This is a genomic window from Fodinibius sp. GM21 (genome assembly GCF_058386955.1).
Window position 1 is genome coordinate 288,358 of sequence record NZ_JBYEIQ010000001.1, and the last position, 115,343, is coordinate 403,700.

89 protein-coding genes, 2 tRNA genes, 1 pseudogene and 2 riboswitches (2 of these 94 only partly in view) are annotated in these 115,343 nt (G+C 41.5%); of the genes and pseudogenes, 53 read left to right on the plus strand and 39 right to left on the minus strand.

From position 1 onward, the window contains the following. The 3 genes from ACT3IB_RS01140 to ACT3IB_RS01150 form a co-directional block, all read right to left on the minus strand. A protein-coding gene (locus tag ACT3IB_RS01140) for a flavin monoamine oxidase family protein (protein ID WP_491537180.1) crosses the window boundary here: on the minus strand, positions 1–252 show its start. Its footprint begins 813 nt before the window's first position; only the first 252 of its 1,065 coding nucleotides appear in the window; its start codon is at positions 250–252; the stop codon falls past the left edge of the window. 195 nt (positions 253–447) lie between these two features. Further along, positions 448–1,260, minus strand: coding sequence for a transporter family protein (locus ACT3IB_RS01145; RefSeq protein ID WP_491537181.1), 813 nt, complete (start codon positions 1,258–1,260; stop codon positions 448–450). 167 nt (positions 1,261–1,427) lie between these two features. Next, on the minus strand, positions 1,428–1,925 hold the full coding sequence (locus ACT3IB_RS01150) for a hypothetical protein (protein ID WP_491537182.1): 498 nt from the start codon (positions 1,923–1,925) through the stop codon (positions 1,428–1,430). Positions 1,926–2,228: 303 nt separating this feature from the next. Here ACT3IB_RS01150 and ACT3IB_RS01155 point away from each other — a divergent pair, with 303 nt between their 5' ends. After that, the gene (locus ACT3IB_RS01155) at positions 2,229–3,386 is read left to right on the plus strand and encodes a hypothetical protein (RefSeq protein ID WP_491537183.1); all 1,158 of its coding nucleotides are present in this window, start codon (positions 2,229–2,231) and stop codon (positions 3,384–3,386) included. Between the two features lie 133 nt (positions 3,387–3,519). Next, positions 3,520–4,254 (plus strand): hypothetical protein, encoded by a 735-nt coding sequence (locus tag ACT3IB_RS01160; protein ID WP_491537184.1) that lies wholly within the window; start codon positions 3,520–3,522, stop codon positions 4,252–4,254. Between the two features lie 122 nt (positions 4,255–4,376). Here the strand turns inward: ACT3IB_RS01160 and ACT3IB_RS01165 are convergent, their stop codons facing one another. Both ACT3IB_RS01165 and ACT3IB_RS01170 read right to left on the minus strand, forming a co-directional pair. After that, positions 4,377–4,718, minus strand: a complete 342-nt coding sequence (locus ACT3IB_RS01165) for a cupin domain-containing protein (protein WP_491537185.1) — start codon at positions 4,716–4,718, stop codon at positions 4,377–4,379. A gap of 110 nt (positions 4,719–4,828) precedes the next feature. Continuing rightward, positions 4,829–5,473 (minus strand): class I SAM-dependent methyltransferase, encoded by a 645-nt coding sequence (locus ACT3IB_RS01170; RefSeq protein WP_491537186.1) that lies wholly within the window; start codon positions 5,471–5,473, stop codon positions 4,829–4,831. Between the two features lie 179 nt (positions 5,474–5,652). Here ACT3IB_RS01170 and ACT3IB_RS01175 point away from each other — a divergent pair, with 179 nt between their 5' ends. Then, positions 5,653–7,392, plus strand: coding sequence for a Na/Pi cotransporter family protein (locus ACT3IB_RS01175; protein ID WP_491537187.1), 1,740 nt, complete (start codon positions 5,653–5,655; stop codon positions 7,390–7,392). A gap of 91 nt (positions 7,393–7,483) precedes the next feature. Here the strand turns inward: ACT3IB_RS01175 and ACT3IB_RS01180 are convergent, their stop codons facing one another. Further along, complete coding sequence (locus tag ACT3IB_RS01180) at positions 7,484–8,518, minus strand: matrixin family metalloprotease (RefSeq protein WP_491537188.1); 1,035 nt, start codon at positions 8,516–8,518, stop codon at positions 7,484–7,486. A gap of 339 nt (positions 8,519–8,857) precedes the next feature. Here ACT3IB_RS01180 and leuS point away from each other — a divergent pair, with 339 nt between their 5' ends. Further along, the gene (leuS, locus tag ACT3IB_RS01185) at positions 8,858–11,458 is read left to right on the plus strand and encodes a leucine--tRNA ligase (RefSeq protein WP_491537189.1); all 2,601 of its coding nucleotides are present in this window, start codon (positions 8,858–8,860) and stop codon (positions 11,456–11,458) included. Positions 11,459–11,599: 141 nt separating this feature from the next. Here leuS and ACT3IB_RS01190 read toward each other — a convergent pair whose 3' ends face one another. The 6 genes from ACT3IB_RS01190 to ACT3IB_RS01215 all read right to left on the minus strand — a co-directional run bounded on the left by ACT3IB_RS01190 (position 11,600) and on the right by ACT3IB_RS01215 (position 19,162). Then, a complete protein-coding gene (locus ACT3IB_RS01190; protein WP_491537190.1) occupies positions 11,600–13,027 on the minus strand; it encodes a GH3 family acyl-acid amido synthetase in 1,428 nt (475 codons plus the stop codon). A gap of 93 nt (positions 13,028–13,120) precedes the next feature. Beyond that, positions 13,121–14,284, minus strand: a complete 1,164-nt coding sequence (locus tag ACT3IB_RS01195) for a citrate/2-methylcitrate synthase (RefSeq protein ID WP_491537191.1) — start codon at positions 14,282–14,284, stop codon at positions 13,121–13,123. Positions 14,285–14,489: 205 nt separating this feature from the next. Further along, entirely contained in the window at positions 14,490–15,266 is a 777-nt protein-coding gene (mazG, locus tag ACT3IB_RS01200; RefSeq protein ID WP_491537192.1) for a nucleoside triphosphate pyrophosphohydrolase, read from the minus strand. 63 nt (positions 15,267–15,329) lie between these two features. Beyond that, positions 15,330–16,601 (minus strand): asparagine synthetase B, encoded by a 1,272-nt coding sequence (locus tag ACT3IB_RS01205; RefSeq protein ID WP_491537193.1) that lies wholly within the window; start codon positions 16,599–16,601, stop codon positions 15,330–15,332. 1 nt (position 16,602) lies between these two features. After that, positions 16,603–18,510: a tetratricopeptide repeat protein gene (locus tag ACT3IB_RS01210; protein WP_491537194.1), complete on the minus strand. Its 1,908-nt coding sequence runs from the start codon at positions 18,508–18,510 to the stop codon at positions 16,603–16,605. A gap of 25 nt (positions 18,511–18,535) precedes the next feature. Then, a complete protein-coding gene (locus tag ACT3IB_RS01215) occupies positions 18,536–19,162 on the minus strand; it encodes a Maf family protein (RefSeq protein WP_491537195.1) in 627 nt (208 codons plus the stop codon). Between the two features lie 266 nt (positions 19,163–19,428). On the opposite strand from ACT3IB_RS01215, the gene ACT3IB_RS01220 reads away from it, so the two are divergent. From ACT3IB_RS01220 to ACT3IB_RS01250, 7 genes are all read left to right on the plus strand, one after another. Further along, positions 19,429–19,671 (plus strand): hypothetical protein, encoded by a 243-nt coding sequence (locus tag ACT3IB_RS01220; protein ID WP_491537196.1) that lies wholly within the window; start codon positions 19,429–19,431, stop codon positions 19,669–19,671. 20 nt (positions 19,672–19,691) lie between these two features. Continuing rightward, the gene (locus ACT3IB_RS01225; RefSeq protein ID WP_491537197.1) at positions 19,692–20,501 is read left to right on the plus strand and encodes a DUF92 domain-containing protein; all 810 of its coding nucleotides are present in this window, start codon (positions 19,692–19,694) and stop codon (positions 20,499–20,501) included. Next, positions 20,498–21,808 carry a dicarboxylate/amino acid:cation symporter gene (locus ACT3IB_RS01230; RefSeq protein ID WP_491537198.1) on the plus strand — a complete coding sequence of 437 codons (1,311 nt, stop codon included), beginning with the start codon at positions 20,498–20,500 and terminating at the stop codon, positions 21,806–21,808. Before ACT3IB_RS01225 ends, ACT3IB_RS01230 begins: the two co-directional genes overlap by 4 nt. Positions 21,809–21,922: 114 nt before the next feature. Next, positions 21,923–22,822, plus strand: a complete 900-nt coding sequence (locus tag ACT3IB_RS01235) for a tetratricopeptide repeat protein (RefSeq protein WP_491537199.1) — start codon at positions 21,923–21,925, stop codon at positions 22,820–22,822. Positions 22,823–22,943: 121 nt separating this feature from the next. After that, positions 22,944–25,949, plus strand: coding sequence for a lamin tail domain-containing protein (locus ACT3IB_RS01240; protein WP_491537200.1), 3,006 nt, complete (start codon positions 22,944–22,946; stop codon positions 25,947–25,949). 12 nt (positions 25,950–25,961) lie between these two features. Then, positions 25,962–26,168 carry a PID-CTERM protein-sorting domain-containing protein gene (locus ACT3IB_RS01245; RefSeq protein WP_491537201.1) on the plus strand — a complete coding sequence of 69 codons (207 nt, stop codon included), beginning with the start codon at positions 25,962–25,964 and terminating at the stop codon, positions 26,166–26,168. A gap of 110 nt (positions 26,169–26,278) precedes the next feature. Continuing rightward, positions 26,279–27,097: an aldo/keto reductase gene (locus ACT3IB_RS01250; RefSeq protein WP_491537202.1), complete on the plus strand. Its 819-nt coding sequence runs from the start codon at positions 26,279–26,281 to the stop codon at positions 27,095–27,097. 92 nt (positions 27,098–27,189) lie between these two features. On the opposite strand, the gene ACT3IB_RS01255 is transcribed toward ACT3IB_RS01250, so the two are convergent. The 6 genes from ACT3IB_RS01255 to ACT3IB_RS01280 all read right to left on the minus strand — a co-directional run bounded on the left by ACT3IB_RS01255 (position 27,190) and on the right by ACT3IB_RS01280 (position 38,219). Beyond that, on the minus strand, positions 27,190–27,927 hold the full coding sequence (locus ACT3IB_RS01255; RefSeq protein ID WP_491537203.1) for an acyl-[acyl-carrier-protein] thioesterase: 738 nt from the start codon (positions 27,925–27,927) through the stop codon (positions 27,190–27,192). Between the two features lie 125 nt (positions 27,928–28,052). Continuing rightward, positions 28,053–31,085 carry an efflux RND transporter permease subunit gene (locus tag ACT3IB_RS01260; RefSeq protein ID WP_491537204.1) on the minus strand — a complete coding sequence of 1,011 codons (3,033 nt, stop codon included), beginning with the start codon at positions 31,083–31,085 and terminating at the stop codon, positions 28,053–28,055. Positions 31,086–31,103: 18 nt separating this feature from the next. After that, positions 31,104–34,391 (minus strand): efflux RND transporter permease subunit, encoded by a 3,288-nt coding sequence (locus tag ACT3IB_RS01265; RefSeq protein WP_491537205.1) that lies wholly within the window; start codon positions 34,389–34,391, stop codon positions 31,104–31,106. Between the two features lie 37 nt (positions 34,392–34,428). Beyond that, entirely contained in the window at positions 34,429–35,484 is a 1,056-nt protein-coding gene (locus tag ACT3IB_RS01270) for an efflux RND transporter periplasmic adaptor subunit (protein WP_491537206.1), read from the minus strand. Positions 35,485–35,667: 183 nt separating this feature from the next. After that, the gene (locus tag ACT3IB_RS01275; RefSeq protein ID WP_491537207.1) at positions 35,668–37,332 is read right to left on the minus strand and encodes an amidase; all 1,665 of its coding nucleotides are present in this window, start codon (positions 37,330–37,332) and stop codon (positions 35,668–35,670) included. Between the two features lie 482 nt (positions 37,333–37,814). Continuing rightward, positions 37,815–38,219, minus strand: coding sequence for a DUF4332 domain-containing protein (locus ACT3IB_RS01280; RefSeq protein WP_491537208.1), 405 nt, complete (start codon positions 38,217–38,219; stop codon positions 37,815–37,817). 228 nt (positions 38,220–38,447) lie between these two features. Beyond that, a riboswitch (cobalamin riboswitch) is annotated at positions 38,448–38,664 on the plus strand. A gap of 27 nt (positions 38,665–38,691) precedes the next feature. Between ACT3IB_RS01280 and ACT3IB_RS01285 the strand changes: the two genes are divergently transcribed. From ACT3IB_RS01285 to ACT3IB_RS01305, 5 genes are all read left to right on the plus strand, one after another. Continuing rightward, positions 38,692–39,882 (plus strand): ABC transporter substrate-binding protein, encoded by a 1,191-nt coding sequence (locus tag ACT3IB_RS01285; RefSeq protein WP_491537209.1) that lies wholly within the window; start codon positions 38,692–38,694, stop codon positions 39,880–39,882. Next, positions 39,882–40,958 carry an iron chelate uptake ABC transporter family permease subunit gene (locus tag ACT3IB_RS01290; RefSeq protein WP_491537210.1) on the plus strand — a complete coding sequence of 359 codons (1,077 nt, stop codon included), beginning with the start codon at positions 39,882–39,884 and terminating at the stop codon, positions 40,956–40,958. Before ACT3IB_RS01285 ends, ACT3IB_RS01290 begins: the two co-directional genes overlap by 1 nt. Continuing rightward, entirely contained in the window at positions 40,958–41,995 is a 1,038-nt protein-coding gene (locus ACT3IB_RS01295) for an ABC transporter ATP-binding protein (protein ID WP_491537211.1), read from the plus strand. The genes ACT3IB_RS01290 and ACT3IB_RS01295 overlap by 1 nt, the downstream gene beginning before the upstream one ends. 26 nt (positions 41,996–42,021) lie before the next feature. Continuing rightward, positions 42,022–42,256, plus strand: a riboswitch (cobalamin riboswitch). A gap of 127 nt (positions 42,257–42,383) precedes the next feature. Next, positions 42,384–44,585 carry a TonB-dependent receptor plug domain-containing protein gene (locus tag ACT3IB_RS01300; protein ID WP_491537212.1) on the plus strand — a complete coding sequence of 734 codons (2,202 nt, stop codon included), beginning with the start codon at positions 42,384–42,386 and terminating at the stop codon, positions 44,583–44,585. A 383-nt stretch (positions 44,586–44,968) separates the two neighbouring features. Further along, entirely contained in the window at positions 44,969–48,598 is a 3,630-nt protein-coding gene (locus tag ACT3IB_RS01305; RefSeq protein ID WP_491537213.1) for a vitamin B12-dependent ribonucleotide reductase, read from the plus strand. Positions 48,599–48,897: 299 nt separating this feature from the next. Here the strand turns inward: ACT3IB_RS01305 and ACT3IB_RS01310 are convergent, their stop codons facing one another. From ACT3IB_RS01310 to ACT3IB_RS01325, 4 genes are read right to left on the minus strand one after another with little or no spacing between them, the layout of a single operon-like run. Beyond that, positions 48,898–49,731 (minus strand): 1,4-dihydroxy-2-naphthoyl-CoA synthase, encoded by an 834-nt coding sequence (locus tag ACT3IB_RS01310; protein ID WP_491537214.1) that lies wholly within the window; start codon positions 49,729–49,731, stop codon positions 48,898–48,900. Positions 49,732–49,735: 4 nt separating this feature from the next. After that, positions 49,736–50,551, minus strand: a complete 816-nt coding sequence (locus ACT3IB_RS01315) for an alpha/beta fold hydrolase (RefSeq protein WP_491537215.1) — start codon at positions 50,549–50,551, stop codon at positions 49,736–49,738. 2 nt (positions 50,552–50,553) lie between these two features. Next, the gene (menD, locus tag ACT3IB_RS01320) at positions 50,554–52,251 is read right to left on the minus strand and encodes a 2-succinyl-5-enolpyruvyl-6-hydroxy-3-cyclohexene-1-carboxylic-acid synthase (RefSeq protein ID WP_491537216.1); all 1,698 of its coding nucleotides are present in this window, start codon (positions 52,249–52,251) and stop codon (positions 50,554–50,556) included. Beyond that, positions 52,244–53,701, minus strand: coding sequence for an isochorismate synthase (locus ACT3IB_RS01325; protein WP_491537217.1), 1,458 nt, complete (start codon positions 53,699–53,701; stop codon positions 52,244–52,246). The genes menD and ACT3IB_RS01325 overlap by 8 nt, the downstream gene beginning before the upstream one ends. A 215-nt stretch (positions 53,702–53,916) precedes the next feature. Between ACT3IB_RS01325 and ACT3IB_RS01330 the strand changes: the two genes are divergently transcribed. Then, positions 53,917–54,465 (plus strand): GNAT family N-acetyltransferase, encoded by a 549-nt coding sequence (locus tag ACT3IB_RS01330; RefSeq protein WP_491537218.1) that lies wholly within the window; start codon positions 53,917–53,919, stop codon positions 54,463–54,465. A gap of 12 nt (positions 54,466–54,477) precedes the next feature. Here ACT3IB_RS01330 and ACT3IB_RS01335 read toward each other — a convergent pair whose 3' ends face one another. After that, positions 54,478–54,753: a DUF4290 domain-containing protein gene (locus tag ACT3IB_RS01335; RefSeq protein WP_491537219.1), complete on the minus strand. Its 276-nt coding sequence runs from the start codon at positions 54,751–54,753 to the stop codon at positions 54,478–54,480. A gap of 195 nt (positions 54,754–54,948) precedes the next feature. Between ACT3IB_RS01335 and ACT3IB_RS01340 the strand changes: the two are divergent. The 16 genes and pseudogenes from ACT3IB_RS01340 to ACT3IB_RS01415 all read left to right on the plus strand — a co-directional run. Next, positions 54,949–55,929, plus strand: a pseudogene (locus tag ACT3IB_RS01340) (PLP-dependent cysteine synthase family protein); the annotation flags it as partial. A gap of 45 nt (positions 55,930–55,974) precedes the next feature. Next, a complete protein-coding gene (locus ACT3IB_RS01345) occupies positions 55,975–56,298 on the plus strand; it encodes a DUF3467 domain-containing protein (RefSeq protein WP_491537220.1) in 324 nt (107 codons plus the stop codon). 12 nt (positions 56,299–56,310) lie between these two features. Beyond that, the gene (locus ACT3IB_RS01350; RefSeq protein WP_491537221.1) at positions 56,311–57,165 is read left to right on the plus strand and encodes a murein hydrolase activator EnvC family protein; all 855 of its coding nucleotides are present in this window, start codon (positions 56,311–56,313) and stop codon (positions 57,163–57,165) included. A 40-nt stretch (positions 57,166–57,205) separates the two neighbouring features. Further along, positions 57,206–57,679, plus strand: a complete 474-nt coding sequence (locus ACT3IB_RS01355) for a bactofilin family protein (protein WP_491537222.1) — start codon at positions 57,206–57,208, stop codon at positions 57,677–57,679. After that, positions 57,676–57,882, plus strand: coding sequence for an AtpZ/AtpI family protein (locus tag ACT3IB_RS01360; protein ID WP_491537223.1), 207 nt, complete (start codon positions 57,676–57,678; stop codon positions 57,880–57,882). The genes ACT3IB_RS01355 and ACT3IB_RS01360 overlap by 4 nt, the downstream gene beginning before the upstream one ends. A 411-nt stretch (positions 57,883–58,293) precedes the next feature. Next, entirely contained in the window at positions 58,294–59,328 is a 1,035-nt protein-coding gene (atpB, locus tag ACT3IB_RS01365; RefSeq protein WP_491537224.1) for a F0F1 ATP synthase subunit A, read from the plus strand. A 59-nt stretch (positions 59,329–59,387) separates the two neighbouring features. After that, the gene (gene atpE / locus ACT3IB_RS01370; RefSeq protein WP_491537225.1) at positions 59,388–59,612 is read left to right on the plus strand and encodes an ATP synthase F0 subunit C; all 225 of its coding nucleotides are present in this window, start codon (positions 59,388–59,390) and stop codon (positions 59,610–59,612) included. Positions 59,613–59,657: 45 nt separating this feature from the next. Further along, positions 59,658–60,173: a F0F1 ATP synthase subunit B gene (gene atpF / locus ACT3IB_RS01375; RefSeq protein WP_491537226.1), complete on the plus strand. Its 516-nt coding sequence runs from the start codon at positions 59,658–59,660 to the stop codon at positions 60,171–60,173. Between the two features lie 5 nt (positions 60,174–60,178). Continuing rightward, positions 60,179–60,727: an ATP synthase F1 subunit delta gene (atpH, locus tag ACT3IB_RS01380; RefSeq protein WP_491537227.1), complete on the plus strand. Its 549-nt coding sequence runs from the start codon at positions 60,179–60,181 to the stop codon at positions 60,725–60,727. Between the two features lie 33 nt (positions 60,728–60,760). Next, positions 60,761–62,383, plus strand: a complete 1,623-nt coding sequence (gene atpA, locus ACT3IB_RS01385) for a F0F1 ATP synthase subunit alpha (RefSeq protein ID WP_491537228.1) — start codon at positions 60,761–60,763, stop codon at positions 62,381–62,383. A 3-nt stretch (positions 62,384–62,386) separates the two neighbouring features. Continuing rightward, on the plus strand, positions 62,387–63,274 hold the full coding sequence (atpG, locus tag ACT3IB_RS01390) for an ATP synthase F1 subunit gamma (protein WP_491537229.1): 888 nt from the start codon (positions 62,387–62,389) through the stop codon (positions 63,272–63,274). 14 nt (positions 63,275–63,288) lie between these two features. Further along, positions 63,289–63,375 (plus strand) — tRNA-Ser (locus ACT3IB_RS01395). Positions 63,376–63,477: 102 nt separating this feature from the next. Then, complete coding sequence (locus tag ACT3IB_RS01400) at positions 63,478–64,860, plus strand: TolC family protein (protein ID WP_491537230.1); 1,383 nt, start codon at positions 63,478–63,480, stop codon at positions 64,858–64,860. Positions 64,861–64,864: 4 nt separating this feature from the next. Then, on the plus strand, positions 64,865–65,476 hold the full coding sequence (locus tag ACT3IB_RS01405) for an MlaC/ttg2D family ABC transporter substrate-binding protein (RefSeq protein WP_491537231.1): 612 nt from the start codon (positions 64,865–64,867) through the stop codon (positions 65,474–65,476). 54 nt (positions 65,477–65,530) lie between these two features. Continuing rightward, on the plus strand, positions 65,531–66,553 hold the full coding sequence (locus ACT3IB_RS01410; protein WP_491537232.1) for a hypothetical protein: 1,023 nt from the start codon (positions 65,531–65,533) through the stop codon (positions 66,551–66,553). A gap of 215 nt (positions 66,554–66,768) precedes the next feature. Next, the gene (locus tag ACT3IB_RS01415) at positions 66,769–67,731 is read left to right on the plus strand and encodes a hypothetical protein (RefSeq protein ID WP_491537233.1); all 963 of its coding nucleotides are present in this window, start codon (positions 66,769–66,771) and stop codon (positions 67,729–67,731) included. Between the two features lie 10 nt (positions 67,732–67,741). Here the strand turns inward: ACT3IB_RS01415 and ACT3IB_RS01420 are convergent, their stop codons facing one another. The 4 genes from ACT3IB_RS01420 to ACT3IB_RS01435 form a co-directional block, all read right to left on the minus strand. Beyond that, positions 67,742–68,590, minus strand: coding sequence for a sulfotransferase family protein (locus ACT3IB_RS01420; protein WP_491537234.1), 849 nt, complete (start codon positions 68,588–68,590; stop codon positions 67,742–67,744). 4 nt (positions 68,591–68,594) lie between these two features. Then, positions 68,595–69,398, minus strand: coding sequence for a glycosyltransferase family 2 protein (locus ACT3IB_RS01425; RefSeq protein ID WP_491537235.1), 804 nt, complete (start codon positions 69,396–69,398; stop codon positions 68,595–68,597). Positions 69,399–69,508: 110 nt separating this feature from the next. Further along, positions 69,509–70,408: a hypothetical protein gene (locus tag ACT3IB_RS01430; protein ID WP_491537236.1), complete on the minus strand. Its 900-nt coding sequence runs from the start codon at positions 70,406–70,408 to the stop codon at positions 69,509–69,511. 8 nt (positions 70,409–70,416) lie between these two features. After that, positions 70,417–70,887 (minus strand): hypothetical protein, encoded by a 471-nt coding sequence (locus tag ACT3IB_RS01435; protein ID WP_491537237.1) that lies wholly within the window; start codon positions 70,885–70,887, stop codon positions 70,417–70,419. A 232-nt stretch (positions 70,888–71,119) separates the two neighbouring features. Here ACT3IB_RS01435 and ACT3IB_RS01440 point away from each other — a divergent pair, with 232 nt between their 5' ends. Then, positions 71,120–71,869: a DUF3047 domain-containing protein gene (locus ACT3IB_RS01440; RefSeq protein ID WP_491537238.1), complete on the plus strand. Its 750-nt coding sequence runs from the start codon at positions 71,120–71,122 to the stop codon at positions 71,867–71,869. A gap of 75 nt (positions 71,870–71,944) precedes the next feature. Further along, positions 71,945–74,443, plus strand: coding sequence for an efflux RND transporter permease subunit (locus tag ACT3IB_RS01445; RefSeq protein WP_491537239.1), 2,499 nt, complete (start codon positions 71,945–71,947; stop codon positions 74,441–74,443). Positions 74,444–74,550: 107 nt separating this feature from the next. On the opposite strand, the gene ACT3IB_RS01450 is transcribed toward ACT3IB_RS01445, so the two are convergent. Continuing rightward, on the minus strand, positions 74,551–74,862 hold the full coding sequence (locus ACT3IB_RS01450; RefSeq protein ID WP_491537240.1) for a potassium transporter TrkG: 312 nt from the start codon (positions 74,860–74,862) through the stop codon (positions 74,551–74,553). A gap of 410 nt (positions 74,863–75,272) precedes the next feature. Here ACT3IB_RS01450 and ACT3IB_RS01455 point away from each other — a divergent pair, with 410 nt between their 5' ends. From ACT3IB_RS01455 to ACT3IB_RS01475, 5 genes are all read left to right on the plus strand, one after another. Continuing rightward, on the plus strand, positions 75,273–76,634 hold the full coding sequence (locus ACT3IB_RS01455; protein ID WP_491537241.1) for an acyclic terpene utilization AtuA family protein: 1,362 nt from the start codon (positions 75,273–75,275) through the stop codon (positions 76,632–76,634). Positions 76,635–76,723: 89 nt separating this feature from the next. After that, the gene (locus ACT3IB_RS01460) at positions 76,724–77,758 is read left to right on the plus strand and encodes an NAD(P)/FAD-dependent oxidoreductase (RefSeq protein ID WP_491537242.1); all 1,035 of its coding nucleotides are present in this window, start codon (positions 76,724–76,726) and stop codon (positions 77,756–77,758) included. Positions 77,759–77,810: 52 nt separating this feature from the next. Continuing rightward, a complete protein-coding gene (locus ACT3IB_RS01465) occupies positions 77,811–79,613 on the plus strand; it encodes an ABC transporter ATP-binding protein (protein WP_491537243.1) in 1,803 nt (600 codons plus the stop codon). 87 nt (positions 79,614–79,700) lie between these two features. Beyond that, positions 79,701–80,972: a ribonuclease Z gene (rnz, locus tag ACT3IB_RS01470; protein WP_491537244.1), complete on the plus strand. Its 1,272-nt coding sequence runs from the start codon at positions 79,701–79,703 to the stop codon at positions 80,970–80,972. A gap of 12 nt (positions 80,973–80,984) precedes the next feature. Then, on the plus strand, positions 80,985–82,769 hold the full coding sequence (locus ACT3IB_RS01475) for an ABC transporter ATP-binding protein (RefSeq protein ID WP_491537245.1): 1,785 nt from the start codon (positions 80,985–80,987) through the stop codon (positions 82,767–82,769). A 3-nt stretch (positions 82,770–82,772) separates the two neighbouring features. Here the strand turns inward: ACT3IB_RS01475 and ACT3IB_RS01480 are convergent, their stop codons facing one another. The 4 genes from ACT3IB_RS01480 to ACT3IB_RS01495 form a co-directional block, all read right to left on the minus strand. Further along, a complete protein-coding gene (locus ACT3IB_RS01480; protein WP_491537246.1) occupies positions 82,773–83,945 on the minus strand; it encodes an aminotransferase class V-fold PLP-dependent enzyme in 1,173 nt (390 codons plus the stop codon). A 155-nt stretch (positions 83,946–84,100) separates the two neighbouring features. Further along, positions 84,101–85,786 (minus strand): DUF5343 domain-containing protein, encoded by a 1,686-nt coding sequence (locus ACT3IB_RS01485; RefSeq protein ID WP_491537247.1) that lies wholly within the window; start codon positions 85,784–85,786, stop codon positions 84,101–84,103. A 119-nt stretch (positions 85,787–85,905) separates the two neighbouring features. Further along, positions 85,906–86,304 (minus strand): response regulator, encoded by a 399-nt coding sequence (locus tag ACT3IB_RS01490; RefSeq protein WP_491537248.1) that lies wholly within the window; start codon positions 86,302–86,304, stop codon positions 85,906–85,908. 236 nt (positions 86,305–86,540) lie between these two features. Further along, a complete protein-coding gene (locus tag ACT3IB_RS01495; RefSeq protein ID WP_491537249.1) occupies positions 86,541–88,016 on the minus strand; it encodes a tetratricopeptide repeat protein in 1,476 nt (491 codons plus the stop codon). Between the two features lie 280 nt (positions 88,017–88,296). On the opposite strand from ACT3IB_RS01495, the gene ACT3IB_RS01500 reads away from it, so the two are divergent. The 4 genes from ACT3IB_RS01500 to ACT3IB_RS01515 all read left to right on the plus strand — a co-directional run bounded on the left by ACT3IB_RS01500 (position 88,297) and on the right by ACT3IB_RS01515 (position 90,173). After that, positions 88,297–88,698 carry a response regulator gene (locus ACT3IB_RS01500; RefSeq protein ID WP_491537250.1) on the plus strand — a complete coding sequence of 134 codons (402 nt, stop codon included), beginning with the start codon at positions 88,297–88,299 and terminating at the stop codon, positions 88,696–88,698. Between the two features lie 284 nt (positions 88,699–88,982). Then, positions 88,983–89,067: transfer RNA gene (locus ACT3IB_RS01505), tRNA-Leu, on the plus strand. A gap of 33 nt (positions 89,068–89,100) precedes the next feature. Beyond that, on the plus strand, positions 89,101–89,577 hold the full coding sequence (locus tag ACT3IB_RS01510) for a DUF411 domain-containing protein (RefSeq protein WP_491537251.1): 477 nt from the start codon (positions 89,101–89,103) through the stop codon (positions 89,575–89,577). A 17-nt stretch (positions 89,578–89,594) separates the two neighbouring features. Further along, positions 89,595–90,173 carry a TlpA disulfide reductase family protein gene (locus tag ACT3IB_RS01515; RefSeq protein WP_491537252.1) on the plus strand — a complete coding sequence of 193 codons (579 nt, stop codon included), beginning with the start codon at positions 89,595–89,597 and terminating at the stop codon, positions 90,171–90,173. A gap of 73 nt (positions 90,174–90,246) precedes the next feature. On the opposite strand, the gene ACT3IB_RS01520 is transcribed toward ACT3IB_RS01515, so the two are convergent. The 3 genes from ACT3IB_RS01520 to purE are packed head-to-tail and all read right to left on the minus strand — an operon-like array spanning position 90,247 to position 91,564. Next, entirely contained in the window at positions 90,247–90,606 is a 360-nt protein-coding gene (locus ACT3IB_RS01520) for a hypothetical protein (protein ID WP_491537253.1), read from the minus strand. A 10-nt stretch (positions 90,607–90,616) separates the two neighbouring features. After that, positions 90,617–91,039, minus strand: a complete 423-nt coding sequence (locus ACT3IB_RS01525) for a hypothetical protein (protein WP_491537254.1) — start codon at positions 91,037–91,039, stop codon at positions 90,617–90,619. A gap of 33 nt (positions 91,040–91,072) precedes the next feature. After that, positions 91,073–91,564: a 5-(carboxyamino)imidazole ribonucleotide mutase gene (gene purE / locus ACT3IB_RS01530; RefSeq protein WP_491537255.1), complete on the minus strand. Its 492-nt coding sequence runs from the start codon at positions 91,562–91,564 to the stop codon at positions 91,073–91,075. A gap of 284 nt (positions 91,565–91,848) precedes the next feature. Here purE and ACT3IB_RS01535 point away from each other — a divergent pair, with 284 nt between their 5' ends. Genes ACT3IB_RS01535 through ACT3IB_RS01560 form a run of 6 tightly spaced genes read left to right on the plus strand, consistent with a single transcriptional unit; the run spans position 91,849 to position 99,396 of the window. Then, positions 91,849–93,900, plus strand: coding sequence for a hypothetical protein (locus ACT3IB_RS01535; protein ID WP_491537256.1), 2,052 nt, complete (start codon positions 91,849–91,851; stop codon positions 93,898–93,900). Between the two features lie 8 nt (positions 93,901–93,908). Then, the gene (locus ACT3IB_RS01540; RefSeq protein WP_491537257.1) at positions 93,909–94,979 is read left to right on the plus strand and encodes an HlyD family secretion protein; all 1,071 of its coding nucleotides are present in this window, start codon (positions 93,909–93,911) and stop codon (positions 94,977–94,979) included. A 14-nt stretch (positions 94,980–94,993) separates the two neighbouring features. After that, on the plus strand, positions 94,994–95,323 hold the full coding sequence (locus tag ACT3IB_RS01545) for a hypothetical protein (protein WP_491537258.1): 330 nt from the start codon (positions 94,994–94,996) through the stop codon (positions 95,321–95,323). Between the two features lie 18 nt (positions 95,324–95,341). After that, entirely contained in the window at positions 95,342–96,799 is a 1,458-nt protein-coding gene (locus ACT3IB_RS01550) for a TackOD1 domain-containing metal-binding protein (RefSeq protein WP_491537259.1), read from the plus strand. Between the two features lie 3 nt (positions 96,800–96,802). Beyond that, positions 96,803–98,110 carry a glycosyltransferase family 2 protein gene (locus ACT3IB_RS01555; protein ID WP_491537260.1) on the plus strand — a complete coding sequence of 436 codons (1,308 nt, stop codon included), beginning with the start codon at positions 96,803–96,805 and terminating at the stop codon, positions 98,108–98,110. A gap of 56 nt (positions 98,111–98,166) precedes the next feature. Beyond that, positions 98,167–99,396, plus strand: a complete 1,230-nt coding sequence (locus ACT3IB_RS01560) for a hypothetical protein (protein WP_491537261.1) — start codon at positions 98,167–98,169, stop codon at positions 99,394–99,396. A gap of 51 nt (positions 99,397–99,447) precedes the next feature. Here ACT3IB_RS01560 and ACT3IB_RS01565 read toward each other — a convergent pair whose 3' ends face one another. Further along, positions 99,448–100,608: a 5-(carboxyamino)imidazole ribonucleotide synthase gene (locus ACT3IB_RS01565; RefSeq protein WP_491537262.1), complete on the minus strand. Its 1,161-nt coding sequence runs from the start codon at positions 100,606–100,608 to the stop codon at positions 99,448–99,450. A gap of 176 nt (positions 100,609–100,784) precedes the next feature. Here ACT3IB_RS01565 and prfA point away from each other — a divergent pair, with 176 nt between their 5' ends. Next, the gene (gene prfA / locus ACT3IB_RS01570) at positions 100,785–101,867 is read left to right on the plus strand and encodes a peptide chain release factor 1 (protein ID WP_491537263.1); all 1,083 of its coding nucleotides are present in this window, start codon (positions 100,785–100,787) and stop codon (positions 101,865–101,867) included. Positions 101,868–101,936: 69 nt separating this feature from the next. On the opposite strand, the gene pckA is transcribed toward prfA, so the two are convergent. The 3 genes from pckA to ACT3IB_RS01585 form a co-directional block, all read right to left on the minus strand. Continuing rightward, the gene (gene pckA / locus ACT3IB_RS01575; protein ID WP_491537264.1) at positions 101,937–103,535 is read right to left on the minus strand and encodes a phosphoenolpyruvate carboxykinase (ATP); all 1,599 of its coding nucleotides are present in this window, start codon (positions 103,533–103,535) and stop codon (positions 101,937–101,939) included. Between the two features lie 332 nt (positions 103,536–103,867). After that, on the minus strand, positions 103,868–106,378 hold the full coding sequence (locus ACT3IB_RS01580; protein ID WP_491537265.1) for a protein kinase domain-containing protein: 2,511 nt from the start codon (positions 106,376–106,378) through the stop codon (positions 103,868–103,870). Between the two features lie 98 nt (positions 106,379–106,476). Next, the gene (locus ACT3IB_RS01585) at positions 106,477–107,055 is read right to left on the minus strand and encodes a sigma-70 family RNA polymerase sigma factor (RefSeq protein WP_491537266.1); all 579 of its coding nucleotides are present in this window, start codon (positions 107,053–107,055) and stop codon (positions 106,477–106,479) included. Between the two features lie 348 nt (positions 107,056–107,403). Between ACT3IB_RS01585 and ACT3IB_RS01590 the strand changes: the two genes are divergently transcribed. Both ACT3IB_RS01590 and ACT3IB_RS01595 read left to right on the plus strand, forming a co-directional pair. Further along, positions 107,404–109,086 carry a hypothetical protein gene (locus tag ACT3IB_RS01590; protein ID WP_491537267.1) on the plus strand — a complete coding sequence of 561 codons (1,683 nt, stop codon included), beginning with the start codon at positions 107,404–107,406 and terminating at the stop codon, positions 109,084–109,086. 27 nt (positions 109,087–109,113) lie between these two features. Next, positions 109,114–115,343 carry the 5' portion of a translocation/assembly module TamB domain-containing protein gene (locus tag ACT3IB_RS01595; protein ID WP_491537268.1) on the plus strand. 6,022 nt of this gene lie beyond the right edge of the window, so 6,230 of the gene's 12,252 nt are visible here — the first part of the coding sequence; its start codon is at positions 109,114–109,116; its stop codon lies beyond the right edge, outside the window.

Consider the following 115,343-nt stretch of genomic DNA (forward strand, 5'->3'; position numbering starts at 1 on the left):
ACCCATAAATTGTTGAATAATATCGATATCCAACTCCTCTAATAATTTAACCAAATGGCTATGTTTTTTGCCCAGCCATGTGGCGCCCATTTCCACAGGTCCACCATCTTTGGTGGATAGGGTATGAATGCGTCCGCCTAATCGATTACGGGCTTCTAAAATGGTTGATGAAATTCCTTCTTGCTTAAGCAGATAGGCTATGGTCAGACCCGATAAACCTCCGCCGAGAATGATGATGTCTGAAGTTTTCATAAATAGTCATGCTTATAAATTAAAATACTTAAACTCCTTGAGTCGCAAAAAGTTCTAAAGCAAATATTGAGGGAGAATAATAAGATTTACGTTACGAAGGGATTTGTAAATGGAAGAAAATAAAAAATTAAAAAAGGAAAGAAGATAGGAAACGTTCCGCGGCGACGCGATTAAGTAGTTTTTGTAGTTATCGGTTTATAGCTTAATGCTCCATCCAAATCCGGCAGAAAAATCCGCGGAAGATTCAGCAAGTCCAACAGAGAACGAACTATTCAATGAAAGCCAATCCGTTGCAAAATAGCCCACTCCCAAACCTACATTCATTGGCGGATCATAATTGTCAATAATTTCAGTATATCCGTCGAAAGAGCCATTCACCAACCAGTCACCGCCACCGAATGTTTTGCCAATACCCAAGCTGTAGCTAAATGGATTTTGAAGCTCTAACTCAGGCAGGTTGCCGAACCACCACTTCATAACGTCAGCAATGAAGAAAAATCCCGCAAAATGCTGTGATGCAGATATGCCGATACCGTAATCCCATTCTCCTGTACCGAATCCATTGTTGGCATCTGCAAAGGGAAATTTAATACCGGTATTTAGCCAGAGAGCTGTTTCTCCTGTATCAGAAAAATATAATCTAACATTTGTATACAGGTTTGGATCCCCGAAACTTGATTGGGTATATGAGTTGGTGTCAGCCATAATAACATCCTCTTCTTGCAACTGATAGGGATTGTTAGTTGATGACCAGGCACTCATCATATTTTGCTTTCCACCCTGACCTTTAGATCCCCGGCTGGCCGATGAATCACGTACGGTTTTATGTTCCGGTCCGCCGGTTGGCAAAGATCCAGCAATACCGTAGGATATCCACGGAGAATTTTGAACAATGAACGGCACATTTACAGAAACAGTAAGATAATCTTCTGACCATCCCAATCCGTTAACAAGTGAAAAGCTTTCGGTTGATTCTGCAAAAAAATAAGTGCCGGTTGAATATTGCATATTACCTGTATAATTCAGGTTTTGTGCGTGTAAACAACCGGCATTTAAAGTCCCAAACAGGATTGAATTAAATATGATGAATATTATTAGTTTAAAATCTGGCATGGGACGGTTTCTCAAGGTTAATGTTAAGAACCAACTGTGTTAACCGACTATTTCTTATTCAATCAATTGGTTGCTTGAGATTGTCGGTCTCGCAGGCGTTCGGTTAATCGTTCCAAAGTTTTTACCGCGTCTTCGGCCTGACCAGTCATATCATTCAGGTGCTGATGGAGTTGGTCCATGTCACGTTGCATATCTCGATCGCGTTGCATATCTCGATCTTGTAACATCAAGTCACACCGTTCTGCAGCATTTTTGAGATTACCTAACGTAAGCCCAAGCTGTTCGCTGAATCGGTACATATTGCGATACTGATTCTGCATTTGCTCGTTTTGAACCTGTTGCATGTTACGGTTCATCTGTTGGTTCATCTCTTTATTGATGTTATGAGTACGTTCCATGAGATGATTCATTTTTTGAATCATCTTTTGGGTTTGTTCCATCTGCTGCTGCATTTTTTGCTGCATTTGCTGTTGTTGTTGGCCGGTCTGCTGGGCAATAACACCGCTAATGGTTATAAAGCACATTAGCATAGCAGACGTTATAATTTTCAGTGTTTTCATAATACTCTCCTAAGTTATTCCCTTGTAAGGGGTTTTAGCATTAAACTGCATTTGTATTATCGTAACTCTGTTTCTGGTTAAATGAGCAAGTTCCCCTTAATCAGATGTGCATAAATGCTACAAGTCTTTGTGGGGGAAATAATTATGAGATTTAAAAAAGCGCTGTTTAATCCTACTTAGTTAAAGAGTAAACACTACAAGGTGGGTGGGAAATAGACTAAATGCTTGGGGGGCAATTCCTCTGAGGGGTGGGACATCGAATAAGGTAGGTTTAAATGTGAACTTAAATTCACAGGCATAAAGATGAAAAAACTCATGATTCGGGATGAGTTCAATAATAATCATTCAAATAATAGAGGCGATAAAATGAAAATCTTTAAAATTTATGTTTTTATAACGCTATTGGCACTTCTGTTCGTATGGTCATGCGATAATCCAACTGATATAGCAAATGAGGATTCTGCATTATCATCTACAGAATTGGTTGAAATAACAAATATGGGAGAAGATATATCTCTTAAGGCAAACCAAGGTAAAGGCAATGGTAATGGAGGAGGTATAGGAAATGGCGGTGGCAACGGCAACGGTAGTGGTGGTAACAAAGGTGTTGGTGGTGGAAAAAAGGGAGATCTTTACGGCGACATGTATGTCATTCTCCGCGATGATAATGGTGTTCCTATTTTAACAGAAGAAGGTTATCAACAACCGGTGGATGCTGATGGAAATCCTTTACCCTTGGATGAAGAAGGACATCTCATTAATGAAGAAGATGCCATCGAGGTTGAACTAGGTCGAATGAATGTTGTTCGATCCCCCAGTCCTGTTATTGAACGCGGGCTAGGTGAGGTGAGTTACCTTGAACAGGCCGATAAAATAACTATTGATGCGGCTGGGCGTTTAGTTACCATTACTGACGGTATATCTAAAACGACTGATGCTCCCAGAGAAAATCTAGCGCTTTACAAAGAATTGATGAACAACGGAAGTCTGAATGTTAGCCTCAAACCAGGAGTAACTGTTGAGCATGGACTAGAATCAATGTTTGACGATGATACTGCTCCGGATGGTGCTGATATGTTGATTGCGAAAAGTTTTGTCGCTGGTGCAACAGACAAAACCGTTCCGATGACCATAGACAAAATCATTTATACCCATGTTATATTGCAAATAGAGGGAACAATCGAAGATAATGGCATTGAATATATCGATTTTAGTTCCTTTTCCTATGATCGTTCAGATACTTTTGAAGAGACATATGTAACTGTATTGGTAGAAATTACCCCGGGCGTTTATGAATTACAGATAGTTAATGTCTATGAAAAAGTTTTTAACAGAATAGATTATAGCGGAAGTGGAAGTATAGCTGTGTATACCCAAGCGAGTGAGGATTCACGAAAAGTAATTAACTATATCCATGATAATGAAGCGCCCTCGTTATTGAATGCTAGCAATACTCGTTAAAAAAGCAGGTATATATTAATTGTACTGTATTAAGTTATTTAAAAAGAATCTTTATTCTGGGTTCGCCGGCTGTTTTTATTATAAAAAATAAGGATGGCCGGTACTTTAATTAAAATATGCAAGAGGCAAAACAATGATAAGAATTTATGTATTTGGGTTAATGGTTATGATTATTGGATTATTAGTTGGATGTGAAGATCCAGCGGGAAATACAACAATCCAAGATGAGGTAAGATTTATAGAAATTAAAAATCCGAAAATTGTTTTAGGAAATCCATGGAATGGCAGAAAAGCTACCGGCGAATTTTCTGCCCTCTGGGAAGGATGTCAAGACGGTGGGAATCACGGTGAAAATAGTAATGACGGTGGTCACGATGACGGAGACTGTGGTGGGGACCATGAAACTAATAATGACATCTGGGGTGAGGCGGATGATGGCAATTGTGGCGATGACCATGATGAAGGTGGCCATGACGGTGGTCATGATGGCCGAGATTATAGCGAAAATCGACCGGCCCGTGATTTTTATTTGCAATTTGATGCACAAGCAAAAAAATGGGTAAAAGGCTCTGTCAGTTTTGCAGGATTAGGTGTATATGAAGGCATACACTTTAAAGGGGGAGTCACCTGGATAGAGAAAGGCCGAGAAGGTAATGAACTATTCTTTGGTGGTGAAGTTACGGATGGAACAGTAACCCAAGATTGTTTTCTATTCTCACTACAAGACAACGGTCAAGGCAAAAAAACTGAAGCTGACCGATTGCAGTACCGCCTTTTTAATTCTTCAGTGTCTCCTTGTGACGAGCCAGACCACTTGCCAAGAGGATATGCTATAGCGGTCTATCAAGGGAATTTGAATGTTCATTAAATTGCATCTTTTATGGCCCGCAGCGATGTGGTGCATTATTGCAGATTTGGCTAAGGCTTTGTAAAAATCCCAAAAATAAACTGGGTAACCTTAATTATATTGTTTAAGCTTAAAAAAGAGTCTTAACGAGACTGTTTCTTTTTGAACACAATGGTAACCAACAAAATAGTTTCCTCTTTAACGCTGTAAGAATATGGTTGGCCGGCATTTAAGTAAAGCCAATCGTCAGGTGTTAGGGTTTGTGCTTCATGATCTATATCAAAATATATTTTCCCTTTCAGGCATAAGACCGATATTTCACTATCAACCGAATGCTCTTCAACCGTTTTGCCTTCGGGCAGTGCCATGCGAATGACCTCCATGCGATCGGTTTTTACCAACGCATATGAAGTATCCACATTTAACTCTTCGCGCAGTGTTTGCAGGTTGATCGGATCTCCTGGTTTTACATGTCCGTAACTCATCGTCAACCTCCGTTCGTTTGGTGGGCATTTATACATGCAATCTAATTAGAAAAACCGAACGGGAAAAGAAATATAGGAAGCATTGAGGAATTTTATTTTAAAATAAAACCTCAGGAGTTGCCTGTCGGTTTTTCCAATACCACGTAGATATCTCTTCCGGATCCCTCTTTTGAACTCATGAGAGAAAAACCTGCTTGTGTGAGCTCTTTGGTGACTGTTTCTATTGTTACCCCATGTTGGTTGCCGGATGCTCGTCCACCCGGATCAGCTTCGGATCCACGCGGCATAAAGTCAATAATAGCCAATCGGCCACCAGGTTTAAGAGATGTCAACAGGCTGCTGTTAAAGGCTTTGGGATTGGTGATATGGTGGTAGACGTGTCGCAAAAAGATGGCCTCACAACATTGCTCGGGGAGGTTTGTCCGATCAGGATGTCCCTTGAGTACCGTTATATTGTTGAAGTCGGTATTTGCAACGGATTGTCTTAATTGCTTAACTGATTCTGCTCCCAGTTCGGTGCTGAAAATAGTACCTTCAGAACCGATATGTTGGGCGATGGGCACCGTCTGGTCACCGTCGCCTGCTCCTATATCAGCGACAATTGATCCACTTTGGATATCAAGAACATCAATCAGCCAATCGACGTCGGATTGATTTCCAGGGGCTTGGGCACAGGAAAGAGAGGCTGTTGCCAAAAGCACCAGAATAATGAAGTATCCGTGTTTTATAAACTTATTAAAATTGAATGCTGTCATTATTCGTGAAATTTAATTCCGCTTAAAAAACAGTATAAAGCAATGTGTTGTTTAATACCAACAGTAATGACCTAAATCAGATTATTTCTGTTAAAAAATATTGATCTCCCTTATATTCACCCGCACCTTTTTTAAGAGAGCAGCTATAGAAATTAGATCAGCACTTAAACAGACGAATAATGACTTATACGTTTTGGGATTTCCTGCAGCTTATTGGGGCATTGGGAATTTTCATTTATGGGATGAAAGTGTTCAGCGATGGACTCCAAAAAGTTGCAGGCAATAAGCTTCGGGCTATACTCAAAGGGATGACCAGCACGCGGTTCAGAGGCATCCTGACAGGCTTTGCAACAACATCAATTACCCAATCATCATCTACTACAACCGTAATGGTGGTTAGCTTTGTGAATGCGGGATTAATCACATTTATGGAGTCAACAGGGGTAGTAATGGGGGCCAATATTGGGACTACCGTTACCGCCTGGATGATCTCCATTTTTGGGTTCAAGATGCAGATTACTTCGGTCGCCATGATGTTAATCGGTGTCTTTTTCCCTTTTATCTTTTTCGGCCGCGAGAAGCTGCGTAATCTTGCCGAAGCGATGATTGGATTTGGTATTTTATTTATCGGTCTCGATTTCATTAAAAACGGGGTCCCTAATATTCAGGAGAACCCGGAAATGTTTATGTTTCTGGATCAATTTACAGAGTTTGGTTTTGCCTCTATTGTTATTTTTGTCATTGCTGGTACCATACTAACCCTGGTTACGCAGTCATCCTCGGCAGCCATGGCAATTACCTTGGTTATGTTATTCGAAGGATGGATTGATTTCCCTATAGCAGCCGCGATGGTGTTAGGTGAAAACATTGGAACGACCGTTACGGCGAATATTGCCGCGGTGGTGGGTAATGTATATGCTAAACGGGCCGCTCGGTTCCACTTTGTATTTAATATGTTCGGGGTAATATGGATGATGATTTTGATTGATCCGTTTCTAATGGGCATTGATTCGTTGATGAGCTATTTTGTGCCTGATTCAGGGTCTATTCTACACGCAACAAGCCAAATCGGGCGGGCTAATGCCACGCTGGCCCTTTCGCTGTTTCATTCGGTATTTAACGTGCTCAATGTGTTGTTACTCGTTGGATTTGTGCCCTATATCGTACGTCTGGTGGAAAGGTATCAGAAGGAAGAAGAGGATACACAGCACCGATTGCAGTACATTTCTTCAGGAATGATGTCTTCTCCTGAATTATCAATGTCACAAGCACACAAAGAGATTCAGCTTTTTGCTAAGCTGATTGAAAAGATGCACTTCAGCATGCAGGGATTATTATTTAATAAGCAGAACCGTCAGGATCAGTTCCTGGAAAAAATTGAAAAACGGGAGGGGATCACTGATAATATTGAGCTGGAGATTGCAGAATATCTCACTAAAATTTCTAGTTACAATCTCACTGAAGATGCTACGCGCCGTATTCGTGGGATGCACAGTATGATTAACGATCTCGAACGAGTGGCGGATATCTATTTCCAGATGTCGAAAACCTTTGAACGAATGCAAAATGAGGGACGGGAACTTCCTGAATCCGCAATGGATAAATTAAATGAGTTGCTTGATTTAATTCATGATGCCATTCGAAATGTTCGGGAAAATCTGGACAAAGAAATTGGGGAGCTTGATCTAGACAAATCAATAGCTATTGAAGATGCGATTGATGATTGCCGTGATGATTTGCTGGAATTTCATTATTCTCAGCTCGAAAAAAATACCTACTCTAATGAGGTGGGATTTGTTTTCCTTGACTATCTGAATCGATTAGAAAAGATTGGTGATCATCTCTTTAATGTGAACGAAGCTCTTGCCGGCGTAAAGGTAAAAGCCGCATACGAAAGAGTAATCGAGGAGAGAGGGTAATACACTCTTTAAAGCAGTCAAAATTCAGCTTGTTACTGATTAAAAAAAGGCTCTTCGTTTAGTTGAAGAGCCTTTATTCATTCATATCACATTAGTCGGTAGGCCAATTGCCATAAATGCTTTTGTAAGAAGCTTTGTCAGTTCCTAACAATGTCCGCTGTGTTCCCAGAATAATAGCATTCATCACCGAACGAGGAGAGACATGTAGTTTATTTTTATTCGTAACAGATATTTTACCAAAGTGCCCAAAACCTAGTGCATGACCGTTTTCATGCAATGCTACTGTTTCTAAATCAATTTCTGTAGCCGTATTTCCCGAATCGGTCCAGACAAAGTCATCATTGTACCAAACTTCTTTAATGGATACATCGGAGAAACCATCATTGTTGATATCGGTAGGATTTCCTTCGCCGTCAATAAAAACAAAGGTGAAAGTTACCCCTAATACATTATCACTGGATCCTGATCCTAAAACAGCATCAAACAAGAAACCGGGCAGAAAACCGACTTGCGCAATGTCTGCCATGGAAGGATCGCCCGGTATGCCTCCCAGTGACAATAAAGCACTTGGATTAGATGGAGTGTTTGGTCGCTTAATGATATTCAGCTTTGCTTTGTCTTTAATGGTATTCCAGGTATCAAATGAAGTATCAATGGCCGGTGTACCGTCAAATTGATTGGGAAACCCAAAATTTGCCGGAGCAAAAACATCCCAAACTACATAAGTAAGGTTATTACCATCAGCATTGCGACGGCTGTCGTTGGGTACCCACTGGGCCGTCAATTGCTTGGTGCGATCGTTGGCGAAGATTGTCTGCCCTGAGGCATGGCTGCTATTATCTAGTTTGGTTACGGTTTCGGCATAGGCAAGCCTGATATTTGCTCCCTTATCTTTTAACATGACGTTTATACCGTCAAAACTATTGACCCCGTTCAAATCAATTTGATTTCGGTCTTTTACATTTGCCAAACTTGAATTATCGATACGGTTCATCAATATCGATTCGATATCAGATGAAATATCTTTTTCAGGACTGGGGGCATTAACGGATGAATCGCTGCATGAGGTAATTAGAAAAATACCAATTATGAACACGCAGTAAATTTTTCTTTTGAAATGTATCATTGGACTCTCGATTTTATTATTAATTTTTATGAGTTGCATCTCCCTTAAATGTTTAGATGCAAATAAGATTATAGTTAAAAATATTATTCTATAGAAGTTATTTATTTTTTTATCAAATTTTATGGGATACAAAAATAGTCTTTTCATATCTAAGATATTGCGCTCTTCAAACCAGTATAAATTTTACTTATCTTTGGCGACTGGTAACAGAATTATTGAATACAGATAATGCGGCTCTGAAAAATAGTCCCATGCACTTAATTCGTGAAAATCGGGTCTCTCTTTTTATTTGTATTCGATAACACAAACAATTAATTCCAAAGATTAAGAAACGACTGAATGAGCTCGTATAAGCCGGAAGATATTGAATCCAAGTGGCAGCAGTATTGGCAGGAAAACAAGACCTTTAAAACGCCGGAAGATCACGATAAGCCCAAATACTATGTGCTGGATATGTTTCCCTATCCCAGTGGGTCGGGCTTGCACGTGGGACATCCGGAAGGATATACCGCAACCGATATTCTGGCGCGTTACAAACGGATGAACGGCTTTAACGTCTTACATCCCATCGGATGGGATGCGTTTGGACTACCTGCAGAGCAGTATGCAGTGAAAACCGGAACCCATCCCCGGGAAACGACCCAGAAAAATGTAGACCGCTTTCGCGAGCAATTGCAGGATCTGGGATTTAGTTATGACTGGGATCGCGAAGTCAATACTACGGATCCGGATTATTACAAGTGGACGCAGTGGATCTTTTTGAAGCTCTATGAGAAGGGATTAGCATATGAAGATGATGTGCCCGTAAATTGGTGCCCGGAATTAGGTACAGTGCTTGCTAATGAAGAAGTGATTGATGGCAAAAGCGAAGTTGGGGGCTTCCCGGTTGTTAAAAAACCGATGCGCCAGTGGGTTTTAAAGATAACAGAATATGCCGATCGCCTGCTTGAAGGACTTGAAGATCTGGACTGGCCGGAATCCACCAAAAAGATGCAGCGCGACTGGATCGGTAAATCTATCGGGGCGAATATTGATTTTGAAATTGCGGGATATGACGAAGAGATTCGCGTTTTTACTACGCGTCCCGATACTATTTTTGGAGCCACCTACATGGTGCTGGCCCCGGAGCACGATTTGGTTGATAAAATTACGACCAAAGAACAGAAAAAAGCAGTCGAAGACTATCAAGAGGAGGCGGCGCGTAAGTCTGATCTGGAGCGTACCGAACTGAGTGATGAGAAAACGGGCGTCTTTACCGGGGCTAAGGCTGTTAATCCGGCTACGGGAGAAGAAATTCCTATTCTGGTTGCCGATTATGTACTGGTAACCTATGGCACCGGAGCGATTATGGCGGTACCCGGGCATGATGACCGTGACTGGGAATTTGCCCAAAAATTTGATCTGGATATTGTCGAAGTTGTCAAAGGTGGAGATGTTTCTGAAGGCGCTTACACTGACACGGAAGAGGGGACGATGGTCAACTCTGAGAACGATGATATTTCGTTGAATGGGTTGCCCGTTGATGAAGCCATTGAAGAAATTACAGATTGGCTTGAGAAGATCGGCCAGGGAGAAAGGGCTGTCAATTATAAGCTTCGCGATTGGCTGTTTTCACGGCAGCGCTACTGGGGTGAACCATTTCCCATCATTCATGTAGATGGCGAACCTAAACCGGTTGGTAAAGATAATCTACCGGTGACGTTGCCCGAAATGGATGATTTTGAACCGACGGAGGATGGCGAACCGCCGTTAGCTAAAGCAACTGATTGGGTTAACACCGAAGATCCGGAAACAGGGAAGCCGGCCAAACGTGAAACGAATACGATGCCGCAGTGGGCGGGATCCTGCTGGTACTATCTTCGTTATTGCAGCCCTGAATTTGAGGGTGGACCCGTAGATCCGGATGAAGAAAATTACTGGATGCCGGTGGATATGTACGTAGGCGGTGCCGAACACAGCGTGTTGCACTTGTTGTATGCACGGTTCTGGCACAAAGTATTATATGACTGCGGGGTGGTTTCCACAAAAGAGCCATTCCAGCGTCTGGTACACCAAGGCATGATTCTAGGAGAGATGGAGTTTACTGGCTTCAAAAAAGATGGTAACTGGATCTCTTCCAATGCGGCCGACGAAGTCGAGGATGTGGAGCGTGTAAAGCTGAGTGAAGATCAGGTTGAGAAAAAAGGTGATGATTTTGTGATCAAAGACACCGAGATTATTGTGGATGCTAAAGCCCACAAGATGTCGAAATCGCGCGGTAACGTCGTGAATCCTGATGATATCGTCGAACAGTATGGTGCGGATTCCATGCGATTGTATGAGATGTTTATGGGGCCGCTGGAGCAAGTTAAACCCTGGAGCACCAAAGATGTTGACGGTGTCTATCGCTTCTTGGGAAGGGTATGGCGATTAATCGTCGATGAAGAAAGTGGAGATTTGAATGAATCGGTTACAGATACAGATCCTTCTAAAGAACAGTTAAAGGTGCTCCACGAATGCATACAAAAAGTGACCGGAGATATTGAAGATCTCTCATTTAACACAGCGATATCAGCAATGATGATTTTCATTAACGAGGCGAATAAGTGGGATACCCATCCAAAGTCAATTCTGGAAACCTTTATCAAATTACTGTCACCTTTTGCCCCGCATATTGCTGAAGAGCTTTGGCAGAAACTTGGTCATGATGAAAGTATTACATACGTCGACTGGCCGGAGTTTAACAAGGAATACTTGATTTCCGATACTCAGCTGTATCCTATACAGGTGAATGGGAAAGTGCGCGGAGAGATTAACGTTCCTCGTGATAAAGCCAAGGATAAAGCGTTTGTGCTTTCTGAGGCGAAATCTGAGGAGAATGTAAAAAAGTATCTCGAAGATGGGGATCTTGTGAAAGAGATTTTTGTCCCCGAGCGTATAGTGAACCTTGTAGTGAAGTAAAAGGCTGCAGATTTGTATCGATTATAACAATTAATTCTGATACTTAGCACCGTGGCTCTTTGCTACGGTGCTTTTTTATCGGAATTCTATCTGATTTAGAACAGAAATAAAGTCCAAAATTACAGAGGGGTGGGTTTAAGGCTATTTGAAAAAGTCAATATCTTCTTCATCACGCAAAATAGCTGGTAGCTTTCCCTGTGCCTTATCTTTTCCTTTACTGGCCAGCCAGTTGTTTATCTGTTGCTGAGAGATTGAATACACCTTAGGAAGGCCAAGCGCATCACTTTCTCTGCGAATAGCATAGTGCCGATTGATTTCACGTACCGCTTGATCAATTTGCTGGGCAAGCCGGTCTAGCGTATTGCGATGAAGTTGTTCTTCGGTACGGAGAAACCAAAAGTGTTGTGGGGCAGAGGCACCCTCTTGAAGAGTGGCACCGATTGTGAAGTTACCAATTTCGATATCCATTTCTTTCGAAATATGTTGTAGGGCTTCTTCCGCTTCATAGGCATACAGTGCTTCACCGTAATCATCGAGCATTTCACTCACTCTTCCCATTACTTTAATTCGGGGTGGATCAGTCTGCGTAAACTCCACAATATCGTTCAGGGCATATCGCCACAAGCCCGAATTAGTGGTCACGAGCATTGCATAAGGAATGTTAGGTTCGACCTCCCAGAGTGGTACCGTCTCCTGTATAGCCATGGACTCCTGATCGGGTAGGGGATTAGGGACGAATTCGTAGAAGATGCCGTTATCAACTACGAGTTTCATGTCTGTTTTAGTCAGTTTATCGGTAAAAGAGAAATAGCCTTCGGACGCCCCATATGTTTCAATAAAATCAACACCCGGATTGTTTAGTAGATTTTCGATGTGTGGTTTATAATTGGCCAATTTTACGCCCCCGCATACTAAAAGGGAAAGATTAGGCCAGACTTCTTTAATGCTCTTGGCCCCGGTCTTGTCAAGAACACGTTTAAACATGGTCAGAATCCAGCTGGGTACCGCTGTGATCACGCGAACATCGCTACTGATAGCCTCATCTACAGTTTGGGTTACTTTTTCATTAAATGGAAGCTGGCTAAGTTTTGTCGGGGAAATGATTTGGAACGGCGATAACCACCAGGGAGCATTTTGTGCAGTATAGGCACTAATTTCACCGATTTGGTAATGTTCTTTCTGTTCGAGAGTACCGGGGATACTAATATGTTTACCCCACAGATCTAAAATATTAGGTCGCTGAACTATATAGCCGCGGACCACTTTGCGCATAAAAGACCGATCAGATTCCAGCCGTTCTTTGGTCAATGGTAGGTGCTTACCTTCGCCGGAGGTACCTGCAGAGACGGCAAACTTATCAACTTTGCCTGGCCAGAATATATCTTGTTTTCCCCGTTTTAGTTCCTCGATCTGGGCTTGAATATTATCATAGAAGGAAATTGGGAGTCGATCGGTAAAATCCTGGAATCCTTTTATCGATTTAAAGTTATGCTTTTTACCATAATCAGTATGTTTTGCAGATGTTATTAGCTGCGACAGCTGCTCTTGTTGGATTTCTTTCAATTTCAAAGTAATAGTGGGTTAGCTAAAACAGTTTTGTGTAAAATAAAAAAAGCCCCGGAATGTCGGGGCTTTTTTTATTTTTAATGGGTCAATCAGCATTTATCGATTTTCAACGGGAATCCATTCTTTATTCTTTTCACCAACATAAAGAGCACGCGGACGAACAAGGCGATTGTTTTCGGCTTGTTCTATGTAGTGACCTGTCCAGCCGGACACACGACTCATAGCGAAAATACATGTGTAAAGATCGGGCTTAATTCCCATTGAGTAATATACTGTAGCTGAGAAAAAGTCAACGTTGGGATCGATATCCTTTTCATCCTTCATGGTTTTGAGAATAGCCTCAGACCATTCATAAAGGTTTTCGTGACCTGTTTCTTCAGAAAGTTCCTTAGACATCCCACGCAAAATTCGAGCCCGCGGATCCATTGTCTTGTAAACACGGTGACCGAATCCCATAATTTTTTCTTTACGCTCCAGTCGTCCATGTACATAATCAACGGGATCAGCATCTTTCTCCTCAATATCCATCAGCATGTTCATAACCTGCTGATTGGCTCCACCGTGCAAGGGGCCTTTTAACGCTCCGATAGCACCTGTTACCGAAGAATACATATCTGATTCGGTTGAACAGATAGCTCGGTTGGTAAAGGTAGAAGCATTCATCCCGTGCTCAGCATGTAAAATAAGGCAGAGGTTCATCGTTTGCTCAGCCTTTTCGCCCGGTTCCTCATCATTGAGCATGTAAAGGAAGTTATAAGCCGTACTCTTCTCATCAAGAGGGGCTACGATATTTTTGCCATTTCGAGCGCGATCAAAAGCGGCGATGATTGTCGGTATTTTTGCCGTTATTGAAATAGCCTGATTTTGACGAAATTCGTCTACATCATCGGTTTGCACTTTATGGAAATCTCCGAGCATTGAAACGGCTGTACGAAGCACGGCCATGGGTTCAGCGTTTTTAGACGTGCTTTTAATGTAATTTAAAACCGGTTCGGGGAGCTCTCGTTTATGCTGCAACTTGGTATTCAGATCATTTAGTTCTTCCTGATTTGGAAGTCGATCATTCCATAACAGAAAGCACACCTCTTCAAAACTTGCATTTTCAGCCAACGTGTCGATGTCGTACCCGGCATAAATAAGTTCACCTTTTTCTCCGTCGATAAAACTTTTGGTACTGCTAAAGGCGACGATGCCCGCAAGTCCTTTGTTTATGTGCGGATACTGACTTAAATCAATTTCTGTATTTGTACTCTCAGCCATTCTATACTCCGGAATTTAAAATTGAATATATACTTTTTGTTTCGGTTAAAGGTAATAAAAACAGATCAAAAAATCAGGGATAAGTTGAACGCTATCAACCATTAAAGTCAATGATCTAACTGTCTAACGAAAGTTTGGTTAACAGCGTTTACCTGTGAGGTTTAATTTAATACTTTTTAGTCTTAAATTAAAAAGTTGATTGGCGCTATTTTGATTTTTTGGCCTGATTCCAATGCTTGTCCATATCTTCCAGTGAAGCATCTGAAAGTGCCTTGTTCTCTTGATCAAGTTGGTCTTCAATATACTGGAATCGCCGCATGAATTTTTTGTTCGTTGATCGCAGGCTATCTTCAGCATTAAGATCAAAAAAGCGTCCGGCATTTACCAAAGAGAAAAGCAGGTCGCCAAACTCTTCGCGACTTTTTTGTGAATCTCCTTCTTCCAATACTTCTTTAAATTCCTGGAGTTCTTCTTCCAGCTTATCCCAAACCTGTGAAAATTCCGGCCAGTCGAATCCCACATTCGCTGCTTTTTCCTGCATGCGCTGGGCGCGGATGAGGGCAGGAAGCTGTTTGGGAATTCCATCCAACACAGATTCTTTACCTTCTTCCATCTTGATGGCTTCCCAATTTTCGGCTACTTGTTCTTCATCCTCAGCCACTTCATCCCCAAAAACATGTGGGTGACGACGGATAAGTTTTGCCTGTATGGAATAAATAACATCTTCAATTGAAAAGGTATCGCTTTGTTCGGCCATTCGGCTGTGAAATACGACATGCAGCAGCACATCCCCCAGCTCTTTTTCGAGCTCTTCAAAGTCTGATTTATCAATTGCTTCCACCGCTTCGTAGGCTTCTTCGATGAGATTGTCTTTAATACTTTGGTGGGTTTGTTTTCGATCCCACGGACATTCGTCGCGGAGAATTTTTACAATTTCGACAAGATCATCAAAGTTTTGGGAAGGTTCTCTGTTGTCTGCCATTGGGAATTGAAATAAAGAATTAGGAATTGAAAATTACTTTAAACTGATAAGAGTCAACTGAATTTAAGTTTTTCGCTTTTTCTTTTTAGCAGCGGGGAATAGGATGTTATTCAAAATTAACCGGTAGCCGGGACTGCTGGTATGTAGGCTTAGGTCGGTGGGGGGATCGTTGACACGATGTGTGTAATCCTCGGGGTCATGTCCGGCATAAAAGGTAAAGGTGCCCTGTCCGTAATTTCCATGGATATATTTAACCATATTTCGGCCGGGACTTTCGCCTAATACAACAACCGATTCTTTTATTTTGTCTTTTTGAAATGCCGTTGTTTGTCCATAAAACCCACGGATGCTGCTAACGTGGTTTTGGGTAAGCATAGTGGGCACAGGATCCCACTTGGCCGAAAATTCAAAAAGGGTAAAAAAGTCAATTGATTGGTCTACTTCATCTAATTGGACTGGAAAATCAATGTTGGCATGTTCATATTCGGCGGGATCAGTACTCAACACAAAATCAGTAAATGCCAGGGTATTCTCAAAGTTAAGTTTTTGTTGGGCTTTGGGATCCATGGGATCACCGTCAAATTGGGTGGGAACGATATCAACACCCTGCGCTGCCAGTGCAATGTCGAAGGTATCGGTGCCCGAGCACATGGCAAACATAAATCCTCCGTTGCCCACATATTCCTTGATTTTAGCAGCTACCGCTTTCTTCTCGTTGCTTACTTTGTTGAATCCTAACTCTTTGGCCATCGCTTCCATTTCTCGTACCTGCTTGATGTACCACGGCTGATTACGTGATGAGACCCAGAATTTGCCGTATTGTCCGGTAAAATCTTCGTGATGCAGATGCAGCCAATCATAGTCCGAAAGCTTGCCATTCAATACTTCGGGATCCCAGACTTTGTCGAATTCAACTTCTGCATAAGTAAGTGCCAAAGTAACGGCGTCATCCCAGGGTAGTGCTTGCTTGGGGGTATAAACGGCAATTTTGGGAGCTTTATCGAGTTGTATAACAGAGGTATTAGCATCGGGCTGTTCTACCTGACTGATAATTTGAGCAGCCTCTGAATTTGAAATTACTTCGATCTTTACATTTCTAAGACGTGATTTTTTGACCAGCTCCTCAGAATAGTTCGTCATAAAACTGCCGCCCTTGTAATTGAGCAGCCATTGTGATGAGTTACCATCTTGCAGGTTGTTGAAAATAATTCCATAGGCTTTAAGATGGTTGGATTGAGTAGCATCCATCGGGATAAATAGCTTATCCTGAGCCAATCCCGGAAAGCTTGTCAAAAGGAAAAATATCAGTGATATCAAAAGAGAACGTAGCATCATCTTAGACCTGTATTTCTTCAAGTTCCTGAATGCGGTCGCGTGCATATGTTGCATAAAATCCATTGGGAAATTGCAGTAAAAGTTCTTCGTAAAGAGCTATTAATTGATCTACTGTTTGTGGAATGGTAATATTTTTATCACCAAAAAATGCTGTTTGGTTTGCTGTTGATTGTAACCGTCCTACATTTATTTCAGCATTGATTACCAGCTGATCGGCCATACGTGTTTTGGCCCACATCAGTTGTTCTTGAAGGGCAGAATAGTTGCCCTGTGTTTCTAAGTAGGTGGTTAAGGCACGGTATATAAAAACGGCATTCTGTTTATTCTTAGCAGTCGTTAATTCAAGCAGAGCGTATCCGAGTAGTGGATTATACCGCTCTTTTTGGAGTAGGTTTTTTAGCATCACAATGCTTTGCTTCTGTTCACCTCGCGCAAGATGTTCAACGAGCTTAGCGAAGGGTTCAATTTTTGCTCCTGTGCTGTCTGCCTGTAAACCTTTTTGAATCCACAGTCGAAGCTGAACCGCATCGTTGGCATAATTTGAAGTGGTCTGTCGTTCCAGTGCGTTTAACTGAATTTTGGCAAACTCGTAGTCACCGGCAAAAAAGTCCGTTAAAGCAAGATAATAGCGGTTTTTTTCGGCCAGATCACCAATGCGTTCCTGTTTATTGCTTTTTGAAAACGATAGCCTGGCGCGGGTATATTCTTTGTTATAAAGATGTAGGCGTCCGTTTATATATTCCTGTTGGGCCTTTTTGCGTTCTCCGCCGGATACCCTTTGAAGCTCAGCAAGGTACTGTTCTGCTTTATCTGGAGCATGGAGAACATCCAGTGACAATTCGCTCAGGGTGGTCAATACCTGATCAATGCGATGATAATTAAGGCTGTTATTCCGAAGATGATTTAGGGTGGAAAAAGCTTTTTGATAAAGAGAAGAAGGTTTAGCGCTGAGATCCAGGTTGTTATTTTTAAGATATTTTGCCCATTGTATATAAACATTAGCCAGCTCCTCGCGACTTCGGTTTGCCAGGGAGGCTACGTTATTATTTATATAGTAGGAGTATGCTTGTTCAGCCAGCTCAAATTTTTGCTCAGCCAGTAATTTGGATGCAATATTATACAAGTTATAGGTAAGCGTAGATGATTCCTGTTCAATATTCTTTGCGGTAGCTACTGCTCGTTTAAAAAGCTTACGTTCCATCAACAGCCAAATCTCCAATTGTTGAAGATTGTTATAGCTGGGGTGGGAGGGAGACAAATCATCCAAAAAGTCTGAAATTTCAAGGATCGCTAGGTCATAAATATAATCATCCCGAAAGCGCATCAGCCGACGCTGCACATATGTTAACCGATTGGGGTTTTGCTGTACTAATCCCAAAAATTCGCGCATTGCCAATTCATAGTTACCCGCCTGCATATAGGTTTCTCCCAGCTCCGAGGAGAGTATATTTGATCGTCCGGACCACGATTTTAACTCCTCATATATTTCAATTGCTTTGTCATACTCTTTCCGATCAGCGGCCGTACGGGCTACTCGTAAATATACCTGTCGGTTGTCAGGGTATTCTTTAAGGATGTCATTCCAGATCTTTATTGCATGCTGAGTGTCACCGCTTATGTGATATAGTTCCCCTAATCGGATTTTTGCTTGAGGCCGGTGCCTGCCATCCCGTACAGCTTCTTCTGTTATTGCAATTGCTTTCTCATACTCCTTTAGATTAATGAGACTCTCGGTAAGTTTACTTAAATACAGGTAGCGGCTTGGCTCTCTGTTATACAGCTGTTCGAACTGTTTAGCTGCCTCCTCGAATTTTTGTTCACTGAGTAGTTGGTCGGCCTTAAAATAACTTTCATTTTGCTGGGCATGCACTGCTTGATGGCATAGCATCAGGGCCAGAATAAAAATCAAGAGCAAGGTTCTTTTGAAAAGAAATTTAAGAGTCATCGGAATAGTGATAAGAATTTTGCTGGGAAAGGAACTCCGGCGCAAATGATGTCATCATATTATAAAAGCTATGGAGCGGAAATCCCACTACATTGTAATAATCTCCTTCAATTGCGCTCACAAATAGGGCGCCGTGGGAATCCTGAATACCATATGCTCCCGCTTTATCCATAGGGCTTGCAGTTGCTATGTATGAATCAATAAGTTTTGGGTTGATATTCCCGAATATAACAGTTGTTCTTTCAATAAACGTCGTGCTATCCATTATGTTACCTGATGCGTCAGTTTTTAACAATGATACCCCTGTTAGCACTTCGTGTGAATGCCCGCTCAATTGCTGCAACATTTGTTTGGCTTCGGAGCCAGTGGCAGGTTTTTCAAGGATTTGATCATTAAATGTGACAATAGTATCAGCACCAATAATAAGTGCACTGCTGTGATAGGGAGCTATGGTCCTGGCTTTTCGTTCGGCAAGCGTTTGTGCAATTTTTTTAGCTGACCAGTGAGTCTCGTAGTCTTCGGCCGCATCGCTGGCATGGACCTCAAAAGTAAGACCAATTTTTTTCAGGAGCTTTTTTCGTCGCGGACTTCCGGATGCAAGGATGATGGTTTTCAAAATGGGAGGGGTATAATCGTTAAAAATTTAAATCAGTACTTCTGTACTCTAAACACATACATTTGTAAGTCAGCAATATAAAATAATAACTATCCGTAAAAATCAGATTCCAAAATAGCAGGGAGTAATTTTTTATCTGAGGCAGTATTTTTGTAGCTCAATAAATCAATCGTTACTTTAGCCGCTTAATAATGATGAAAGAAAGAAGATATTCTTTCGTTACATTGTTCATTCATTGTCAACGTATTTTAAAATGAGTAAGCATAATGGGATCACAAAAACACGGACGCAGTAGTTCTAAGCAGCCGATGATTTTTGATGCATGGAATTATAAAGTTCTGGCATTGGGATTGTTCTTGGTTATTATCGGCTTTTCTGCAATGTTTATAGAAAATGAAGTTGAAGGATTCATATCACTTTATATTTCTCCGATTGTGATTATGAGTGGCTATACAGCCGTTATTGTTGCTATCCTTAAACATGATCGCGGCTCCTCAAAAACATCCTGACAATATTTTGACTTGGGCTGATGGATCGCAAACTGAACGCCTTATTTTTATTTTTAGCGGTTGTCGTATTCATTACGACTGCCAACACAGCACAGCAGTGGGACATGCTGCTTGGAGTATTATTATCCGCCCTTTTTTCTTTAGTTGCTTTTGCTTTCCGTGGCTTATCACTTGACGGAATGTTTTCAGCGATTGTTATTGGAACGTTTGCATTTGGCCTTGGAGGATGGAAGCTCGCCGCAGTATTACTGTTATTTTTTATAAGCAGTGTTGCTATTTCTGATCGATCGAAATGGCGCGCAGAACATATTTCAGAAAGTGTACGAAGAGGTGGATTGCAAGTATGGGCGAATGGCTTTTGGCTGGTTATTTTTCTGGTATGTGCCACCGTTTTTAAAGCTCCCATATTTTTGGTTGGCGCCATAGCTGTCATTGCTACAGCTATGGCTGATACATGGGCTACTGAGTTGGGCAGCAGAAATCCCGACAGTACCTATCTGATTACAACTTTTGAACGAGTGAAGCCAGGGACGGATGGAGGAATAAGTATAAAGGGAACAACAGCGGCTTTTTTTGCCGCAATCATAATTTCAGGGGTGAGTGTTTACGTTTTTTCACTTCATTTTTCCATTTTTATACTCATTTTTGTAGCTGCTATTTTGGGATGTTTTATTGATTCTTATCTTGGTGCTCTTTTTCAACAGAATAAACGTTCGGTAATGCTACCGGTTATCAATGAAGAAATTACTTTTTCTAATAATTTGGTAAATACCATTTCGACGGGGATCGGCGGCTTACTGGCAATAATTTCAAAACTGTTTTTTGCATGAAAGAAGTATGGTATAAGCGACTGCATTGGCAAATAATCATTGGACTTGTATTGGGGCTAATATGGGGATTGGTAGCCAGTCTTGCCGGCCTTTCGGATTTTACGGTTGACTATATACAACCCATTGGCACCATATTTATAAATCTGTTGAAACTAATTGCAGTACCACTGATTTTAGCTTCGCTGATTGTAGGAGTTACAAGTTTGAACGACATTGCCAAACTTTCTCGAATGGGGGGTAAGACCATTGGCATCTATATTGTAACTACTATTCTGGCAATTACCATTGGATTGACCGTCGTAAATGTTATTCAGCCCGGAAACTTTCTTCCTGCTGAGACACAAGAGCAATTAATGGCCGGATATCAGGACAACATTGAGGGAGCTGATCAATCTGCCCAAGAAGTAATGGATCGAAGTCCTATGACCTTTTTGGTAGATATTGTTCCCGAAAACTTTTTTAAGGCCGCTGGTGACAATGGCAATATGCTCCAGGTTGTTTTTGTGGCTCTACTTATGGGGATTGGGCTCATGCAGATCCCAACCGAGAAAAGTAAGTCACTGGTTAACTTTTTTGATTCCTTGAATGAAGTCATTATAAAAATTGTCGATTTGATCATGAAAGTTGCCCCGTATGGGGTTTTTGCCCTTATGGCGGGGGTTATTGTAGATCTTGCGGGGGATGATATTGGTCAGGCTCTCGATTTGCTGGGGGCGTTGTTCTGGTATACCTTTGTAGTGGTATTGGGATTATTCTTGCACCTCATGATCGTGTATTCCGGACTGTTTAAGATCTTTAGCAAGATGAAGCTGCGCGACTTTTTCAAAGCTATTCGACCCGCTATGCTTCTAGGATTCAGTACCAGCTCCAGTGCTGCTACACTACCGGTAACAATGGAACGCGTCGAAAAAAATGTAGGTGTGGATGAAGAAGTTGCCAGCTTTGTACTGCCTATAGGTGCAACCATTAACATGGATGGAACCAGCCTCTATCAAGCAGTAGCTGCGGTATTTATTGCGCAGGCATTAGGTATGGATTTAGGAATTGCTCAGCAGATAACGATCGTACTTACGGCTACTTTGGCCTCTATAGGTTCTGCAGGAGTACCCGGTGCGGGAATTATCATGCTTGTCATCGTTTTACAGGCTATTCAAGTCCCTGTTGAAGGTATCGCCCTTATCTTGGGAGTGGACAGAATTCTAGATATGTGTAGAACAGCGGTTAATATCACCGGGGATGCAGCCGTTTCAGTTGCTGTTGCGCATACCGAAGGCTTGTTGGGTGAAATGCACCTTGATGATGATTAACTGATCGTCTGAACGGCTGTCACTCGAAAAACTGTTTAAGCTCCTTGGATTCGGAAACATCCCGATTTTGAGTTTTATCTAATGTTGTGATAAGAAAACAGAAGCCCCAAACATATGAGAATAACCTGCCTAGCATGGCTATTCATTTTTTGTAGTATTATCCCGGATAATTTATTAGCCGTACCCAGCGAAATTCAGGCCGATTCTTCATCCTATGAAAAAAAGCTGGAGGATGGGATTGAAGCTTTTTATCGGGCGGACTGGCCAGAAGCCAAGATGGTATTTGAAGAACTTCAGCAGAAAAATCCCGAAGATTCGCGAGCTTATTTCTTTGAGTCGATGATTCCATTCTGGAAGTATTATTTTGGCGGCCGATCCAAACAATCAGCTGAACAGTTTTTATCTAAATCCCAGTATGCGATAGAGATCAGCCAGAATCAGCTTAGTAAAAATTCCAGCGACACCACCATGGTATTAATGCTCAGTGGTTTGTATGGATACCGAAGTTTGGTGGCCGCTGCCGAAAAAAATTACAAAGAGGCTCTTCAAAGTGGAATGACCGGCTTCAAATATACACGTCAACTTTTGGCCTTGGATGCCGATGACCCTAAAGCATTGATTGGCAAGGGTATCTTTTATTATATGGTAGGCAGTGTACCCGATGGGTTAAAATGGGCTACCAATATTATAGGGATGTCGGCCGATATGCAGAAAGGGTTTGATGTGCTGGAGCAAGCGGCAAAGTCGAAGAGCTACGTCAGAAACGATGCCCAAATGATTTTGGCATATTTATATGAACGGGAGCAAAAATTTAACAAGGCGCTGAAGCATTTAGAAGCACTATCTGCTCGTTATCCAGGAAATATCATATTTCAATATAACCGGGCACGTCTTTTGGAAAAAACCAATCAGCTTGATCAGGCGCGCGAAAAATATCAGTTGGTTGCAACAATGGATACCAATGCACTGGAAATTTTAAAACAGAAAAGTAGAGACCGCTTACAAAAGCTGTAATTTATTTAATTAAAAAAGTTTAACCATCAAGAATACGCTCTAAATTTTTGATAATGAGTCCGAAAAATACTTAATTAGTTAATGACTAATAATATAATTATTCATTTCCAATGTAGAGTGTATGGGCATAGGGCTACCGAATAATTTTTTTAATAAGATTATTTTCTTCTTCGCACTTCTTTTGTGTGGTGCTCTTCAAGAGGGGTATGGTCAATCCACTGGAGACATTGGATTTGTAGGATTTAATTCTGACGGACCAGGTGATGGCTTTTCAGTTGTATTATTTACCAGTTATTCAGGCGGCGACAAATTACACTTTACGAGTGAAGAATGGGATGGTAGTTCGTTCGCAGGTGCTGGCGGATCAATAACCTGGGAAGCACCGGCCGGAGGCACCTCTCCTGGTACAGTATTGGTATTTAGTGATGTTGAGGGAGTACCTTCGGTGAATACGGGGGCGATAACAGATGATACAAATATGGATTTGTCGGGTTCGGGCGATATAATTTATGCCTTTTTAGGGACAGATAAAGATACCCCCAATACATTCTTAGGTGCTATAGCCTCAGATGCTGAATTATATAACCAACCAGATGGGACAGGGGGGACATTGGCCAATACAGGACTCTCTGAAGCTGGTAATGAGACGATATTGTTGACTGATAATATTGATGTAGCAGTATTTACCGGAGATCGAAGTGGAAATACGGCGGCAGGCTATCGTTCTGAGTTGAATGATGTTGCAAATAACTGGCAGGAAGATAACGGAAGTGGGGACCAATCTGATCTTATTCTTCCATTTGATGCAACTTCGTTCACTATTATTTCACCGCCAACAATAGCATTTTCTTCAGCAGAGGTATCTGATAGTGAAGGCAATTCTGTTAATTTAACTGTTGAGTTGCTGCAAGCTAATAATGTAGATGTAGATATTGATGTTGTATTTCTGAGTAGCTCAAGCACTGCATCCAGTAGCGATATCAATAATTTTTCAAGCCAAACGGTATCTTTTACAGGAGCTTCAACAGGAGCAAGTCAAGACATTTCTATAACGTTAACCAATAACGATGGTTTTGAGGGTTCAGAAAAGGCGGTATTTGTACTTCAGAATAATAATACCGGTTCGATTATCAATCCGAGCGAATTAACATTGTCGATTATTGACGATGAAACTCCAGATATTTTTATTAATGAAATTCATGCCGATCCTGCAAGTGGACTTGATGGAGATGCTGATGGGAATGGCACCAGAGATGGTAGTGATGATGAATTTGTCGAGATTGTTAACAACCAAGATACTGCTATTGACATCAGTAACTGGGAGTTTTACAATGAAGCCGATTTAAAACATGTATTTCCTTCCGGCACAGTTTTGCCTGCAAATAGCGCGCTAGTACTTTTTGCCGATGAGGAGGTAACACCACAAGGAAATTTTGGTGGTGCAATTGTACAAAGTAGTAATGAATCTCCAACTCTTAGTTTAGTAAATGGTGGGGATATAATTTCTCTCCAAGACTCTAATGGTAATGTAATTGTTTCAGTTGATTATCCAGAGGCTAGTAACAATCAATCAATTGTAAGGGCGGGAGATGTAAGTAGCAGTTCATTTATAGATCATTCTGATGCTACAGGTTCTGCTGGTGATTTATATTCCCCGGGAACAAAAATTGATGGCACTGCTTTTGGTTCGAAATATGCTATTGGCATTCGTGGCACAGAAGGTTGGCGTATGATTTCATCTCCCGTACAAAACGCTACCTTCAATGACTTTTTCGGTGAATTTTGGATGCAGGGGATTCCAGGCTCGGACGATCCCGGGGGATCGGGAACGCTATTTGCATGGACTGAACCTGGAGGAGGGAGTTTTAATGCCCCCTCCGGTATGAGCAGTAATCTTACACCTGGCCAAGGTTATATCATTTATGTTTTCGAGGATGACGAATTTGCTAGTCCCGGTATTCAGGGGGGATTTCCTAAGGTGGTTAACACAAACGGGACAGAAAATGGCAGTTCGATTAATGTATCAGTATCGGCGAATGATACAGGTGGATCTACTGGAATTGATGGCAACGAAGGTTGGAATCTATTGGGCAATCCCTTTGCAACGGATCTTTCCGTTGGATCATTGATTAGTGCTCTTGAAGATGTGGATCCTGCAGTAAATGCGAACATATATGTTTGGGACCATGAAGCAAATGGTGGAAATGGTGAATATATTGTGTTGTCGGATGGTGATCGTGTAGCACCGTTCCAGGCGTTCTTTGTTCGATTTACGAATGAATTTAATGATGGGACCGTTACATTTGATAAAACTCAGTTAGAAGCTAATGCCGGTGCTCAATTTTATAAAAATGACGTTGAGGATTCTTTTGCATTTGATTTGGAGTTACATGGGGAAGAGTATTTTGATTCCTATTCTCTCGAGTTTAGTGGTAATGGCACAATAGAATTAGACCGTTATGATGCTTACAAGCTGTTCTCTTTAAATGCAAATTCGATTAACCTATTTAGTACGCACGGTGATAATCGGCTGCAAAAAAATATGCTTCCCAAAGATTTAGAATCTAATTTGAAGATCCCGCTTTCATTTGATGCAAATGGTCGTACCAATCTGACCTTCCGTTGGGGAAATATGGATGGTATTCCCAATGATTGGGATGTGATGCTTATTGACAAAGAAGAAAATCGAGAGATTGATTTACGGGTTGCCGAAGAATATCAATTTACGGTTTTATCAGCGGTGAATGAACAAACTGCTGATAAACGGAAACTTTTGAACAAAGGAAAAGGAAGTGAGGAGAGTTCTCGTTTTGAGCTTTCCTTGATCCCGAATATTGATACATCAAGCGGACGTGATATCCCCGAATCGGTTAAGCTGAATCCGAACTATCCTAACCCATTTAATCCTACGACCACGATTCCATACGAAATTGCAGAAGATGCAGAAGTAAAACTAACCGTCTGGAACATGATTGGACAAAAAGTAGCTACATTGGTTGATGGCATGGTGGAAGCAGGAACTCACCAAGAAACCTGGAATGCCAATAACATGCCGAGTGGTATTTATATCGCACGTTTTGAAGTGGGCAATGAGGTATTTACCCGGAAAATGACGTTGATTAAGTAAATGGTATATAGTATGGAAGAGTCAAAGAAGATAACATCGCTTGTTTTGATAGTATTTATTGTTTTTACAATAGGGGTATTACTTTCGATGCCTGATTATATTTTAGCACAGCCTGGATTACCCTCAGATCCAGAACAAACACCTATTGACGGTGGGCTGGGGATTTTGGCAGCTTTGGGTGGGGCATATGCTATAAAAAAACTGCGCGATAAAGAATAGATTTTTTGATCTAAGTTACTTTCTCTATTTTCAGTGAATCATACAGTATTTTAAACTGTTGAAACAGTGATTTTAATCCTAACAATAACGGAGTACTCCTTTTAATACAAATGCAATACAAAAATATTCAGGGTCTCGAAGTACCCGAAATTGGTCTTGGAACGTATAAACTTCACGACAGAGAGTGTTCACAAATAGTACGGAAAGCACTTGATATAGGTTATCGCCATATTGATACGGCTCAAATGTATAAAAACGAGCAGGCTATAGCTGAGGCGCTGAATGTTTCGAATGTGCCTCGCGAGGATATCTTTTTAAGTACAAAAATTTGGCATACGAATCTCGAAGCTGATGATGTACTTCAATCTACCGAGGAGACCCTGAGACAGTTGGATACTCCATATGTGGATTTGCTAATGATTCATTGGCCCAACGATCAGTATGATCTGCGTGCAACCATCGAATCTATGCTTGTCTTGCGCGATCAGGGAAAAGCAATGAATATTGGTGTCAGTAATTTTCCTTTGCACTTGCTTACAAAAGTAAAAGAAGAAATTCGTGCGCCAATATTTTGTAATCAGGTCGAATTTCATCCTTTTATCGATCAGCTCGATCTGCTGGATTATGCAATCGAAAATGATATCATGATCACTGCTTATAGCCCACTGGCGCAGGGTAAAGTGATGGAGAATGAAGACTTGCAAGAAATTGCTGAAAAGTATGGTAAATCCCCTGCCCAAATTTCTCTGCGCTGGTTGATTGAGCAAGAAAATGTGGTAGCTATACCTAAAGCTTCAAGTGAGGAGCATTTGCGTGAAAACTTTGATGTATTCGACTTCTATCTCGAAGACGAGGATTTTGAACGTATTGACCAGCTTGAGAAATCGATGCGTCTCGTGAACCCAAGTTTTGCGCCCGATTGGGGATAAGCTTTTTCTGAGAGCTTTATAAGATCATTCTACATGCCCGGTACCTAAAAAGTGTCGGGCATTTTCAATTTAAAATAGAATAGTTGCGATTTCTATCTATAGCGAGAAATAGCCTTGGCTAAAATTTTGTTGTCAGAGGCTCTTCGAATTTGATGATCAAAAGCGTGGCCATTTTGATCAGCAGATTGTTCTTTTGCTTCCGCAACATCGGTATCTCCCATAATGGATTCGGCCATAAACTGTATATCGATTTCACTTACGGCAGCCTCATCCGGTAAACAGGAAAGCACCCATTCGATGAATCGAACGTTGTTCACATGCCGATTGAGATCAAGATCTGTTTTTCGAACTTTAAATTCCTGAGCGTAGTCCACTTGATCTAAATCAGAAAAACGATCATTCGCAATTGGAAGGACGTGCTCGGTATCATCAGGGGCCACCTCGAGAATATCTTTAGGGATCCGTGCTGGACGTCGACTTTTGATATTCATGATGAGCCAATAACTTAGCGATCTGCCGATAACATCTCCGTTCTCACTCATAATCAAAAAATCGCGGTACGCACGCAGGCCATCACCGCTGGAGGGCCAGGTTTTTATCGTAATTGTTTCTCTCCAGTCGGGAAAGCGATCCATTTTAACATGAAGTCGATGCAATACCCAGGTAAGTTCATCTTTTTGGAGATCCGTAATGTCGAACTCGAGCTCGCGGGCGTGATTTCCGGCTACTTCCTGTAGTAAATTACAGATGGCAGGTAGCGTGGCCTTTTGATTAAAGTCTATCTCTGATGCCCGGATTTTGAAGGTCTCCTGAAAAGTTATCTTACTCACTGTATTGCTATTAATTCAAAAAAAGGGAAAGTAAATAATCTGTTGGGTATCTGAAATAAAACAAATCCCCCATACTTCCAAAGTATCGAGGATATTATCTATAACTCAAGGTATGGTTACCGGAATTATTTATTGCGTCCCATATGCCAAACTCTGGTGCCCCATAATTTCACATCATCGAGAATAAGGTAGATGGCTGGTAAAATAACAAGAGTAACAACGGTAGAAAAAGTGAGTCCGCCGACGATAGCTCGCGCCATGGGGAAATAGGGAGGGCCGTCACCGCCAATTTGTGTGGTGCCAAAGCAGAGTGGAACCAGACCAAGTACGGTTGTTCCGGCAGTCATTAAAATGGGGCGCATACGATCTTTACACCCCTTAATGATAGCTTCAAATCTGGGTAGTCCCATTTCTCGAAGCTGATGAATATGATCTATTAAGACAATCCCGTTGTTGACCACGATACCCATTAGAATGAGAATGCCTATCATTGCCATAAAGGAGAAGGTTGTACCGGTAATTAAGAAGAACCAGAAAACCCCGACAATTCCAAAAAATATGGAAGTGATAATACTTGAAGGAAATAGAACAGATTCAAAGAGCGAAGCCATCACCAGATAGATTAAGAACATCGCTAACAAAATATTAACCATCATTTCATCCATTGCTTGCTGATCCTGCTCAAAGCTTCTGCCTTTACTCCATCCGTAGCCGGAAGGATAATTAATTTGATTCAGCACCGGGAAGATCCGCTCTTGTGCCTTGTCCATCGTTATACCGTCGAGGTTAATCGTGATTCCAAGTGATGTTTGACGATTTTCACGTTGTATCGTTCTAGGTCCTCGGTCCATTTTATAATCTGCCAGTGATGCCAGTTGAACCGACTTGCCATTTCCAACACTAACCGGCAATTGCATAAGATCCTCAATGGTCTCTCGGTTAGATTCCTGAATCGCAAGCACCACCTCAGTTTCTCCGTGCTCGCCACGAACCCGACGTAAATTCATTCCACGCATTGAGTTTGAAACCAAATTGGCAACCTGTTGTGAGGAAACACCCATAGCGCGAGCTCGTTCACGATTTACTTGAACCTGAACTTCTTCGGTGCCGGTTTCTGCCTCGGATCGAACATCGGCAAGTCCCGGAACATCCTGCAGCCTTCGCTCAACTTCTTCAGCAAGATCTGCTAGTACTTCACTAGATTCTCCAATTACAAAAACACGCAGTTGTTCACCGCCGGTACGATCCTGGTATTCAAAAGAGGGTTCACCGATAGCCAGCTTTGGCATTTGCTCTTCGATTTCTTCTTTGATGAGGGTAACATCTTTTTGAGCATCATCCTCATCCGTTAAAAGAATGGTTGAAGTTGCGGAACCGGTTTCGAAATACGAGTATACAGCGTCAATTTCGAGCTCTTCTTTATTGGCATACAAAAATTCTTCAATACGGGTTACGGATTCTTCGACTGTTTCAAGGGTATAGGTATCATTGAGATGGTAATGTAATCGAAGTTCTCGTGATTCTGAGCCTCCGAACATTTCCACATTAACGGCATTCATCGGTATAGCGACACTTAAAAGGGTCCCCACTATAAGTGCAACAGAGAGATATCTGCGTTTTAGTAACCAGCTGAGCATACCGCCATACCAATTCTGCAAACTGTCAACCCAATCATTCTGTTCTTTCTTTTTCGGAGGGGCTATTTTTGAGGTCAATAGGGGAATAACTGTTAGTGAAATCAAAAGGGATGCTGTAAGCTCCAAAATAATAGTGATAGCAACGTGATAAAGCTGAATAGCAATCATTGAATCTTCACTAATGATATTAGGTAAGAATACAATAATTGTTGTCAATGTACCTGCAGTAACGGCCATCCCAACTTGTGTGACACCACGTTTTACAGCCTCAATTTTATTATCCATCATATTTTGGTTTCGATGGATGTTTTCAGTCACTACTACCGCATTATCAACCAGCATGCCCACTGCCAGCATCAATCCCATCATGGAAAGGATATTGAGCGAAAGCTCCATGAAGTAGAGCAGGCCAAGAGTAACAATCAACGAAAAGGGAACAGCTAGTGCTACAATTAGCGTCGTACTGATGCGCCGTAAGAACAAATAGAGAATGATGATAGAGAATAAAGCGCCGAGCAGTCCGGCCTTAAACAATTCGGTAAGCGAACTGATAATCCCGGTAGCCTGATTATGCATCTCAAAAATCTTGATGCCTCGCATTTCGGGCAGCTTGTTTACTTCGTCAATTTCTGCTATTACGCGATCGCCAACCTCTACAGTGTTGGCCCCTGATTCTTTAAACACGTCCAGCCCAATGGCATATTTTTGATCGAGATGGCGACCGTAATCGCGTTCGGGGCTTCCATAACCAACAGTGGCAATATCTCTTAATTTTAGATTATCGGGTCCGACAACAAGATCGGCGAATTCTGCCGGTTCAGTAATTTCTCCCGTTGGACGTACGAGATAGCGTTTTCCGGCATCCTCTATTTTTCCAGCTGTTACCGAAAAGTTGCTTTGCCGCAATGTTTGCGCCAGCTCATTAAGATTGATGTTGTGGGATTTGAGTCGCTCTGGGATCAATTCAATTCTGATCTGTCTTTTCTCCACCCCATACAGATCTACCTTTGCTACACCCTGTATTCGCTCAATACGCTGTTTGAGATTACGATTAAGTAGTTCATAGGCGTTAGATAGATCTCGCTCACTAGAAATCCGCAGGTTCATCATCGGATTATCCTGAGCAGAGAATTTATTGATGGTAAAACGTTCTAAATCATCCGGCAATTGATTGCGAATGCCGTCAATTTTCTCTTTCAACTCCATTGCTTTCAGGCTGATGTCTGACCCCATCTTAAACTGTACGAAAATTCCGGCCTGGTTTTCACTGGAGTTTGAGCTTATTCGTTCGATACCGCTAATGGTAGCAATGGCCTCTTCAATCGGACGCGTAATATTACGCTCGACTTCTTCGGGTGTCGAATTTTGATAGGGAACACTAATGTATGCTCCGGGAAAGGAGATATCCGGAAAATATTCCAGCGGCACCATGCGACTGGCAATGATTCCAATGATCACAAAGCTGATGAAAATCATCATTGTAGTTACCGGCCGTCTTAACGAAAGATCAGTAAATTTCATAGTAGCAGTTCCTCCGTTTTAGTTGTTTGATTGTTCAATTGCCGGTTGCTTGTTGTACACTTTGCGATCCATAATTGCGTACATTGTGGGTATAACAATAAGGGTAAGCAGGGTCGAGATGATAAGTCCCGCTATAACCGTGATTGCCATCGGTGCTCGTAATTCGGCGCCATCACCAAATCCGATCGCTAGTGGTAATAGTCCGAGCGTGGTTGTCAGGGTTGTCATAATGATAGGACGAAGCCGTGATTTACCTCCCTCAAGGATGGCCTTTATTTTATTCATTCCTCGCTCGCGATATTGATTAATCAGATCTATAAGCACGATCGCATTATTTACTACAATTCCGGCCAGCAGAATTAACCCGATAAAAACGACAACGCTTATCGTGGATCCTGTAATCCACAAACCAAGGATCGCACCAACCAACGCAAGCGGAATAGTAAACAGGATAATAAAGGGATGAAGCAGTGACTCAAACTGCGATGCCATCACAAGATAGACCAAGAATACAGCCAGTGAAAGGGCAAAAAGGAGTGATCGGAATGAATCTGCCATCTCCTCGTTTTGGCCGGTTATTTGTGCCTGTATGCCCGTTGGAATTGTGGTTTCATTGATAATAGAACGAATTTGATCCGCAGCAGTAGCAAGGTCGCCGTAATTTAAATTTGCTGATACGATTGCAACGCGCTGTTGTGCTGCCCTTCGAATTTCGCTCGGTCCGGTGTCAACTTGTACGTTGGCAATACTTGATAATGGAACCGGGGATTTACTGTTGGGATTGATGATAATATTTTGAATATCCTCTATTGATGAGCGATCCTGTTTTTTAGCACGGACAAGAACATCAATTTTTTGATCTCTCCATGAATACCGGGTAGCGACATCTCCTCGTACTTTACTGACAATGAGGTCAGCCACTTCGTGTACTTGCAAGCCAAGGGATGCTGCCTTGGGGCGATCAAAAGTAATTTGAATTTCGGGACTTCCTTGCTCCATGGTCGATTTTACGTCTGCAAAGCGTCCATCGGAGGACATTTTCTCAAGAATATTGTCACTAACCTTTTTCAATTTATCCAAGTTATAACCGGATATTTCGACCTCAACCGGAGTTTTAAACGTAAACAGGGCCGGCCGCGAGAACTTGTAGTTTAAGCCGGGGATACGCTGTAAGTCATTACGTAGCTCATCCATAGCACTTTCTTCCAAAGCTCGTCCGGCACCGCTGGCTAAGGTAACATTCAATTCGCCCCAGTTTTCACCGCCTTGATTGGGATTAGCATCCATCTGGTTACCGGTCCCCGCGACGGCAAAGGTAGTTCGAATAGGATCAATATCACCAGCTGCCTGCTGAACATTTTGCAGGGCTCTGTCGGTTTGCTCGATAGGTGTACCCGGGGGAAGATTAAACTCTACGTTAAACTCCCCTTGTGAAAGAGAGGGGATTAGTTCCATCCCCAGCTGCGGTACCAACATCAATGAGCCCATAAGACTCAAAAATGCAAAGGCAATTACTGCAAAACGGTGTCGCAATGACCAACGTAATACAGCAGGGTATTTATCTTCCATTGAATCAAACCATTTTTCAAAAGCATTTAACATGGGGTTCAAAACAAACATGGCTCCCTTGCTGATAACGTTGACAACTTTAGATCCGCCTTTAATGATGTAGCTTGGGATGGTTTCAAAAATGAAAATCCGGGCGGTCCGCATCCAGTGGCCTACTTTTGTTTTAGGTTCTTTCAGCTCTGGCTTTTCAATTTTTGATTTCTCTCGCCCCGCCAACGATGAAAGCATTGGGATCAAAGTAATCGCTACGACCAAGGAGGCAAGCAGAGAGAAGGTTACTGTCAGCGCCTGATCGCGGAAAAGTTGTCCGGCTATGCCGTGCACAAAGACAAGCGGAAAGAATACAGCGATAGTTGTAAGGGTGGAAGCAACTACGGCCATGCCTACTTCTCCTGCGCCGTCGCTGGCCGCTTTTAAAGGATTTTTGCCCATTTCGCGGTGACGGGCAATATTTTCAAGCACGACAATAGAGTTGTCAACAAGTAAACCGATACCCAGTGCAATACCGCCTAACGACATAATGTTCAGGGTAATGTCATTGCCGTACATCAGATTAAAAGTGGCGATAACCGATACGGGTATCGACAGGGAAATAATAACGGTTGCCCACAGGTTTCGAAGAAACAGATACAGAATAATGATGGCTAAAATACCACCAATAATTCCCGCATCAACGACCTCACTCACCGCAGAGGAAATAAATGTGGATTGATCAAAAACCTTTGTCATTGCCATGCCATCAGGCAGTCGCTCGGAGAGGTTGCCCATCTGCGCTTCTACATTACTGGCCACATTCACCGTATTGGCATCACCCTCTTTGTAAATAGCTATTTCTACGGCTTCCTGACCATTAAGTCGGGTAATGGCTTCCCGTTCTTTATAACCCTGAGTGATTTCAGCAAGATCTTTTAAATAAACGGGATTACCACCCTGACTACTAACGACTACATTTTTAATGTTATCTACAGATTGAAACTGGTTGAGTGTGCGCACTAGATATTGCTGCGTGCCTTCCTCCAAACGACCGCCCGAGAGATTTACATTCTCAGCTCCAAGTACCTGCGTAATTTGATCGATTGAAAGTCCAAGGTGTGATAACCGATCCTGATTGACAGCCACCTCGATTTCTTCCTCCAAGCCACCACTTATTTTAATAGAGGCAACTCCCAATGCGGATTGCAGATCCTTTTTTATCTGTTCATCAGCGTATCGCCGCAGTTGCTTAAGCTTACTGATTTGTGAACTTGATGCCTTTCCCTGATAACTGGCATAATCAACGTTTTTAGGCTGATCTGGGTTTTTATCTTCTATGTAAAAAGCATAGCGCATAATGGGATCCAGGGAAGGATCGAAACGAAGGATTACCGGACGATCTACTTCCAGCGGAAGCTGTAGGGCATCCAGCTTTTCGCGAACATCAATACTGGCAAAATCCATATCGGTTCCCCAGGCAAATTCCAGCGTAACATCAGACTGACCGGATCTAGAAATAGAGCGCACCTGTTGTACATTCTTTACAACCCCCAACGCTTCCTCAATAGGCTTGCTCACTAGGTTCTCGACTTCTGCGGGAGCTGCTCCTTCAAAATCAGTTCGGACGGTCAGGGTAGGATAGCTGAGTTCCGGCAGCAGGTTGATATTTAAACGGCTGAGTGAAACCATCCCAAAAAGGATAATGCCGATGGTAAACATTGCAATGGTTACCTTGCGTCTGATGGAAAAGTCAATCAATTTCATAGCGAATCCCTGTTAGATAATGATAAGCTGCTGTTTGTTATAAGGATACAATTTCGACCAAAGCACTGTCTTGAAGACTGCTTTGTCCTATGGTAACTACTGTGTCGGATGGAGCCAATCCCTCGAGAACTTCAATATTATCTCCGTTGGAGTAACCGGTATTTATATTTTGGCGGTAAGCCATACTGTTTTTGATAACATACACGCTGCTCATTCCATCTTCTTCGATAACAGAATTTTTGGGAATCATAAGAGCGTTTTGATGGGTATCGTAAACAATGCGTACGCGACCGAACATCCCGGGTCTTAACTGTTTGGATTCATCCCGGATAGACACCGTGACTTCAAAAGTTCCTGTTTGTGGATCTACCGTTGGACTTACGCGAAGTACCTTTCCTTCAAAAGTCTCATCTTTGATAGCATCCACCTGCAGCAGGGCTTGTTGACCTTTTTGAATTTTTGACATTTCATGCTCCGGGACCTTAAGTACGGCCAGTATTGGATCAAAATCAGTAACCTCAAACATTTCCTGATCGGTGTTAATCATGTTACCAACTTTAATAAGCCGGTCCGAGATAACCCCGCTGATAGGAGCCCGAATTTTGGAGTTTCTAATCTTGAGTTGAGCCAGCTGATATTCAGATTTCTGAGCCTGAAATTCATACTTGGCATTTTCAAACTCCTGGGCACTGATAAGATTTTTATTAAAGAGCTCTTCTTTTCTGTTAAGTTCATTTTCAAGGCGATCCATTGTAGCTTTAGCTCGCTGAGCTTCTATCTCTAACTGTTCATCTTCCAGTTGAGCAAGAACTTCATCAGCATCTACAAAGTCCCCTTCTTCGACATAGATCTTCTTAACCATACCGCGAACTTTTGAAACAACCATAGCTTCATCTTCAGCTTCAAGTGTAGCTGTGCTCGAGTAATAAGCTGATATATCACCGTTTGTAGCCTTGGCAATTTCAACCGGAATAGCAGAAGTGGAGTCTTCGTCACTTACATTTTTTGACTGGGAATCTGTACTACAAGAACTGACTGTAATTGACAGACAAAACAACGACCCTAAAACAACCCAATTTGTTAACGTCTTCATGTATTTTTCTGATTTTGAAAGTTTTTCAATTAAGAGCTATCTGCTTTTCATTACGGAGAGATCAGAACAAAAGTTACGGAGTTTTTTAAATTTGGAAATGAAAGCCTTTTAAAAGGAGGAATAAAAAAGGCTGCATAAACGTTAATTATGCAGCCTTGAAAGAAAAGCAACGGTTGGAACTTGTTATTTCGTAAACATTTCGGGGTGTTTGGTATGAAAATCTGTTGCCTGTTGATATTCCTGGGCAACTCCTAAAATCAGATCCTCATCAAAAAGATCGCCAACAAAGGTAATGCTTGTGGGTTGCCCTTCATCGGTAAATCCATTGGGGATAATCACAGAAGGATGTCCTGTTAAATTCGTCAGCAAGAGGTTGTTGTCCCCGAAAGTGGGAGAGACGTACATATCCACTTGCTGCATCACCGAATCCATCTTCTGAATAAGCACCTGCCGGGCGCGGTTTGCTTGGATATATTCCACAGCCGGGATGAAGCGGGCAGATCGAAATAGGTTGGGCCAGGCCGACTTGCTTTGCCGAACCATTTGGTCATCTTTGTTGCTAAGAGTAAGCTGATCAAAAGCAGCTGCTCCTTCTGCTGTCAAAATAAAACTGAGATTTGAGACCGGATAATCCGGCAATTTAATGGGAATGAGTTCCGCACCAAGTTCCTCGAGTTTTGCCAGCGTAAGACTGTCTCGCTGCCGATTCTCATAATCACTGTTAAAAGCAGATTTCAGATATCCGATTTTGTAATCAGAAATTGCAATATCGGATTTATAATTAAAAGGAAGGTCGAAAACGGACGCATCTTTTCCATCGGGGCCGTGGATAGCTTCAAATACGAGAGCAGCATCTTTAACGGAACGAGTGATGGGACCAACTTTATCCATGCTCCAGCTCAATGCCATTGCTCCATGGCGGCTAACGCGTCCAAAGGTGGGGCGCAGTCCGGTTGTTCCGGTTCTGTTAGATGGAGAAATGATAGATCCCCAGGTTTCGGTTCCGATCGCAAAGGGAAAAAGACCGGCTGAGGTTCCCGCTGCCGACCCGGCGGATGATCCGCTGGAGCCCTGTTCCAGATCCCATGGATTTTTGGTTGTGCCACCAAACCAGACATCACCATAGGCCAGGGCACCTAAGGTTGTTTTTGCTATCAAAACAGCTCCGGCTTCTTTCAGTTTTTTTGCAACTGTAGCTGTTTGACTGATCTCTTGATTTTTATAGGGTGTAGCTCCCCAGGTAGTTTTGTATCCTTCCACCGCAAAAAGATCTTTAAGTCCGTAGGGAATGCCATGCAATGGCCCGCGATAATTTCCCTTGGCAAGTTCCCGATCCATCTTTTTGGCCTGCTCTAGAGCCATTTCTTCTGTGACCGTGATAATAGCCTGGAGCGTATCGTCGTATTGGTTGATGCGATCGAGAAAAAATCTTGTTAGTTCAACGGAGGATACCTTTTGCTGTTTTATTAATGATGCCAGTTCTTCAACAGTATAAAATGTAAGATCAGATCGCTTGTCAGGAAGTGATACATCTTCCGTCAAATTCCAATCATTTGGTTGTTCTTTTTTGCTGATGATTTTGCCCGGTGGAACAGGATTGAAATTCAGTGCCGGAGGAATACGGTTATCCAGTGTAAGGTTACGGATGCTTTGATAGGATTCCCGATTGTTTTCCAGTTCGGTAATCATAGAGTCTCGTTCTGCCGAAGTGAAGTCGATCCCGATTAGTTTCGAAGCTTCTGAGATAACCCGGGGCGTAATATCATCATTTAAATAATGAGCGGATGTGAAAGCCAGTAAAAATCCAAGTGAGATCCCGAAAAGTGTGTATAGTATATTAGTTTTCATGAGCCAATACCTTTGATTGTTTATTTATCGCAATGTAGCCATCAACGTAGAAAAAACAAGACTCTATTTATCTACTTTTTTTGATTATCTGAGAACACCCACAAGACTTCAGGTAACCTCGCGGACGAACGTGCGCCCAAATTGACGTTCCATTTTGGTTAAACACGTTCCAATTTTTATAAAAATCGGATTCTAAAAAAGCTGGAAAGTATCTTTTTTAAATAAATCTGCTGGTTCCGAAGTCTTGCCTTTTACGGTTTTTTTGCCTGAATGACATTGACTGCTGATGCTCCGGAAAGGGAGATATATTTTTCGGCCTCTCTTTGGTAAGTCCAATTTCAGTAGTAAGATGGGCGACCTTCTTTTTGGGTAAAGATAGTAATAATTTGATCCAACAGTGGTGAGGACATTATGATATAATGATTAGAAAAGACTGCCGAGAGGTTACTATTCCCGGCAGTCAATAAGTTTTTACTGCAAATTTAATGAGTAATCATTCGTGGCAATGTACGGGCCTGTTGTACCCAGTTTTTTACTTTTGAGACGGAGGGCAAATTGCGTACTATTTGTTTCTCCTTATTGACCTTGGTCATCATTAGATAGAGTTTGTCGGGATTACGCTGAGCCAGTTCCGGAATACTGTCGACCCCGGTATGTTCCAGCAGATCGGAGTATTGGGTGCTAACGCCCTTGATTCTAGAAAGGTCGGCACGGTTGACCCATTCTAAAATTTGTTTTTCATTGATACCCGATTTTTGGGCAATCTCCATGCGACCCTTTTTATTGGAACCGGTTTTTAACAACATATTAAGAGAGGATATTCCTGCTGCTTTCAACTTTTTAGAATACGTATTCCCAATGCTTTCAATGTCGGTTAATTTGGCCATTGCTCTGATATTTAAATTGAGTGATTATATATTACTGAATGTAGTTAAGTTCAGTATTTACAGTAATTTATGCTAGGGGTTTTGGCGAATTTTAAAGAGAGGGAAGGCATTACATAATCAAAGTAGGGTATCAAAAAGTAAGAATATGCCTTTTTTGTGTCAGGGATTAAGAGAGGTTGGCTAAAGAGTTAGATTACTCTTATTATAACGGTATCAAATTTTCTTTAAACTTACTGATTCAATACAGGTCTGTATTTCGTTTGAGATACAGTTAAAATGGGAATCCGGTGCTTCTAAACTTTTTGGGAAAGTCCGGAGCAGTCCCCGCTGCTGTAAGCTCCAATAGCTTTTGATCCTTCATATACCACTGTCCTGATGATTTCGGGGCGGGAAGGTTGTCGAAAGTGGAGTAAGCCAGAAGACCTGCCGGTATTGATGACGGAAACAAGCTTTCGGGAGAAAAGCTAAATCCATGAACCCAATACTCGTACGCTTTTTTTGCAGTCCCATACTTTTTTTTGGATGGTTTATATCTTGTCTTCTAACTGTTGGATGTGGGGCTGAAAAAAATACCGATCCTGAATCTGATTCAAAAAAAACTGAACAGGTACAATTTGCTGATTCGGTGCATGCGGAATATGCAGAGGGATTTCAGATTACCTACCACGAAAATTACAAATTGCTGGAGATTCTAAAACCTTTTCAAGATCAAGTGGACACGCTCCGCTATTCGTTGGTGCCACATGAAGTTGCTGATGAGGTAGAGGTTGATAATACAACAGAAATTCCCATCCCCATAACCAGCCTGTTAACCACTTCTACAACCCATATCGGATTGGCAGAGATGCTTGATGCCACCGAGATTATTATCGGGATGGCAGGTGCGGACTATATTTACAATGAAGATGTTCGAAAAGGGGTAGAGGCGGGTAAAATGGTAAGTCTGTCGCAAGGAGAATTGAACAAAGAAAAAATACTGTCGATGAATCCCGATTTGCTGATGATCTCAGGCGGGCAGTCCTCACAATTCGATAATGTAAGAATTTTGATGGATTCCGATATCGATGTGATGGTTAACTCGGAGTGGCTGGAAACATCGCCGCTCGGCAAGGCAGAATGGGTTAAAGTACTGGCTGCACTACTGAACAAGGAACGACTGGCTAATGAAAAGTTTAATAGGGTTACTAACGAATATAAACGCCTTAAGTCTAAGGTAGGTAGGATAGATGATAAGCCATTGGTTATTAATAATATGCCTTACAAAGGTGCTTGGTTTGTGTCGGGCGGAAAAAGTTTTACTGCACAGTTTTTAAAAGATGCCGGAGCCGATTATCCGTGGTTCGATTCGGATGAGACCGGCGGGCTTCGCAAGAGTTTTGAAGTGATTTATGAAATCGGCTTGGAGGCAGATATTTGGATTAACCCCGGTGCAGCAAAATCCAAAGAGGATATCTTGGCAAAAGATTCCCGTTTTAAAGACTTTGAGGCTTTTCAAACAGGTGAAATATATAATAACAACAAGCGGGTAAGTCCGGCTGGCGGTAATGATTTTTGGGAGTCGGGCGTGGTGCATCCCGAAATAGTACTGGCTGATCTGATTAAGATTTTTCATCCGCAGCAGCTCCCTGATCATCGACTCTATTACTATCAGAAAATTGATTGATGGCCAACGAAACTACAGACATAACGCCACAGCATAAGACGGGGATTCGTCCGCTTTATTTTGGACTGCTGATCGTAGGACTTTTGACACTTTTGCTTGTCAATTTGGCATTGGGTTCGGTAGATATTCCAGTAGGTGATATTGTCCAAATCTTGATAGGAGGTGAAGCGGCCAGCGAAGCCTGGAATAAAATTATTATCAACATCCGTATTCCCAGGGCCATAACGGCCGTTTTAGCAGGCAGTGCGTTATCTGTGGGTGGATTGCTCATGCAGACACTTTTTCGTAATCCACTGGCCGGTCCGTCGGTGTTGGGTATCACTGCGGGAGCGAGCCTCGGGGTAGCCATTGTAATGTTGGCCGGTGGAACGATTACCAGCATTTTTGCTATTCAGCAACTGTCGGTATTCGGTAGTTGGCTTATTGTGATCGCTGCCAGTTTGGGTTCGGCTGCTGTATTATTGCTGATCCTTCTCATTTCTATTAAAGTTCGCGACAATGTAACGCTGTTGATTATCGGATTGATGATTGGGAACCTTACGATCGCGCTGGTAAGTATTTGGCAGTATTTTAGTCGACCCGAGCAGATTCAGGATTATCTCATTTGGACGTTTGGAAGCCTCGGCGGGGTACCTTTGGATCAGCTTTGGATATTGGCGGTGGTCGCTTTTGTTGGGAGTGGCATTGCAATGGCACTTTCAAAGCCATTAAACGGACTTTTGCTGGGGGAAAATTATGCCAGAAGTATGGGGCTGTCGGTTTCGGGCTCCCGCATCTGGATTATTGTGAGCACAAGCTTGTTAGCGGGCGGTATTACTGCCTTTTGCGGACCCATTGGGTTTGTAGGCATCGCTGTACCGCATCTTACACGATCTTTGATGGGGACAAATGATCACCGTGTCTTAATTCCTGCTGCCTTATTGATGGGAGCGATTTTACTACTTGCCTGTGATATTATTGCCCAGGTTCCCGGTTCTACCACCACGCTGCCCATTAGTGCGGTTACCTCGATGGTGGGATCGCCCGTCGTAATATGGGTCATTATTCAGCGGAAAAATCTGCAGGCTTCTTTCTGATGAAAAACAATGCTCCCATCATATCGACCCGTGACCTTGATATTGGATTTCCTGCCAAAGGGCGGAGGAAGGACCCAACGGTAGTGGCATCTAACATAAACGTAGCGCTGCAGGGCGGACAGGTGGTGTGCCTGCTAGGTCCCAATGGATCGGGAAAGTCTACACTCATTCGTACGTTGGCCGGCTTGCATAATCTGTTGGATGGAGAGGTGTTACTAAATGGTAAGAACTTAAGCCAGTTTGCAGTAAAAGAAATTGCCCAAAAGGTAAGTACTGTTTTGACTGATCGTGTTACGATAGGAAATATCAGCGTGTATGAGCTCGTGGCTTTTGGGCGATCACCCTATACCGGCTGGTTTGGATCACTCAACAAAAGAGATGAAGAAATCGTGGAGTGGGCTATTACATCAGCAGGGATTGAACAGTTTGTAGATAGGGATGTATTGCACATAAGTGACGGTGAACGTCAAAAAGTGATGATTGCACGGGCACTGGCCCAAGACACTTCGGCGGTGTTACTCGACGAACCCACAGCCCATCTTGATCTGCCCAACCGCGTAGAAATAATTCGGTTGTTGCGAAAACTGGCGCATGATACCCAAAAAGGCATTTTGTTGTCCACTCATGAATTGGATTTGGCCCTTAAAGCTGCTGATACCTTATGGCTTATCAGCCGTGATGGGCAAGTAATTACCGGTACGCCCGAAGATCTTGTCCTGGATGGAACATTTGAATCGGTTTTTGAAAAAGACAGCTTCGATTTTGATCGCAGTACAGGCTCCTTCACACTTCATAATCCCAAAAAAGAACCTATCCATTTGATAGGGGATGCAGTCCCAACCTTTTGGACACGACGTGCCCTTGAACGTGAGGGATATAAGGTAGTTGAGGATAACGGAACAACAGTTCAGGTTAAGGCATATTCAAAACAAGATACATTTGAGTGGAAAGTCATTACAGAAAAGACTGAGCATTGTTATTCATCCATAAAAAATCTGTTATCTGCCTTAAGAAAAGATCAGAAATTACTCCAATAGGTTTTGATTTATACAGCGTGCCTCGTATTTTCGTTTTGTGCATTGGTTCCTATCCTCGAATCATTTTCGGGATGGGATTAAAAGGGAATCCGGTGCTCCCAATAGTTATTTGGGAAAATCCGGAGCATTCCCCGATGCTGTGAGTTCCATAAGCTTTTGATCTTTCTTGAACCACTGTTTCTCCCGGGTCGCCCGGGATGGGACGGGAAGGTTGTCAAAAGCGGGACAAGCCAGAAGACCTGCCAACGCACAGCATTCGTAGCTTTCGGGAGAAAAGCGAAGAGTAAAATGTCGTTTCTGGCCTCCAGAACGTATTTATACCTTCCAAGTTTGATACCCAAAGGTACGAGTGATGAATTAATCATCATTTGTAACCTAAAAATTAATTATGACCATAACTCAACGATTACTTTCGGGGCTTTCTGCCTTGATGTATTTTCTTTGTATTACTACACCAATGTTGGCCCAGCAACACGATGTTGAAACTGACTCTACAGTATATGAGCTGGATGAAATTATAATCAGTGCCAGTAAATACGAGCAGTCTCCGCAGTCGGTAGGACGTAATGTTACTGTGATTTCACAGAAGGATATTCAGAATGCTGTTTATACAAATGTCAGTGAGTTGCTGGCCAATCAGCAGAGCTTGCATATGATTGGAGCGGGACAAACGCCCGGTTCGCTGCAGCAGGGATTTATCCGTAATGCTAATTCCAACCATTCTGTGGTATTGATAGATGGCGTTCGAATCAGTGATCCTTCCACCAACAATAATTCGATTGATCTTTCGGAACTTTCGCTGACCGGTATAAAGCGAATTGAAATTGTCCGCGGATCGCACAGTACGCTCTATGGATCTTCAGCTATAGGCGGTGTTGTTAATATCATTACGAAAAAGAAGGGCGGAGAAGGATTTAACATAAACGCAGAGACGAAACACGGGCGGTTTGGTGAAGAAACGTATTCCACCACAAACAGTCTTTTTGCTAATTATACTTCTGATAGTGGATGGTACGCAAATATCGGTGCCAATTTTCAATGGACCAACGGATTGGATGCAACGATTGATACGGTATCGGGTGTCAATGCATTTAATCCCCAGGATCAGGATGATTATAACAAATTCGATTTAGTGGGTAAGCTTGGTTATTCGACCGATCAATATGATTGGTATGCATCTTACCGGCGCGTTGATCAGCGCAGTGATGTCGATCAAGGTGCTTACCAGGATGACAGTAATGCCTATACCGAATTTGAGCGTGACCTCTTTAATTTTGGAGGGGGAATTGAATTATCGGATAACGTAGCCGTAGAATACCAGGGCGCCTATTCTAATTTAAACAGAGATTTTGTCAACGATTCGTCGATTATAAGTTCCAACGGTACGTATGATGGCATTTATACCGAGCTAAATGCCGAAGGATCGCTCTGGGAGAACGAGCTGAAGGTAGTCGCAGACGGGAATCATATCCGGTTTGTTGCCGGTGCCTCCGCTTCGCGACAAACAATGTCTACCCGTAATTATGTCTTCAGCCGGTCGCAATTTGGAGTGTATGAGTCGACAACGGATTTGGATTCATTAGGACTGAAGGAAATTATCTATAATGGATATGCCCACTCTAATCTTAATGGAGGATTAATTTCTGATCAGCTAGAACCGCTTTCATTGGGATTGGGAGGACGATTAGTCCATCACGATGAGTTCGGCTCCCACTTTACGTATGAGATAAATCCCAAGCTACAGGTAACCGAATCTACGCTTTTATACGGTGCTATTACCAGCGGATTTAATGCTCCTTCGCTCTACCAACTTTATTCTCCGTCAAAAAGTGCGGGGAGTTATACAAGTCGGGGTAACGAAAATTTGGATCCCGAATCATCAATCTCCTATGAAGTTGGATGGAAGCAGGAGGTTGGCAATCGGTTCTCTTTTGAGCTGTCTGCTTTTCAAACAGTAGTTAGCGATGTGATTGAATATGTATACTTGTGGAATGGCGATACGGCGATCGAAAATTTAAGTGCCATCTTTCCCGATTCGGATTACCTCGGTGATACGTTTATCAATGCCTCCGAGCAGCAGATATCAGGACTTGAAGTGTCGACATCAGCAAGAGTCACTCCTAAGCTTAATATTGAGGGAAATATCTCGCTAACGCGATCGACGTTAACCTTTTCGCCGGATGATGTCGATCCGACATATACAGGAGGGAACCATGTTCAAATATATGAGAGCGGAGCATATGTAACGGAAGAAAAAGAGATTGAAGGCTTAACGAGACGACCATCTGTTAATGCGTTTATGAGTGCATCCTATGTAGCAACGGACAAGCTGCGAATTAAAATCGATTCCAGATATGTTGGATCCCGTGATGATGTGTATTACAGCGCAAGCCTGGGACCGTATGGAGCTCTCGATCGCAGTAATATTTCGGGTTATAACGTAACCAATGCAACGGTGAGCTACTCGGTTATGGAAAATCTATCTGCACTTTTAAAAGTAGAGAATCTTTTTGATAGTGATTATCAGGAGATCAACGGTTATAATACTCAAGGACGAGGATATTACATTAAGTTGCAGTATCAATTATAGGTGTATCAATCATAAAAGTGGTGTTGGTCTCCTTTCATGATTTGGATGGAAGGAGACTTTTTATTTGAACGGATTCCCATTTGTTGAACAGGAGAAGGTTGGTCTTCTGAAGGTAACTTTAGTAGCGTTTTGGCCCCATTGCAGACTTATACAAAGTTATCCACAATTTTTCTTATAACGGATAAAAAAGTCCGCAATTTTTACCTCAAATTTTGCGATCCATTGTGGATAACTTCTGCATTTTGTGGAAAAGTTTTAGCCATTTCGGCTTGCTCCATAGTCGCATTCCTTTATATTTAATTGAAAGAGAACGACATAAATTTGTGCTTTACAGAGCCTTCCAACTAAGTCAAAAATTATTAAAATAAACCGTAGTTAGTCATATGAAATTTTCGCGATTTTATACACAAGAGGAGTGGGACAGTCCATTTGGAGATATGAATTTTGAGAGTCGAAAGTCAGAGATAAAAAATCCTGACGGATCGATCGTTTTCTCAATGGAAGAGTTGATCGTGCCCGAAACATGGTCGCAGGTATCTACCGATGTGATTGCCCAAAAATATTTTCGCAAGGCAGGCGTACCCCAGATTACCAAGAAAGTAAAAGAAAAAGGAGTGCCGGAGTGGTTGCAGCGATCCGAAGCTGACGAGAAGGCAATGAAAAAGGAGGGGATTGATGAGGACGATTATTATGGCGGGGAGTATGACAGCCGCCAGGTTTTTCATCGTCTTGCCGGCTGCTGGACGTACTGGGGATGGAAACATGATTACTTTGATTCTGAAAAAGATGCGAAGGTTTTTTATGACGAGCTTAGTTATATGCTGGCCAATCAGATGGCGGCCCCAAATAGTCCCCAATGGTTTAATACCGGTTTGCATTGGGCGTATGGTATTAATGGTCCGTCGCAAGGCCACTATTATGTAGATGGAAAAACAGGAGAATTAACGGAGTCTGAGGATGCTTATTCTCATCCACAGCCCCATGCCTGTTTTATCCAGAGTATTGATGACAACCTCGTTAACGAGGGCGGTATTATGGATCTCTGGGTACGAGAAGCGCGCCTCTTTAAGTATGGATCCGGGACGGGGAGTAACTTCTCAAAGATCCGCGGTGAAGGAGAGCCCTTGAGCGGTGGAGGAAAATCATCCGGATTAATGAGCTTTCTTAAGATCGGCGATAAAGCAGCGGGTGCTATTAAATCGGGCGGTACCACGCGGCGCGCGGCCAAGATGGTAACACTGGATCTTGATCATCCCGACATTGAAGAGTATGTGAATTGGAAAGTCCGGGAAGAGCAAAAAGTGGCTTCGATGGTTGCCGGATCCAAAATATTAGAAAATCATCTCAAAAAAATTATCAAGCTTTGCAATAAGCCTGTAGAAGTTGACGGCCGAACATTCAATGGTGCGGTAAGTCGCGATCCTGTAAAAAATAAAGAGCTTGGCAAAGCCATAAAAGAAGCAAAGCAAGATCAGGTGCCCCTTAATTATATTGAGCGCGTCGTTCAGCTGGCCGCGCAAGGGTACACCGATCTGGAATTTGAAACCTATAATACGGATTGGGATTCCGAAGCTTATCGTACGGTAAGCGGACAAAACTCAAACAACTCCGTTCGTATTCCCAATAAGTTTATGCGAGCCGTCAAAAATGATGACGAGTGGGATCTTTATTGGAGAACAGAAAAGCGCAAGGCTGCCGAAGAAGGACGTGAACCTGAGCCTCATAAGACAATGCCGGCCCGTGAACTCTGGGATCAGATCTCAAATGCTGCCTGGGCATGCGCCGATCCGGGAGCACAATATCACGATACTATCAACGAGTGGCATACGTGCCCCAATGACGGACCGATTAATGGAAGTAATCCATGCTCGGAATATATGTTCCTCGACAATACGGCTTGTAACCTGGCGTCGTTGAATTTGATGAAATATTTCAAAACAGATGAGTGCAAAGAGTTTGATGTTGAATCGCTCCGCAATGCTTCGCGGATGTGGACGGTCGTCTTGGAAATCTCTGTACTGATGGCACAGTTTCCATCCAAAGAAATTGCAGATCTATCATACAAATACCGTACACTCGGGCTCGGATTTGCCAACTTAGGTGCTGCACTAATGGTGCAAGGGGTACCATATGATAGTGATGAAGGTTGTGCGATTGCCGGTGGATTGATGAGTATTATCCACATGAATGCCTATAAAACGAGTGCAGAAATGGCCAAAGAACTCGGACCATTTGAGCGATTTGAGGCGAACAAAGAGCCGATGCTTAAAGTCGTCCGAAACCACAAGCGTGCGGCTTATAATGTAGATCCCGATGAGTATGAGGATCTGACTGTGAAGCCTATGGGCATTGACGCAAATGAATGTCCAGAAAATCTGTTGAAGGCAGCGCGCCAAGATTCTGACGAGGCTGTAAAAATGGGTGAGGAGCACGGCTATCGCAATGCGCAGGTTACTGTAATTGCTCCAACCGGAACAATTGGTCTGGTGATGGATTGCGATACGACCGGCATTGAACCTGACTTTGCCCTGGTGAAGTTTAAGAAACTGGCCGGTGGAGGTCACTTTAAGATCATTAATCAGTGCGTACCTAAAGCGCTGCAGAACTTGGGATACAGTCCCAAGGAGCGAGAAGAAATTATCAACTATGCCAAGGGGCATGGTTCACTGGATGGCTGCCCGTATATTAATGAGGAAAGCCTCCGTGAAAAAGGATTTGGTGATAAACAGCTTGAAGCGATTGAAGAAGCGCTGCCGAGCAGTTTTGAAATTAAGTTTGCCTTTAACCAGTGGACGCTGGGCGAAGACTTCTGCAAGGATGAGCTCGGTCTTTCTGATGAGCAATTGGCAAATCCACAATTTGATATCCTCAAGCATCTTGGATTTACCAAAGAAGAAATCCAGGAAGCCAACGATTACGTATGTGGTACCATGACGGTAGAAGGGGCTCCGCATCTGAAAGATGAGCATCTGCCGGTCTTTGACTGTGCCAATCGCTGTGGACGCATCGGTACGCGGTACATTAAGCCGGGTGGACACATCCGCATGATGGCCGCAGCACAACCGTTCGTGTCGGGAGCGATATCTAAAACCATTAACTTGCCGAACGAAGCTACGGTCGAAGACTTCAAAGATGCCTATATGGAATCTTGGGAGCTGATGTTGAAGGCCAATGCCTTGTATCGTGATGGCTCGAAATTAAGTCAGCCGTTGAATAGTCTCAGTGATGTCTTCGAAGATCTGGACGAAGAAGATCTGGATGAGGAAACGAAAGCAGAGCAAGACAAGGTAGTAGAAACAGCAGAGCGCATTGTTCACAAGTATGTAGCTGAGCGCAAGCGTTTGCCCAGCCGCCGAAATGGATACACCCAGAAGGTGAAAATTGGTGGGCAGAGCGTGTATTTACGAACCGGTGAATATGAAAATGGCCAGCTAGGCGAAATTTTCTTAGATATGCACCGTGAAGGAGCAGCATTCCGAAGCCTGACGAATTGCTTTGCCATTGCTATTTCACTCGGCTTACAACATGGCGTGCCGCTCGAAGAATTTGTGGATGCTTTTACGTTTACCAAGTTCGAGCCAAGCGGAACCGTTAGCGGAAGTCCGCATGTTAAAATGACCACTTCGGTGATAGACTATATTTTCCGAGAACTGGCCGTAACGTATCTTGGACGCGATGATTTGGCACATGTTCCTGCAGAAGAAGTTATGACGCGCAAAATACGTCCTTCTGAAGAAGAAAAGAAGTCTAAAGAAAGCGCAAATACGGTAGATAAACCAGATCAATCTGATGCCGATGGAAGTTCAGGCCAACCGGAGACCGTGGTAGAATCACAGCCGACCAAACAAGCACAAACCGCGGCTGATGATGATAGTTATCAAAGTGATTACGAAAAGGCCAAAGAGCTGGGTTACACCGGTGATTCTTGTCCCGAATGCGGAAGTATGACGATGGTCCGAAACGGAACCTGTCAGAAATGTATCACGTGTGGTTCAACCACCGGTTGCTCGTAAAATACTAAGGTCAAATATCTCAATTGCAAAAGCCCGCTGTGTTATGCAGCGGGCTTTTGCTTTTTAGAAAATTACTTGCTTTAACTGCTTTTTTGTAAACTATGTAAATAGACTTATCAACAAAGTTACTTTTGGATCTAGACCAGAGAAGTGGTAAGAGTAATGTAAATCATGAGATGCGAAAAACGACGATTGTATCGTTATTACTCGTCTTAACCTCTTGTGGATTATTTGGGCTCAACAATAATTCTTGGTGCCGATTGGCACGTTTTATCTTCCAATAAATAAAATTCTAAAAATCATCCAATCCACGGATAATCATCCCAGTTTGGTTTACGCTTCTCGAGGAAGGCATCGCGTCCTTCGGCAGCTTCATCCGTCATGTAAGCCAGACGCGTAGCTTCGCCGGAGAATACCTGTTGACCAACCATGCCGTCATCCACAAGGTTAAAAGCGTACTTAATCATTCGTATGGCGGTTGGACTTTTCTCCAGAATTTCCTGCGCCCACCGGTAGGCTGTTTCTTCGAGCTCGTCATGGGGAACCACCGCATTCACCATCCCCATATCGTAAGCCTCTTGGGCGGAGTAGTTTCGGCCCAAGAAAAAGATTTCGCGCGCTTTCTTTTGGCCCACTTGTCGGGCCAGCAGAGCCGAGCCAAAGCCGCCGTCGAAGCTGGCTACATCGGCATCCGTTTGTTTGAATATCGCGTGTTCTTTACTGGCAATGGTGAGATCACAAACCACGTGAAGGCTGTGCCCACCGCCGACCGCCCAGCCGGGAACTACACAAATAACAACTTTGCCCATAAATCGAATGAGCCGTTGTAGATCCAGCACATTCAGTCGCGGCGTTCCGGCATCGTCTTTATAGCCAGCTTTGCCTCGTACGTTTTGATCACCACCGGAGCAGAAAGCCCATTTCCCGTCTTTAGGCGAAGGCCCTTCTCCCGTGAGCAATACCACGCCAACAGACGCATCCTCTCGGACATCCAAGAATGCGTCTTGCAATTCAAAAAGTGTTTTAGGACGAAACGCATTGCGAAGTTCCGGACGGTTAATAGCGATGCGCGCTACGCCGTTGGATTTTTTAAAAGTGATGTCTTCGTATTCATTGACAGTTTTCCAGTTCATAATGTCAGATTTTATCAATAAAAGTAGTTAGTTCATTTGTGAGTTCGCTGGGATTATCCAAGTGAACACGATGCCCGGCCTTGATGAAACGGAGGTGGGCATTTGAAAAAAAATCAGTCAATTGCTTGTTGATTCGCTTATATTTTTCGTCTGCTGATCCGGCTATAAGCATAGTGGGTTTGTTGTACCCGTGGAAATGATCAGTTTCAGGAGTCATAAATCCTGTTCCAAACCCACGCAAAGAGGCAGCCATGGCTCCTGGATTTTGATCAAGATGTATGTGATGATATTTGTTTATTAGTTCTTGATCAATAGCCAATGGAGATTGAAAGAGGGGGGCTTCTTCCCATTTGGAAAGAAAGGACTTGTAATCTGATTCAACCGCGTCTGCACGTTGTTGATCCAACTGCTGTCTTTCTTTTCGTTTTTTTTCATCCTGGATTCCGTTTGTCGTACTTTCGAGAATTAAGCCGTGAAAAAGATTAGGATTTTCGAAAGCTGTTTTCAAAGCCAGTCGCCCCCCCATGCTATAACCGTACAACAACAGCGGGAAAAGATTTAATCTATAGACCAGTTGTACAATATCATCAATTTGATAGGACTCATTATATCTGTCGGGATCTGTCGGTTTGGAGGATTGACCGTGACCCAATAGATCGATTGTTATCGGATTGCAGGAAACGGTCAGATTGTTGATCAGATGATCAAAAACGCGGAGATCGCCCATAAAACCATGCAGCATCAACAACCAGGGCAAATTCTCCTCGCGCTGATGAATTTCAAAAGCATATTCCTGATTGTTGATTTCAAGAAGTTCCATACTTAAAAACTCCAGAGTTTGTTACGGAGCTCCATCGAAGCATCAGCATCGGTTTGGCATTCAATAACAGATAATCCGTTCTGTTGATTACTGATGGAGGCAAGATCAAGGTTTTGGAGCTCAGAAAAAGATTTAATCAAATAATGAGGAGTATCATAAGCATTGACGAGTGTATTGATATCGACATTTTGAGGCGTCTCAAAATAGGATTCAAAATGTTGTTTATCATTATAAATAGGCAGCATTCTAAAAATTGATCCCCCATCATTATTGATAACAACCACGATCAGAGATTGAGACATATTGCTGTGATTAAGCAGGGCATTGGTATCGTGTAAAAAAGCCAGATCACCCGTGAAAAGTACCCCTGATTTTTGAAGTCCATGGCTTATCCCCATTGCTGTTGAAGTGTTACCATCGATGCCGCTGGCACCACGGTTCAAAAAAAGAGGTGTCATAGATGAATGCTGCCCAAAAAGATTGATGTCACGTGCGGGAAAAGAGTTGGAAACAGCAATAAAGTGGTCTTCTGGGATGTGTGCCGTTAACTGTTGATAGACGCTGCCATCGGTTAACTCAGAGGACTGGCTAATTGCTTTTTGAGAATGATTGGCAAAATCTTGTTCCATTTGTTTCCATCTTTTTAACCATCTGTCATCAGCGTTAGAGGAGAGGTTATCAAAATGAAATGCTTGTCCCATCCATTGAATGCGTTCTGCCCCTGAAAACGTGGCATCTTGCCAATCATTTGTACTTGTAAAATGAAAGTGATACTCAGTATTCCAATCATCCAAAGCACGTTTAAGGCTTTTACTTGTCGGCTGAAATCCAAAACGTAAGATTACATCCGGTCCGAGCTGGTCAAGCCTATCCGCATTACGTAAAAATCCTGCAAAGCCACGAATGGTATTTGAACTGTTTATAGAAGATTCAGCCAGGATAGGAGCGTTTAACTTTCCAGCAAGATCAGCGATGGAATCCGTGCTATCGTCCGGGGCAAGAGGGCCGACGATGATTAACGGCTTTATAGCTTCTGAAAGTTTATTTTTAAGTGCGTTACTTAGATTGAGGGTAGTAGAGTTATTTCTATTTGTAACAGTTGACTCTGGCAGGTTTTGATTTTCTTTTTGGATTCGAGTCAATCCATCATCTGTCGGTTCCAATGGTTTGCGAAACGGAAAATTCAAGTGCGCAGGCCCCCGTTTTTCTTGGGAGACTGATACCGACTGTTGGGCTAACATTTGCAATCGCTCAATATCTTTATCACCTGATCGTGGTTCGCCTACCTCGTGAAAGAAAACGGTGTAATCTCCAAATATTTTGAGCTGATCAATAGCCTGATTGGCCCCGGTTGCTCTTAGGTTCGGTGGACGATCGGCTGTGGCTAAAATGATGGGAACGCCTGATTGTCGAGCTTCAATTACAGCTGGATAATAATTAGCTAAAGCAGTGCCCGAAGTACAGATTAAAACAGCCGGCATATTAGTGGCTTTGCCGATGCCAAGCGCAGTGAATGCAGCCGAACGCTCATCCAAAATAACATGCTTTTGGAACTTTGGGTTTGAAGCAGCTGCAAGGGTTAAAGGGGTAGAGCGTGAGCCGGGAGATATTACAATATGTTCAACACCGTGCTTGTAAAGTGCTTTGAAAAAGGTGTTGGTCCACTGTAAGGCTGTGTTGCCGCGGTGTTGGTCAGTCATACTGCAGGGCCGAAAGCATTGGCTTCAACTTGAGGTTTGTTTCTTCCCACTCGGTAGCGGGATCAGAATCCTTGACAATGCCGCATCCCGCAAATAAATAAGCATATTCTTCAGTACATAACGCACTACGTATGGCTACGGCAAACTCCATCTTTCCCTTGCTGTTCATCCATCCTACAGGCCCGGCATATCTTCCGCGTTCAAAATGTTCCAATTCCTTAATATACGGGGCTGCTTTTTGCCAGGGATATCCACCTACAGCGGGGGTAGGATGCAACTGGCCAAGTACGTCAAATATATTTGATTCATCGTTTAGTTGTGCCCGAATAGGAGTGTAGAGGTGCTGTACGTTTGATAATTTTTTTATTTCAGGTGTGGCACTTCGGTTCAACTCCTTTACAAATGGCTCCAGTCGTTCTTCAATATCGCGAATCACAAAATTATGTTCGTTCTGGTCTTTACCATTAGCCGATAATTTCTTTTCCAAGAAAGCATCTTCGGTAGCTGTATTACCTCTCTCTATGCTCCCTGCCAATGCTTCAGTAAGAAGTAACTTATTGCGGGCAGAGATCAGCCGTTCAGGAGTTGATCCCAAAAAGGTATTTCCGGATGGCCGGTGGATTAGAAAATTGTAGCAGTTTGTATATTGTTTGCGGAGGTTGTTAATGACCTGTGTCGGGGAAGTTGCAGTACTTTTGGGTATTTTGATGTTGCGTGCTAAAACAATTTTTTCAAAAGCATTTTCGCGGATAAGATTTTTAGCCTCATTAACAGAATCAGACCATTTTTGATAATCTGATTGTTGCTTTGGAAGTGGTGTAGTTGACGTTTTTCCATTTTCATGGGAAGTGCCGGCAGTGCTTTCTTGCTCTAATGTAGATTTCAGATCTTCAAGTTGCGCAATAACATGATTATGTAATTCGATGGCTGTATCGAATGTATTAAGGTCAACTGCAAATGTGGCCAGGGTAAATTTTCCATCTTTGATGATCATCCATTTGGGAAGGGTAAACGATGACGGAGGAAAATCATCCCAGAGCTCATCGCTGTTTTGATCAAAAAAGGAAAATCCGCCAAATAAAAACAACCCGGAATAGGGATGAGAGAAGGATGAAAACTCTGCTGAATCCTGACGGATTTCATCAATCTTATTATTGATGACGTCAAATCGATCAGAACCTGCAGCCGTAACTGAAGTGATTTCATCGCCGGCAGCAATGGCAAATTCTTCGGTTGGTTTCTCCCAGTAATACTGGAAATTATCCTTTTTCCAGCACATTTCGAGATAGGCCAGGGGGTCAATCGACTGAATTGGAAAACTAAAAGTAGCGTATCGCGGAGTGGAGCCTTTGAAAAGGTTCTCCAAAAAATTACTGAGCGCTGAGTCATCAAGGCCAGTAACCACCGAAGGGTAATAATCTTCTATATCTGATAAAGGACTGTCGTTCATAGAGTAATTACACTTTTTCAATATCAGCTTTCACAAGTTTCAATATAAATTGAAAATTGATATTTCCATAATGGAAATCTCTTTTTTAAAAGCCGCCAATTATTGAAAGCGCTTTCACCGAAATGGGAAAATAAGTTTGCATATCTACGTTAAGATTTAGAAAATTCAACCGACAATATTTCAGCACAGACTAATATCATTTACATACAGATCCCATGGTAGAAATAAAGGAGTTCAATCTTCAGAATGTATCCGTTCATTATAAATGGAACAATGACAAGGAGCTGAATTACTACGATTCTGATTATCCGCATCAACATGAGAGTTTTGAAACTTTTTTGAAGCGGATCAAGTCAGTTTTGGATGAGCGAAATGAAACCAGTGAGCTGTTCGAGATTCACTTATCTGAAAACGATAAGCTTATTGGTATTGTAGATGTGCATGCCATCGACAAGTATAACAAACGCTGTTTTGTAAACTGCACAATTGGTGATCGCAAGTATGCGGGAAAGGGGTATGACGTGGAGGCCTTAAAAATTGTGCTGGATCACTGTTTTAATGAAAAGGGGATGCACAAAGTTGGAACAGCAGCCTTTGATTTTAATACTTCTTGGATAGAAAGCGTGGAGAAGCTTGGATTTCAGCAGGAAGGACAACTGCGGGAGCACGTCATCAAAAATGATGCATATTGTGATAAGCTGATTTTTAGTTTGCTGGAAAAAGATTTTCAATCAAACAAGGTAGAAGCTGCTGTTGCGGAATAGCCACTTTTGCTGCTATTCGGCCTTCTCTTTATCTCCGGATTCAAAGGGGTTGTAAATACCGTACTCATTGGGATCGTAATCGGCTAACTCAAAAAAGTGATCCCAGGCTGCTTTGCTTTTTCCGTCTTCATCAACCCAGTTTGGATGACTTTGCTTTATAAGTCCTACTGCACGTTCGGCATATTCTACTCTTTCTTCTTCGTCTTTAATGCGTGGCAGGGAATCAATCATTCTGTCTAGATTGTATCCGCAGTCAAAATCTTTGGGCTTTTTCTGTTCTACAAACATAAATAGTTTTCTTAGGCGTTAATTTTGATGAGGAAGATAACAGAGTTGCTCCTTCGAATAAAGATTTTTTTAAGCTGAATGACTATAACAAAAGTGTAATGTAAATCTTTTTTCGAGGAGACAGCTCAAAATTCCTATATTCCGAGGCTTACATTTTTTAACTTTTATCAAAATTGCAACCACACGAATTACAAGATGTATTACAATTCCATATTAGAAACCATCGGCAATACTCCGTTGGTAAGATTAAATGAGGTCGCAAAAGAATTTGAAGGAACGGTATTGGCCAAGGTAGAATATTTTAATCCCGGTCAAAGTGTGAAAGACCGGATCGGCCTTAGAATGATAGAGGATGCCGAGGAGGAAGGGCTTATAGAACCCGGGGGGACCATCATTGAGGGAACATCCGGAAATACAGGTATGGGATTGGCACTTGCAGCTACTATTAAAGGTTATGACTGCATTTTTACGACGACAGATAAACAAAGTAAAGCAAAAATAGATTTGTTGCGTGCTCTGGGGGCCGAGGTAAAAATTTGTCCTACGGATGTTGAGCCCGATGATCCGCGAAGCTATTATTCTGTTGCAAAGCGGCTAAGCGAAGAAATTCCTAATTCCTATTATCCTAATCAGTACGATAATCCCAGCAATACCCAGGCGCATTACGAGACGACCGGTCCTGAAATTTGGGAGCAAACAGAAGGTAATATTACACACTATGTAGCGGGGATGGGAACCGGTGGGACCGTATCAGGGACCTCAAAATATCTAAAGGAACAGAACGCTAATATCAAAACAGTGGGTGTTGACAGTGTGGGATCAGTTTACAAACATTATTTTGAAACCGGAGAATTTGATAAGGATGAAATTCATCCCTATTTGACGGAGGGAATAGGAGAAGATATTATTCCCGGAAACATGGATTTTGATCTGTTGGATGAGGTTATTCAGGTGAACGACAAGAACGCCTTTCAGATGACACGCAAGCTGGCTAAAAAAGAAGGACTGTTTGTTGGCGGATCGTGTGGTGCTGCTGTATATGGAGCACTTGAGTATGCCCGGAATAATGAATTTGGTAAAGGTGATGTGATGGTCATTATCCTTCCCGATAGTGGCACACGTTACGTTTCAAAGATTTATAATGATGAATGGATGGACGATCACGGATTTTTAGATTCCGATGAGTAACGAACGGCAAATTTAATTAGTAACCCCTTTATTATGGCCGATCAAACAAAAGATTTTAAGCAGGGACAAATTCAAATTGAACTGCCTGAAGAAGAATCTTCAGGTACCTATTCAAATTTGGTTATGATATCCCACTCCCCTTCAGAATTTATTCTCGATTTTATTTCAGTGATGCCGGGAGCACCCAAAGCAAAAGTAGTGAAGCGAATGGTACTGACTCCTGATCATGCCAAACGCTTGATGAATGCACTTTCTGAAAATATTAAGCGCTATGAGAATGAGAACGGAGCGATATCAAATAACAATGATGACATAGATGTTCCCTTTAATTATCGTGGACCAACGCCTGAAGCGTAAACACTAAGCTCCATGCTCGAATTTCTAAAACGGTTATTTAAAAGCCAGGATCAGGATCTCACCTTAGTTGTTTTTGATGATGATCCGGAATCTTCCACATCCTATAATTTTAAACCTTCAAAGATGTGGAATCTGTTTTATGTTTCGTTGTTGAGTGTGACTGTTCTCGTGCTACTGCTTGTAATGTTCACTCCAATAAGTGGTCTGTTATATAACCGGCATGATGCACAGCTTCGTGAGCGAGTTGTTGAGGTTTCCCAAAAAGTACAGGCCCTTAAAGATTCTTTAGAAGCACGGGATACACAGCTGGCAGAGATGCAGAAGGTGATTGCTGCAGGTGATGATACTGCTTTTGCTGTTAATGAAGGCCGTTCCGTTGCGATGCAATCAGCAAATCAAAAAAGGTCGGAACTTGACTTTACATCTGAAGTAAGTAATAGAGGAATGCTGTCTCAAAATGAGATAATTTTCTCGAATATCTTTGAGCAAGCACCAGAATTCCCGACAGATTTCCCTGTCAACGGCACGTTTACCCGCGGGTTTAATCCCGAAAATGGACATTACGGTATTGATATTGCTACTAAACAGGGAACATCTTTTAAAGCAATAGCTGATGGCGCGGTTATTAACCAAGATTGGACGATCAATTATGGATATGTTCTGCATGTACAACATAGCAATGGTATCATAACGGTATATAAACATGCAGCAAGCGTTTCAAAATCTATTGGCGATATTGTTTTAAAGGGTGATATTTTGGGAACAACGGGTGATGTGGGCGTATTAAGCTCCGGCCCACATTTGCACTTGGAAATTTGGAAAAATGGAGTACCCCAAAATCCGAATACGTACTTAATAAAATCCTAAGAAGTTTATGTTTAATAACAATAAGAAAGAAAACGAATCTATGAGCTCTAATAAATCCGGTAAGAATTTACCCTCCGTTAATATGATAAGTGAAGGCACCGAACTTAAAGGTACCCTGAAAACAAAAAATGATGTCCGCATTGCCGGTACCCTGGACGGGGAAGCAGAGGCGGAAGGCAAGATCATTGTCTCATCAACTGGTAAAGTAGATGGTAATATTGAAGCCGTTGATGCCGATATTGCCGGAAATATCGATGGCGAAGTTCGAGTGACCAATAAGCTTATACTTCGTAAATCAGCTACTATTGAAGGAGATATTTATACCAAAACGATTCTGGCTGAAGAAGGATCCCAGATAAATGGTTCATTCCATATGAGTGAAAATATAAAAGAGGAGATCAAAAAAAATAGCAACGGATTATCTTCAAAATTGGGAAGCTCAAAGCCAAAAAACAAAGATAAGAAATCAAAAAGTTCTGCTGACAAAGAGAAATCCAAGGTTAACAAAGATTGACAAAGAGTAACAAGCCGACTGATTATTTAGAATATGTTTCGTTGGGGGGAGAAATAGCAGCCGCGCTATCGATCCCTATACTTTTAGGGTATTGGCTAGATAACTATTTCGGCTTGAGTCCCTGGCTGCTGCTGATTGGTTGTGTTGTCGGTATCATAAATATTTTTATTCTAATTTTTAGATTAAGCGACCGGTTGAATTAAGGCGTGAACGGGGGGTGGGGTTTGGATCAGCAGGTGCAAAAGTTGGCGCACAAATTTTTATGGCATTCTATTATCGCCTATCTGTTTATGCTGGGGATTACGTTCCTTTTAGGTCAGCAACATTACCCGGCGGTAAGTATCGGTTTTTTACTGAGTTTCATTTTTGTCGGAAGTAATATTTTTGTCATAAAGCGAATTAAGACAGATAAAAGCTCAAACTTTATAGTTCGGTTTTACCTTTCTCTGGGTATTCGTTTTTTGTTGGTATTAGTAGCTTTGGTAGTGATTTTGAAGACGATAAAAATTCATCAAATTTACTTTACAGTTAGTTTCATAATTTCTTATATTTTCCACTCTGTAATCGAGATGATTTTAATCAACAAACTACTTGAAACTGATAATTAGAATTTAATGCTAAGGGCCTGCCGCCGACTGTTCGTAACACTCTTACTGGTTCTCCTCTTCACCCCATTAACAGAAGCCTCGGATAAAGCTGCACAAGATGCCGAAGGTGCTCCTATCGATGTTGTAGGAAAGGTTGTCGACCATCACGAGTTGGCGGTCTTGGGCTATCATGTTCCCCTGCCTCGAATATTTCTGGTCGAAGGTGATTTGCTTGCTTACAGTAGCACGGAAAGTGCTATCGAGTCTGGCGATTTTGTTGAAAAGGATGGAGCGTTGTTGCCAGCTAATGGAGCTGAGATTACACTGGATTTATCTATTACCTCGCACCTTATGTATGTATGGTTTGGACTTATACTAACAGTTTGGATTACCATCGCAATGGCTCGCAAGTACAAGCAGGGGGTTGGGCGTAAAACAGAGCCGAAGGGGTGGTTTCAGAATCTTTTCGAGATCGTTTTTGTGTTCGTGCGTGATGATATTGCAAGGCAGAACATCCCCGACAATAAATATCAGAAATTTGTACCCTATTTGTTTACAGTATTTATAGGGATTTCGTTTATGAATCTTTTTGGTTTGCTGCCTTGGGGGGCAACAGCAACCGCTGACATTACCGTTACTGGAGTATTGGCAGCATTTACTTTTTTTATTACACAGTGGAATGGTTCAAAGGACCACTGGGAGCATGTTTTTTGGTTTCCCGGCGTTCCCGGTTGGATGCGTATTATTCTTACTCCCATCGAAATTATTGGATTATTTACCAAGCCATTTGCGTTGGCAGTACGTCTTTTTGCAAATATGCTTTCCGGAAAGATCATGATAATCTGTATTCTTGGTTTGATCTTTATCTTTGCAGATATCTTTGGAAATGCCGCCGGAATTGGAATGAGCTTTTTTGCAGTTCCATTAACGGTTGCTCTATACGTATTGAAGGCATTTGTCGGGCTTTTGCAAGCATATATCTTTACACTTCTGTCGGCTGTGTTTATTGGGATGGCTGCCGAAGAGCATGCGCATGATGAAGGAATTGAGGCGCACGCATAACAATTTATTTATATCACATAATCTAAACCTAAACTTAAAACAAATAACAGGTAACAAATATGGGTTTATTAGCAGCAGGAATCGGAGCAGGAATTGTAGCAGTTGGTGCTGGAATTGGTATCGGTATGATCGGTAAAAGTTCGGTTGAAAGCATTGCTCGTCAACCAGAAGCATCTGATGATATTCGTGGCGCTATGATCTTGACCGCTGCTCTTATTGAGGGTGTAGCACTTATCGGCGCTATTGTATGTATTCTTCTCGCTCTTGGAATCGGTGGTGGATAAATTATTATATCCTCATATAAATATTAACAATACACATTATTCACCATGATGCTATTTTTAGCAGGCGGAGGCGGAATACTCTCTTTTAGCAGCGGATTTGCTATCTGGGTAGCTCTTACTTTGGTTATCTTTCTTGCCGTAATGGGCAAGTATGCAGTGCCATTGATAATGGAGGCCCTCGAAGAGCGCGAAACCCGCATTAAAGATTCTTTAGAATCAGCTGAGCAAGCTTTAGAGCGTGCTGAAAAGATTTCTAAAGATAACGAGAAAGCATTGCGTGAAGCAGAGAAAAAGGCAAAGGAGATCCGCAAAGAGGCTATCGAAGAAGCCGAAATGCTCCGCGCAGAACGTATCGAAAAATCCAAGGAAGAGGCTGAGCAAATTATTGAACAGGCCCGTGAAACCATTGAACAGGAAAAGAAACGTGCTATGATGGAGCTTCGTGACGAAGTGGCGCGTTTGGCTGTGCAATCGGCTTCAAAGATAATCGATTCTGAATTGGATGAGAAAAAGAATAATAAGCTGGTAGAAAGCTTTATAAAAGACATCTCAAAAAACTAAGGTAGATGCCTACAACAAAAGCAGCCCGAAGATATGCGACCGCCCTTCTTGAGCTGGCCAAAGAGCGGGATGAAGTCGATGAATTATTAAATGATATCGAGTACATCCATAATACGCTGAAGGGATCGCGGGATTTGGTTTTATTTTTACAGAGTCCGGTCATCAATTACGATGATAAGACCCAGGCTTTGCAGAAGATCTTTTTTGATGAGCTTCAAGAGCCAACTAAGTTGTTTTTAAAACTATTATCTCGTAAAGATCGCATAAATCTGTTAGATCAGATTACCGAGGCTTTTATTGAAAAATATAAAGAATACGCCGGCATTATTACTGTGGATGTGTTTGTTGCCAAAGAGTTAGACAGTGAGCAGCAAGAACTGCTTCACAAAAACTTGGAGGAGAAAACACAGAAAAAAGTCGATATGAATATTACTGTCGATGAAGATTTAAAAGGTGGTATGGCTATCCGAATTGAAGACACAGTAATAGACGGAACGGTTAAACACAAGCTCGAAATGCTTGAAGAATCGTTATTGTCAACAACTGTAGAATAGAAATTAAAGACGATTTAAATAACATTTGAACCAATGAGTCAAGTTAGACCAGACGAAGTTTCAGCAATTTTACGCAAACAATTATCCGGCTTTGATAATGAAGCTGACACCTATGATGTGGGAACAGTCCTTGAGGTAGGGGACGGAATTGCCCGCGTGTACGGATTGTCAAAAGTACAAGCCGGTGAACTTGTTGATTTGCCTGATTCTATTGACGAGGACGGCAACTCGATTCGCGGAATGGTACTAAATATTGAGGAGGACAACGTTGGGGTTGTGCTTTTTGGTGAAACCAGCGCTGTTGAAGAGGGTGATACTGTTAAACGTACCAAGAGTATTGCCTCTATCAATGTAGGGGATGGACTCCTCGGACGCGTTATCGATCCTCTTGGACGTCCTCTCGACGGTAAGGGTCCTATTTCCGGAGATACTATTCGGGTACCACTAGAGCGTAAAGCTCCCGGTGTGATTTATCGCGAACCGGTTAAAGAACCTCTTCAAACAGGGATTAAAGCTATTGACTCATTGATTCCCATTGGCCGAGGACAGCGTGAGCTAATTATTGGTGATCGCCAAACAGGTAAAACATCCGTTGCGGTTGATACGATTATTAATCAGAAAGAAACTCAAGATACTGATAAGCCGGTTCACTGCATTTATGTAGCTGTCGGTCAGAAGGGTTCTACGGTAGCGGGTATTGCAAAAGCATTAGAAGATAATGACGCTATTGACTACTCAACGATTGTTTCAGCACCAGCAAGTGTATCTGCCCCAATGCGTTATATTGCACCGTTTGCAGGTGCTGCAATTGGCGAATATTTCCGTGATACGGGACGTCATGCACTGGTAGTTTTTGATGACTTATCAAAGCAGGCCGTTGCATATCGTGAGCTTTCCCTATTGCTTAAACGTCCTCCCGGGCGTGAAGCCTATCCGGGGGATGTGTTTTATCTTCACAGCCGCCTTTTGGAACGTGCTGCCAAGATTATTGATGATGATAATATTGCTAAGCAGATGAATAACGTTCCCGAGCAGTTGAAGCCTAAGATGAAGGGCGGGGGATCATTAACAGCACTTCCAATTATTGAAACCCAAGCTGGTGATGTATCTGCTTATATTCCGACGAATGTAATTTCAATTACCGACGGACAGATTTTCCTTGATACAGATCTGTTTAACTCGGGTGTACGTCCTGCGATTGATGTTGGTACTTCGGTATCACGTGTGGGTGGTTCTGCACAGGTTAAGTCGATGAAAAAATTATCCGGTACTATGAAGCTTGATTTGGCTCAGTATCGTGAACTGGAGGCTTTTGCTAAGTTTGGTTCTGATCTTGATCCTGCTACACAACGACAATTGAAACGTGGTGAACGAACGGTCGAACTCTTGAAACAGGACATTTATGAGCCGCGTCCGGTTGAAGATCAAATTGCACTGTTAAAAATTAACAGTGAAGGCTTGCTTGATGAACTGGAAGTTGATCAAATTCAGGAGTTTGAGGAAGAATATATCGAAACCGTCCGTGTTAAATACGATGATGAGATGGCAGAACTTGCAGAATCAGGAACCCTTGATGATGAGTTTGGTGATAAGTTAATGGATATTGCCAAAACTGTAATTGATCAAATTAAAGCTACAGAAGAAGAGGAAGCGTAATTCATGGCCAATCTTCGTGACATACGAAACCGGATAGAATCGATTAAAAATACGCAGCAGATTACGCGTGCTATGAAGATGGTGGCTGCTGCTAAACTGCGGAAGGCGCAGGATCGCATTATCGAAACACGACCTTACGCTTCTAAGATGAAAGAAGTAGTGGGACGTTTGGTAGAGAATTCTAGTGAAGATAACGTACTACTACGTACTCCGGAAACAACAGATAATGTATTAATTATTGTTGTTGGCTCTGATCGTGGACTTTGTGGTGGGTTCAATAACAACTTATTTAAAGTCGTTGAAGAAACGATTAATGAAGAGTACAGCAAATATCAAAAGAATGATAGCTTGTCACTGATGTGCATTGGACGTCAGGCGGCTAAATACTTCGGCAAGCGTGATTATCATGTTATAGCGGAGTATCCCGGATTCTGGGATGATATCGTTTTCAACAAAGCAACTGAGATCATGAAATCAGTTGTCAATGACTTTAAATCGGGCACTTTTGATGAAGTAAAAGTAGCTTATAATGAGTTTAAATCGGTAATTGCACAAAATAGACTTGTTGAGTCTGTTTTACCGATCGACTCATCAGCGCTAGTTGATGAGGAAGAAGAGATTTCTTCTACAGAATATATATATGAACCTGATGTAGAGAATATTCTTCAAAAACTATTACCTTTACACTTGAATTTACAGCTTTGGAGAGCTATTCTTGAGTCGAATGCTGCAGAGCAGGGAGCCCGCATGACAGCAATGGATAATGCAACTGAAAATGCTCAGGAAATGAAGGAAGATCTTCAGCTAGAGTATAACAGAGCACGGCAGAGTGCGATTACTACCGAAATTTCTGAAATTATTTCGGGTGCGCAGGCTCTAGAAGAAGCATAAATTTTTTACACACTGGAGGGATGGCAGAGCGGTTGAATGCACCGGTCTTGAAAACCGGCAGGCCTTTTTAGGTCTCGGGGGTTCGAATCCCTCTCCCTCCGCTCTAATAAAAGCCCCTTCTTAACGGAAGGGGCTTTTTATTTAAATAAATCTACAAGTTATTCGTTGGTAGATATAATTATTATGATATCAAGATTATAATCATGAAAAAATATATACCGGCATTACTTTTTTTGCTTTTCTTGTTCCCTCTGCTCTCTGTAGCGCAAGATACTGTTAGGGTATCGCTGGAAACTTTTATCGAGCGTGGCATTGAGAATTCGGGACAAATTGAATATGAGGAACGAAAGGTCGCACTTGCCAATAATCAGATTAATCAAGCTCAAGCCAAACGTTATCTACCACAGTTTCAACTTAGCACGCAACATGGAATTGTTCCGGGAGTCAGAAGTCAGACCAATCTGCCGGAAGATGAATATTATCTGGATCCGGAATTAGAAAATGATTGGGAAAACTGGGCTGTATTTACCCGAGCTGAAGTATCTGCGGTACAACCTATTTTTGCCTGGGGGGCTTTAAAAAATGCCGTAAAAGCTGCAAGATCTGCTGCCGTTGCCGCACAAGAACAATTTGAAAAAGAAAAAGCAAATTTACGCCTTCGTCTTTTTGAGCTATATCAAAGCTATTTGTTGACGAGTGAAATACTAGTTCTGCTTGATGAGGCAAAAAATCAGATTGATAAGATAGAGCGACAAATTGAAGAAAAGCAAGAAGAGGGAGATGCTGATTTTGATGAATCGGACTTATTCAAATTCAAGGTGTTCAAGTCGGAATTTGATATTCGGGCGGCAGAAGTTCGAGAAGAAGCAAAAATGACGCAGCGCATTTGGAATTATGTGTTAAATGCTGAAGAAAACACGGTTTATGTGCCAGACACAAACTTTTTAGACCCCGTAGCTGAGGATTTGAGAGAGATAGATTATTATCGGTCGTACGCCCTCTCAAATAGATCCGAAATTAGTGCCATTGAAGCAGGTATTGATGCTGCTGAATATGGTATGAAGGCACAAAAGCAGAAGAATTATCCTTCTCTTTTTGTTGGTTTAACAGGAAGCTATGCTAATACTCCAAACCGTCCGCGCCAGAGTAATCCTTTTATTATTAATAACTCAAACTATGCTTCAGGTTCATTTGGATTTGGCATTCGACAAAATCTCGACTTTTTAAGTATTCAGGCAGACATTGAAAAAGGTAGAATACAATATCGGCAGGCAAAATATTTAAAAGATGCTGCCGTTGATGGGATAGTTTTGGAAATAAATCAGGCATATAAAAAAACCTCGCTCTCTAAAGTGAAAGTCGACAAAATGGATGAGGCTCATGTAACCAGTAAGCAATGGCTTCGCCAGGAACAACTTGACTATGATTTCGGTATGGGAGATACCAAGGACTTGGTAGACGCAATGAAAAAAGAGCTGGAGCTCCGGGTTCAGCTAAAGCGAGAAATTTTCAATTTCAACAATAATATTGCTGAATTATATCGCAAATCTGGGCTGCAAATATTAGAACTCTCGAATCAGAATTAATACAATGACTTTTTTTAAAAAAATACAGGTAATATTTTTATCAGCGTTTGTTGGATTCTTGTTATTAAATCCAGCAACCAGTTTTGGCCAACTAGACAGTTCCTCTGTACGTGATTTGCTCGAAGAACGCGACGATGAGATAAAAGATCTTCTTGGTCCAAAAGGAACAGAGTATACCCAAGAGCAGCGAGATAAATTAAAAGATATAATCAATGGTATTATTGATTACAGGGCAATGGCAGAACAGGCTTTGCAAGCTACGTATGATACATTGACCAGTGAACAGCGTACTGAGTTTGTTGATTTGTTTTCAACCATTATTCGTGACCAATCCTTAAATAAACTCGATATTTACAGAGCTGATATAAAATATGAGCAAATAAATGTCGAGGATAGCTCTGCTACCGTTAAAACTTTAGCTCAGCTCGAAAAGGTGCGTACACCTGTCAGTTATCAGATGAAATTTAATGGAGCAAACAATCAGTGGGTGGTTACGGATATGATTATTGATGACGTTTCAACGGCCGGATCTTATCAGCGACAATTTCAAAACATTATACGAAAAAAAGGCTACAATTCTCTTTTAGAAACCCTCCGTAAGCGGGCGGCCAAATAAGGTTTAATAAAGAGACATTATCCCATTATATTCGTAGCAACTTAATTCACTTTTATGCTTAAATCAGTACAACAAAATAGATTAGCTCCGGAGGGATACGTATATGCCACCTATGGGCATCCCCGCTACTTAAAACATGCTGTAGCTTCGGTGGTGTCGCTGCGCAGGTACGATGAAGACCGCCCGGTGGCGTTAGCATGTACAGAAAAGCACCAAAATATTCTGGAAGAACATGGGTTAACGGGTATTTTTGACCATATCCATATCTTAGCTGAAGAGAATACTTCTATTGTTGGTTTTAAACATCACTTGCATGAATTTATGTTCTTCGAGAAAAACATCTTTCTCGACAGCGACATCATTTGGTGCAAGGAACCCGAAAACCTGTGGAAGTCTTTTGAACCTTATCCTTTTACTGTAACAGGAACACAAATTTCGGATAATTTCTTTGGTGGCCCCAAAAATATCGGCATCATTGCCGATATTTTATTGCGGCGTCGCAAACGAACCTTGGATCATTTTGGACTCACTTATTTGAGTCGCGTGCAGACCGGGATGGTTTATGCTCAAGATTATAGCTTGACTAAGAAGGTGTGCGAGTTGGCCCAGAAAATGCTGGACCGTAAAGATGAAACTCATTTTCGCAGTCGCACTTTAGAGCAGGGACGTAGCGAAGAATCTTGTGAGTGGAGCATGGCGATGGCTATGTCAAAGCTGGATCTGCCCGTATATCCATGGCTACAGGGACACACAAGTCCTCAGTTAGACTATATTTCGGATTTAACGTCCCACGATGCAGATTTCGAGTATGTGGTTTGCAAATACTACAGTGATCGCTTTGTGTATAATTTCCGCGGTTTAAAGAGCACATTACTGCGGAAATTACTGGTCAATATGTTTTCACTTATACCAGGCAAAGGGGATTATTTAAAAACGACTCCGTACTGCCTGCACTTTGGATGGTATCATCAAAAGCAGCCGTTTTTTGAGTTTTCTGAAAGGACATGGAATATGCTTAAAAAGCAAAAATTTTCCGATCTCATTAGTTCGAAAGACAGACTTGCAGAAAACGCCTAGCTATCAATGACCTTTCCTATTTCCACAGGTAAGCATTCATTTTGCATTGGTTGTAACTTTACTGGCAAAACGCTTTATGTCCAAGAGGAACGAATTGAGTATGGATTGGGAACTAATATAGCTACTTCTGATAATTCTGGTGCTCTGCATTACTTCTTTTTAGGTTGCAATCGAAATTGTACTCAAAACTTCGCTGTTATAAATTGAGGTTGTAGATGAGTCAAAAAGGAGAACAGGAAAAAACATGGAAGTCTTATCTTAAAAAGGGGATACGCTATCTGTTGCAGGCAGGCATTATTGGCTACCTGATATATAAGCTTTATGAAATTGGACTGACCCAGGTAATTGAATCTCTGCCGCTGAATCCACTTTTTTACCTGCTGTTTATTTTGATTTATTTTTCTTTGCCCATCTCAGAGATTTTTATTTATGGAGTTAAATGGAATTTTCGGGGGTTTCGGGCATTCCTTGTTTTTGTTCAAAAGAAGGTGCTCAATACAGATGTTTTGGGCTATTCCGGAGAATTTTACCTGTTCTACTGGGCCAAAGACAAATTGAAGATTCCGGCAGTAGAAGCTATGAAGTTTGTAAAGGATAATAATATCCTTTCTTCGCTCTCTTCTACATTTATCTCGGTCATATTGCTCATCTTTTTCCTTACACAGGGATATATAAATATTGAAGACTATATTCCCCAGATAGAAAGCTGGATTACATACGTCTGGATTGGACTTGCTGTGTTTATAGTATTTTTTGTGGGTTATAAATTCCGAAGTTATATCCTAACAGTAAGCCTTGGTGACGCGGTCAAAATTTCAAGTATTTATACGGGAAGGCTGATATTGACCAATCTGATTCAAATTATTCAATATAAAATTGCTGAACCCACAGTACCGTGGGCCGTATGGTTTAGTTTGATGGCAGCTCAAATTATGTCAACGAGAATCCCTTTTTTACCAAGCCGCGATGTTCTCTATGTGAGTGTGGCTCTTGAAATGTCGGTGATGTTAAATGTTCCGGAGGGACAGCTTGTAGGTGTTTTAACGGCAAACCTGATTCTCAAGAAACTAATTGGAGCTATGTCCTTTATTACAAGTTCTATTACGCAGGATCAGCTACCTGTTAATCCTCAGTCTATCGATCCGAAAGATGTTGAAGAAGCTGAATCACTCAAGTAATACCTTTTGCTTAGTGATGAAATTGTGTTAAATCGATATTGATCACATTTGCCTGGATATAATCGATTGTTTCATCATCGAAATGCTCTTGAAGTTTATTGCTTTTCTGTAAAGAGTACTCAGCATTTTTTTGTTTCCACTTTTCTTCCTCTTTGGTCAGTGATCCGGCTGTATTATGAAATTCTTCTGTCATTGTTTTTTGGTAATCAATCCCCAAAAAATTGCAAATAGCTTCTAATACGGTACATGGATTTTTAATAAGCTGCTCATAGGTAGCAAACATGTGATTTGGATCCTCTTGATATTTATGAGATTCCTTAATGCTGTTATTCCACCAATTAATGCATTTTTTGACGGATCGCGATCCGCCCCATTGGTCGGGATAGTTTTGTGTTGCCAAATAGAGGCTGGCCACGACATCGGATCCGTTGCGCAAAATGTGCAAAAACTTATTTTGATATCCCTTTTGTTGGATCGATGAAATATAAAACAGGTGGCGGGGAGTTTTTTCCAAGCCCCATATTGTATTTGATTTTAGAGTTCCTGATTCAGCTAAAATCATTTCATCGATAGTATGCAGGAGCGTTTTACACCATCTGTTGTGAGTGCAAAGAGGAGGAAGATCAGTAAAAGGGCGAATATCTGGATAACCGTGCTCATCTAAAAAGCTGGTAACAAATTTACGACTGCCGGGTCCGTAAAGTTTGATACGTCTCAACAGTGGATTAATAGAAAGGGTCTCAGAAAAGAAGTGCGTTTCGGGAAAGGATACAACCTGCGAATGACTGGCAATCATACTTTGCAGGAGGGTTGTTCCCGAACGGGGGCATCCTACTAAAAAAACGCGGTTGGTCTTCAATGGTTTAGTTCTTGGAGAATAAGTTTAGGTTCTGAGAGTCATCAAAATACATTTCAAATGCTTCTTTCTGTTCTTCTGTAAGACGAAAGCGAGGGTGATCAAAGAGATCCCCTCTAATCATTTTGTGCCAGACATATAAAATGGCATCCTTTGGATTGTTTCTAACCCGGCGTAAAAAGTGATCCTTTTCCCACGTATTATTGCCGTGATAGCATCGAATAAAAAGATGAGAATAGTCATCAGGGAGTTGCATATAACGTTTTTCCATCCATTCATTGAGATAAACCGTATCCTCGGCTCTGCGTGTATGCGGATAACGAATATCCGCATCAGCACGATGCATTATACTTCCGGGAATTCCATCAGGCAGATAGCCGACATAGGGATGCTTCATGTACGGTTCTTCATCCAGATGCATAAGTGCTCCGGATAAACAGCAGGCATCATAGCCAGCCATAAGTGTCTGGGCTTGAATAGTAATTCGCTCGGGGTGGTACCAGTCGTCGTCATCCCACTGCACTAAAAAATCTCCGTTCGCCTCATCGAGTGAGCGATTACGTAACTTGCCAAGCGTGTTTTCGGGCTTCTTTTCCAGCTTAACATATTTAACCTGTCCAGCAGGTAAATCGGAAAGAATATCTCCAAGATCTTGTTCTCCATCGTCAATGATAACCAGCTCTTTGTTTTCATATGTCTGATTTTTAAAGCATTGCACTGCTCGTTTCATCAGATGTTTACGGTCAGCAGTGACGGTTAAGCAACTTACTTTCGGGGTGCTAAGATCTTTTTCTTGGGCAGATTCGGGCATGAAATCACGTAGTATTAGCTAAGGGCGTTAATTTATAAGTGGCTAATATTAAAGAATTTATTTGAGAAGCTACAGATAGATATTTGTAGCATATCTTAATACGAACAAAATCAGTAAAGCAGGTATTGCTCAACGGTTTCATGAGTTGATGATGCAGATACTGAATCGGTTAGCCTGTTGATGAGTTTATTCCAGGGAAAACCGATGATAATTAGTTGAACAGTGAAGGTGAAGAAGAAAATATTCATTGTCCAGTCTATTCCCATATGCATAGCAATTAATAACAAAGTTACGTAGGGACGAAATGGTTTCCACCAGATTAAAAAGCCGATAAGTTCTGTAATGATGCCAAAAGAAAGAATAGCCGTGGCAATCCACCAGTAATCAAAAGCCAGTTGCTGCAGCCAGTTAAACTGGAATTCTCCGGTTAGTGAGAGAATATCAATGCTTTTTTCCCCCATCCAGAGCCAAAGGTGTTCGCCTGAAGGCCAGGTGACGCCGGTAGCAACCAATTTACTTAAGGCTGCGGAAGTGTAGCCCAAACCAAAGAAGAATACAGTAAAACCAAAGGCAAAAGCCAGGCTCTTTTTAATATCCTTTCGGAAAAATATTTCTGCCAATCCCAGTCCCATGAGGGCAAAACCAACCATATTTGCACTGTGAGGAATTTCGCCCTGTGAAAAGCGAACAACATGCTGTAAATGAAATAGCAGAAAAGCCGGGGCATAAAGCCACCGTAGTTTTTTAAAGAGAAAGGGAATGAGACAGAAAAGGGTAATTAAAATAGCGTTGACGGTAGCCAGGTCTCCAAAGAAGATTTCTACGTTGATATAGTTAGCAATACCCAGCGGAAGTACAACGTCACTTAGTCGGGGCACGTACAGCGCCCATTCCCAAGTGTAACTCAGAGTAAAATAAACGGTGCAAAGTTCAAAAATGCGAAGCTGAATTTTGGTACCGATTGAGTCCGGGGCATTAAACTGGAATAAATTTTGGAAGAGACGATCCATTGGTAGCGCTAATTTTGAGAAAAGAGGTTTGGATTCTTAATTGTAGTGTCAGCGGTAAAAAGGAACATCGGAATGGCTTTAATTTCCACTGAATCTTGCTCAGTCAGAGAGCCAACAACACGAGTAGCCAACCACATTTGGCCGGGATGGTCAGCAATCTGAAAAGTACTGCGCAGGCCATTTATTTTTTTAGTATTCCAATCCTTTGTTTTGGAAATATAATTGGCATAATCGATTTCGTGAATACCGTATTCCTTAAGCGGTAAGATACGATCATCGATTTTCTCAATAGGTTTTGTCTCCCATAAGTTTGTGCGCGTCGTATCTTGTACGTTTTCTATAACACCGCGCGACCAGGGATTACCCGCTTGGGAAAACATTGGAAAAATGCTGAAAGGCCAAAATTCTCCTCTGTGAGTACTCACCAGTAGGATATTGATAAGCAAAACAATACCAATAATACGTTTGTGTGTCGACATTTTAGAAAAGGTTGCTAACTCAAGTTTGTGTCTTGATTAAATAAGATATGAATGTACGAAATGTTCCTCTTTTCGTACAGGATTAAATAATTTGTATATGCTTAATTGATAAACAAATAAAATATAGCGATAAACGTTAATACTTTTGAATTTGTATTACCTTTATTAAAGCCACGTAATAAAAAGTATATTCCAGCAGATACAGAAAATCTACAAAAGCTATTATCCATTGATGAAATTTATATTCTATTCGATACTGCTCTGTTTGCTATTGTCCATGCCAACGCAAGCCCAAGAATCGCTTGACCGCAAAAATGATGGAACTATCATTATTGAGGATTTTGAAAATGATCCGGTGGGTGAGCTTCCACAGCGCTGGTACGATCGGGATGGAAATAAAAAATTAATTAATCACACGAAAGATTTTTCTGAACATTATTTATACAAGATTCGAAATAATGGTAACAACAAGTTTTTACGGTACCAGGGTGTTACTGCCAAACACATTAGTTTCCCTTTAATTAATGAGGATAAGGAGAATATTTATGACATTAATTTGTATGAAACTCCTATCCTTTCATGGAAGGTGCGGGCGCATAAACTTCCTGAAGGTGCAAACGAGAAATCAAACGATCGCAACGATTCGGTAGCCAGCATTTATGTTGTCTTTGATATGGGGCGCGTGGCCCTGGTTAAAAAAGTACCCAAATCAATCCGCTATACCTGGAGTTCAACCTTGCCCAACGGTGAAACAGGTTCCAAACTGTTTGGAAATCAACAGATTATGGTAGTTAAATCGGGCGAACAGGATAAGGGGGAATGGGTGGCCTTTGAGCGAAATTTAGTGGAAGACTATCGACGAATGTTTGGAGATGATCCGCCTAAGAATCCTATAGCCATTCTGATACTCAGCGACGGTAACAGCACAAATAGTTATGTCAAAGCTGATTATGATGATATCATGCTGAAACCGGAGAAGTAATCTTCCTATTCATTATAGATATTTTTATAAAATGATTAACTTCATCGCTTCTCAAAAAATAATGCTCTCATTTTAATGGAAAAGATTCTCCATTTCTTCCGTCCTCTTTTAAAGTTTAATGCCTCGCATCCTTTTTGGGTATTGGGTATTGCTATACTGTTTGCCGTTTTGATGGGCAGTTATGCTGTCCAGTTAAAGATAGATACGGACTTGGCCAATCTGCTTCCTGATAAAAATCCCCATGTGGTGGCTCTTGAAGAATTGCAGAATACCGTTGGTGGAGAAACCGCCATGGAAGTAGCCGTAAAGTCACCCAGCTTTGAAGATAACAAGCGCTTTATTGAAGACTTGATCCATGAAAGTTTGAAGCTATACGATGAGAAAGATGATCGCTACTTCTTTAAACGTGCCCAGTTTCGCAAAGAAACCGATTTTTTAGAAAATAACGCCCTTTATTTTGCGACACCCAATGAATTGGCAGATATCAAATCTTACCTCAGAGAAGAAATTAAAACGGCAAAGGAAGATGCCAATCCTTTTCTCGTAAATTTTGACGACGAGGAAGAGGAATCCTCAGAGGTGGGAGAGTTTGAGGATAGCTATGACGCATTGATACCTTCTGAATATCCCATCAGTGCTGATAGCACCATCGCTGTTTTTAAGTTGTATCCGACGGGTTCTAAAAGTAATCTAAGTTATTTGCGGCGAATGTTTGCTTCCTACGACTCGCTGCTGACTGAGATAAATCCACAGCAGTATAATGCTGAAATGGAGGTGGAGTACGGGGGGCGCTTGAAACGACATCTTTCCGAGATAGATTCTATTATGAGTGATGTCTTTAGTAGTTTTGCTTCGGGTATTTCAAGCGTTTTGCTGTTGGTGATGCTCTACTTTTCTTTCAAAAAATATATCAACTACCAGCGTGGTGGCAAAGAAGGGAAAGAGCATAATTTTTGGGAGCATCTATTGCGGTTGCCGGTGCCAATTTTAGTAATTGGCATACCGCTGGTAATCAGTCTTGCCTGGACGTTTGGTATTACCTACTTCGTGCTTGGCACACTCAACACCATGACATCGGTACTTTTTGTTATTCTTTTCGGGATGGGCATCGACTATGGCATTCACTATTACGCACGATATATTGAGTTCCGAGCTGGCGGAAAACCTATTATGGATTCGCTTATAGAAACCTATGAAAATACAGGCTCGGCTATTTTAGTAAGTGGCCTCACAACAGCTTTCTCACTCTTTGTGTTGATACTGGCGCAGTTTAGAGGCTTTTCTGAGTTCGGCTTTATTGCAGGTTCAGGCATTATCCTTGCCCTTGTTTCTATGCTCTTTATGATCCCTCCGCTACTTGTTGTTTTTGAACGTTTTGACTGGATTTTATTCAATGAGAAGGAAGAATCCGAGAGACAATCTGAAAATTTATTTCACCGATTCCCGTTTGCACGTTCTATTGTTGTAATGGGGCTGCTGATTTCCGTTGCCGTAGTATTTAATTATCAGCACTTACAATTTCAGTATGATTTTGGAGAGCTGGAACCGGAATTTTCCGAGTATGCCGAATTCAATAAATTGGAGAATCAGGTTTCCAGCTCAGATAAGCGAAATCCCGCATATATATTGGCAGATAATGAGGAGCAGGTTATTGAAATTTTAGAAAAGCTTCGCCATCGTATGGCCACTGATACCACAAGTCCCACTATTTTGGATGTGGAGGCATTGCCTGAACGTTTTCCACCTACTGATACTGCAGCTACTGCCAAGCTTCAAGAGATTGCTGAAGTACGTAAATTATTGAATGATCCGTTTCTTGTTGATCAGGAAGACGAACAGCTCGACAAGCTAAGAAGGGCTTCTCAGACCACCAAAAAGCTCAACATTAATCAGGTGCCAGACTATTTTAAAAGTCAGTTTGTAACCCAGGATGGAGATGTTGGTAATTTCGTAATGGTATATCCCAGCGTAGGATTATCGGACGGAGAAAAATCCATAGCCTTCAAGAACGATGTTGGCAGAGTAGAACTCGATAGTGGAGAGGTCTTTTATGCTGCCAGCACTTCAATTATTGCCGCTGAAATGCTGGAGCTTATGCGGGAAGAGAGCCCTTACATGGTGGCTGCTACTTTCATAATGGTATTCATTCTCATGTTAATCTCATTTCGATCTCTTCGGTGGGCGATCATTGCTATGCTTCCGTTGCTGGTTGGCTTATTACTGCTTTTTGCCATTATGATGTTTACCGACATGATGTTCAATTTCTACAACCTTGTTGTTCTACCGGCCATCTTGGGCATAGGGGAGGACAATGGAGTCCACTTAGCGCACCGCTATCGCGAAGAGGGCAGAAACAGTATGTGGGATGTCCTGTCGAGCACGGGTCAGCATGTCACTATAGGTTCCGTAACGACTATGCTTGGCTTTTCTGGATTATTGTTTACTAACCATCCGGGTCTGCAATCGCTGGGAATGATGGCCGTGATCGGTATCGGGATGACATTAGTTGCTGCACTCACCTTTTTGCCGGCTTTAATACAATGGCTTGAGGATACCGACTGGATTCGATTCTAGCGATTGGGAAGCACCTTTTCAGGAGAAAAGTGGAAAACCTTAATATTATAACCCTAAGTCTTCGACATTTAGTCTCTAATTTTCGGTGATTATTGCCTCCAGAAGGTTTAAGAAAAGATCAGAAGGACTGTAAATATTTCGAGTCGGCCAATAATCATCAATACCCATTTGCCGAAAACTGGGATTTGAGCATAATTATCTATTGGACTGAACTCTCCCCACCTGGGACCGATATTCCCCAAACAGTCGATACTTGCACCTATGGCAGATTGCATGTCATAACCCATCGAAGCCACGATTAGTGCTCCAAAACAAAAGACGATAGAATGAGGACGAAAAAAGCTTAGCACGGTGCGTTGAATATTGTAATCGATGGTTTTATCACCAATGCGGATGGGTAAGATGGCCTTGGGGAACAATCTGTTTTATTTCTCGGAATGAGTTGCGAATAATGATTATCCGGCGAATCATTTTTACACCGCCGCTTGTTGAACCTGCGCACCCGCCGGTAAAGAAAGTAAAAACAGAAAAAATGCGCCAAAGGAATGTCAGAGTTCATAGTCATCAGTACTAAACTCGGTTGTTGTGATTATCGGTACTGCTTGAAATGCCCCATATTGTATGACACCTCCAATGTCGTATCCGTCAAAAAGCCATAGAGTGACTTCCAAATTGCAACAGAAAAATATATTTATCGAATGTTCACTTAAATTCGAATTTTACCATAACGACTAGGTAGAAGCGAGTTATAATTTTTATAGTGTTAGCGCAAATCTTATCTTCTCTTCTTCGCATCATATACAAAATCTAACAAAATATATTACCGACTGTGAGAGACTCGATTAGGATTGCATCAGGACAAGGCTTTTGGGGAGATCTGCCCAACGCTCCTATCAACCAAGTACGAAAGGGACCTATAGATTATTTGGTAATGGACTATCTGGCTGAAGTGACGATGTCCATCATGCAAAAACAGAAATTACGTAATCCCGATTATGGATATGCCCGGGATTTTGTAGGAGTGGTGAGTGAAATCCTTCCTGATATCGCAGAAAAGGGGATAAAAGTAATTTCTAACGCTGGTGGTGTAAATCCCGAAGCATGCAAAGAACAAATTCTGGAAGCTATTGAGGAGCAGGGATATGAAGATATCAAGGTGGCGGTAATAGACGGTGATAACATTTTGAATGATCTTGATACACTTATTGAGGATGGCCATCCCCTGAATAACATGGAAACCGGTGAACCCATTACTTCGGTTAAGGATGAACTACTTAGCGCTAATGTATATTTTGGGTCGAGGCCTATTGTAGAGGCTTTAAATAAGGGCGCTGATATTGTGGTCACCGGACGTGTGACGGATACAGGATTAACGCTGGCTCCGATGATTCATGAATTTGACTGGTCATTTGAGGATTATGATAAAATGTCGGCGGGAACCATTGCAGGACATATTATAGAGTGTGGTGCTCAGGTCTCCGGTGGTAATTTTACAGACTGGGAAACAATAGACGATTTTGTTGATATAGGCTTCCCAATCATTGAAGCTAATTCAGACGGCAGTTTTTATGTAACCAAACATGAGGGTACAGGCGGATTAATTAGCGAAAAAACTGTAAAAGAACAGCTGCTCTATGAAATTGGTGATCCCACTGAGTATATCACACCGGATTGTATTGCAGATTTTACATCTATTAGCCTCGCACAAGTGGGATCGAACCGGGTTAAGGTATCCGGGATAAAAGGCCGACCTGAAACCGATACTTATAAAATATCTGCCAGTTATAATGATGGGTACAAGCTGTCATCCACATTGGTGTATTCCTGGCCGGGAGCTTTGAAAAAAGCAAAAAGAGCTGGGGAAATACTACAGGGCAGGGCCAATGCAATAGGACTTGAATATGATGACTTTAGAGTAGAATATGTTGGAGTAAATGGTTGTAGTGAGCAACCTCTTACTGAAGATCTTCTGGAAGCAGAACATGAGGAAGTACAAATGCGTGTTTCTCTTTCAGGGAGCAGTAAAGAAGATTTAAATCGCTTCGGAAAAGAAGTTGCTCCCCTTATCTTAACCGGCCCCAGCGGGGTTACCGGATTTGCGGGTGGACGTCCCAAAGCAAGCGGCATTGTAGCTTATTGGCCTGCTCTGTTGGATAAGGAAGCGGTTTCTCCAAGGGTTCGCATTTATTAGTGTTAATAGTGAATTAACTTAGAATTTTGGCGTAATATTTCGGATTTTATAACATTGAATATCAAATAGTAAAAAAGAGTATCTTATAAATGGTTATTGGAATTATTGGTGCAAGTATTTCGGGACTTATCGCGGGCCAGCGGCTGGCCGAAGCCGGACATGATGTTACTATTATAGAAAAAGATCGCTCTCTTGGTGGACGACTCAAAACAGTAGAGCTTGATAACCTGAAATTGGATGTCGGACTTACCCATTTTGATGTAAATACGAACACCTTTGGTTTTTTTGTGGAGAAGCAGCTAGAGAAGGGTACGATACAAAAATGGACGAAAGATTTTGGTCTTTACGATGGGAAAGAGGTTTTTGACGTTGATCCGAATTCCGATTCCCGCCAAATCTATACCGGAACGAACGGTCTTCAATCCTTAGCCGAGAGTATGAGCCGTTGGGTCGATATCAAGTCGGAAGAGAAGGCGGGAGGGTTGACGTATATTGGTCCGGATCGCAGTAAAAAACGTTCTTGGATGATTAATCTTACAGATATCAGTGTTTTTGAATGCGATGCTGTAATTATTGCCACCTCTGCTGTAGATGCTTATGGAGTATTGCAAACGGCACAAAACAAAACGGAAACGCGTCGGATAATTCGGCATATTGATGAAGTTCGATATGATGGTTGTTTTTCATTGGCAGCAACCTATAACGACCAAGAGGTACCAAGTTGGAAAGGTATTGAATGCGAAAAGAGTTCTGTAAAATGGATTAGTAATGAGTCTTCGAAGCTAGGTGTTGATCAAAAAGCAATTGTATTACAATCTACCCCCGAATTTTATCGCCAACATGCACAGCAAAGCGAGGAAGAGATAAAAGAGCTTCTTCTTGAGGAGGGCTCTAATATTTTAGGATCTTGGGTCCGAGCTCCTCAGTCTGCTTATCTTGAGAACTGGAAGTATTTTAAAACAAAGAATCCTATTAATGAATATTTTATGGAGTTGGAACTCGAGGATGCTCCGCTTGCGTTAATAGGAGACTACCTGGGCGGTTCTTCTCTAGAGAACGCCTTTATATCAGGGTATAACCTGTCTGAATATTGGAAAAAGAAATACACTGAAGTTACCGCATAATAATTACTGTAAAATAATCTGAGAGAGTCAGATAGAAAAATAGGAAGGTCCCGTGGGGTCGCTGCGAAAGCTCAATCAATATTTTAAAAAATATAAGGGAACCATTATTCTTGGTTCTCTTTTTCTAACCGCTTCAAATTTCTTTTTGATTTGGATACCGGTATATCTGCGACGTACGGTGGATGAAGTTTCCAATATTAACATCGAGGAATCTCCTGATTCTTTTGATACCATTTTCGAAGTACTTTTTGCCAGCAGCGCAAGCTGGGTGCTGGCCCAAAATGCTTTGTTGCTTGTAGGGGCCGTTCTTCTGTCTGGATTTTTATTATTCGCTACCCGCCAAACGCTGATTGTTGCTTCCCGCAAGATTGAGTTTGATTTGCGTAACGATATTTTTGATAAACTGTTAAAGCTCCCACAGCGCTTTTATAGCAATTATGATTCGGGGGAAGTCTATGTACGGGCAACAGAAGATGTATCCAAAGTACGAGAATATTTTGGTCCGGCGTATATGTACACGATCAATACGTTAACGCGTATGGGTTTTATCATCACTATGATGATTATTGTAAGCCCTGAGCTGACGATGTGGGCTCTGCTGCCGCTTCCATTCCTCTCTGCGTTTGCTTATTGGGTAAGTGGATATATAAATGACTATTCTCGGATTATACAGGAGCAGTATTCTGCGATAGCAGGACGAGCTAAGGAATCATTTTCAAGCATCCGGTTGATTAAAGCCTATAACCGGGAAGATTATGAGAGGCAGCGATTTGAAAATGAAAGTGAATCGTATCGAAAGAAAAAGTTGCGTCTTGACCTAGTTGAATCGCTTTTTCATCCTACGCTAAACTTACTGATTGGCTTATCGGTGGTGATTGTTGTTTGGAAGGCGGGGCAGTTGGTAATCGAAGGTCAACTAACCGTTGGAAACATTCTTGAATTTATTGTGTATGTAGCTTACTTGACGTGGCCGGTGGCTTCATTGGGATATACCGTTAATCGCTTCCAACAGTCAATGGCGTCTTGGAAAAGAATAGATCAGGTATTAACTGAAGATGTCAAAATTGAGGATAAAGCATACACCGATCAGGCGATAAGTGATATAGAAGGTTCGATAGAATTTAACAATGTATCATTTAAGTACCCCGGGGCCGAAGAGTATGCATTAAAAGATGTAAATCTTAAAGTAAAGGCGGGACAAAACGCGGCTATTGTTGGACGAACGGGAAGTGGAAAAACTACGTTGGTAGAATTAGTTCCACGACTGTTTGATGTCACTGAAGGAGAAATTTTGATAGATGGAAAAAATATAGAATCCATTCCGTTGCAATTACTTAGAGAAAGTATAGGCCTTGTGCCACAGGACACTTTTTTGTTTTCTGATACTATTGGAGAAAATATCGCATTTGGCACAAATAATGCCTCAAAAGACGAAATTGAAGAAGCCGCTGAAAAGGCCCAGGTACGCGACAATATTTTGGAATTTGATAAAAAATTTAAGACCATATTAGGAGAACGAGGTATTACTTTGTCAGGCGGACAAAAACAAAGGACCGCCATTGCAAGGGCCTTGATTCGAGATCCTAAAATTATAATACTCGATGATTCGTTAAGTGCAGTAGATACTAAAACTGAAGAGGCCATTCTACAACATCTCAGAAAAGAGCTTAAAGGAAGGACAACTCTAATGATAAGCCATCGCATCTCAACGATAAAAGATGCGGATATCATATACTATCTTGAAGATGGCACAGTTGTAGAACAGGGAACTCACGAAGAATTACTTGAACGAGAAGGTCGATATTCAGTGATGTATAACAAGCAACTAATTGAACAGGAGTTGGCTGAAATTTAACGAATGAAAAAAATAAATAGAATCAACAACGAACAAAGATTGATTGTTTGACCGCAATCTAATCTAAAAATACAAAGAGGTATCACAATGATTATTGTACCATTAGGTGTCGGTTCTGCTACACCAACGGCTACGCGTCACCTTTCATCAGTAGCTGTATGGAGAGAAGGCAGCGTTTACTTATTTGATTGTGGGGAAAATGCACAAATGAGGATGCTGCAAGGTGGATTAAAACGTTCACAAATCGATTGTATCTTTATCTCGCATTTTGACACAGATCACTATTCAGGGCTTATCGGTTTACTTTCAACGCTTCAGCTACAGCGAAGAGATCGTGAATTAACCATTGTTGGCCCAGAAGGGATAAAGAAATTTGTAGAATGGAATTTTGATTTTGCGAACATAGATATCAACTACCCGCTCAACTTTGTTGAGGTTGAAGAAGGTTTTGAAGAAGAGCGTGTTGTTGATGAAGATGAGTTCTATGTTGAAGCACGCCCGCTTAATCATACCAAATTCTGTATGGGGTATCGGTTCCAGGAGAAGGATAAACCCGGAAAAGTTGATGCTGAAAAGGCACAAGAACAAGGCATTAGCGAAGATTGGCAATACAAAGAATTAAAAGCTGGCAACGATGTTGAACTCGATGACGGTACGGTTGTGAAATCAGCAGATATTGTCGGTCATCCCCGTCCCGGTGATAGCTTTGCCTACATTACGGATACCAAATATTGTCCTAATTCTGTGAAATTGGGTATGAATACCAATGTCCTTTTCCATGAGGCTACATTTAGCGAAAGCTTGTCTGAAAAAGCTGAGGAAACGGGCCATTCTACCGCGAAAGATGCGGCGCGGGTTGCAAACGAAGCTAAAACAAAGCTATTGGTAATTACACATTTCTCAGCCCGTTACACCAATGAATATGTTCTGCTTCGCGAAGCTCGCGATGATTTCTTTCCAACTTGGGTTGCCACTGAATTACGACCGATCTTTACTGATCCGGCTCATGAAAAGGGAATTATACAGCCTAAGGTTTATTTGAAGGAGATCAACCAAAACAAAAATAACGGCGACAATAATAGTGGTAATGGCAGATCTTCCTCTTCGGATAAAAAGAAGCGCGGTCGAAAAAAGAAAAAGCGATTCCGAAAACGGAAAAACTATTCGGGGAAAGGAAAAAAATCCCGAAGTAAGTACAGCAAAAGCAGTGATAGTGATTCCGGAAATAAGAAAAAACGCAGAACAAAAAGCAGAAGTAAGAAGGATAAAAACAATAATAATGGAGGTAACAATAGTAATCAGCGTCAGCCTAAGCAGATTACTCCGCGTACCCCATTTGATGATTTCGACCGTTTCTAAACAACCTGTAGTGTGAGCAATTCAACAACTGATAAAGCCGTCGATTCTGATCTTCTTCGGCGGCTTTATCAATTTATTCGTCCTTATCGATGGTACGTATTACTGGGCATTGCACTTACTTTGAGTGCGGCCTTCATGGGAACGGTACGTCCCAAACTTACCCAAATCGCCGTTGATGAATACATTCGCAATAAGGATTTCCAGGGGTTACTTTGGATCGTATTATTGCTTGTAGGGGCTCTGGTCGGTGAGTTTTTACTGCTCGTTGCTAATACTTATTTAACTCGTTGGTTTGGACAGGGAACACTGTTTAATTTGCGTAATGCCGTGTTTCAAAAGATTCAGTCGCTACATGTGCAGTTCTTTGATAAAAATCCCATCGGCCGCTTGATTACTCGTACCACCAGCGATATCGAAGCGCTGAGTGATCTTTTAAGTGATGGAGTAGTCAATATCATCGGGGACATGTTTCGCATTTTCTTTATCCTGTATTTTATGTTCAGCATGAGCTGGGAGCTGTCCTTGGTTGCAATCTCAGTATTACCCATCTTGTTTTATGCTACCTTTGTTTTCAAAGCAAAGGTGCGGGTTTCATTTCTTAATGTTCGTGATCAGATATCCCGATTAAATTCTTTTGTTCAGGAGCATATCAATGGCATGGACATCGTCCAGCTCTTTAACAAAGAGGAACGGGAGCGTGAGAAATTTAAGGATATCAATGCTGCTCATCGCGATGCCTATATCGAAACGATTTTTTACTTTGCCATCTTCTGGCCACTGGTAGAAATTATTGCCAGCCTGGCAATGGCTTTGGTGATTTGGTATGGCGGTGGTCGTGCCTTAATGGGGCAGGTAACCTTTGGAATTTTGCTGGCTTTTGTGCAATACGTGCGAGATTTCTTTCGGCCAATACAGGGACTTTCAGAAAAGTTTAACACCCTGCAATCAGCACTGGCATCATCAGAACGAATTTTTAATGTGTTGGATACCGAGAATAAGATCACCGATCCCGATGACCCGGAACATATTAGCGAGGTTCAAGGTGGAATCGAGTTTGAAAATGTGTGGTTTGGTTATAACAAAGAGGAGACGGTATTAAAAGATGTTTCCTTTAAGGCCAAGCCGGGAAAGACCATCGCTTTTGTAGGGGCAACCGGGGCCGGAAAATCAACGATCATTAATTTGCTGCTTCGGTATTATGATATTGATGAAGGAGCTATAAAAATTGATGGAAAAGATATCAGAGATCTGACTTTGCAAGAACTGCGCTCTAATTTTGCGTTGGTATTGCAGGATAATGCGCTTTTCTCTGGCAGTATCATGGAAAATATCACACTTGGGAATCCCAAGATATCAAAAGAAGAAGTTATTGCTACTTCTCGCGAAATTGGGGCTGATGCATTTATCAATAAGCTTCCCAATGGATATAATTATGAGCTTAGTGAGCGAGGAAAATCTATATCGATGGGACAGCGACAACTCATCTGCTTTATTCGTGCGATGGTTTATGATCCCAATATTCTAATTCTTGACGAAGCGACATCCAGCGTAGATTCTGAGACGGAAGAGACGGTAAATAAGGCGTTTAAAAAGTTAATGGAAGGGCGAACCTCTATTGTGATTGCTCACCGTTTGTCAACCATACAAGGTGCTGATAAAATATTAGTCATGCATAAAGGGGAGATTAGAGAGCGAGGAACGCACAGTAAGCTGGTTGAAAAGGAAGAGGGAATTTATCGTAAGCTTTATGAATTGCAATATAAAGATGAGTTGCTGCCGACAGTGAAATCGGAATAGCAATCACTGATTTAAGGTTTTGAGAACTTCTACAAACTGATCAATTTCAGTTTCGGTATTGTAATAATGGACCGATACTCTAATAAGTGTAGAGAGATTTCTTTCCTTCATATCTAACAGCGTACTGCTTTTTGATGAAGTACTGACGTTGATCCCCTTTTCAGAAAAATAATTTTTTACTTCCTGGGCAGATACCGAATCCACGGTGAAAGAAACAATACCTCCTTTAATGTTCCCTATATCGTGAAGGGTTACCCCGGGTAATTCTGACAGTTCCCAGCGCAAATTTTCTGCCAGCTTGGTGATACGTTTCCAGATTTGCCAGATCCCAATGTCACTCGCATATTCTACGGCTTTTTTTAATCCAATAATTCCGGCATAATTCATTTCCCAGTTCTCAAACCTTCGTGCATCGCTACGGATTTCATAGTCGTTTTCCGATGTCCATTCGGCCGCATGCAGATCAATAAAAGGAGGGAGGAGCTTTTCAATTTTATCACTTGTAACGTATAAAAAACCGGTACCCCGAGGACCACGTAGATATTTTCGTCCAGTCGCCGACAGCATATCACATCCGATTTTTTGAACGTCAACAGGATATTGGCCAACCGACTGACAGGCATCCACTAAATAGTAACAGTCGTGGTTTTGAGTAATGTTACCAATTTCTTCAACGGGATTAACGAGTCCACTGTTGGTGGGCATGTGGGTGATGCTTACAAGCTTGACGTTATCATCCATCATGTTTTTGAGTGCGCTTACCGACGTTTGACCCTGTTCGTCATTGGGAATAACCTCAATTTTGATAGCTATTTGCTCCTTAAGTCTTAAGTAGGCAAGATAATTACTTGCATATTCAGATTTTGAAATCAGAATTCGATCTCCTGTGCTAAAATCAATCGAAAAGAAAGCCATGTTCCAGGCAGCTGTTGCATTTTCAAGCAGGGCAATTTCGTCAGGGTGAGCTTTGATGAATTTTGCAATAGTAGTATAGGTCTGTTCAATAGATTTCCTGTTTTTATGAGCCGTCTCGTATCCTCCATGCGAGGATTCCTCATGGAGGTACCTTATAATACTCTCCGAAACAACATGCGGCATTAGTGAAGCACCGGCATTATTGAGATGGATGACATTTTGAGTACCGGGAGTATCTTTTCTAATTCTCTCAATATTCATAACAGAGTATTATTACTAACTAAGTGATCTACGTTTTGGATTTGATTGAAGTTGTCCATAAAAAAACAGGAAGGGAGATATATACTGAAAGGGTGGGGCAAATAAAAAAGGCGATGTTATACACATCGCCTTTTAATAGTAAGATAAATAAATGTTTAGTTTCCAAATCGTTTTAGAAACTCATCGTAGGCTTCTAATGCAGCCTCATCTTCGCCCATTTCATCGAGTGTTTCAGCTCGTACGATCATGGCTTTCTGTAGATAATCCTGATGCTTATTGGAATCTTTGAATCTGCTAATAAGCTCTGCACTGGCATCGAGCAGCATAGACGTGTCATCTTCATCAAGTATCAGATCGAATCTTCTGCAATGAATTTCATCGATTTTCTCTTTCATAAGCAGTTCAGAATTCGAGTCTAATCTATCAATAATAGTATTGTAAAGTGGCAGTAGCTCATCAGAAGCAGCATTTTTCTTTTCTAATATATTAGCCTTGAAGAGCATTGCTCGTGAAGCCTGCTCATAGAACTCCTCGTTATTTGACTCTTTGAAACGACTGATTACTGAATTCAAAGCTGGCAGGGCATCATCATGTTTGTCAAGCTTTAAGAATGCTATGGCTCGGCGGATAACAGCACGTTCTACAGACTCTTTAAAGTCAGTATTTTCCTCATTGTCGTACCGATCAATAATTTCTTCAAGTGTTGGAACAAGCTCTTCCCATCGCTTCATCTTGTGGAGTAAATCTGATTTTCGAAGCAATGCTTTTTTTACGAATTGATGTTCCTTGGTCACATTTGGCATAGCGTTAGTTGATTTCGTTGCTTGAGACATAGGTAATTCAAGATCAATGGGAGGAATGTCAGCATTTTCATTTTCCATAGTTGTTTCAGAGTCAGAGGAGGTTGAATCGGATTCATGATCTGATTGTTCGTCTTTATCAAGATTTATATCGTCCCCGTCTTCCAGATCATTACTATTGTCAATATCTGTGGAATCTTTTTCCTCTACATCCTCAAGAGTTTCAGAAAGTTCTTCGGATGCAGAATTTTGTTCGTTTTTCTCTTTGGTTTCAGTAGACATATCAGTTTCCTCCTCAATGTTTGTAACAAATTCCTGAATAGATGGATCTTCTTCTTGATTTTTGTTTTCAGGAGAGTTTTGCGATTGGTTGTTTGGAACTTTAAAAGAATCCTCTTTTGAATCTGATGATTCAAAACTGCTTAAGAAATCATCGATATTATTTTCACTTATCTCTTCTCTTTTAACCTGTTGGTCGTTATTGTCGCTCTCGGTGTGATTCTTGGTATGTTCACTGCCATTATTTTTACCACTATTCTCAGTTGCTTCCACTGATGCAACTTCTGCAGCAACTTTGTCTTCATTTACTCCACCATATAAAACTTCGTCAATAGTAGATACCCCAACATGAGAGACAATTTTTTCAAATGTACCCGATATGTACTTAATGATAAGGTCTGTTTTTTTGTCTTGAAAATAGTTTTCAAAAACCTCTTTAATTTTTCCCGGTGGCTGTTGATGAATATCGGGATGCTCATCAAAAATTCCTTCGTAGGCAGTAACAAGACCTTTCGCTAATGCAGTTTTTGTGGTCTCAGGGTTTTTAAATTCTTCAAAGTATTTCCCTGGTCTACCATCGTTATCGATGATAGAAAAATCCTTTAAAATCCGTATTACCAACAGATCATTAGGATCAGAGTACTCAAGGCGTTCCAAAAGATCGCTATTAACTACGATATCATCGTCATCGTAGTTAACCAATGTTTCTATAATTGGTGCGAAGTTCTTTGTGTTCACTAAAAAAGCTTCTGATACCTTCATGAAATTAATTAGTTGGATTTTCTTTAGATGTATTTTCTTAAATTCCCAGCAGAACCACTAATTAAAAACTATTAATAAAGGCCTTTTAGAGTTAGAATTTTGTAATAGAAAAAAAGTAATTACAAAGAAGCATTTGCAAATGCTTTATCAAAGGCGCTTTCTAAACTCTCTTTTAGTAATGGTTTTGTTAAATAGGCCACAAAATCTGTTTCTTTAGCCCGTTCAAGGTCCTTTGGATCCTCTGAAGAGGTGATGTAGATTAACTTTACATCGCGATGTTTATTGATTTCTTTGGCTGCTTCTATACCGTCAACGTCATCAGCAAGATTAATATCCATTAAAATAAGATCAACTGCCCCTATACGTAGTGCCGATTCGATAGCTTGGGAACCTTTGGAGCTGGAACCAATAACAGTATGTCCCATTTGATTAATAATCCGTTCGAGGACTATCTGTTGAATACTGTCATCTTCTACAATCAGTACTTTCTTAGATTGTAATTGGGTATCTTGGGCCATATATACTTTTGGAGCTATTTTGCAAATTGGAGTGATATTATTTGGCTTAGTATGCAAAATTCGCACTAACTTTACAATTAGAAGCTTGAATTTTTACTTATAATCGCCCAAATAGCTAAGTATCCAATGTATTAATAAATATATTATTTATAACTAAATAAAAAGACAGGATACACAAATAGTATATCCTGTCTTTGAAAAAAGTGTGCTTGGTACAGCTTTAAAGAAAGAGTAAACTATTCTTCAACAGCCATATCCATTTTTGCCATGGCATTGGCTTTGTTTCGAACCAGTGCAAATTCAAGAGTGTGTTCGTTCCAATTAGAGATATTTCGGAATATTTTTTTGGCATCCTCACTCATTCCAGACTTTTGGTAGCTCATTCCCAGATAAAACTGCCCGTATATATCGTTGGAATCACTTTTCTTGAGTTCCTGTACAGCTTTGGTAAAATCATTCTGCTCATAAGCTACAATTCCGCTAAGCATATGATACATATCCATTTCATTTTTATTGTCTGATTGTACAGCATATTCACGGATTTTTTCTACATTGGCATTAGCTTTGTCGAAATCTTGTTGTTTGGTGGCTTTTAAAACTTCATTGCGCAGTGATAAAAGTTCCAAATCATGTTTTCTGTTTTCAGTTAGTTCATTATTTGCCATAATATTTTTGCAGGCATTTAAACTCTTTTCAGCTTCTTCGATATCACCCTTTTCAAGATTGATAAAAGCCTTTATCTGATAAAGCGTAGCCGCATTTTCAGAAAGCGATTCCTGCTCAGCCCATTTAATGGCCGCATCTGTTTCTCTGAGAGCTTGATCAAAATTATCTTCATACAAATAGGTATTGGCTAAAGCCTGATGCATGAATACTTTGTTACTGACAGAAGGGGCTATGGCGATAGCTTCTTTGTAGGCTTGTCGGCCATCCTCATACAGTCCTTTAAAGACCAGATTATTCCCAATTTTTTGTTGTGAGAAGTAAAAATTAGGATTCAATTCCAGGGCCCTGTTATAATGTTCAATTGCTAAATCATATTCTCCCATTTTAGTGTATAAGTCGGCTATGGAATCGTGCGGATTTGCCTCTTCGGGCAGTAAGCTTACATAAGTATTAAAAGATCTTTCTGCCTTTTCGTAATCGCCCATATCCTTATAGAGATATCCGAGATTATTATATGCAGGAGCAAATTGATCATCCAGGTCAATCACCTTATATAATTCTTTCTCAGCTTCTTTGGGCATATTTGAGCTTTGGTAGTAATTGGCAAGTTGATGATGCAGACGCTTATCATTGGGATATTGTTCTATGGCATCTTTTACCAATGAAATAGCTTGCATTGGCCTATTTTGAGCATTGGCGTTGACGGCTTCAATAAGTAGGCGTTCGCCCTCAGAAACCTGATCTTTGTTATTCAATGCTATTGTAATATGTCGATCAAAGTCTTTATCGGATGTTGCCACGATGGCTCGATAAATGTGAGCAAGGGCAAAATCAGGATCATTTTGCAGTGCCTTGTCAAACACATCACGAGCTTCATCAAATCTGATATTGTCGAAGAGCGTTCTTCCCTCAACAAACAATGTTTTAGCATCATTGCTGGTAGTTGTTACCGGTATTTCCTGGGCTAAAGCAGGGGGTGCAATCACCACCAATACTGCAAGCATTGATACAACTGCATACGTGATAAATAAATATATTTTTTTCATACAAACCTCGATAATTGATTGAGTAATATGGCCATGTAATTTTGGCCGTTCCATTTTAACTACCGGATTTGAAATAGGTTCCTAAAGTAAATAAAAACAGGCGGTTAAACAGCAAAGTGCTAGTGGGCAGTCTTATTTTTGAGTATTAGAAAATGTTTAATTAATAAAACTTAAACGACAGTGAGTCCTAAAAATGATACCTTAGGGTTTACTAATACTCTTGAAAGCTATAACTGCAGACTTGAAGTTAAATTTATTACCCTAAGCCTTTTAGAATTTGATGCAGGATACCAAAATATTTATTGTAGATGATTCCCCCATCCAGCTCATTCTGCTGGAAAAAGTGTTGCAGCGCGAGGGGTTTATTGTTGAAGCGTTCAGTAACGGACCTGATTTGATTGAAGGTATTTCAATTGAAAAACCTGATTTGATTATTTCTGATATCCACATGCCCGAACTAAACGGCTTTGAGCTGATCGAAGAGGTAAGGCGTTTTCCAAAAGGAGAAAAGATACCATGCTCTCTGATTTCCTCTAAAGCCGATAGGGTGATCCGTAAAAAAGTAGATGCTATAGGGGCTGATGCTTTTATAAAAAAACCTTTTGAGTTCGAATCATTAATGGCTGTAATTAAAGACCTATTGAAAGGGAGTAATATAATCAGTCAGAGAGCTTTTTTGTGACGAATGCCATAGCAATAGTTTTACTTCTTTTCTACTTTCATTCACCCACTTGAATAAGTATAAAACAAAGAGTAAAACGGGGCTAGCCTTTTGCCATTCCTGATATGATCACTATTCTCAATGAAGTTACGAACGCTTAGACTGCAGGGTGATACCGGGAGAAACTTTAGCAATTATTATTGATTCAGACTTTGGGAAGGGAACAGTAAAATACTCTCAAAAAACTGTAAATTTGGTTGTAGAAATAGATGCTTATCTCTTATATTCACTCACCTTTGATTAATGCCTGAGTGGCGGAATTGGTAGACGCGCCGGATTCAAAATCCGGTGGCCATTGCGGTCGTGGGGGTTCGAGTCCCCCCTCAGGTACACTTCATTCCTTAAATGGCAAACAGTTCGCTTATGAAGCCCCAAAAGTTTTTTGCTTACGCCGCACTCATTATCGTTATTGCCGGTGGTGCTATCTGGTACATTATAAATGATTATTATAATCGTCAGGATAATGGATCTTCTGTCGATGTAGTCATGTATAAAAATGAGGGTTGCCAGTGCTGTGATAAATGGGCTGCATACATGCAGGGCAATGGATATAGTGTTAAATCAGTTAATTCCCCCAATCTATATACAGTGAAAGCTGATCAGGGGATACCGCAAAATATGGGCGCCTGTCACACGGCGGTTGTGGATGATTACGTAGTTGAAGGTCATGTGCCGGCCCAAGATATACGACGGCTCTTAAAAGAAAAACCTGATGCTCGCGGATTGGTGGTTCCCGGCATGCCCGCCAGCTCTCCCGGGATGAATACAAAGCCCAATGAGCCTTACAAAGTGTATCTGCTAAAAAAGGATGGCAGTACCGAACTGTTTGCTCAGCATTGAGTAAAAGTAAGCCCTTTATGATGAAGAACTTCTTTGTCAGTTTCGGACTCATATTTGTTTTATCTGCTTTCATGTTTTGGGGATGTAATTCCGAAAGCGAATCAGAAAAAGAGGATGGGCCCACGCAGCCGCTCGAACAGCTTGATCCCGCATCGGCACAATTATATCCCGCACAACGAGAAGCAAAAGCACGGGAATTCGAAGTTACTTTACTAAATGGTGAGACATTTACTCTTTCGGATTACCAAGGACAGGTGGTGCTGTTAAATATTTGGGCAACTTGGTGTGCGCCTTGTCGTGAGGAAACCCCCGATCTGCAGGAGCTATACGAAAAGTATAAAGAGGATGGATTTATGATTTTGGGGGTATCTATTGATGAGCAGGGAGAATCGGTGGTACGTCCGTTTATTGAAAAGTATGGGGTATCCTATCCAATTGTGATAGATGACGGTACAATTATGGACAAGTACGGCCCCACAATGGGCATTCCAACAACGTACATCATCGATAAAGAAGGGAACCTTCAATATTTTGCGGTAGGAGCTCTGACCAATAAAGAGTTGGAACCCAGGCTTAAGACCCTTCTTTCAGAATAGCATAGCCGGGTAATTATTGGTGAGATCTATAATGCAGGTGTAATGCCCATCTCGCGCTAATATGATGGTACTTTTACGAGCCTTGTTGTGTTTTGCCGTGATCTTTGGCCGGCAAGTGACCAGTATATGAAATACTCTGATCGATAAATTTTTGAAGTGCTTTGGTATGAGAATATACCTTTTCTTCAATCATCACAAAATCATCATATAATCCTTTATCCGGTAGGTACTTCCTGATGCCGGGACGATCTACAAGAGAAGAGGCCAGCCGCTCTCCAATTCTTGCGATTAGCAGATCCTCATAAATTCCCAAGCACATATTACCGTTAATCAGATATCCAACCCCGCCACCTTGTTTTCTCTTTTCAAGCTCTTCGTTTGCAATCAGGTGGTGATCCAGTAAATCTTCCAGCTTTTCATTGTACTCAGCCACGACAGTTAGATTAATTGAGAATAATATTTATTCGCTCAAGATGGTCAGCCAACACTTTATTTTCAAGATGATCAATTTTCTTTTCTATATCCAATGGAACAGAAGCATCTGGAATTTGCAAAGATTTTTTATAGATGATAAGCGCCTGCCCCATTGATTTTTGAGAACGCTTGAATGATTCCTCAAATAGCAGTTTGCCTTGCTCAACAAGGAGGTCTGCTACAGCTATAGCCAACTCAGATTCGAAGCTGTCATTATGAATAAAAAGATCAAGTGTTTCCTCAAAGTCAAGCTGGTGAAATGCCTTGGGATGATCTTTAGTGAGTTTCGTTAATGCATTTTGGATTTCTTTTACTGCCTCTTGATACTGATTTTGATTCTTTTTAAAGATAATCTGCTGCAACAATTGAGTAAGGATTTGAATCTGACGCATCAAGAAATCCTTTTCATGCAGAGGCATAAGATCCTAGGTTAAGTTCTGCGTTTTCTTTCGCGAAGTTTCGGCCATCTCTTTGTGATAATCAGATAACTTATCAGCAAGTTCACTATCCTCTGTACTCAACATGCGAATGGCGAGTAGGGCAGCATTACCTGCTTTGCCAATGGCTACTGTGGCTACCGGCACTCCCGGCGGCATCTGCACAATAGAATACAGGCTGTCGAGTCCACTAAGTGTACTGGTTTTTACGGGTACGCCAATAACAGGCAGTGTGGTATGGGCAGCGGTCATTCCCGGAAGATGCGCAGCACCACCTGCTCCTGCAATAATGACTTTAATACCTCGCTCTCGGGCCGACTTACCGTAATCTGCCATATCATTGGGAGTACGATGGGCTGAAACCACTTTTTTTTCGTAGGGGATGTCAAATTCGTCTAAAATATCACAGGCAGCTTTCATCGTAGGCCAGTCACTGTCGCTGCCCATGATTACTCCAACGGTTGGCTGCTTCTCGCTCATAATTAAATAAGTAAGTTAAATATTACAGTTCTGATAAAACCGAAAATCATTAAATATCTTATGGGAAACAAATATTTAGTGTAGAATACTTAAACGAAAGGCAATGATGGAGTGATCGAATTAAGTTTAGTTAATATTCATGTATTTAGTGGTAATTTTTTTTAATGTTAGCTCAAAAGAGTGAAACTAAAGTTGGGAGCAATAATATTTTGGGGCTAATACCTTTAAGGAGTGGCAATAGAAAAAGTTTAGCTGGGTACTTGTTCACGGTCTTGATGACAGGGGTGACTTTACTTTGTCTCATTCAAAATAGTTGGGCTCAAAGCGGACGTTCGGATGTTCTGGATGAGTTGATCGTACATATTGATTCGGCATTATCCCAAAAAGCCGGGTATGTTCAGATGCCAGACAATAAAGCTGATATTCAGGATCTTGATTCGTTATTTTATTATAGAAACTTTGCTACCGGGGATAAGTATGCATCCGCGAATATGTTAGAAAATAAGCGTCAGCGTATTCGAAACGATTGGGGAGTAAATTTGCAGGCCGGCTATTTGCAAAATTTTGATCAGGGAGTCTTCGATTCCGAAGGTATCTTTTACAACAGTCGTTACCAGTTGGGAGTTAAGTGGGATGTATTGAGTAATGGGTGGCAAGAGAATCAACTAAAGGCAAAACAGCTGCAGAGAGAAATTAAAATTGAAAATTTTGAACAGCACGAAGCTAATAGGGAACAGCATTATCAAGTTCTACGTGAACAGTTGCTTTCTTTGGTCATGCAAGAGCAAAAAAAGATCAAAAAACGATACAAAGAACTTCTCACCATAAAAAAGAATGAACTAAAGACTCTTTATGATTTAGGATATAAATCATGGGACGAAGTGCTGGAAATTTCATCCAGACTCTCGGAAACGGATATGGTGTTGGATACAGATGTTAAATTAGATTCTTTAGACGGCAAATGGCGAGTACATAAAAATGAAGTTTTGCCGGTTCTTTCCGTGGATTATGAAAAGTTAAGAAAAGAAGTTGCCCAGAAACCTATACGTGAAAAAACAGACTCGTTACGTCTGAAAAATACGCAAGATGAGTATCGCCGCTGGAGAGATATTTCTTTGTCGGCAAATGTAAACTACAACTATTATGATCGCTCGGGGCAACAGCTGCCCCTTACCAACGCTCAAGATCGAGAGTATTTCTCATTTGCTGTAAATCTTTCGGTTCCCCTTACAGTTTTTAAAGAAGGGAATGAAGAATTCAAAGAAGCGCAGCGTCAAGAAATTGCATATGAAAATAAGCGACAGGATTTTGCTGAGCATAACATGCTCAGGCAGCATTTCAGGGAATATCAGGAACTGAAAAATCAGTATGCTAATACGTATTACACGTACCAACGGCAATTACAACGTATAGAACAAAAACAAACGGAACAGCAAAACGGCAACCAGGAATATGATTCTTCGGAGTTATTAAATTTGTATTTGTCGCAAGTTGAGGCCATTTGGCAATTGACCCAGACGAAAGAAAAAATCTACGAAAAGCTTATTCGCCTCAGCAGGTTTGCACCGTATTCTCCGTTATCCAGCTATGCCAGCGTTTGGACTCCCCCAAAGTTAGCACAAAAAAACAATTCTTCCTCCACGGTATATATGTGGTCCGGTACGTTTGAGAACTATAAAAATCCGTTATTACTGGATTATATGTCTGCCCGAAACTTCGATACCATTTTGCTTTCTCCGGGACCGGATATGATATCCGTATCAGATAAATTGTCGTCCTTTATCAGAAGCGCCAAAGCAATAGGGGTTTCCGTAGATTTAATGAAAGGTAGCAACGTATTAATCAAAGAGGAAAACTGGGATAGCATTCACGATTTTGCTAAAAATGCACGTGCTTTCAATGCCAAAGGCATCCATTTGGATGTAGAACCGCATACCTTTGATGATTGGTCCGATAAAAGGGAGAATTACCTTAAACAATACACCCGCATGGTTAAATATGCCAAAAGGGTTACTGAAAGATATAGCTTGTCTTTGTCGATTTCTGTACCTGTGTTTTATGACGATATTCTGCCGGAACTTTATCTGCTGGTTGACAAGCTTTACGTAATGGCATATAACATATCAACGATGCCACAGCTGAAGAAGCGATTGTCCAAAGAACTACAGTTTACCGGTGAACATAGTAATGACAGAGAAAAGCTCGTGGTTGCACTACGTCCCGATGATTTTGTATCCCAAACGCAAATGGAAGACTTTATTGCACAATTAAATCAGCAATATGGCAAGTTGTCTTTTGCTGTTCATGATTTTGAAACACTGATTGGCTTAAACTGAAAAATGATATGAAAAGCGAATATTTTAGATCAAAACCATCGAAAATTCGTGGTACTCGGGAAAAGGAGATGGCAGAGTCGATCAACTGGGATCGGGTCGTTTATCTTTCCATTATTGGATTTGTCATGATTGTACTGGCGTATTTCCTATTTGATTATTTCATGATTATTGAGGGGCAGGGCAGGGTGGTTGCCAACCGCGTAGAGGTACGGTTTCCTGTTGATGTTAGGATTACAGAAATGTTTGTAGAGGAAGGAGATTCCGTTCGCTCCAACGAGCCTTTGTTTTCTTTTGCGATTATTCATCAATCGCAAAGCCCGCAACAAAATCGTGATGAAAGACGCCGCCTGGAAGAAAAAATTATGAATGTGCAGGGAGATATTGATCAGGAAGAAATTTCTTACCAGAACTCTATAGAGCAATTAGAGTACTACAAAAATCAAAAAGAACTGGTTCAGAAAGAGATACGCCTTGGTGTTAGCAGCTTGAATGATTTGCGGAATATTGAAAATAAAATTATGAGCTTAAAACAGGATACTTCTCTTGCTTCCTCAAAATTAAAGCACCTGCGTCAGCAAAAAGCAACGTTGGCAAAATGGAGAAAAGCTCCCGAAATTTATAATACGTTTGCAGGTCTCGAAATGGAAGGAGAAGCCAGTATTGACCAGACAGCCGGGGGAACTGAAATATTGAGAAAGTTTACGACGCCACAGGGAGGTGTGGTAGAAAGAATTGACAAAAATGTATCGGAGCTGGCTATGCGTTCGGAATCTATAGTAACACTAAGGCGGAAAAGTGAAGAGATTTTTATACGGGCGATATTTCAACGAAGTAGCCGGCAGTATTTGCAAAATGGCGATACACTAAAAGTAAATTTTGACGGTGATATTGACAGTTACGGAGTAATCACCGGTTTCGATACGCCTCAGCTATCCAACTGGCAGTCGCTTGCAATCGGTGAGCTTGGCAATATCAATAAATACATAGTTGTGAAATTAAAACCGGTTAATAAAAAGGCCTTCTCGATATGGGAGGAGAACAGCAATTTGGGCGTGACAGTACGCAAGGTAATCCTTTAGAAAAAAAAGATGTTATGAAAGAGAATTTTGCTCAAAAAATATCGCATGAAGACCTTGTATTTATGAAGATACAAGATCGATCACCGCTGTATTTGCCACAGCTTAAATCGTTTGATGCGGTCATTATTGAATATTCCAACCAGTTGGCTACCGAAGAGATCGTTAAGAAAATCCGTTGTCATAACATGGAATCGGTATACTTGATCCCAATATTTATTTACAAAATTTATGAGGAAGAGTCGGATAGCCGAAATCCGCTGATTGATGGCACCATACACTCCTTGAATAGCCTGGGGAAAGTGGCAGAGGTAACACGGAAGATCAATAACAAATTAACTACGTAAGAATATCCGGAGAAAGCTATGACTCTTAATTGTATTATAGTAGATGACGAAAAGACCTCACGGGTAGCAATGTCATCGCTCGTTGACCACAGCGATAGTCTTAATTTAGTGGGTATCGCAGAAAGCGGAGAGCAGGCGCTAGAATTGCTTGAAGAAAAACAGGTGGACCTTATTTTTCTGGATGTGATGATGCCTTCGATGTCGGGATTCGAATTTTTGGATGAGATCGAAGATAATAACAACGTTAAGGTAATTTTAGTAACCGGGAAGAAAGATTTTGCCGTAAAAGCTTTTGATTATGCGATATCTGATTATCTAGTAAAACCGGTATCTCGTAATCGTTTTAAAGAGTCAGTGCAGCGCATACGAAAATCTGTCTCTGTTCAGTCAGATTCGGATTTTCCCAGCAACCTCCTGCTTCTCAAGCTGATCCGTTTTATGCACTCCCGGGATATCAGCTTTTTAGAGCCGGTTCCATCGCGTAAAAGTTTATTGGGATATAGTTATGCTATGCTTACCGAAAATCTGGACTTTGCTAATGAGGCCGATGCGCTTGATATCCTCGAAGAGGCAGAGAAAAATGAAATTATTACAGGCAAGTTTGTGGATACCATCTACTTGTGTAATTCCTGTTCTAACAGTTATTTGAATATCAGGGAGGTGTGTCCGAACTGTGATTCATCTCACTTGGTTTCTCACGATCTGATACATCATTTCTCTTGTGCATATATGGGGGAAATTAGTGAATTCAAGGCTGCCGGGTATGGTGAAACACTTATATGTCCTAAATGTGAAAAAAAGTTGAAACACATTGGGGTGGATTATGATAAACCGGCAGCAATATTTAACTGCCGAGGATGCGCCCATTCTTTTCAGGATCCGTTGATACGCGCCAAATGTTTAAATTGCGGTGCCGATCAAAAAGTCGAGCATTTGGTAAAAAAGGAGATAAAAAAGTATCACCTTACGGCCAAGGGCAAGGATATGGCCGAGGGTAATCACTACGTGAAAATAAGCAAGAATAGTGAACAAATGCCTGATGAAGGTGAGAGTACCGAATACTTTATCCGTGCGCTGAAAAATGAAATTAAACGCAAAAGTATTGCAGAATTTGATAGCTCCGTAGGTATGTTTCGATTATGGAATATCCCAGAGCTTTATCAGCGTATAGGAAATGTTGCCAAGCGCGACTTGCAAAAAGAGCTGCAACAAATATTATCCAACGATTTGGCCCCGGGTGATGAAATTACGTTTTGGGATTACGAAACCATTTTAATGCTTTTTCCAGAGCAAAGGAAAGAAGAGGTTGAAAGTGTAATGGATGAGATGGGAGAACGCATGAAGGAGTTGATCAAAGATAATTTTGATGACTTTGAATTGGAGTTGAGGATGGCTGTTTTAAGGGTTAAAGAAGATATCAGTTATGAATGGACCATCAACGAACTGCTCGAAAAAACATCGAAATCAAATGTATAGGCGATGTTAGAATTTATAGAATTTTGGCATAACGAGGGAACCAGGGGCTTTGTGCGCATATTCTGGTTCTACTTTATTTTCGAGCTTCCCCGGTATATCCTGCTCGACTATTCCGTACTTATGATTACATTTATAAAGAATAAAACAGGGTGGAAAGATTATTCAATAGCAAAGCAGCGATTTTGGAGTGAGCGGCCGTTTGTATCCATTATTGTACCGGGTAAGGACGAGGGAGAAAATTATTACCAGCTTGTTTCATCGTTGAAGGAACAATCATATCAGAACTTTGAAGTGATTGTGGTAGATGACGGATCGGATGATAACACACCTATTATTGGACGTAATCTTGAGCGCAGCGGGGAAATTGATCTTTTTCTCAGAAATGAAGAACGTGGGGGGAAAGCCTCTGCGGCCAACTTGGCCCTACAATATTGTAAGGGTGATTATGTGATTCACGCCGACGCTGATTGCTCCTTTAATCAAGATGCCATTGAGCAAATTATGATTCCTTTCTACCTTAATGAAAATACGGGTGCGGTCGGAGGAAACCTGATGGTTCGCAACAGCAACGAAAGCCTTTGCACCATCCTGCAATCTATTGAATATTTGATCTATATTTTTGTAGGACGCACGGTGGCTTCATCGCTCGGTATTTTGCGCATTGTTTCGGGCGCCTTCGGTGCTTTCCGCAAAGATGTGTTGCAACGAATAAAGGGATGGGATGTAGGGCCGGGACTGGATGGAGATATTACACTTAAAATACGAAAGCTTGGATATAAGGTTCGCTTCGAGCCTCGTGCGGTGGCTCAAACTACGGTTCCGAGTAACTTTAAGTCACTGGCTCGTCAGCGTCTACGGTGGAGTCGATCACTAATCAGGTTCAGGTTCCGGAAACATCGCAATCTATTTGCACCGTCAAAAAACTTCAACCTGCTCAACTTTTTTACGATTACCGAAAATATAGTGTACGATTTTGTGCTCAACGTGATGTGGTACATCTATATGGTGGACATCATTATGAACTTTACCTCAACGCTGGGTTATGTTATTATCGCAGGTTTTGGTCTTTATACTGTTTCCAAAGCCCTTGAGTTTGTTGTGGTACTCTTGATATCGGATACACGGAAAGACAAATTAAAATACATATTATACTTGCCCGCAATGGTATTATATACGGGCTATTTTATCCGATTTGTACGTACATGGGCTTACATTAAAGAATATTTCTTTCGATCGTCGTATAAGGATCCCTGGAATCCTTATAAAACTTCCAGTGAGGCATTAAAGCTTGAGAAAAAAGTTATGGAGTAACTTAAATTGAATAAAGATTTAAAAATAAACAAAACACACAGAAAAAGGGAGCAGTTATGAAAACACTAAAAATTGTACTTAATGTAACGCTGATAGCCGCTATTTTGGGCTTGTTAGGGTCATGTGATATTCTGAATACTGGTAGCGAAAATAATCAGATCAGTGTCAATAATGATTTGCAGAAACTTAATGAACGGGTTAGTATCGTTAATGAGCCTGTTGCGCTTGATACAACTTCGGGTGAGGCATCTACTGTTACAATGACAAAGAGTAATGATCATACCTTTACTCATGTTGCTACTGTCAGCTCACCGCTTGATGAGAATAGCAATTCCCTGAGTGCAACCAGTATTGAGATAAGTTCCGATAATAAAAAGATCTATGTCTCTTACCATCTCAACGGTAATCCTTATGCAGGAACTATCGATATATTTGATGTTAAGGATGAGTCTAACCCCCAAATAATATCCTCGGTTTATTTCTCTGATACGGATGTGAATGCACTTGAAATCGAAGAGAATGGTAAAACGCTTTGGTACGCGGGCGGACGAGATATCACAAAAACTGATTACAGTGAGGAGACTCAAAAGGGAGCTGTCGTGGGTGAACTGAAAATAGATAAAGATGTTTTTGAGGATTACCGTAAAGAAACGCCGCTACCAAGCTACTCCGGAAATGCTATAGTTGAGGAATCGCAACAGTTGTATGTGGCATCGGGAGCTACCGGAGGGGGATTTTTTGAGCTGAGCAAAGATGATTTGTCGATTATAAATCAATTTGATGTGGATTTTGCCAAATATATAGATAAACGACAGGGTGACATCATTGGCTTAAGTCTGATGAATGGTGAAGAGGCCAAATTTAATATCATGGATTTCAAGAAGGGAGAATTGCACGGTTTTGAAACGAATTTTGAAGTAACTCCTCCAAATGGCAAGAATGTTATTGAGCATCGTGATGCAATTACGTATGGAGCCTTCGGTAACCAGGGCGTAAAAGGGTACAAATTTGATGGAGGCGGAGATCCGTTAGTCTATGAATTTGATCCAACGGGAGAAGATGTGGCTAATGCTGTCAGCTCTGATGGTCAATATGTGTATATAGCCCACGGCACCGATGGACTGTTTATAACAACACGGGCTAAATCACCAAATAAAGAACCTGAGGGGATTTACTCATGGGATAATGACGATCAATCTTCAGCCAATTTTGTTAAAACTGACGGTAAATTTGTTATCCTTGCAAATGGAACTGATGGACTGAAAATACTCAAAAGAGAAAAGTAAGGTCTATTCAGAGTAAATGAGTTTTAAAATTACGGGTGGCTTATTGGTACCCTAAATACGTGTGGCACTGGTAAGTTCAGAAGCTCGGGTATAGGTCTCATTAACTGTTTCTCCCAATAGGGTATAATGTGCCATTTTTCGGCCCACTCGGCTATTGAGTTTGCCATAAACATGGAGGTGTCCGTCACCGGTGCGTAATGCCTTCAATGCATTATCAACTTGGGCGCTGCGTTCATCTGTACCTAACAGATTAACCATTGCTACGGCTGGGGCACGCAATTTTGTAGAGCCCAGCGGGAGGCCCATTACGGCGCGGATGTGGTTTTCAAATTGCGAGGTAATACAGCCTTCAATAGTATAGTGACCTGAATTATGGGGACGAGGAGCAGATTCGTTGAGAAGTAAGTCCCCATTTTTTGTCAGGAAAAACTCGTAGGCAAAAATACCCTTTCCATCGATAGCCTCGGTAGCTTTTAAGGCCATCTGCTGTGCTTCGTGTTGGATGGACTGTGAAACCGGAGCCGGAGATTTGACGCCAACACAGATGTGATTCTCTTGCACGGTTTCGCAGCACGGATAAACAACATGTCCCGTCTCATTTCGGGCTACTTGTACAGCCAGTTCGTGGGTAAAGTCAACGAATGCTTCGGCTACAATATCATGATCATCATGCCCCCCCAAGTTATTGTATGCTTTTTTAGCCTCCTCTATACTACTCACTGTTTCATTACCGTAACCGTCATAACCGCCTTTGGATGATTTAAGTACGTACGGCCAGCCATAGTTTTGGCCGAATGTTTTAAGGTCTGTTACGGTTTTGACAAGTTTATAGGGTGTGACTGGGATCCCCGCGTCTTCAAATGTCCGTTTTTCTATGAGTTTGTTTTCAATCTTTGCAAAACTACTGGGGGATGGAAATATATTGGTCCCACTTTGTTCTTGAGCTTTTCTCAGTACTTTTGAATCTATAAACTCGTTTTCGAGAGTGAGGACATCACATGTTTTGGCAAAATTTGTAAGATCATCCACAGAATCATAGGCTCCGGTACTCGAATACGGTGTCATAAATTGGACGGGCTCGTTTTCATCCCGGTCAGAGAAAACGCCAACTTTAATACCATATCGAAAAGCTTGCAATCCAGACATTCGAGCTAACTGTCCGGCACCAAGAAAACCGAGCTTAAAATTTGCGGATAGAGGATTTTTAGCCATTGATCTATTGTTTTTATAATTCCAAAATTTGACCCGAACTTAATAATTATTCCGTTGGGAATTAAGGAAATTGGTACTGTAATTTGAATATCGTATCAATTCTTAATTTTGCGGAAAGTATCGTATTTTAGTGACCCTTAAAAAAGAAAATTGTTTCCTAAAGAAGTAGCAGATATATGGATATTCAAGCAAAGTTAGAACAGGTAAGAGAACGGTTTGAAGAAGTGACGGCGGCGATGAGTGACCCTTCGGTGTATGATGATCCGGACCGCTATACCGAGCTTACCAAAGAGCATAGTGATTTAAAAGAATTAGTAGAGCTCTACGATAAATGGAAAGAGACAAAAAATCAGATTACTGGAAACAAAGAGCTGATTGAAGAGGGAGATGATGAGGAAATCACTGAAATGGCTGAGCTTGAGCTGGAAGAACTTAAACCACAGCTTGAAGAACTGGAAGAAGCCATTAAGTTTAAGTTAATTCCCAAAGATCCTGATGATTCGAAGAATGTAATTGTTGAATTACGTGCCGGTACCGGCGGTGATGAGGCAGCTATTTTTGTAGGAGATCTTTTTGATATGTATCGGCGCTATGCTGATAAAAAGGGATGGAAACTGAATATTCTTGGGCTTAGCGAATCTACAAAAGGCGGATATAAGGAACTCAATTTTGAGTTGGAAGGCGAAGAGGTATATGGAAAAATGAAATATGAAAGTGGCGTACACCGCGTCCAGCGAGTTCCCGAAACTGAAACTCAAGGACGCGTGCATACTTCTGCTGCTACTGTTGCAGTATTGCCTGAGGCAGAGGAAGTAGATATCGATGTAAATATGTCGGATATCAGGGTAGATACATTCCGCGCAAGTGGAGCAGGGGGGCAGCACGTGAACAAGACTGATTCGGCCGTACGTCTTACCCACGAACCCAGTGGCGTAGTGGTGGAATGCCAGCAAGAGCGATCGCAGCATCAGAATAAGGATAAAGCCATGAAGATGCTGCGTTCAAAGCTGTATGAAAAAGAAGAAGAGAAACTTCGTAAAGAGCGGGAAGAGGAACGGAATAGTCAAATTTCAACGGGTGATCGTAGTGCCAAAATTCGAACGTATAATTTTCCACAGAGTCGCCTGACCGATCACCGCATAAATTTAACGCTGTATAACCTCGAAGATATCATGAAGGGAGAAATTGAAGAGGTGATTGAAGCGTTGCGCGTACAGGATAATCTTGATAAATTAAATGCTGTAATGGAGGAGGGATAGTTATTGGTTATCAGTTATCAGGGGAGAATTCCCCCAATAACTAATAACAGATAATCAATGACTAACTAATTACACTTTAGGACCAGCCTTAATAAGTTCTTGACTTGCCTCTTCTTCAAACTGCTGGAAGTTTTCGGCAAACATCGCTGCCAATTCCTCAGCTTTATCGTCGTAGGCTACCTTATCACTCCAGGTATTACGTGGGGTTAGTATTTCTGAAGGAATGCCATCCACTTCATTAGGAATAGCCAACCCAAATACTGGGTCTATATCGAAGGTGGTGTCATCGAGGTTACCATCAAGAGCTTCACTTAACATTTGACGGGTATGGCCCAACTTCATGCGGTGCCCTTCGCCATACGGTCCGCCGGTCCAGCCGGTATTTAGTAACCACACGGTTGAATCGTGTTTTCGAATTTTATCGGCCAGCAGTTCGGCATAAACAGTAGGATGCAGAGGCATAAAGGGGGCACCAAAACAAGCAGAGAATGTTGCCTGGGGTTCGGTTACTCCACGCTCTGTTCCGGCAACCTTTGCAGTATATCCACTGATAAAGTGATACATTGCCTGCTCAGGCGTCAGCTTGGAAATGGGAGGTAGTACTCCGAAAGCATCACAGGTTAAGAAAATTACATTGCTTGGATGGTTGCCTTTTCCATCATCTGTCGCATTCGGAATATAGTGAATCGGATAGGAACATCTCGTGTTTTGGGTATAACTGGTATCGTCAAAATCCGGTTCGCGATTTTCGTAGAGAACAACATTCTCGAGTATTGTTCCCGGCATTTTGGTGGTAGCATAAATAAGCGGTTCCCCATCTTCAGAAAGGTTGATGGTTTTAGCATAACATCCTCCTTCGATGTTAAACACTCCGTCTTCGCTCCAGCCGTGCTCGTCATCTCCGATAAGGATACGATTTTGATCGGATGACAGCGTTGTTTTTCCGGTTCCAGACAACCCAAAGAATACGGCGGTATCACCATCTTCACTCATATTAGCCGAACAGTGCATCGCCATTACATTCTGTTTGGGCAACAGGTAATTCATCACTCCGAAAATTCCTTTTTTAACTTCACCGGAATATAGGGTCCCACCGATAAGGATGATTTTCTTATCAAAATTTACAAGAACAAATGCTTCACTTCTTGTACCGTCTTTTTCCGGGTCAGCTTTGAAATTGGGAGCAGCAAGTACGGTAAAATCCGGCTCATGATTTTTTAACTGCTCTTTAGTGGGACGAATAAACATGTTGTGAGAAAAAAGCCCGTGATAGGCCGCTTCGCTAACCACTCGTACATTCAGCTGATATTTTTCATCGGCCCCTGCATAACAGTCTTTCACATAGATTTTTTTGTCCTGCAGGTAATCTGTTACTTGGTCAAAAAGATTTTCAAAAACTTCTTCCTCTGTAGGTTGATTGATTTCTCCCCAATCTATGTCATCATGTATTGAAGGCTGATCAACAATAAACTTATCTTTTGGAGAACGTCCCGTATATTTACCCGTTAAAACGCGCAGGGCATAGTCTTTCGTTAAAACAGCTTCCCCATTTTGAATCGCCTCTTCGTAAAGCTCAGGAGGCGTGAGGTTCCAAATAGCATTATCGTTATTTTCTAACCCTAAATAATCAAGCCCGACTTGGCTGCGTGGGTGTGTGTGCTTACTCATTGATAAGTGAATTTTTTGTTCCTTTGCAGTTTAATTTTATCAGCTTTTGTGAAATGAGTAGAAGGATTTTTTTCCTCTCATTTCAGATGCTAAGTATAAGCATTATTATGGTGAATGTGTTGTGGCTCTTGAGGATATGAATTCTTTGATGACCGAAAGCGCTTACAGCCTAAAATTAAAATAATTGACGCTCTGTTTCATTAAATTAATTATAGATCAAGGTCAGTTTCAAAACTAAATAAAGTTGTTTGGGAATTGGATTGGCTGGCCTTCTATTTTAGATTAAGTGCTTTTGAGGAATTAATTAAGTTTATATGATGAGTTCACTTAGACTATCGATTAAGAAGACTATTAAAACTTTCAATTTTGTCTTTATTGGAGGGGGTTATCTTTTTATAGAGATTTAAAATTATTGAGATCTGTCTTTCGTTTACTCTATTAAAATTGGCTGATTTCTTTTTTAAAACTTTAAATCCCTCCTCGAAATAGAGTGATGAGGCCTCGATTTTGTTATTAAACTCGAGATTTGCTGCCAGACAAACCTTTGCAAATGCTGTCCAAGTATGGTTTTCTCCTAAAGCTCGCGAGCAGATTTCTAGCCCGTCTCGCAAATATTGTTCTCCTTTATCAAAATGTTTGGAAAACGTAAGATTTAAACCATAAGACGAACTTGCCTGACATGCCATTTTATGATCATTTCCGTAGTGCTCGATGGTATATTTAACATTTTCTTCGCTAAGTTGCTGAAAGCGTTCCATATTTCCAATATCCTTATTCACACCTGCAAGGTCATTCCTTACCTTGAGGGTTGTTTGATGCCCTTTTCCAAGTATCGATTCAGTAATTGAAAGAGCACTTTTTAAATATGGTTTGGCCTCTTGGAATTGTTGTTGGCGGATATATGTCCATGCAAGATTTTGTTTCCAACGACTGATGGTTAATGAGTCGGTTTTAATATCATTTTCTGCTCCTGAAAGGAGTTTTTGATAGAGTTGTTTTGCTTTTTCATTATTACCGGAATGAGAATAGAGATTTGCTCTCTGTTCATTAATTTTAGTTTGTAATGAGGGATAAAGGGTAGGAGAGTTTTTGATTATTTGATTTGCCTGTTCTAAATAATATCGGGCAGAATCTGTTTGCCCAAGGTTGTTTTTGGTTATGCCGATTTCCAAAAGTGACTCGACAGTTTTAGGATGGTCATTCCCCAAAATCTTAGAACGAATATTGAAAGATCTTTGAAAATACGGCAGGGCCAAGTCGGAATATACGTCGTGAGCATTACCAATACTAAAATTGATAGCTGCGTATTCAAGGCTTTTATGTCCATGAGAACTACCAATTAGAATTTTAGCTTTATTCAGTATTGAAAGAGCACTATCTCGGTAGCCTAGTTTGGAGTAAGCCTTACCAATTACTGACAGCATATTTGCCCGCATGTCTATATCTCGTATTTGATCTGCTTTCTGGCGTCCTTCCTGCAATAATTGCTCAGCTGTCAGTGATTCTCCACGAGCATTTTCGGGAAAATTTGCTTCGAACAATGTTAAAAGAAAATCTGAAATGTTTTGTGCCTTTTGAGCCTCTATTTGTGCCTGGTCTCTTTGTTCAGATATTCGCAAGGTATAATAACCTGAAAGCCCGACTATTAGCACTAAAACTACTGCAGTAACCGCCATACTTTTTTTGTGACGTGCAATAAATTTAGAGGCCCGATACTGGAAAGAATTTGTCCGAGCTGAAACAGGCAGGCCTTTAAGATAGTGATTTAGATCCTCCAAAAACTCCGTTGCCACACGGTAACGCCGGTCCGGTTCCTTGCGAATTGCTTTTAGTGCAATGGCATTTAAATCTCCCCGTATAGTATGTGATTTTTGTTTAGATGGTGCTTTATTGCTTGGTTTTTCTGGTTGCTTAGTTAAAATTACTTGTTCCGCTTCATAAGCGGTACAATCCGATAAATCAAAGGGAGGTGCTTCAGCTAAGAGTTCATAAAAAATCACACCCAGCGAATACAAATCTGTTGCTGTGGTAATATTCTTTTGTTTGATTTGTTCCGGGGCGGCATACCTTGGCGTCAGTAGACGGGTTCCGGTTCTAGTAAGGGAAAGGTTATTATCATCTTCGATCAATTTAGATATCCCAAAGTCCAAAATTTTTACACTCCCCGTCTTATCAATAAATATATTATCCGGTTTTAAGTCTCGATGAATAACAAGATTTTCATGAGCGTAACGTACGGCCTCAAGTATATCGACAAAGATCTTAAGTTTTTGATCGATCGAGCAATTATGCTTTTTGCAGTAGCTGTCAACCGGGATGCCATTAACATATTCCATAATGATATATGGAAACCCATCTTCGGTAGTTCCGGCATCGTATAAGCGTGCAATACTTGGGTGATGCAGACCAGCTAAAATTTGTTGCTCCCTTTTGAAGCGCAGAAGGTTTTGCTCAGTTGCTTTTGCTGTTTGAATTATTTTTATGGCAACTTGGTGATCAATTTTTTCGCTGACATGTTCTGCAAGATAAACAGTGCCCATGCCGCCTTTTCCAATCTGTTCCACTATTTGGTATGATCCAACCTGGGTTCCTACAAGAGAATCTTGAGTTGATAATAATTGAACATCATCAGAAATTTCCTCGTAGACGTTTCTCTTATAATCTTCGGGGTTTTCTAACCAGCCTTCAGAATCAAATATAGATTCTAACAGTTGGGTAACCTCTCCCTTTAATTCGGGTTTGCCTTCGCAACGTGTGTCGATAAATTGTTTGCGTTCCTTTTTTGGAAGGTCTAAAACCTGGTCAATGATTTGTTCGATTTCTTCCCAGTTATTGTGGCTCATGATGCCTCTTTTGGTTAAAAGCTAAAATAACTATAAGCAAAAGTTCTATATAATATATTCTAATAGTATATACGAGGGTCAACTGAAAAACAGTTCAATCAAGTAATTTCAAACTTTCCTTTAAGCTCCTTGTAAAGCCATCCCCGTGCTTTCATCCAGTCGCGTTTAATGGTGCTTTTTGATACATCAAGCGCTTCTGCCGTTTCTGCTATGGTCATTTCACCGAAAAACCGCATTTCAACAACTTTGGCAAGTCGTTCATTAAGCTCACTTAGTTCCTCAAGAGCTTTGTCTAAATTGATGAGTTCTTCTGTTTTGCGATTTTCTGCGCTGAAAAGCCCATCTATATACGTAACATCATTATTCTTGCCGCCCCGTTTTTTTGCATGTTTTTTTCGGGCATAATCGATTAGAATCTGGCGCATACATCGTGAGGCAATGGCTAAAAAATGGCTCCGGTCGGTAAAATCAATTTCAGACTGGTCAATCATTTTTAAATATGTTTCGTGTACCAGCTCGGTCTTGGAAAGGGTATGCCCATCAGATTGACGCGCCATATGAGAAAAAGCCAGTTGACGCAACTCTTGATAAATTAAAGGGTATAGTTTGTCGTAAACCCCATCTTTACCCTGTTTCAATTGGTATAATAACGTAGTGATTTCGGAAGATGATGACATGTATCCCTAACTTATTGTAGATGATATAGTTTTATCCCCAGTGTTCAATAAAAATAACGTACAAAAGCATTTAATTTTAATACATATAATGGTATAAGGCAATGCTTTGCATTAATGAAGCTTAGTTCACAGATATTTAATAAAAAGAAAGCCTCAATAAGTAATCACTAAAATACACGATTTTGATATCAAGAGAAGTAAAATGAAAAAAATGAATTAATTTGACCCCCTTTATTAATTTTTCTCGCATATATATAGTGAACGAAGAATATTATTTAATACAAGGCTATTATTTCTGTAGAGATAAAAAATAAACTGGCAGCGGGTATTTTATTTTTTACGATAGGTGTGCCTGCAACATTATTCGGGCAAACCGATCCCATACTTGAAGATTCAAATATAAGGCCCTTCACAGCTTCAGGCACCATCGGAATTTCTGCAAATACCTATACAGCTTCGGGCATACAGAATCGGCGTGCCCCCGCAAGTCTGAAAACCACCGCTAATCTCGACTTTTCTTTATTTGGCTTTAGCTCCGGCTTAAATATGCTCTACTCAACGGATCAGTCTGAATTTCGCCAAAACATGAACAATATTAGCTTTGATGCTACCTGGAAATGGATATCGGTGCAAGCCGGAGACGTGCATCCCAGTTTTTCAAAGTATGGTATCAACGGCGCAAAGATTCGTGGCGGTTTCTTACAGTTAAATCCCGGAAATTGGAATATCGAGCTATCTGGAGGTCGTTCAAAGAAAGCTATTCCCAACAATAGTTCACAAGATGAATTTCGTGAACCTTCATTTGAACGGTGGGCGATGGCTGGTAAAATTGGATATAATGGTGAAGCTGATAATCATTTTTACTTGAGCAGCCATTATGAGCTCGATAAATCAAGCTCGCTAAATAATCCTTCGGGTATTACCCCGCAAGAAAACCTTACGGTTACTCCTGATGCTATGTTATCGCTTTTTGAGGGAGTATTAACCCTTGAAAGTCAGGTCACATTTTCAGCTTATACCCGAGATGTTAATAGTACAAAAGTTCCAATTTCTGATCTTGGGCTGCCAAATTTTATATCTAACGTAATACAGGGCCGTCAGAGTTCGAGACTTAACTATGCGGGCCAGGCATCAGCAAACTTGCAATTAGATGAATTTGGATTTGATATTGGCTACGAGAGAATACAACCCGGGTTCAGGTCTCTGGGGATTGGAAGAATACAAGATGATAAAGAAAGAATAAGATTTGCTCCTTCTCTACAACTTTTTGATGACAAAGTATCTGTTCAAAGTAATATTACCCTCGGTCGTGACAATCTTCTCAACAGCAGGATACAGACTCAACGAAATACAGGTGTGGGAACAAATATTCAGGTGCAGGTTACTGATATGATGACTATCAACAGTAACTATAATTTACTGGTTAATAGTTTTACGACGAACTCGAGAGCTATTTCAAATCAACAAACAGCGCCATACGATCAAAAACAAGTGTCGCATACCTTGATGTTGCAGCCCTCGGTTACGGTGCAGGGAAATGAATTAACCCATAATATTTCACTGGCGGCCTCTTACTTTAACTTTAATCTCGAATTTGAGGGCAGGGGACCTACAGTACCCATCGGAAGTTCCTCTGATACCTATTCCACAAATGCAAGTTATAGCCTGAGTTTTCCTAGCGGATTGGCGATAAATTCGATGGCTAATGCGGTATTGAATAATTCGAGCTCTTCAGAAAATCTCACATTGGGTGGCAATGTGGGAGCTAGCTATTCGCTGTTAAAGCGCACATTGACTCTTACCCTTAATGGAGGATTTAATCATAATACGAATACGTCCTCTATGTCAAATTTAAATGATGTTCGCATAAAGACACAGCAATTTATGCTCAATCTAACAGGCAATTATCGTCTGACAGGTAAAGATTCATTTTCGTTTTCGGTCAGAAGTCGCAGTAATAATGTAGTGGAAGGGGGTAGCAGCAACTATTCGGAATTAGAAGCAAATCTACGTTATCAACACCGTTTTTAAATAGATTATTCGAACAAGTAATAGATCATGAGAAGAAAAAAAAATTGGATGCAAATTGGTGGGGTGAGATTTTTAATACTGGCTGGATTTATGATGGGTTTGGCAGGTATTATGCAGAGTACCTTTGCCCAAGGGATGACAAATATTAATGTAACCGGTATTTCGCCCATCATTGAAGAACCGTTTACCGATGTATTTGAACAGAATTTTCGTAACGGTCGTTATCAGGTCATATTTACTTATAACAATAATAATTCTGCATCGGTCAATTTCCGATTTCGATTTCGATTGACGAGAGGAGGAGAAGAACTTCTTAATGTAACATCCGAGCCAAGAAGTTTTAGGCCCGGGGCCTATGTTTTTACATCTGTTTTTGAGGATCTGCCTTTTCGCCAGACCTTTGATCAGGTAATGTCTCAACTGGACAACGAAGTCAGGGATCAAGTAGTGCAGGAAGGGACGATTCCTGAGGGTAGTTATATTTTAAATATCGAAGCGATTCCCGAGAATAATTCGGGCACGATCGTTTCTCCACCTTCCGTAACGCCTTTTACTGTGCGTTACCCGCAACCGCCGACTCTTATTAATCCACCTAATCAGTCGAACCTTACCTTGGAGACGCCTGTATTTAATTGGACCCCCATAGTGGGAATGCAGGGACTCACTGTTGAGTACAATTTTTTATTGGTTGAGGTACTGGACTTTCAAACACCAGTACAGGCGCTGAATAGCAATAGAGCTCATGCGCAACGAACGCTTACAAATCAGAACAGTATTGTATATACGCCTGAGTTTTTGCCTTTAGAAAGTGGACAGCAATATGCTTGGCAGGTCACCGCTAGTTCACAAGGGCAAACTCTTCCCATAAAAAATGATGGAGTAAGTGAAATCGGCACTTTTATCTACAAGGACGAAAATAAGCAACTTTCAACTAATATTTCTGATATTGAAAGTATTCCACTGATACCGGGTTTTGCTCGATTGGTAAAGCTCAATGAAGTTGAAGTGGATGAATTAGAAAATGCCTTTGAATTAAATGGAAATGCTTCGCTCGAACTTGACTTCAATGGTTCAGATCCACGGGTGATAGATGTACGGCTGTCAAATCTGCAAATTCAAAAAGGTTCTCTTGATGTTCCAGTACTGATGGGTGGGTCATTACGTGGGGATGGATCGGCATTATCGTCGGTACTCAATATCTCTGATGATTTGGTTAGTATCAATGATGTAATGTGGGAGTTTGGCCTGGGAATTTCTGCAACAGCAGAACTAAAAACTATTGGTGACAAAACCTTAAACACAGAGGGAACCATTACACTGACAGCGAATGGTGCAAGAGGTTCTATACGTGCCAGTGGTGATCCGTTGTTTAATTTTGGAAGAGAGATGATCGCACTGCAAATTAATGAGGTTAAAGCATCGTTCCCCGAAGGTACAATAACGGGGAAAGGAGAGGTGCAGTATTTTGGCAATGACACGGCTTGTTCGGTTAGCAGCTTTGCGTATATCGATGGGACGTTTAAATCACTATTTAGGTGTAATAGTCCATTTGAAATACCTTTGGTTCAAGGCAGCGCGCGAATTAAAATGCAGGTTAACCAAATTGATGGAGACCTTGAAGCCAATCCGGAAAACGGAGAGCTGGATTATAATTTTGAACTAAGTTCTAGCGTAGGCTTGCAGGCGGAAAGGGGACACACCTGCGCAAGTGACGCACTGGTGACCCTGGATAAAGAAACAGGTTTTGATATAGAAACTAACCAGCAAGGCTGTCGTGCAGTAAGTCCTAAACTTGATCTTGGATTTATTACACTTGCTCTAACAAAAACTGATCTTCGGCATCTCTCTTATAATCCATCAAATGAAAATTGGGATTTTGAATTAGGCCTTGGAGCAAAAATTGAAATTCCCTCATTCGGCAAATGGGAATCAGCCGAAGTAGATAATATAGTAGTTGATGATGAAGGCATTCACTTTGGCACAATAGACTTTAAAGATGCCCCCATCGAACTCCCCCGTTTTAATACTAATGATTTTAGAGTCGAACTGAATTCGTTAAAAATAGCCAAGTTTATCTTTCCACTATTCGATTGGGATAAGCAAGGCCCTGGCCCGTGGGATATGTCATTTGCCGGTCAGGTAACGGTCCCGCGTAAAGGGAATTTGCCAAAATGTGTGCGGGGTACGGATCTCAATCTTAAAGGGGGACACGTAGAAGAAGATCGTGTATTTGGAGAGGTTAGCTTAGCCGGCTTTTCTGGCTGTACGTTCGAATTTGGTCAAGGATATGCGCTAAATGTCAATAATTTAGGTGGACAGTTTGGTACAAAATTTAATGATGATGGTACTACCGACCCTATCGGCCGACTGGATTTTACTGGTAATTTAGAATTAGGGCAACCTTTTGCCTGTGAAGGTGATGAGTCTGTTCAGCTTTTAGAAACTGCAATTTCATTCACAACTGGACTAAACGGTACGGTCGAGAATGTAGTGCCTGGCTGTGATGTAGCAATGGGGCCATTTACAACACGCGTCACGGATTCGAAACTTGTTTTTGCACACGATACGACAAGTGGTCAGAAGGCATCCATGGATGCCTCGGCAGAGCTTGAGTTGCCAGAAGGACAAATAGTTGAAGGATCGTTTGGGCTCAATCTGATGACAGGTCGATTTACTAATGTGGAGTTTATTATTGATGACCCATTTATTTGGAACATTCCACAAAAGGATCCTGTGCTAAGTTTTCGCATCAATCGGGCAAAGGTTGATGAAAACGGATTTTTTGTTGATGGAAGGAACCAATTTTTATTGAAATCCGGAAGTCAAATCGGAGCGACTTTTGACAACTTATTGGTTGATCTCGAAACCTTGCGAATTAAGCGCGGGCGAATAATTTTTGATGAGAACTTTGGGATGGCTGCCGGGATTGATCCACAGGATGACTCTATGAACTTTCGGGCCGTAGAACTGGATGCGGAATTCAGCGAAGATCCAGGACTATACATGGGGCTGGCCGGCAATATAGAAATTGATTCCACAGGTATTCATGCCAATGGACAGGCTAATGCCTCTGTTTCTTTTAACGGCGAAACCTATGATGAACTGGCAAATGTAGATTTTTCGAAGGACTTTTCATTTCAGTTGTTTCCATTCAAAGTTGGTAGTGGTCACGCTGATTTTCTGCTGGATGGCAGTCGTTTTGCATGGGCTGATCCTGATGGTTTTCATCCGGTACCCGGTTTCTTTGCTGATCTACTGCTTCCCGATAAGCTGCCGATGCCGACGGAAGATATTGCCTATTTACAATTGCGTAATAATGATCAACTGCTCGTAAATGCAACAAAAAACAGTGATGGGAATTATGTGATTTCTTCCAAACAAAACCAGCCACTTACACTTTATGCTCCCTTTTTAGATGACGGCAATGTGGCTAATCCGCCTGAACTTTCAAACGTATCGTTAAATAATGTCATTATCTCCGGTGATCCGACTAATCCGGAGATTCTGCAGGGCAGTATTGAAGTGGATGTCCCCCAAAATAATCCTATTTATCAGATGAGGGATGATAACGTGCCGCTAACGATGGATAAGATTATATTTGGCTCGCGCCAAATAGGCAGTGGTAATCAGGTGACGGCACTGCATCTGCTAGGTAATCTACACCTGTTTGAAGAGGAGATAGCCAAAAATCAGGAGGTCGGGTTTTATATTCAAAGCGATGGTGCCATTAATGCAAATTTTGATATCTCGGGTCTGGATGAACAAATACCACTGCTACCTGGTGAACAGGCAAGGCTAAAATTTGAGGGCATTACAGGGAATTTTAGACTTCAAGCTGGTACAACTAATCCCAGCTTCAATTTTACTATTGACAGTGGGTTTGAGATCGCAACCGGAACCAGCCAAAGTACAGGTGCAGAGTTTGACTTATATTTGACGCAAAACAAAATTGAGACCCGCAATTTTACTGCTCAAAATTTTGATCCTAACACTGAATTTGATTTTGGCGTTTTTGGGTTGAAACTGAAAGCGTTCGAAAACATTGAACAGTTTGATTATACATCTGATGGATTTGATTTTGCCTTTGCGCTGGATGTGGATCTACGTATTCAACCACAAGGGGGTGAAGAGATTATCTTTCCTATTCGCGGACTCGAAATTCGAGATACCGGTATACAGATGCCGCAACAAAATATCACAAAGGGGAGTGTGCCCGGTCTTGATTTACCGACATTTGCGCTGGCCGGTTTTGAATTTAAACCCTTGGAATTAAAAACAAACTCACCATTTACGTTCAGCTGGTCACAAGGTGTTTCTTTTGATCCGAACGTAAATATGAGTTTTGAGGTACAACTTCCCGAATTCGAAGGAACTGGCTTAAATCCCCCCGACGGACTTACATTTAAAAATGTAGGTCTGGAAAATGGATTTTTAAAAGGTAGTATTGACCCGTTTAATCCGCTGGGTGGAGCTGAAGTGCCATTGGCTCCAGGAAACCCCGATTCTCCCAGCCTTATCATCAGTGAAATATTTGGATCGCTTGATTATAATTCAAATAAAGGACAAATCGTTGATATTCAGCTTGACGGAGAGTTAGGTAATCTTCCGGCCTTTGCTGTGGATGATCCCAATGCCTGTGTTCAGAATCCATCTTTTTCCTTATCACTGGTAGAAAGTAGGTATTTTGAAGGCAGTGTAACCGGCATTGAGCCCTGTGGATACCTGCAATTGGGACCGGTAAAATTATCAATGACTCAGGCTGATCTTACCTTCTCGGTTTCAGGGAATGAGCAGAAAGCCATGCTAAATGGTGTAGCTACGGCCTCGATGCCGGCCGTAAATGACGGATCCCCGCTGAGTGCAAGTGGCACAATGGGCGTTAATCTGATAACGGGCCAAATTAGCAGTGGTTCCATCAGTATCAACCAACCCTTTGCACTGAACATGCCTTACAATGTATCTAATCCTTTACTGAGTTTTACCGTGAACCAAGCGGTGCTTGACCAGAATGGGCTTTTAATTCAAGGTGGCGGTAACCTGTCGGCTGATGGAGTACAGACGAATGTAACATTTAACAATTTACAAATGGGATTTGCTCCCTTTGAGGTGACTAGTGGTTCAGCTAGTATTGCGTCGGGTTTGGATATTGAGGTGGGTGTGGCACCTCTGTCAGTAAAGTTAAAAGATCCATCTGCTCCACTTTCGCTTAATAATGGTATAGACATAAATTTGGGGGGAGGAATGGAGCTTAATTCGGATGGTCTTGGCTTGTCAGGTTCTGCTACGGCTTCTATTCTTTACAATGGTGATTCATATGGTTCGTTGCGAGCCGATCTACTCAATGGTTTTACGCTTAATGTCGGCAATTTTAAGGTGAATTCCGGACGTGCAGAATTTTTTGATGTGTCGGGGTCTCAGGATGATCTGATTGCCGTTCTTGATGAACAGGGATTTAATCCTATTAGTGGATTGACGGCACTTGTACCGGCTCGTCTGCCGTTACCAACTGAAGACATCGCCTATATTGATATTAAAGATTCTGACGACAATCTGTTGGTGGATATAACCGAAAATAACAATAACGGCGGGTATACTATCAGTACAACAGGTAGTTCACTGCCGGTTGTTATCCCTGCATTGGACAATGGTTCAGGAGGTCCGGTACAGGCTAATGTAACATTTAGTCTTACCACTGATCAAGGTTACAACGTGACTGGTGGCTCCCTTTCGCTTCAAAATAATTTATCCCTACAGCAACAAACGAATTTACCGCTCAGTCTAACTGAGCTTTCCATCGGAGATCAGGGCAATGGTATTGAGCTTTCGGCCGGACTAAAGGTAGAACTTCCCGCACCTATGAATGAGCACGAAGCTGTGGCAAGTGCAACTGTTAATAGTAACGGTCTGGCATCAGGGACGATAAAATTAGGTCAGCACAGAACATCCTATCAGCCGGGTATCACCCCGCTATACACTTACAATCATTCGGGAACCATTTCTGGCAGCAATGAAACGGATGCTTTTGAAGCTGCTCTATGGGGTGTGGAAGCCAGTGTTGGCAACAGCAACAGTATCGCCTTGAGTGGCACGCTTAGTAGCACCTTGATTATTGATGAAGCAGCCGGTGATGATCCTCTTTTTTACACCGCTTCGTGGTCGGGCAGCGGTTGGAACTTTAATATAGATCCGGGTGCTATTGGGGATTTGACCATGGGTAGTGCTAATCTTGCGCTAAATAATCAAAATGGAATTTCGAT

Coding starts and splice junctions, on each gene's coding strand:
- ACT3IB_RS01525 (WP_491537254.1), bottom strand. CDS start 91,039: ATGCGTCAGATTCAAATCCTTACTCAATTGTTGCAGCAGATTATCTTT.
- ACT3IB_RS01240 (WP_491537200.1), top strand. CDS start 22,944: ATGGGCATAGGGCTACCGAATAATTTTTTTAATAAGATTATTTTCTTC.
- ACT3IB_RS01490 (WP_491537248.1), bottom strand. CDS start 86,304: ATGGCCCAAGATACCCAATTACAATCTAAGAAAGTACTGATTGTAGAA.
- rnz (WP_491537244.1), top strand. CDS start 79,701: ATGATTATTGTACCATTAGGTGTCGGTTCTGCTACACCAACGGCTACG.
- ACT3IB_RS01180 (WP_491537188.1), bottom strand. CDS start 8,518: ATGATACATTTCAAAAGAAAAATTTACTGCGTGTTCATAATTGGTATT.
- ACT3IB_RS01315 (WP_491537215.1), bottom strand. CDS start 50,551: ATGGAACTTCTTGAAATCAACAATCAGGAATATGCTTTTGAAATTCAT.
- ACT3IB_RS01515 (WP_491537252.1), top strand. CDS start 89,595: ATGATGAAGAACTTCTTTGTCAGTTTCGGACTCATATTTGTTTTATCT.
- ACT3IB_RS01435 (WP_491537237.1), bottom strand. CDS start 70,887: ATGTCGACACACAAACGTATTATTGGTATTGTTTTGCTTATCAATATC.
- ACT3IB_RS01405 (WP_491537231.1), top strand. CDS start 64,865: ATGACTTTTTTTAAAAAAATACAGGTAATATTTTTATCAGCGTTTGTT.
- ACT3IB_RS01305 (WP_491537213.1), top strand. CDS start 44,969: ATGAAATTTTCGCGATTTTATACACAAGAGGAGTGGGACAGTCCATTT.
- ACT3IB_RS01265 (WP_491537205.1), bottom strand. CDS start 34,391: ATGAAATTGATTGACTTTTCCATCAGACGCAAGGTAACCATTGCAATG.
- ACT3IB_RS01245 (WP_491537201.1), top strand. CDS start 25,962: ATGGAAGAGTCAAAGAAGATAACATCGCTTGTTTTGATAGTATTTATT.
- ACT3IB_RS01350 (WP_491537221.1), top strand. CDS start 56,311: ATGCTCGAATTTCTAAAACGGTTATTTAAAAGCCAGGATCAGGATCTC.
- ACT3IB_RS01150 (WP_491537182.1), bottom strand. CDS start 1,925: ATGAAAACACTGAAAATTATAACGTCTGCTATGCTAATGTGCTTTATA.
- ACT3IB_RS01160 (WP_491537184.1), top strand. CDS start 3,520: ATGATAAGAATTTATGTATTTGGGTTAATGGTTATGATTATTGGATTA.
- ACT3IB_RS01560 (WP_491537261.1), top strand. CDS start 98,167: ATGAAAACACTAAAAATTGTACTTAATGTAACGCTGATAGCCGCTATT.
- atpF (WP_491537226.1), top strand. CDS start 59,658: ATGATGCTATTTTTAGCAGGCGGAGGCGGAATACTCTCTTTTAGCAGC.
- ACT3IB_RS01205 (WP_491537193.1), bottom strand. CDS start 16,601: ATGATGCTACGTTCTCTTTTGATATCACTGATATTTTTCCTTTTGACA.
- ACT3IB_RS01170 (WP_491537186.1), bottom strand. CDS start 5,473: ATGACAGCATTCAATTTTAATAAGTTTATAAAACACGGATACTTCATT.
- ACT3IB_RS01460 (WP_491537242.1), top strand. CDS start 76,724: ATGGTTATTGGAATTATTGGTGCAAGTATTTCGGGACTTATCGCGGGC.
- atpH (WP_491537227.1), top strand. CDS start 60,179: ATGCCTACAACAAAAGCAGCCCGAAGATATGCGACCGCCCTTCTTGAG.
- leuS (WP_491537189.1), top strand. CDS start 8,858: ATGAGCTCGTATAAGCCGGAAGATATTGAATCCAAGTGGCAGCAGTAT.
- ACT3IB_RS01485 (WP_491537247.1), bottom strand. CDS start 85,786: ATGAAGGTATCAGAAGCTTTTTTAGTGAACACAAAGAACTTCGCACCA.
- ACT3IB_RS01425 (WP_491537235.1), bottom strand. CDS start 69,398: ATGCCCGAATCTGCCCAAGAAAAAGATCTTAGCACCCCGAAAGTAAGT.
- ACT3IB_RS01235 (WP_491537199.1), top strand. CDS start 21,923: ATGAGAATAACCTGCCTAGCATGGCTATTCATTTTTTGTAGTATTATC.
- ACT3IB_RS01145 (WP_491537181.1), bottom strand. CDS start 1,260: ATGCAATATTCAACCGGCACTTATTTTTTTGCAGAATCAACCGAAAGC.
- ACT3IB_RS01290 (WP_491537210.1), top strand. CDS start 39,882: ATGGCCAACGAAACTACAGACATAACGCCACAGCATAAGACGGGGATT.
- ACT3IB_RS01155 (WP_491537183.1), top strand. CDS start 2,229: ATGAAAAAACTCATGATTCGGGATGAGTTCAATAATAATCATTCAAAT.
- menD (WP_491537216.1), bottom strand. CDS start 52,251: ATGACTGACCAACACCGCGGCAACACAGCCTTACAGTGGACCAACACC.
- ACT3IB_RS01545 (WP_491537258.1), top strand. CDS start 94,994: ATGAAAGAGAATTTTGCTCAAAAAATATCGCATGAAGACCTTGTATTT.
- ACT3IB_RS01345 (WP_491537220.1), top strand. CDS start 55,975: ATGGCCGATCAAACAAAAGATTTTAAGCAGGGACAAATTCAAATTGAA.
- ACT3IB_RS01410 (WP_491537232.1), top strand. CDS start 65,531: ATGCTTAAATCAGTACAACAAAATAGATTAGCTCCGGAGGGATACGTA.
- ACT3IB_RS01430 (WP_491537236.1), bottom strand. CDS start 70,408: ATGGATCGTCTCTTCCAAAATTTATTCCAGTTTAATGCCCCGGACTCA.
- atpG (WP_491537229.1), top strand. CDS start 62,387: ATGGCCAATCTTCGTGACATACGAAACCGGATAGAATCGATTAAAAAT.
- pckA (WP_491537264.1), bottom strand. CDS start 103,535: ATGAGTAAGCACACACACCCACGCAGCCAAGTCGGGCTTGATTATTTA.
- ACT3IB_RS01480 (WP_491537246.1), bottom strand. CDS start 83,945: ATGAATATTGAGAGAATTAGAAAAGATACTCCCGGTACTCAAAATGTC.
- ACT3IB_RS01295 (WP_491537211.1), top strand. CDS start 40,958: ATGAAAAACAATGCTCCCATCATATCGACCCGTGACCTTGATATTGGA.
- ACT3IB_RS01300 (WP_491537212.1), top strand. CDS start 42,384: ATGACCATAACTCAACGATTACTTTCGGGGCTTTCTGCCTTGATGTAT.
- ACT3IB_RS01440 (WP_491537238.1), top strand. CDS start 71,120: ATGAAATTTATATTCTATTCGATACTGCTCTGTTTGCTATTGTCCATG.
- ACT3IB_RS01310 (WP_491537214.1), bottom strand. CDS start 49,731: ATGAACTGGAAAACTGTCAATGAATACGAAGACATCACTTTTAAAAAA.
- ACT3IB_RS01280 (WP_491537208.1), bottom strand. CDS start 38,219: ATGGCCAAATTAACCGACATTGAAAGCATTGGGAATACGTATTCTAAA.
- ACT3IB_RS01230 (WP_491537198.1), top strand. CDS start 20,498: ATGAAAGAAGTATGGTATAAGCGACTGCATTGGCAAATAATCATTGGA.
- ACT3IB_RS01220 (WP_491537196.1), top strand. CDS start 19,429: ATGGGATCACAAAAACACGGACGCAGTAGTTCTAAGCAGCCGATGATT.
- ACT3IB_RS01585 (WP_491537266.1), bottom strand. CDS start 107,055: ATGTCATCATCTTCCGAAATCACTACGTTATTATACCAATTGAAACAG.
- ACT3IB_RS01400 (WP_491537230.1), top strand. CDS start 63,478: ATGAAAAAATATATACCGGCATTACTTTTTTTGCTTTTCTTGTTCCCT.
- ACT3IB_RS01275 (WP_491537207.1), bottom strand. CDS start 37,332: ATGAAAACTAATATACTATACACACTTTTCGGGATCTCACTTGGATTT.
- ACT3IB_RS01195 (WP_491537191.1), bottom strand. CDS start 14,284: ATGGCTGAGAGTACAAATACAGAAATTGATTTAAGTCAGTATCCGCAC.
- ACT3IB_RS01415 (WP_491537233.1), top strand. CDS start 66,769: ATGAGTCAAAAAGGAGAACAGGAAAAAACATGGAAGTCTTATCTTAAA.
- ACT3IB_RS01225 (WP_491537197.1), top strand. CDS start 19,692: ATGGATCGCAAACTGAACGCCTTATTTTTATTTTTAGCGGTTGTCGTA.
- purE (WP_491537255.1), bottom strand. CDS start 91,564: ATGAGCGAGAAGCAGCCAACCGTTGGAGTAATCATGGGCAGCGACAGT.
- ACT3IB_RS01495 (WP_491537249.1), bottom strand. CDS start 88,016: ATGAAAAAAATATATTTATTTATCACGTATGCAGTTGTATCAATGCTT.
- ACT3IB_RS01175 (WP_491537187.1), top strand. CDS start 5,653: ATGACTTATACGTTTTGGGATTTCCTGCAGCTTATTGGGGCATTGGGA.
- ACT3IB_RS01285 (WP_491537209.1), top strand. CDS start 38,692: ATGAACCCAATACTCGTACGCTTTTTTTGCAGTCCCATACTTTTTTTT.
- ACT3IB_RS01325 (WP_491537217.1), bottom strand. CDS start 53,701: ATGAACGACAGTCCTTTATCAGATATAGAAGATTATTACCCTTCGGTG.
- ACT3IB_RS01580 (WP_491537265.1), bottom strand. CDS start 106,378: ATGAGCCACAATAACTGGGAAGAAATCGAACAAATCATTGACCAGGTT.
- atpA (WP_491537228.1), top strand. CDS start 60,761: ATGAGTCAAGTTAGACCAGACGAAGTTTCAGCAATTTTACGCAAACAA.
- ACT3IB_RS01555 (WP_491537260.1), top strand. CDS start 96,803: ATGTTAGAATTTATAGAATTTTGGCATAACGAGGGAACCAGGGGCTTT.
- ACT3IB_RS01500 (WP_491537250.1), top strand. CDS start 88,297: ATGCAGGATACCAAAATATTTATTGTAGATGATTCCCCCATCCAGCTC.
- ACT3IB_RS01250 (WP_491537202.1), top strand. CDS start 26,279: ATGCAATACAAAAATATTCAGGGTCTCGAAGTACCCGAAATTGGTCTT.
- prfA (WP_491537263.1), top strand. CDS start 100,785: ATGGATATTCAAGCAAAGTTAGAACAGGTAAGAGAACGGTTTGAAGAA.
- ACT3IB_RS01510 (WP_491537251.1), top strand. CDS start 89,101: ATGAAGCCCCAAAAGTTTTTTGCTTACGCCGCACTCATTATCGTTATT.
- ACT3IB_RS01270 (WP_491537206.1), bottom strand. CDS start 35,484: ATGAAGACGTTAACAAATTGGGTTGTTTTAGGGTCGTTGTTTTGTCTG.
- ACT3IB_RS01165 (WP_491537185.1), bottom strand. CDS start 4,718: ATGAGTTACGGACATGTAAAACCAGGAGATCCGATCAACCTGCAAACA.
- ACT3IB_RS01550 (WP_491537259.1), top strand. CDS start 95,342: ATGACTCTTAATTGTATTATAGTAGATGACGAAAAGACCTCACGGGTA.
- ACT3IB_RS01335 (WP_491537219.1), bottom strand. CDS start 54,753: ATGTTTGTAGAACAGAAAAAGCCCAAAGATTTTGACTGCGGATACAAT.
- ACT3IB_RS01565 (WP_491537262.1), bottom strand. CDS start 100,608: ATGGCTAAAAATCCTCTATCCGCAAATTTTAAGCTCGGTTTTCTTGGT.
- mazG (WP_491537192.1), bottom strand. CDS start 15,266: ATGGCAGACAACAGAGAACCTTCCCAAAACTTTGATGATCTTGTCGAA.
- ACT3IB_RS01330 (WP_491537218.1), top strand. CDS start 53,917: ATGGTAGAAATAAAGGAGTTCAATCTTCAGAATGTATCCGTTCATTAT.
- atpB (WP_491537224.1), top strand. CDS start 58,294: ATGCTAAGGGCCTGCCGCCGACTGTTCGTAACACTCTTACTGGTTCTC.
- ACT3IB_RS01260 (WP_491537204.1), bottom strand. CDS start 31,085: ATGAAATTTACTGATCTTTCGTTAAGACGGCCGGTAACTACAATGATG.
- ACT3IB_RS01445 (WP_491537239.1), top strand. CDS start 71,945: ATGGAAAAGATTCTCCATTTCTTCCGTCCTCTTTTAAAGTTTAATGCC.
- atpE (WP_491537225.1), top strand. CDS start 59,388: ATGGGTTTATTAGCAGCAGGAATCGGAGCAGGAATTGTAGCAGTTGGT.
- ACT3IB_RS01540 (WP_491537257.1), top strand. CDS start 93,909: ATGAAAAGCGAATATTTTAGATCAAAACCATCGAAAATTCGTGGTACT.
- ACT3IB_RS01355 (WP_491537222.1), top strand. CDS start 57,206: ATGAGCTCTAATAAATCCGGTAAGAATTTACCCTCCGTTAATATGATA.